Raw genomic sequence first — 115343 nt, forward strand, 5'->3', positions numbered from 1 at the left:
GCAACCACACTTGCGGTATACTTATCAAAACCAAAATGATTATCACCTATCAATCCGTCACCAATAGAATTATAATCTTTATCACAAGAATATGAAAACACGACTAAAACTACTAGAAGAATTTTCTTAAAAAAAGAATTATTGAACATATAATAATAAATATTTAAATTTTACAACGCTTCGTTATTATAAAAATTGCTATACGCTTCTGCGAAAGCATCTTTAGCGACGAAAGGTAAAAAAGGTTTTCCTGAAGATTCTATATATTTTGTTAAACTTGGAGAAAGCCCTTCTGAAGCAATAATTACCCCATCAGAATGGTCTATGGTTGCTTTTATTATACTCTCATAATCTGGATTTTTCAATCCTTCAATAGCGTCTAATGGCACACCGTCAAGTTGTATTTTATTAATCATTTCAGCATCTAAAGTACCTTCAAAAGATTGACTATAAACTGATGTTATGATTTTTGTATCGGAAAATAAAGCTTCATTTTTATAATAATGCTTCATGTAAATAGGCAACATCGCAGCCATCCAACCATGAACATGAATAATATCAGGAACCCAATTCAGTTTCTTAACTGTTTCAACCACTCCTTTAGCAAAAAAGATCGCACGCTCATCATTATCAGCATACATTACCCCTTCTTCATCAGCAAAAGTTGCTTTACGCTTAAAGTATTCATCATTATCGATAAAGTAAACTTGAATGCGCTCTTTTGGGATTGATGCCACTTTAATAATTAAAGGCATATCCAAATCGTTCACTACCAAATTCATACCTGAAAGCCTAATCACTTCATGTAATTGATGTCTTCTCTCATTTATATTTCCATATCTTGGCATGAAAATCCTTATTTGTCCTCCCTGATCATTAACCATCTTGGGTACATCATAAGACATTAAAGAAACTTCATTTTCAGCTAAATAAGGCACCACTTCAGATGATACGTATAATATCCTCTTATCTTTCATATTGTAATTTGCTTAGTTTATTGGTAATAAAAACCACGCAAAATTACAAAAATTTATGCAGTTATTAACTAATATATTATGTTTGCATATAATTTAAATAAAATAACGATGCATATTTTCAATGGAAAGGCCGATTTAATAGCACATTTGACCGCTATTAATACCAGTAATTCTACTATTGGTTTTGTTCCAACTATGGGTGCAATTCACAAAGGACACCTATCTTTACTGCAACAATCACTTTCAGAAAACGATACTACTGTAATCAGCATTTTTGTAAATCCCACGCAATTTAATAACCCCGAAGATTTACTAAAATACCCCAGAACTCTTGAAGAAGATGTACAGAAAATAGCCACTTTAAATAAAACAATTCTAGTATACGCTCCTACAGTGGCAGATATTTATGACAAAAAAATTAGCTCTGAAGAATTTAATTTTGATGGATTAGAGCACCAAATGGAAGGGAAGTTTAGACCTGGACATTGGGACGGCGTAGGAACTGTAGTAAAAAAACTATTTGAAATTGTTAATCCTACAAATGCTTATTTTGGAGAAAAAGACTTTCAGCAATTGCAAATTGTTAAGAAAATGGTCGAAAAAAACAAACTCTCCGTTAACGTAATTGGATGCAGCATCTTTAGAGAGCCTTCAGGCCTAGCAATGAGTTCTCGAAATGAAAGATTAACACCTGAACAAAGAGAGGAAGCTGCTTTTATTTACAAATTACTTCAAGAAACAAAAGAAAAGTTTCAAGAACACACAGCACAAGAAGTAACAAAATGGGTGACCGATAACTTTGCTGATAAACCTTCGTTTGATTTAGAATATTTTCAAATAGCCGAAGAGGATAGCCTTTTACCTTGTGAAACAAAAATAGAAACAAAAAAATACCGTGCTTTCATTGCTGTTTTTATGAATAAAGTCAGATTGATCGATACGATTTCATTAAATTAAATTACTTTTGTAGCATGCAAATTCAAGTATTAAAATCAAAGATCCACAGAGTAAAAGTTACTGGAGCCGATTTAAATTATATCGGTAGTATTACTATAGACGAAAACCTTTTAGAAGCTTCAAATATTATTGAAGGTGAAAAAGTTGCTATTGTCAACATCAATAACGGAGAACGTTTTGAAACTTACGCTATTAAAGGTGAAAGAAATTCTGGCGAAATAACACTTAATGGACCCGCAGCTAGAAAGGTTCAAAAAGATGATATTATTATTATTATCGCTTACGCCACTTTAGAATTTGAAGAAGCAAAAACTTTCAAACCTTGGATAATTTTTCCAAATGAAAAAGACAACTCATTAACATAAAATAGTTCTTAGAGAACATCCAATTATCCCCATTAAAAAACTATTTTTGATGGGGATTTTTCAATAATCGTATTTCCCAACTATAAAGTAATACCTTAAATCCAAATTATAAAGACAACCAATATGTATTTCAAATAAAGTATTATATTGGTAACCATTTACGTATTTTTTATTATCTAAAATTAAACAAATGAAAAACTATTTTCTATTACTATTCTTTTCTTTAACCGTATTTTCTCAAAAAAAAATTGAAGCTTTTAAGTCTGTTAGCCTAAACGATACAAGAGAAATTAGCATCACACTTCCTGCATCTTACGAAAGTAACACAACAAAAGAATACCCATTATTAGTTTTACTAGATGGACAATACCTGCACGATCCTTTTTACGGCGCCATTAATTATGCCTCATATTGGGATGACTTACCTGAAATAATTATTGTTACCATAAATCAAAACAACAGCAAACAAAGGCAAGAAGACTGCGCTTTTGATGAAGCCGATGGCTTACCTACAAAAAAAGCTACTGCCTTTTTCAATTTCATTAGCTATGAATTATTACCTTATATCGAAGGTAAATATAGAACCGCTCCTTTTAAAATTATAGCAGGGCTTGATACTACAGCAGGTTTTATAAATGCTTTTTTATACAAAGACAATCCTATTTTTAATGCTTATATTTCCCTAAGCCCAGAACTAGCTACTGAAATGGAATATTATGTTGCTGATAAATTAAAGGCGGTAAAAAAACCTATTTTTTACTATCAAGCATTAGCATCTGGCGACATCAAGCAAATGAAAGGTCCCATTCAAAAATTAAATGAGAACATAAAAAAAATAGAAAACCCTCAGCTTAATTATAAATATGATGAGTTTAATGCGTCACATTATTCTTTAGCACTTTACGCGATTCCGAATGCTTTGTATCAAATATTTGATGTTTACAAACCCATTTCATCAGCTGAATTCAATGACAAAATTGTAATTCTACAAGAAGGACACACTGATTATTTGATTAACAAATACGATATCATTAACAATAAACTAGGATTAAAAATCCCAGTTAGAATTAATGATTTCAAAGCCATTGAAGCCGCAATCCTAAAAAACAACGCATACTGGGAGTTAGATAAATTAGCTGAAATAGCTGATAAAAACTACCCTAAATCAATGCTTTCATCTTATGAATTAGGTTTAATGTTCGAAAAAAAGGGTGACCAAAAAAGAGCCGCAAGGTATTACCAATTAGCTTCACAAATGGAACCTATTGGCGACCTGACAAAAGACATGATGATCGATAAATATTACGATATAACACACCAAAAAGAAGAACCAGATGGCAAAAGTAAAAACTAGTTTTTTTTGTCAAAGTTGTGGCGCCCAATATGCAAAATGGCAAGGCCAATGTAACTCTTGTAAAGAATGGAACACTATTGCCGAAGAAATAATTCAAAAAGAAGAGAGAGTTGCTTGGAAAACTGAATCTACAACACAAAGTAAAGCGCCAAAACCGCTAAGAATAAATGAAATTGATGCTACTCAGGAAATCCGAATGGATACTACTGATGCAGAATTGAATCGTGTTTTAGGTGGCGGAATTGTTCCTGGATCATTAACGCTTCTAGGAGGTGAGCCTGGCATTGGTAAGAGTACTTTACTATTGCAAGTCTCTTTAAAATTACCCTATAAAACGTTATATGTTTCGGGTGAAGAAAGTCAGAAACAAATAAAAATGCGCGCCGAAAGGATTACGCCTACCAGCGACAATTGTTACATTCTTACCGAAACAAAGACACAAAATATCTTCAAGCAAATTGAAGCGATCCAGCCTGAAATTGTAATTATAGATTCGATCCAAACATTACATACTGATTATATTGAATCGACTGCGGGAAGCATTTCTCAAATTAGAGAAACCACTGCTGAACTAATTAAATTTGCTAAAGAAACAAACATTCCGGTAATTCTAATTGGTCACATTACTAAAGATGGAAATATCGCTGGTCCAAAAATTTTGGAACACATGGTAGATACCGTATTGCAATTTGAAGGTGATAGGAATCATGTTTATCGAATATTACGCTCGTTAAAAAATCGTTTTGGCTCCACAGCCGAAATTGGAATTTACGAAATGCTTGGCAGCGGATTAAGAGAGGTCTCCAACCCTTCCGAAATATTAATATCGCACAAAGACGAAGAACTTTCTGGAACAGCAATAGCCACAACTTTAGAAGGCATGCGCCCATTAATGATTGAAATACAATCCTTAGTAAGCACTGCAGTTTACGGAACACCACAACGAAGTACCACAGGTTACAATGCCAAAAGATTGAATATGATTCTAGCTGTTCTCGAAAAAAGGGCTGGTTTTAGGCTTGGCGCCAAAGATGTCTTTCTAAACGTAACCGGCGGAATATCAGTAGACGATCCTGCGATCGATTTAGCAGTTGTTGCGGCTATTTTATCCTCTAATGAAGATATTCCTGTAAATAAAGATTTTTGCTTTGCCGGAGAGGTAGGTTTATCTGGTGAAATTCGCCCAGTCAATAGAGTGGATCAACGCATTCAAGAAGCAGAAAAACTAGGTTTCTCTACCATTTTTGTTTCTAAATACAATAAAATCGCATTAAAAAACCCAGGTATAAAAATTCAACTAGTTACTAAGATTGAAGACATAGCAAGCATGCTTTTTGGGTAATAACTCTATGGAAAACAAATAAAACAACAGCTGACTATTTAAGATTTAATTCACTGATTTTCAATACTATTTTCGTAATTTTATATCAAAACTATAATATAGTACTAATTTAAAAAAATTACAAGATGAAGAAGCAAACTGGTATATGGATTGACTCTAGAAAAGCAATCATTGTAACTTTAAATAATGGTAAAGAAACTGTAACGGAAATTGAATCTGATTTAGAGAACCGAATCTATCACGATAAAGAAGGTGACAAAGGAAGTTTTATTGGTCATCAACATATTGACTCTCAAAATACATTTGACGAAAGACGAAAACACGAGATTAATAACTATTTTAAAGGAATCATTGCAAAAATAAACGATACCGATGAACTTTATATTTTTGGCCCTGCAGAAACAAAAACTAAGTTAGAACATAAAATTAATATTGAAAAATCAACTTTACCCAGCAAATTAAAATTAGTAGAAACTTCAGACAGTATGACTACTAACCAAATTGTTGCTAAAGTGAAAAAGTTTTACGCACAATAAAAAAGCCTATTAAGAGCTTTTTAATCGCATACTTTAAAAACTACAATATGATCATTGTAGTTTTTTTATGCCTTTAAAATAAACTAAACATTATATTTTTTCACAATAACAAAATATATTCCCCACTATTCAGTTAAATTTGTTTGCGTAATGCAGTAATTAAATCAAGGGAGCATTTAAGTCATTGCTAAACGCAACACGATTAATGAAAAATAAAAAACGTAAAATAAAAATTAGCTTAACAATTCTCGCACTAATGTTACTAGCATTAGTGACTGGTTTTTTTATTTTTAGAGACACACTACTTCAGCAGGCCATACAAAAGGTTTCCAGTAAATTGGATCAAAAATACAACAGTAAATTCACCGTAGAAAAAGCCGAATTCAATGGGCTTACCGGAATAAAACTAACTAAAATCACATTAGTTCCTAAAGATGCTGATACCCTTTTTGACATTCGAAAAATGGAAACAAGCGTAAACTTCTGGCATTTGTTCTCTGGCGACATTCAACTTGGCACCTTAAAAATAAACAATGGCTTAGTTCAACTTATACAAAAAGGAGACCGTAAAAATTTCGCGGCTTTTTTAAAAAAAGATAGTAATGAAGTGGCTACAAATGATAAAAGAGATTATGCTGCCTTTGCTTACCGCATTATCTCCAAAGTACTGAATTTGATTCCCACCGACATGAAAATCGAGAATCTAAAGTTTAAAATAGACGATAACGGCAAGAAAGCATTTATTGATATTCAAGATTTAGTTTTGGCAAACTCAAATATGGAAACAGCTATTAATGTTCAAACAAATACTTTTTCACAACGCTGGAAAATAAAAGGCTTCGCTGATCCTCGAAATAAAAAAGCTGATCTGCGTTTTTTTAACAGGGATACTGGCGCTATTAAAGTGCCTTATTTTGATGAACGTTACAATTTAATAGCAAGTTTCGACTCCATTAGACTGAATATTGAAAACATTGACCGTAGTGGTAACGAATTGCATATTGACGGCTTTACATCAATAGTGAATTTAAAGATTAATCATCCTAAAATTGCTGCGAAAGATGTGGTCATCAAGAACGCACGATTTGATTACCGTTTATTATTAGGCTCTGATTTTGTTGCGGTAGATAGCAGTTCAACAGCTCAGTTTAATTCGATTAAATTCCGTCCATACTTGTCTTATGAAACTGAGTCTGACACGATTTATAAGCTCAAAGTTAACATTCCCAAAATGAAAGCGCAAGATTTCATCAATTCACTTCCTGATGGATTATTTACCCATTTTCAAGGAATGGAAGCTGAGGGTAATTTTGATTACAAGCTTGATTTTAAATTCAATAAAAACAAACCTGATCAATTAGTCTTTGACAGTAACATTAATAAAGAAAATCTAAAAATAACTAAATATGGAGAAGCTAATTTGAACAAACTCAACGGCGAGTTTATCTATAGAGCAATCATAAAAGAGGTATTGCAACGTCCTATTTTAGTTGGTAATGCTAATGCAAATTACACGCCCATGAGCGCAATTTCACCTTATCTTAAAAAGTGTGTTTTAACCACCGAAGACCCTTCTTTCTTTTCGCATCACGGGTTTATAAATGAAGCGTTTAAACAATCTATTGTCAAGAACATTAAGACCAAAAAATTTGCTCGCGGGGCAAGCACCATAAGCATGCAACTAATTAAAAATGTCTTTTTAACTCGAGAAAAAACAGTCTCTAGAAAGTTAGAGGAAATTCTATTAGTTTACATTTTAGAAAATAACAGAATCGTTAGTAAAGAACGCATGCTCGAAGTGTACTTTAACATTATAGAATGGGGACCTAATATTTACGGAATAGGAGAAGCTAGTAAATTTTATTTTCAAAAAACACCCGATCAATTAAACTTTAATGAATGCTTGTACCTTGCACGAATTATTCCAAGCCCAAAAAAATTCATGTACCAGTTTAATGATCAAGGAAAACTAAAAGAGTTTGCTGCGCAGCAAGAACGTTTCCTAACGAACATTATGCTTAAAAGAGGCTTATTAGCTATTGATGATACCATTTATAAATCATTACCGCTGTTTATTTCTGGCCCAGCTAGATCTTATCTTCGCATTAAAGCTCAAGATACTGTTGCTGTAGATTCTGTAAAAGTAAGTGATGAATTTGATTTTTAGACCCAATGAATTACTGATTTTTATTTAAAACTAAATACATACTAGTTTAAAAAATTTGCTATAAAAAAAGTGTTCCATTTTCAAAACATGAAAACGGAACACTTTTATATTTAAAAATTCTTATAATTAAGGTGCTGGATCAGGAATGATTGCCTGTACACCATCAATTGCTTTTAAAACATCTTCAGATAAAGTGACATTGATGGTATCTATATTTTCTTTTAATTGTCCCAAAGTAGTTGCTCCAATAATAGTACTCGTCAAAAACGGTTTTTGTTCGATAAAAGCAAGTGCTAATTCCGTTAACGTTAATCCATTTTTAACTGCAATTTCATGGTATAATTTTGTTGCCTCAGTACATTGAGCGCTATTGTATCTTGTGTATTGTGGGAACAAGTTGATTCTTGCTTTTGGATGACTTTCTCCCGTTAAAAACTTACCTGATAAAACTCCAAATCCCATTGGCGAATAAGCCAACAAACCTACATTTTCTCTAGCGCAAATCTCAGAAGAAGCATTTTCAAAAAGTCGATTTAATAGCGAATAAGGATTCTGTATCGTTTTTACTCGAGGCAAATTATTGTATTTATTCTCCTCTAGAAAACGCATAATTCCCCACGCATTTTCATTAGAAAGGCCTATATGCTTTATTTTTCCTTCTTTCACAAATCCATCAAGAGTAGTTAATACTTCATGAATATTATCTTCCCACTCATCATCCTGTAATGTAAAACCACGTTGACCAAAGGTATTTGTTTTTCTTTCTGGCCAGTGCAATTGATACAAGTCCAAATAATCCGTTTGCAAACGTTTCAAACTATTGTCTAAGGCATATTTAATACTTTCAGGAGAAAAGTCAACCTTGTCACGCATATAAGTAAAATTAGGATTTGGACCTGCAATTTTTGAAGCCAAAACTACCTCTTCTCTCCTACCTGATTTTTTTAACCAAGTTCCAATTACTTTTTCTGTACTTCCGTAAGTTTTTTCACTGGCTGGAATGGAGTACATCTCAGCAGTATCAAAGAAATTCACTCCACGTTCTAATGCATAATCCATTTGAGCATGTCCTTCAGCTTCTGTATTTTGTTGACCAAAAGTCATTGTTCCTAAACAAATCTTGCTAACTTTTATATCGGTATTGGGTAATGTAGTATATTTCATTATATTTTTATTCGATTTTGAAAACACAAAGTTACAAAGGTTTTTATAATAGAAAAGGCTCAAAGAATGTCTTTGAGCCTTTTTTAACTTTTACTTATTAGTAGTTTAGTTGATTTCTTTTAACATATCCGCAATCTCATCTAATCTTGGCGTTAAAATTATTTCAATTCTACGATTCTTCGCTTTTCCTTCAGCAGTAGCATTAGATGCTAGTGGGGCATATTCACTTCTTCCCGCAGCAGTAAGATTTTGTTTGTTCACATTAGCGTTTTCTCCTAAAATAGCAACAATTGCCGTTGCTCTTTTTGTAGATAAATCCCAGTTATTAGCTATTGGACCTGAACTAGAAAAACCATCATTATCAGTATGACCTTCAATCAAAACAGCGATATCTGGATTATCTCCCAATACTTTCCCTACTTCAACTACTGCTTTTTTACCTTCAGAACCTACAGAATAACTTCCTGAATTAAAAAGCAATTTATTCTCCATAGAAACATATACTTTACCATTTTTCTGCTCAACGGTAAGTCCTTTACCTTCAAAACTATTCAAGGCATTAGACAATGTCTCTTTTAGTTTTTTCATTGTAGCTTCTTTCGCCGCAACTAATGATTCTAATTCTTCTAAACGTTGTGCATTTTTACTCAAACGCTCTTGCTCAATCGCTAACGCTTTTGCTTTAGCATCTAATTGTGCTAATAAATCACGGTTTTTACTCATGTTAGCCTGCAACGCATCACTGCTATTTTTTTCTAAAGCACTGTAGGATTGTTGTAGAACGTCCATTTTATTTTGCAAAGCACTTTTATCAGCTAGTAGTTTATCACGTTCTGATTTCACTTTATTCATCTCTGTTTTTAAAGAATCTTGTACCATTTCTAGCTGATTTTTATTTAACAATAGATCTGCATTACCATCAGCAAGGACTCTATTTTCTTTTTTCAAATCAGTATATTTATTCTCTAAATCAGCGTATATTTTTTTAGAAACACATGAGCTTGCAAATGCGATTACTATTAATCCTAAGGAAATTTTTTTTATCATTTTTATATTTTAAAATTGTGATTTAATTTATGCTATTTCTACTAAAACGGGGCAATGGTCTGAATGTTTTGCCTCGGGTAATATTACTGCTCTTTTTATTTTATCTTTAAGTGGGGCGCTCACTAAACAATAATCAATACGCCATCCTTTGTTGTTTGCTCTCGCAGTAGGAACTCGCATAGTCCACCAAGTATAATTATCAGGCTCTTTGTTTAAAAAACGAAAACTATCAACAAATCCATTATCTAAAAAATCAGTTAACCAGCTGCGCTCTGCAGGTAAAAACCCTGAGACATTTTTATTTCTAATAGGATCGTGAATATCAATTGCCTCATGACAAATATTATAATCACCACAAATCACAAGGTTAGGGATGTCCTTTTTTAAGTCAGTAATGTAATTTTGAAAATCATCCATATACATAAATTTGTGACTCAATCTTTCGCTATTTGTTCCTGACGGCAAATACAAACTCATCACTGAAAGTTCATCAAAATCCACACGAATATTCCTACCCTCAAAATCCATGTGTTCAATTCCAGTTCCATAAACCACATTATTTGGCTTCTCTTTGCACAATATAGCTACTCCACTGTACCCTTTTTTTGTAGCTGGAAACCAGTAGTGATAAGGGTAACCAGCAAGCTCAAAATCCAATAACGGAATTTGCTCTGGCGTTGCCTTAATTTCCTGAAGACAAATTACATCGGGATCTGCTTGTTGCAACCAAGTTATGAAACCTTTGGAAATCGCAGCACGAATTCCGTTTACATTATAGGAGATTATTCTCATTTTTTATCCATTTTGATTTTCAAAAGTACTAAAAATAAAAAAGTTTCTCTCATAAAAACCTTAAAATCCAATCCATAAATGATTAGATAATAGAGTTTTTTTCTATCTTTGTTTTTCGCTCGAAAAATACAAAATAAATGGGTTTAGTTACCGCCAAAGAAGTTGCAAAAGCTATAAACGCTGAGAAATATGGGGTTTTCGGAACCTTTTCCGGTTGGTTATTAATGAAAGTACTTAAGATTTCTAAGCTCAATAAATTCTACGATAGAAATAAACATCTTGAAGACACTGATTTTTTAAATGCAATTGTTGACGAATTACAAATAAAATTTGAAATTCCTGAAGAAGATTTAAAGCGTTTGCCCAAAGATGGCGCCTATATCACCATATCTAACCATCCGCTGGGAGGGATTGATGGTGTTTTGTTGTTAAAATTAATGCTTGAAAGAGAACCTAATTTTAAGATCATTGCTAATTTTCTTTTACACCGAATAGCCCCTTTAAAAAAATACATCATGCCAGTGAATCCTTTTGAAAATCATAAGGATATCAAATCAAGCGTGGTAGGAATAAAAGAAACGTTACGTCATTTAAGTGACGGAAAGCCATTAGGCATGTTTCCTGCAGGAGAAGTTTCTAGTTATAGAGATGGACAATTAATGGTAGACAAACCCTGGGAAGAAGGCGCAATTAAAGTAATTAGAAAAGCACAGGTTCCTGTTGTTCCTATTTATTTTCATGCTAAAAACAGCCGCCTTTTCTACTTACTTTCTAAGATTAGCGGCACTTTTAGAACTGCAAAGTTGCCATCAGAAGTTTTTAGTCAAAAAAATCGCGTTATAAAAGTACGTATCGGAAAACCAATATCTGTAGCTGAGCAAAACGAACATAAATCATTAGAAAGCTATTCAGAGTTTTTACGAAAGAAAACCTACATGCTAGCGAATCCTTTTGAGAAAGAAAGTAAATTACTAACTACGCCGCATTTAAAACTTCCAAAAAGTCCTAAAGAAATTGCAACTCCCGCTAAAAGCGAAATGATAATTGCCGAAGTAGACAAACTACGCGAGATGGATTGCAGATTATTACAAAGTAAGAACTACGAAGTGTTTTTTGCGGAAGCGAAAAACATACCAAATGTTCTACACGAAATAGGTCGCTTGCGCGAAATCACCTTTAGAGCAGTAGGCGAAGGAACGAATGAATCCCTTGATTTAGATAAATTTGACCAATACTACCATCATTTATTTCTTTGGGATGACGAAGCTAAAAAAATAGCTGGAGCTTACCGCATGGGATTAGGGTCGGAGATTTTTCCTAAGTATGGAATTGAAGGTTTTTATCTAAATGAACTCTTCCGTTTTGAACATGAGTTACACGATATGATGCACAAATCTATTGAAATGGGTCGTGCATTTATCATCAAAGAATACCAACAAAAGCCAATGCCATTGTTCCTTTTATGGAAAGGAATCATTCATACTACATTGCGTTTCCCAGAACATAAATACCTTTTAGGTGGCGTAAGTATTAGCAATCAGTTTTCTGATTTCTCAAAATCGTTAATGATTGAATTCATGAAATCAAATTATTACGATCCGTATATTGCTCAATATATTCACCCTAAGAAAGCATACAAAGTAAAATTAAAAGACGCTGATAAAGATTTCATATTTAATGAAACAGAAGCCGACTTGAATAAATTTGATAAAATTATTGATGAACTAGAACCAGGCGTATTGCGTTTACCTGTATTGATTAAAAAATACATCAAACAAAATGCAAAAGTAGTTGCCTTCAATGTTGACCCATTATTTAATAACGCAGTAGATGGATTAATGTATATTAGAATTGCAGATATCCCTGAAAGCACCATGAAGCCCGTTATGGAAGAATTTCAAGCTGAATTAGAGCGCAAACTCACTGAGAAGGAAGATTAATTTCTCTATATTATAAAAGCTAAAAAGTCTCGACAATGTCGAGACTTTTTTATGTCTTAAAATCAATTTGTTTTAAATACAGCATCAACTGGCTCCCATAGCTCAATTTTATTGCCTTCCGGATCTAGAATCCATCCGAACTTACCATAATCAAATGATTGCATTTCTCCTACAATAGTTACGCCTTCAGTTTTTAGCGTTGCTAATAATCCCTCAAGATTATGCACTCTAAAATTCTGCATGAACTGTTTTTCACTTGGTGCAAAATAAGTAGTATCAGCTGCAAATGGAGACCATTGAGTAGCACAATCGTTACCTTCATTATCTTTCCACCAAAATATTGATCCGTAATCATCTGTTTTTAAACCAAGATATTTACCGTACCAAGCAACTAATTCTTTGGAGTTTTTAGATTTAAAGAAAAAACCACCTATTCCAATTACCCTTTTTTGCGTAACAACTTCTATTTCTGATTCAAAATATTTTGCTTTTATCTTATCTACAATAACCTGCGCTAGACGCTCGTGACTTTCAAATGTCCAACCGGCAACATGGGGAGTCAAAATCACATTTGGCGCTTCTAATAAATATTGAAAAGCTTCAGGCGTATTGTCTTCTTGAAATAGTGTTTCAAAAGACAGTTTTTCATATTCTAAGACATCAAGCCCTGCTCCTAACACTTTAGCTGATTTCATTGCTGTAACTAAATCAGCTGTAACAATATTTTTACCTCTTGAAGTATTGATTATCCAAAATGGTTTAGTAAAACCATTGATAAAAGCCGTATCGACCATTTTATCAGTCTCTGGAGTCCAAGGAAGGTGCAAACTAAGCACATCGGCTTTTTGTTGAAATTCGGCTAACGAAACTTGTTTAGCATTTACATCGCCAACATTCTCTAGAATATCATAGCACAAAGCTTCAACATCAAAACCACGCAGTTTTTTGGCAAACGATTTTCCCATATTTCCATAACCAATGATTCCAACAGTTTTTCCATCCAATTCATGGCCGCGGTTACCCTCTCGATTCCAGTGACCCGAACGAATTTCCTTATCGGCTGTGTTTAATTTATTGAAAAGGGAAAGAATCATCCCTAAAGCATGCTCTGCAACAGCATTGCGATTTCCTTCAGGAGCAGCGATTAGCGCTACATTTTTGTTTGTTGCATATTCGCAGTCTATACTTTCGAGACCAGCGCCTACACGTGCTATAAACTGAAGATTTGTAGCTTTATCAAGGAATTGTTTATCAATCTTAAACCGACTTCGAATAACGATTCCTTGATAGTCATGAATCTTAGCTTCTACTTCTTCTTTTGTAGAAGTAAAATCGGTATGATTTGTAAATCCTAACGCTTGCAATTGCTCCATCATAATGGGATTATTGCTATCGATATGTAGAATTTTAATGTTTTCGGGATGCAACATGATCATTTATTTTCTGTTGCCCAAAGTTACAAATTTGAATTAGGATTGTTTTATAAACTAGTTTCATAATTTGTCTTTTATTTTCTAACGTATTCTTTTTGGTAACAATCGTAGCATTCATCATTTAAAAGCAATTTATTTCCTTCTAAAACATAAGATTGACTTGGACTGCCAGAAGTATAAACAAGCATTTGTTTGTCTCCACCTAAAATAGATTTTTTAGTTTCAATAGTATAGTTTTCGGTTACTATTAAAGTACCATTTTCATAAATCTTAACTTCAGATTTTGAGATTTGAATTTCCTTATTGGTTGTTGGAGTTGTTGTTCTTCCAGTGATACCACCACTCATTGCAACTAATTTCCAAGTACCTTCAATAGATTGTGTATTAGTAACAGCTTCAGTAGTTGATGAACAACTAAGAAAACCGAATAACAATGCAGCAAATAATACTAACTTTTTCATAAGATATGTTTTTTAGCTAAGATGCTAATATACAACAATGGTTGCGTAATTTTTGCAAGAATATTAATCAGTGTAATTTACATGCCCGCGTGAGGGATAGCAGCAAGCTACCGAAGTAGCGCGTATAGCCCGACGCCATAAAAAAAAGGGTCTCATCAACACATTGCTGATAAGAACCTTTTTTTTATGGGGGCACGTCCAAAACGATAACGAACTTACTTAACCCTTTATTTTTTTTAATGCCGCTTTGATTCCGCGAATTATTGATGAACTAAAACCGTGCGATTCCATTTCGCTTAATCCCGCAATGGTACAACCTTGCGGTGTAGTCACGCGATCAATTAATTGTTCTGGGTGTACTTGTTCTTCCATTAACATTTTGGCTGCTCCTTTTACGGTTTGTGCCGAAATCTCTAATGCTGTTTGCCAGTCAAAACCAATTTCAATTCCTGCTTGCATAGACGCACGTATGTAACGTAATGCAAATGCTGTTCCTGAGGCCGCAAGCACTGTTGCCGCATCCATTAATTTCTCATCAATAACTGGTGCTGTACCAAGATCTGCAAACAGTTTTACCACTTTTTGACCTTGCTCATTGTTATCTTCATGGAAAGAAATACAAGTAGCCGATTCTCCAAACTGCGCTGCAATATTTGGCATAATGCGAATAGCCTGATTATCATTACCAATTTTTTCTTGCAATGCTTCAGTTGAAAGTCCAGTTACTGCGGAGGCAATTATTTTATTCTTTACAACTGATAAAATTTCAGATAAAACTAAATCAACTTGATACGGTTTTACGGTTAAAATAATGACATCAGCTTGTTGAATATTGTATGTATTATCCGTTGCAAGGGTAATTCCTAAAGCTTCTAAATGCTGAATTTTGTTAATATTTCTTCTAGTAACCGTAATGTTATGGTTGCTGGAGAATTTTGCAAGTCCGATAGCAACAGAAGCGCCTAGATTTCCGCCTCCTATGATGTGAATATTCATTTTTTTAGTTGTTAGTTGGTTGGTTATTATAGTTCAATAGTTTTTTTTTAATTTTAAAAGCCCAGAATCATTCTCGCAATAGAGAAATAAATTAAGATTCCACAAATATCATTACTAGTCGTAATAAATGGCCCAGTAGCTAATGCGGGGTCTACGCCAAATTTATCCAATAATAACGGCACGAAAGTACCAATAAGAGAGGCAATAATAATCACCGACATTAAGGCGGAGCAAATTACAAAACCGATTATAGGTGGTTCATCCAACAGAAAATAACTTCCTAGAAATAATATACAAGCTAAAATACCTCCGTTTAATAAACTCAAAGAAATTTCTTTAATCAAACGTCTAAACAGCGAACCGCTTAAGGTATTGTTAGCCAAACCTTGCACTATAATTGCTGATGATTGCACACCTACATTTCCTGCCATTGCGGCAATAAGCGGAGTGAAAAAGAATAAATTTCCGTGTTCAGCCATTGCGCCTTCAAACAAGCCCAATACTCTTACGGTAATAAAACCTCCTAAAAGTGCTAAAACTAACCATGGTAAACGCGCCTTTGACAACTCAAGAATACTATCATCTGCTTCTACATCTTGTGAGATACCCGCTGCTAATTGGTAATCTTTATCAGCTTCATCTCTAATTACATCAATAATATCATCAATAGTAATACGCCCAACTAACCGCCCCATTGCATCAACGACTGGAATAGCTTCTAAATCGTATTTTTGCATGATTCGCGCTACCTCAACATCATCAGCATCTACATTTACGTATGTAACTTTCTTGATGTAAATTTCGGATATTTGCGTTTTTGTAGAAGTTGTTAGTAAATCTTTTAAAGACAACCTCCCTTGTAATCTGTTCTCGTCATCAACCACATAAATGGAGTGTACACGAGACACATTCTCGGCCTGGGCGCGCATTTCTTTTACACAAGTAAGTACGCTCCAGTTTTCATTAACTTTTACTAACTCCTTCCCCATTAATCCCCCAGCGGTATCCTCATCATAACGTAATAAGTCAATAATGTCTTTTGCGTGTTCTAAATCGTCCAACTCAGAGATTACCTCTTGTTTTTTGGATTGAGAAAGTTCAGCGATGATATCTGCGGCATCATCAGTGTTCAGCTCATCTAACTCTTCTGCAATCTCTTTTGGAGAAAGTCTTTTTAAGATATTCTCCCTTAAATCGTCTTCTAATTCTAAAAGTATTTCAGATGTTTTCTCTGAATCTAATACTTTAAAGATATAAGTTGCCTCATCAAAATCTAGTTCGTCCAGAATCTCGGCTATATCGGCATGGTGCATTTCACCAAGTAAACGCTCTAATCCGGCGTCATCCTTGCTAACAATGTATTGCTCTAATTCGAGTATTAAGTCTTTACTGATTTTAAATTCCATCGGCTTCTATTTTTTTAGTAAGTTCAATAAATTCTTCAACGCTAAGTTGTTCTGGTCGTAAGTTAAAAACAATATCTTCTCTTAATTCATCTGATAAATTCAATGTTTTTAAACTATTACGAAGCGTTTTACGTCGCTGTTGAAAAGCAGTTTTCACCACTGTAAAAAATAATTTTTCGCCGCAAGGCAAACTATAATCCGCTTTTCTACGCATGCGCATCACACCTGATTTTACTTTGGGTGGCGGAATAAACACGTTTTCATCAACGGTAAATAAATATTCTACATCGTAGAAGGCTTGCGCCAAAACAGAAAGTATGCCATAAGCTTTACTTCCTTTCTTTTCACAAATACGTTGTGCGACTTCTTTCTGGAACATTCCTGCAAATTCAGGAATTTGGTGTTTCAACTCTAATGTTTTGAAAACGATTTGAGTAGATATGTTGTATGGAAAATTCCCTATGATAGCAAATTGCTTTCCCTCAAAAACTTCATTGATATCGTATCTTAAGAAATCCTTTGAGATGATTCTATCTTTTAATTTTGGGTAATTCTCATCTAAGTATGCAACTGACTCTGTATCGATCTCAATTACATAAGTATTAATAGGCTTATCAAGCAAGTACTTTGTAAGTACTCCCATTCCAGGCCCTATTTCTAAAACATCCTCATACCCTTCTAGATTGATGGTATCTGCAATTGCTTTAGCAATGCTTTCGTCCTTCAAGAAATGTTGGCCGAGGTGTTTTTTTGCTTTTACTTTTTCCATTTTATTTTATTTAGCACGAAGACACAAAGGACAGCGTGTAATTATGATTGTAACTTACTTTTGCAACTATAAAAAAGAGTAAGTTTACGATTATTCTGTGAGCAATTAAAGCCGAATAATCCATTTAGTGTTCCGAAACCACTTGTAATTCTGTTCTAAAAGCCAAGACTTTATCTCCAAACAATTTCTCAATTTCAGCACGAAATAGTGGTCCATCTTCTTGGTAATATTTCTCTAAAGTTTCCTTACTATCTGTTGTGTATTGTGCTGAGTAGGTCACTCCACCCATTTCTTCTTCAATTAAAACACGTACTAATCTAGCCGAAACAAATTTACCTGTTGCAAGAATTTCTGGAATATGTTTGTGTTGCATCCAGATCATCCATTGATCGTGAATACTCTCGTGTACATTACTTGTTACGTTATATATTATCATTTTTTCTATTTAAATATTGAACAGTTTAATCGGTTAAACGATTGCCCAATTAATTATAAATTACTATCTCCTCTTAATTTTCTAAAAGCTTTTCTTGCTTCCACAAAATAAATACTGTCTTCATGATTAAAAATTATTTTCTCATAAAGTGGTTTTGCCTTTTCTGGCATTGCCAATTTCTTATTGTAAATTTCAGCTGAAAAATATAGTGCTTCGTCTACATAGATACCGTCACTGTGATTCGTTATTATTTCTTGGTATTGGCTTAAAGCCAAATCAAAGGCACCTCGTTTTTCATAGACCTTACCCAATCGCAATAAAGTAACCGCTTCTATTTCTTGTCCTTTAAACTTTTGTAAAATAGCCTGAAACTTTGCAATTGCTTCATCATTTCTATTTTGATACAACAGATAATCACCTTTAGCAAATTCCTTTAATGCCGTTTGCGTAGAATCAGCGACGGTATTATCATTAACTAATAAGAAATATTCCAAAGCATCGTTAGCGATCAACTGCGTATTAGCCGACTTTAATTCTTTGAATTGTTTTAACGCCCATTGAAAATCAGTTTTAAAATAACTTGTTTTGGCGGCTTTTAAACTAGCTTCATGAGCAACAACATCATTCTTTAAATCTAATTCTATTTGAGAATAGTATAGTAAAGCTTGATTGAATTTTTCTTCATAAAGTAGAATATCTGCAAGTTCCATCTTTGTCTGTGCTATTTCATAATCATTAAGCTGTAACGCTAATGCTTTATTGATAATAACTCTTCCTTTTTCTGGATTTTTAAGATCGAAAGCCACAAAATGCGCCTGAATAAGTTGCAAAGATAAGGTAAAAGGAGTAATTTCATATTTGGCAAGCAAAGCATCTAACGTTGAGTTAATTGCAACAAAATCTTTCTCTTGCGCTTTTTCGATTTTCATTTTAACCAAATACGTATCTGCTTGAATGAGTAGTTCTAGGTCAGTGGTATTTTCGATTATAAAATTTAAGATTTCGGTGGCAGTTTCTTGATCCTCTTCTTGAATTGCTTGTTGCGCTAAACCTATAATGGTAGATAATGACTCTGGGCTGCGTTTGTAAATTGCCTTTTCTTGAATGAATGCTTTTCCAAATTCTTTTTGTTGTACATAAAACCAACTTAAAAAACGGTTCCAAAATACATCTTGCGTTTTTTGCACTCGTAAAATCAATGCTTTTCTCACATTATCACTAAAAGTAACATCAGCCTCGTCAGCCATATAACGTGCCAACTGACTCTTGATTAAATTAGAACTTTGTGGGGTGGCGTACGCTTCATCTAGCAGCGTACTAATCATCATATCGGTATTCCCTAATTGCCCAAAAAGCAATGCTTTTTGATAATTAAAATTATAATTAGGTTCTGTTGCAGTAGCCGTTTCGTATGCTTTTAACGTGTATTCTAATAAAGTTTTTTTCTCGAAAGCACTAGAAACGCCGTAAACATCACGGACATTTTTTTTAATTCGCTCTATTGCCTGCTCGTAATATGCTTTAGCTTTAGCTTCCTCTTTTTGCAATTGAAAATTAAAACCTAACTCTACCAGAATATTTGCCTGATTGTATTTATTAAATCGAGATTGGAGGAGTTTTTCTGCTTCTTTATATTGTTGTAATTGTTGGTAACAATCTACTGTTCTTAGAAAATACTGCAAGTTTTGCGGTACACTTTCTAGTAATTCTTCATAACTAATTTTAGCTTTTTCAAAATCGCTTTTTTCATAATAATATTCGGCTAACTCTTCGTTTTGAGAAAACGAAAATAGTGAAAATGACAAAGTGATAAAAAGAAAAAAGTACTTCATGTTAAAGGTGTTCAGTATTCAGTGTTCAGTTTGCGAACCGATGTATAATTCAGAAGCAAACTGAACACCGATCACTGAGGACTGAACACAAATTAGTCTATAATATCAAAACCACAGTAAGAACGTAAAACCTCAGGGATTACAATTCCTTCAGGAGTTTGATAGTTTTCTAAAATTCCCGCAAGTACTCTTGGCAAAGCCAATGAACTTCCGTTTAAGGTATGTGCTAGTTGGCTTTTTCCGTCTTTATCTTTAAAACGCAATTTCAAACGATTGGCTTGGAAAGTTTCAAAATTAGATACTGATGAAATTTCTAACCAACGGTCTTGGGCTGTTGAGAAAACTTCAAAGTCATAAGTCAACGCTGATGTGAATCCCATATCACCACCACAAAGACGTAATATTCTATAAGGTAATTTCAATTCATCTAAGATTTCTTTGATATGCTCCACCATTCCGTCAAGTGCTTTATAAGAATTATCAGGATGCTCGACGCGCACGATTTCTACTTTATCAAATTGGTGCAAACGATTCAAACCACGAACGTGTGCTCCATAAGATCCTGCTTCACGACGGAAACATGGCGTATAAGCTGTTGTTAAGATTGGAAAGTCACTTTCGTTCAAAATTACATCTCTAAACATGTTCGTTACCGGAACTTCTGCTGTAGGAATCATGTATAAATCATCTGTAGCGTCATGGTACATTTGCCCTTCTTTATCAGGTAATTGTCCCGTTCCATAAGCCGACGCTTCATTTACAAAAAGAGGCACTTGCACTTCATTGTATCCAGCTGCTGTATTTTTATCTAAAAAATAATTGATTAATGCACGTTGTAATCTTGCACCTTTCCCTTTATAAACTGGAAAACCTGCTCCTGTAATTTTTACTCCTAATTCAAAATCAATGATATCGTATTTTTTAACCAATTCCCAATGCGGCTGTGCTCCTTCATGTAAAACGGGAACAACGCCAGTTTCAAAAACATTTAAGTTTTCTTCTGGTGTTTTTCCTTCAGGAACAATATCTGCTGGAAGATTAGGAAGCGTGTATAATTTCTCAGTTAATTCACTCACCAAGGCATCAGCTTTTTCAGCCAACTCTTTGCTTTGTTCTTTTAACGCTACTGTTTTTTCTTTTAAAATTGTCGCTTTGGCTTTCTCGCCTGCTTTCATTAATTCACCAATGTCTTTGGACAATTTATTAGATTCAGCTAAAACGTTGTCTAAAGCCACTTGTGTAGCACGACGTTTTTCGTCTAGTTGTACAACTTCTTCCACCACGTTTTTGACGTCTAAATTCCTTTTTGCCAACGCTTGGATTACTTTCTCCTGATTCTCTCTAATAAATGCAATTTGTAACATAGCTTGATTTTTAATGCTCTACTTTATAATAATGGAAGCAAATTTAAGGAAATGTTTAATACTAACGACGGAAAGTTTTAGGAATAATCTATTTGCTCCTATTGTGTAAAGAAGCACAGGCAGTTCGTATTGATTTACTCAAAAATTAGCACAACAGATGGTTTGTTATTACAATACTTAAATTAAAGAGTGGAACAATGATATGATACTAAAATTGATCACAAAAATTACAAAACATCATTATGACACACTGCATTATTTATCATAAGGTGTTTAACAAGAACGAGTGACTTAATCTGAGCCTTTCCTACTAATTTTCAGTAATCCAAAATTCGTATTTTATTAACTACATTTTTTTTTATTTCTATTTTAATCCCTTGTTTAATTAAATTATATACATATATTTGGAAAACCAAATTGGTTATCCAGTTTAAACAAAACATATCAAAGGCTAATTCACATCTTTTAATTGGTTTATTTTCAGTATTTATCTTTTAAAACAATAAAGAGATTTTATAATTAGCTATCTCATTTAAAAGAAAACAATAAATATTCTGAACAGTACATTTTTTCAATCACTTTCAATTTTAGATCATTCGTATTATTGAAAACACAGAAAGGAGCCTAGAAACAACAACAAAAATAATTTTGAAATTAATTGATAATGAAAAGAATCGTATCCATTTTAAGTCTGCTAATTTTACTTATTTCGTGTAAAGAAATAGCCGTAGCAAACAACTTGAAACCAAAAAATGACATCAAAGTAAAAAATATAACCGAGCTACGCAATGCTATAAAAAACAGCACTGCTGGTGACAATATCATTCTAGCTAACGGTATTTGGAAAGATGCTGAAATTAAATTTTACGGAAAAGGAACAAAGGAAAACCCTATCGTTTTGAGAGCCGAAACTCCTGGTAAAGTTTTTATTGAAGGCGTTTCTAACTTAAAATTAGCAGGTAGCTACTTAGAAGTAAGGGATTTGTACTTTAAAAATGGATACACGCCTTCTAATGCCGTGATTCAATTTAAAATCAACAATGATTCAATTGCTAACAATTGTAAAGTTACACAATGTGTTATTGAAGAATTTACACAACCTGACAGAGATGTAAGTGACCATTGGGTAGAATTCTGGGGCAGACATAATGAATTAAGCAACAATTATATTACCGGAAAATCTAATTTTGGACCAACAGTAAGGGTTTTTCTTGATGGTAATGAACATGTTAATAATTACCACCAAATCATAAACAACCACTTTGGACCAAGACCTCGTAAAGGAGGACCACATGGAGAAACGATTCAAATAGGCGATAGCGAAACTTCAATGACGCCGTCGTACACAAACGTTTACAACAACTTCTTTGACCGTTGTAATGGTGAAGTAGAAATCATTTCGAGCAAATCCAACTTTAACGAATTCAAGAATAATGTGTTTTTTGAAAGTGAAGGATCGTTAGTTTTAAGACACGGAAATTACGCTAAAATTGACGGAAACGTTTTCATAGGAAATGATAATTCTGATCAAATGGGCGGAATTCGCGTCGTAAATACAGGACATTGGATAACAAATAACTACTTCTACAAAATAAATGGAAATTCATTTAGAAGTGCTATTGCAGTGATGAACGGGATTCCGAAATCATCTTTAAATCGCTACAACCAAGTAACTGATGTTGTTGTCGCTCACAATTCTTTTATTGATTGCAAATCGCCTTGGCAGTTTAGCGTAGGTTCTAATGTAAGTCAGAAAGAAGTGTTACCTAAATCTGAAATTCGTTCCGCGCGTCCTGAGCGCGTAGTCATTGCAAATAACTTAATTTACAATGAAACTGCAGACACTAACCCTATTGTAAACTACGATAAAGTTGATGGCGTTAATTTTAAAAACAACTTCATAAACAACGAAAATAAAAGCGAAGTTAAACCCGCAGGATTAATCACGAACGATTTTTCAGTAACTAAAGCAGCAACCGATTTATTTGTCTTGAAAGAAAATAATCCTAATGTATATGCAGGATTTGACTTTGAAACCATTACTAAAGATTTCTTTGGAAACGATAGAACTGCAGCTAACAATAGCGTTGGTGCCATTGTAAATCCCATAAAAGCAAATCCTATTCTAGTAGATAAAAGCAGATTTGGAACCAACTGGTTTTTGGTTGAAAAACCTAAAGCAGCAGTAAATAAGATCACTGTTTCTAGTTCAGCAGAACTTGTAAACCAACTAAACAAGGCAATATCTGGAACTATTATTGTTTTGAAAAGCGGTACTTTTAAAGTTGACGAAACGTTACTTATTGATGAAGAAATTACTATTGTTTCTAGCGATGCTAAAAAGAGATCTAAACTAGTATTTACTGCTGCTAAAACAGCTTTTGAAATGCTTCCTAAAGGAAATTTAATCTTAAAAGACATTATCCTTATGGGGAATAAGTCGCAAAATGCTTTTACTACTTTAGACAAAAATATGAGTAAAGCGTATGATTTAAGCATCGAAAATACGGAGATCTCTAACTTTAAAAATGTTTTAGAAGTATCAAAAGGGTCGTTTTCTGATACAGTTTTGGTGAACAACTCAGTGATTAAAGACTGCGAAAATGGTTTTCTTTTAAATAAAGAAACGAATGACGGTGGAGATTACAATGCCGAATTTGTAACTTTTACCAACTCTAAATTTGATAATATTCAAGGATTAGTTTTGGATTATTATCGTGGTGGTTATGACGAGTCAACCATTGGTGGAAACCTAAAACTTCAAGGAAATACTTTTACCAATTGTGGAAAAGCACAACCAGAACACATTTTAATTAAAAATAGAGGTATTGTATTTGTGGAAATTTCGAACAATACCTTTACAAATAATCCTGTAAAAACAATTGCGGTTTTATGGGGAGAAAAAGATCAATCCCCGCTAAACAATACGATTACCAATTCAGGTAAATTTGAGATTGTTCAAAACCTAGAAATGAAGTTAATGTACTAATAATTCTAGCTGTGAAATACTTAAAATTTAGTCTCATTGCCTTGAGCTGCTTCCTATCTATGAGTGGTTATGCTCAAGATATTGCAGCCGAAAAAATCATTGCCAACAACAAATTAGTTGATTATTTAAAGTCCGAAGTACAACAAGTCCTTGGAGGTGTAAATACAATAACTGATGCTAAATTAGCACAGTATTTTAGAGACAAATTTTCCGAACGCTATTTTTATAATTGGAAAAATAATGATGCCCGTTTCAAAGCGTACGAAGCCTATTATCCTGACGCGAAAGACGGTCATACAGATCGAGCATTAGATCATATGGCTAAGTATCCTGCAGTTGCCCAATGGAAATTGCCTTATACTTACCAGAACGGCGAGGCCGTAAATGCCTATGCTATGCGCCACTTGGCACGCCAACATAAAATGGTTGATGTTGCTTTGTACTACAATTATCAAAATAAAAACGCGGAGTACTTAAACTATTTTAAAAATCAGCTACGATCGCTGAATACCGCTTTAGAAGCCAATATATATGAAACCATAGCAGATGGAAATGGAACCTATGAAGCCTTTCGATCTGGTTATCGAATACTAAACTGGTTGGAGATTCACAATATGTTTTTGGGAGAAAAAGAGTATTCTGACGAAGATCAATTAACGACCATTGCAACCTTGTTACAACATGCTTCCAATCTTTATGAAAGCAATACGGAGTTTGTTCCTGGAAATCACCAAACGCGAGGTATGTCTGCCTTAGCGATGCTTTCTTTTTTATTTAGAGATTTTAAAGATTCTGACAAATGGAATGCACGTGCGATGACCATTTTAGAACAGCACTTAACTAAAGAAATTAATGCCGACGGATTTCAGTTTGAACGTTCGGTACATTATCACATTAGCGATATTGACACTTATTATTATGTGTACCAATTAGCAAAAAATAGCAATATAAAAGTAAGCGAAGTTTGGGAAAACAAACTAAAATCACTGTTTACTACATTGACTGAAATTAGCTTTCCAGATAAATCAGCTCCTGTTTTTTCTGATGATACAAACGAACCTTGGGCAGAAAAAAATGACATCTCAGGAGCATTAACATTGGGTTATTTACTTTTCTCAGATCCAGAAATGGGATATTTTGCTAATAATCATGTGGAGACGGATATGTTTTGGTTTTTGAATGACGCACAATTAAAAATGCTTAGTAATCTCGAGAAGAAAACACCGCAATTTACTTCAGTTGATTTTCCGCAAACTGGTTATTACATCATGCGTCAAGGTTGGAATAAAGACGATAAAATGATGGCTATTTCTAACGGATTAGATCCTGACAAACCAGATCATCAACATGGCGATATGCTAGGAATACAAGCTATGGCAAATGGTCAAGTTATTTTACCCAATTATCAAGTACGTTATTCCCTTAAAGATTACGAGTTTTTCAAAAATTCAATGGTTAAAAACGTGGCTTTGGTTGATGATGAGCTACAAGGAAAAGAGTACAATGGCAATCAAGGAGGAAGTGGTTTTGGAAAATTCAAATCCTTACCACACCCCAAAACGATTGCTTGGAAAACCAACAAAGATCTAGACCTTTTTATAGGAAGTCATGATGGTTTTGAAAACATTGGAGTCCATTATTCAAGACAAGTTATTTATTTAAAAGATGATTTTTGGATTGTGAAAGACAACTTCACTGCAGATAAACCGCACACTTACAAACAAGTTTGGCAAGGACATTATAGCCAAGAACTAGCACCTAAATTGCTTCGCTCCTCTTTTAGCGATGGTTCTGGAAGCGACATTTACCAATTGACAGCCACTGACTCAGTGGTAACTTCAGGAGCAAGAGGTAAGGAATGGGCTGTGGTTTCTAAGAATAATAATTCTGCTTACAATTTTATAACCGCAATTGTTCCATTCAAGCACTTTGAAGATCGCATAAATGAAGAGATTAGTAATCCTAAATTAAAAGGATGGGAAGTAAACAATTCAAAATGGACAAGTGAAGGAGCTCAAGTAAATTCATTATCTAAAGAAAATCAATCGGTTTTTTTTGGAGTTAAAAAGTTAGTTTTTAATACTATTGAACTTAATTTCACCGAGGAAACCGATGTGTTTTTAAAACTCGAAAAAGAAAAGTTAACCATTCAGTCTTTAAACAACAGTGATGTCCAAATGACGTTAACATATGATAAAACAAATAAAACAGTTGTAATTAAACCTGGAGAAACTATAGAAATTGCCATTAAAAAATAGCGAATATCAATAGCATACATTCGAGATAAAATAAAAAAAACCATAACCATTTATTTGTTTATGGTTTTTTTTGTGCTTGAAGCAAAATCTACTACTCTATATAACTTATATCAAAAAATAGCCTCCCTTATTTTTGTCACTCCCAGCAGAGTCGAGATGCAATAGTGGTCCTCGATAGTAGCCTGTCCTGAGCGACAGTCGAAGGGCTCGAACTGACAATAGGATTGTTTTATGAATAATTTGTTATTATTCATACTTTTTCAAACTAGTCAGCTTCCAATAAAATGGTATACAGAAAATATTTGCTTATATCTTGAACAATTTCTACGATGGTTAATTAATAGTTGTTTATGCTTTTTCGCGGGGCAACTGAAAATGATCTAAAAGTATAAAAAACCATTTTCTTAAAAATTGGTTAACCAAAGATTAAAAAAAACAACCACCACTAGAATAATTACAGCAAATTGTAATCCATTTCTTGTTTTATAGTTATTTTTAGCTTTTTATTCGCATCAAAATTTATGATATTACTTAGAAAAAAATCATACAAAAATCCTATTTCATAAACATTATGTAAAAAAAATAGATAAAAATAAATAAATATGTTTTTTTTGTTGGCTATTAATATTTAATTACAGTTTGCTATTTATTATTGGTTAAAAAAAAGTTAAGTTTGCTTTGTTGATTGGTTAACCAGTTTGGTTATTTAGTTTTGGAACAAAAAATGAGGTTCTATTCCTAAACAAACTCAATCGATATAGTATTGCCAACTGAAAGCCTATTTCAAACTCAAAAAAACTAACAAACAAGGATTCGATTATGAAAAAAACGATTTTAATGTTCCTCCTAGTTTTGTCATCTGTGATGAATGCTCAGAATGATAAAATTAAAATATCTGGAAAAGTACTTGACAACACCGGTCAAGGAATACCTAACGCTACTGTTTCTGCAGATGGAAATAGCGTAGTAACTGATATAGACGGAAAATATGCTATTACTGTAAATAATACAAAATCAATAGTTACATTTTCTTATTTAGGATTTGATTCTAAAACAGCAACTGTAGGAAAGAATACAATAGTTAATGTGACACTGCAAGAGTCTAACAATGTACTTGATGAGATCGTTGTTGTAGGGTATGGAACGCAAAAACGTTCTAGTGTTACAGGATCTGTTGCCAAATTGAAAAGCGATAAAATTGAAAATGCTCCAGTGTCAAGATTAGACCAAGCGATTCAAGGAAAAATTGCAGGTGTTAGAGTGCAAAACATTTCGTCAGAAGCTGGTGCAACTACACAAATCAACATTAGAGGTATTAGTTCTGTTAATGCTGGATCTGGACCACTTATTGTTGTTGATGGACAACCTATGCCTGATGGAATGGGGTCTATTAACAATGCCGATGTAGAATCTGTCGAGGTATTAAAGGATGCTGCATCTGCTGCAATTTACGGATCTAGAGGTGCTGGTGGAGTTATCTTAGTTACCACTAAAAAAGGTAAAGAAGGTAAAACCAAATTCAAATTCAGTAATACAACTGGTGTAAAAAGCGCTTACGAAACTTATGACGTTATGAGCTCAACAGATTATGTTAATCTATTGTACTCAGAGTCCGATTTAAGAATTGCTGATCCTCAATTTTTTACTTATGATAAAAATGGTGTAAGCACAATTAAAACTATTGATAATACAATTGGTTCTTTAGGTAAATTTCAAAGTCAATATGCTATTGAAAAAGAATTATTAGGCGGAGTAGGAACTGACTGGCAAGACAAAGCATTAAGAACTGCTTTTTACCAAGACGTACAATTTAATGTATCAGGAGGTGGTAAGAAAAACACATTTTATATCTCTACAGGGTATCAAAACGACGAAGGATTGATGCTAAAAAGTAACTTTCAAAAATTAAATTTCAGACTTAAATTTGATTCTCAATTAACTGACAAAATTAAAATCAACGTTAATTTAAATCCTTCGAATACGAAAACTGAAAAACCAGCTGCTAACTTTATTGACTTTGCTAGGTTCCCTAGTTTCATGCCTGTATATCATAATCAAACAACTGCTGATTATATAAATGCACAAGATCCTAGTAGAAATATCAAAGTAGGTGATTTTGCTGAAGATGATGATTTTTCTGGAATATCTTATACAAGTATTGATCCACAAGGAAATCCTTACACAGTAACTAACAGCACTAATAACAGACCATTTAACACTTCAAATACCAATCCGATGCGTAATTTAACGCAACAAGATGATAACACCAATGAATTTCGTTTTCAAGGTAGTGCTGGCGTAAACTTTGAGCTTGCTAAAGGTTTGGATTTCAAAACAACTCAAAGTGTGTATGTTAGAAATTCAGCTAGAAAACAAACAGGTGAAACGAATGCGGCTAGATTTGGAAATCCAAATTATGCAACTTATACCAACTCGAGTTATTTTGATTTCTTAACAGAGAATACTTTAAACTATAATAAATCTATTGGTGACCATGACTTTACTGCTTTGGGAGGTTTTACTTATGAGTCAACTAATACTAAATCATTAGTAACTGCTGGTACCACTTTTTCAAGTGAAACAATTAGAAACTTGAATTATGCGACCGTTATTTTACAACCGGTTCAGTCTAATACCACCGTTGGTTTAACTTCGTTTTTAGGAAGGTTGAATTATGCTTATAAGAATAAATATTTATTAAGCGCAAGTTACCGTACTGATGGAAGTTCATTATTTGATGTAGGGAACAAATGGGGAGGTTTCCCAGCCGTATCTTTAGGATGGGTTGTCTCTAAAGAAAACTTCCTTGCTGATGTATCTTCAATTAATAGATTAGCATTTAGAGCGAGTTATGGTGCAACAGGAAACAATGCGATTACTCCCTATTTATACCAAGAAACTTTAAACAGTTCAAATTATGTAAGTGGTACTGGTAATGGTACTGTTAGCACAGGTCTTGCAAATTTAGCTAGTGTTTATAGTAATAAGGACATTACATGGGAAAGAACTTTTCAAACAAATTTAGGATTTGATTTATCTATGTTTAGAAGTAGAATGAACTTAAACATTGATGTTTTTCAATCAAACACTGAAAAATTATTACTTGAAAACTCTGCTTTATTAACAACTGGATCAAGCACAATAATTACAAATGCGGGTAGTTTGAAAAATAGTGGTTTCGAAATTGAACTTTCTACAGTGAATGTAAAAACTAAAGATTTTACTTGGAGTACTGATTTTAACATCTCACATGTAAAAAATAAAATAACCGAATTAGGAGATAAAACATCTCTAATCTCACCTACTATTGATGGTAGAAATGGATTAAATAATTACGCTATCGTAGGACAACCATTGATTAGTTATTTTGGTTATAAAACTGACGGAGTATGGAACAGTACAGCTGATATTAATGCAGCTAAAGCTAATGGTTTATCCTCTACTTTAACAGGCGATCTTGTAGAAGGTGGTTTGAAAATAGTAGATACAAATGGTGATAAGGTTATTGACAGTAATGACCGTGTTATATTAGGAAATCCTTATCCAGACTATACTTGGGGAATAACAAATAATTTCAGTTATAAAAATTTAGATTTAAACTTCACTTTACAAGGTGTTATGGGAGGTGAACTAATAAATGGAGACATTAATTATAATGAAATTAAAGAAAGAGTAACCAATTACATGGGGAATAGATGGGTAAGTCCTAGCAACCCTGGTGATGGAAACACACCTTATTTAACAAACGGAGTAAATCCATTATTTACAGACAACGCAGTTGAAGACGCTACTTATTTCACTTTAAGAGAGGTTTCTTTAGGCTATAATTTTAATGCTAAAAACTTAAAACTATCCACATTAAGGCTTTCTTTAACTGGTCAAAACTTGTTATTCGTAACAAACAATCAATATAGAGGAATTAATATTGAAGCTAGAACATCACAAACTAGTCCGTTAATTGATGGGTATCAAAGAGGTGGATTTCCTATACAAAGAACTATCCTTTTTGGAGTAGAAGTTGGGTTTTAATATAAAATAATTGATATAAAACTGCCTCTTTCAACATACCTTTTGAGGCAGTCTTTAAAACTTTAAAAAAATATAAATATGAAAAATTATATCAAAATAAATAAATTATTTATTTTATTTTCTATGATTTCGTTAGTAAGTTGTTCTGACAACCTAGATATTGAAAATCAAGACAAACCAAATCAGGAAGATTTTTATGTATCTGCAAATGATTTTACGGTTGGACTAAACGGTTGCTATAGTACCTTAAGAGCACCTATTGCTTATGAATGGATGTTAACCGAAGTACGTTCTGACAACACTTATCTTAATAACTATGGAACAACAAACCCTCAAAACTTACAAATTATTAGTAATGATGCGTTTGAAGCACCCTCTTTTGATTTGTTTATAGAACAATATTGGGCAACAACTTATACCAGTATTAGAAGTATAAATGGTTTAACTAAAGCTTTAGGAACTACTTATAATCCTGCATCAGGAACTATTGAATACAGCACGCCTGTTACCCCTTTACCTTTATCAACTTCTGAAAGAAACAGAATTGCTGGTGAAGCGTCATTTATGAGAGCCTACCATTATTTTAATCTAGTTAGAACATACGGTGGTGTATTTTTAATTGATAAAATCGTTACACCAGATGAAGCATTGTCAATTCCTAGATCAAGTGTTGCTGAAATTTACAAATTCATTATAGCCGACTTAAAAAACGCTACTGAAAATTGTACTACAGCCAAATTTACTACTACAAGTGCAACTGGCGGATCAGTAACTAAATGGGCTGCCGAAGCATTATTAGCTAAAGTGTACCTTACGTTAAATCAAAAAGACCTAGCATTACCTTTACTTACAGATGTTATCTCAGCAAGTGGACACGCACTTGTTACCGCTGGGACAACTCCTTACAATGATGTATTCTCTTCTACAAATGAATTAAATTCTGAAATAGTTTTTGCAATTCGTTTTAAATCGGGAGCTTTAGGTTACGGTAGTTCATTGTCTAATTTATTCTCAAGTACTACCGATCAAAAAATATCTGGTTTGGTTTACCCAACAGGAACAAGAGGAGGATACAACAATCCAACTCCTGAATTATACAACTCTTATGCTGCTGCAGATAAAAGAAGGGCTTTTAATATCAAAACCAAAACAGCTACGCCCGCAACTAGTCAATTATTTTGGTCAGGTAAACACAATATTACTGTTTCTGTACAAAATGACTCTGAATTAGATTGGCCAGTTTTAAGATACAGTGACGTATTGTTAATGTATTGCGAGGCTGTAGGAACACCTACTACAACAGCATTAAGCTACTTGAATCAAGTACATACAAGAGCGGGTTTAACTGCAATAAATCCTGCAGCTGGATCAGCATTTGAAAAAGCTGTAGCCGATGAAAGAAGATGGGAATTTGCAATGGAAAATCAAAGGTGGTTTGACTTATTACGTTTCACAACAACAATGCCTTCTGTAAACGCAAAAGACGTAATGAAAAATCATTTCTTACTTATGCAACCTTATTACAGCCAGTTTGATAGTCCATCAACTACATCTGAATTACAAGCAAAAGTTGATAATCCAAAATTCGATTTGTCTCCTATTCCAAATGTTGAAATTGTGACAAATACTAAAAATCCAATAACTCAGAATCCTGGTTATTAAGCTATAAAAAAATAATTTTTAGAATTAGTTTCTAAATCCCCAATAAGCCTCGTTTTCCTCGACAAGGTTTGTTGGGTTTTTTTTATCTAAAAAGTTCCGTACATTATAATTAAAATAAGTACCCTAATTTTCATACTATCAGCTTAATAATAAACGCCAATTAAAGCAAATTCCATCTTAGTTAACTAATTTAACAACAAGCATTATTATCGAAAGACAAAACGCTAATAACTACTTTAAATAATAAAAATCAATATGACGACTGCTTTGAATACTAAAAAAAAGGCATACAGATTTTGAAAACTTCAGTAGATCAGTTGTGGTTATGCCTTAAAAATCTGTGCAATCTTCGCGTTTTTTATAATTAGAGACCTAGTGATGAATAGTCATAAAAATCAACGTAATGATACCAGTACTACTTATAAACAATACAATTGTCAATTCAAGCGAAGTCGAGAACCAATACTGCATCAATAATATACCCAATGTCAAAAAAACGACACTGAACTATACTAACTCTCAACGCATAACTACAGTTAAAATAGCTTGTTTTTTGGCTACAGCCAAATTAACACTAAAAAAAAAGAGCCTTCAATCATTACGAAAGAAGGCTCTAAGCACAAAAAACTCTAATCAATTATTGGAAAATTTACTACAAGTTAAAAATTCCTATACACTACTGCAACTCTATTCAAGAACGAACTTCATCAGAAACTCAATAAACCACTAATTTGCACCATCAGAAGCATTTCGTTCTCGATAGTATGTAATTCCAGCAGTAACTTATTCACGAACTTTATTGTTTCTAAAAACAGCTTATATCAAGCAATCATAAAACAAATAATCAATTCGATTACTATACTAATTTAATTATATACCTAAAGCTTGACCACCACCAATTTGGATTGTTTCAGCAGTCATGAATGAAGCGTCATTACTTGCTAAGAAAGAAACAACCGAAGCAACTTCTTCTGGCTCACCTAATCTTCCTAATAGAATACTATCTTTCCATGAAGCAAAAACTTCAGGTTTAGTCGCTTTAATTTGAGCATGAAAAGGAGTATCAATTGTTCCCGGAGAAACCGCATTCACTCTAATCCCGTATTCAGCTAAATCTTTAGCCAAAGCCCTAGTAATTGCATTAACACCTGCCTTAGATGTACCGTAGATTCCTGCTCCAGGTCCACCTGCGTTCCAAGCAGCATTTGATGTATAGTTAATTATAGTAGCATTTTCTCCTTTTTTAAGATAAGGAATCGCTGCTCTTGAAGCAAAAAATACTGAATCAAGGTTCAAAGCCATAACTGATCTGTAGAATTCAGTTGTCATGTCTTCAAATCGAGATCTTCCACCTAAACCACCTGCATTATTTACTAGAACATCAATTCTACCATATTTATCACCAATTTTTTTGATGTTTGCAGTTACTTCTTCGTCACTCGTAACGTCAAACCCGTAGTATTCCGCTTTGATTCCGTCAGCAGTAAGTTCTGCCACTTTTTCTGCTCCTTTTTCGTCTTCGATACCGTTCAATATTACTGTATATCCATCTTTACCTAATCTTTTAGCTACTGCAAAACCTATTCCTCCAGTTGCACCCGTAATAACGGCAACTTTTCCTGTTACTGTACTCATCTTAATTTATTTAATAATTGTTTTTATTTTTCTACTGATTTTATTTCTCTTGCAAAATAATATATCGCTCCTAATCCTAGAGGCACGGCTACTGCTATAGCAACGAATATTGGAGTATAGGAGAATTTTTCTTGTATTATTGGAACTAAAAAATTCATAAGTATTACTGAAAATACTCCCACCATTCCAGCTAGTCCCGCTAATGATCCTACTGATTTACCACTGAATAAATCACTTGGCAACGTTTGAACATTACCAATTGCAAACTGGAATCCAAACAGTACAAAGAATACGATAGCAACAAAACGTTCTGGTGAATCACCAAATAGTATGGTAGCTACTAAACCCAAAAACATAATGATTCCACCAATAAGTATCGTGATTTTCCTACCCTTGTCAATCGAATTCGTTTTGGATATTATCAAACCTGAAACGTAACCTCCAGCAATACTACCAAGTGCTGCACCTACATAAGGAACCCATGCAAACATCCCAACTTCCTTAACATTAAATCCATAAACATCTGCTAAGTAAAGTGGCATCCAACCCACAAATAACCACCAAATAGGCTCTAAAAAGAAGCGACCTAAGATAATTGCCCATGATTCTCTATGAGCTAAAATTTCTTTTAAACTCAATCCTTTAGTCTCAGCAGTTGCTTCTTGATCAGCTTTACTTTGCCCTTCTAAAATATATTTTTGTTCTTCTTTTGAAATCCAAGGGTGTGTTTTAGGTCCTGATTTATTAATAAGTAACCAAGGAATAATCCATAATATCCCAAAAGAACCAACTACCATAAAAGTAGTTCTCCATCCGTAAGCAACGTATAATGTAGCAATAAATGGTGGTGCAATTACAGATCCTATTGAAGCACCAGCGTTAAACAAACCTTGTGCAAAAGCACGTTCTTTTATAGGAAACCATTCTGCATTACTCTTAACTCCTCCTGGCCAGTTACCCGCCTCAGATAAACCAAGTGTACTTCTAAAAAATGTTAATCCAACTAAACCGCGAACCGTTGAGTGTAAAAAAGAAGACAATCCCCATACACCAATACTAATTACATATCCAATTCTAGTACCTACACGATCAAATAATTTACCAGAAAACAATTGACCTAATGCGTAAAACACCATAAAAATATTTAAGATCAAACCATAATCACTCTTGGTTAATCCTAATGTTCCTGAAATTGAATTAGGTTGGTCGCTACTTCCCCACATAATAGCCAAAGCACTTCTATCAATATAATTGATAACAGTTGCTAAAAAAATCAGCCCAATAATGAACCATCGTAATCCTTTTACTTTCATTTTACTATTTTTATTTTCTGATTAAAAAAATCAATTTTCGAAACAGATTATCATCTTTATAGAATACCTCTTTTACTTACACTTTATAGCAATATTCATATAATGCTTTAAAATGTTCTTTCATTTTTTGTTTGGCTAACGCTGGATTTTGAGCTACTATAGCATCATAAACCTCTGTATGCTCATTAATTATATTTACGCCTTCATTTTCAATTTTGTTGCAAACGTGAAATTTTTCAAAATTGGTTAAAATCTCTGGTGTAATGATTAACATTAAATCGTTGATTGTACTGTTTCCGCTGGCTTTGGCTATAGCCAAATGAAAGATTAAATCTTCTTGAACAGCATCTTCACCGTTATATACTTTTTCTGAAAATGCATCCAAAGCATTTTTTATCTTGATCAAATCATCTACTGTTCTTCTTGTAGCTGCTAAACGCACCGTTTTTAATTCCAGTAAAATTCTTGTTTCAACTAATGACTTGAAATCAGATGTACCTAATCTTAAAATATCATCAATTATACCGTTGATCGCTATTTTTCCTATGTTCGCTACAAATGTTCCACTTTGAGGAATTGATTTTAAAATTCCGTAAAATTCTAATTTCTGGATAGCTTCCCGAACCGTTGTTCTACTAATCTCGAACTTTTCAGACAACATTCGTTCTGACGGAATTTTATCTAGTGGCTCTAAGTTTTTAAAATTGATATAATCCCTAATTTTAGCGATGACAATATTTATGGCTTCTTTATTATCTTTTCTTGATATTACTTCTAAATTCATACGTTTTAAATTAAACTCTGGACTACCAGACTGGTGGGCAAATTGATACAAAAGCAATTGATAATTTAAAAACAGACAAAACCTTAATGTGAAGCTTCAAGAGCATAAATTTTTACCGCTGCGAACGAATTTGGATTTTTTGATTGAAAATAATTTCCAGCTTTAAAATAATTTTCGAAAACACCCCACTTTTTTATACTTGGATTGTCATAAACAAATGTTTCGGAATCATTTAAAGTAACTTCTAACTTACCGTCAGCAACCTTAATTTCTATAGTGAACTTATCAAAATTTACTTTTTCTTTAAAGTTTCTTCCTTTATCATCTATCCAGGCATCTGCTGGCAATAGTTCCTCTAAAGTAGCGTCAGGATTTTTAAGCACTTTTGTCTTTACTCTAATCTTTCCTTTGTCCCAATATATTTTTAAAATAGGAGCTGCATTATTGTCTTTTTGACCAATTAATTTGCGTTGCTCTTCTGATAATCTTCCATGAATTTGAGCAACAATAACGCGACTGTATTTTCCGTCTTCTTCTCTGGATACTTTATCAATAGCATACGTAGCTTTCATTCTTCCGCCTTGAGCAAAAGTCCAATTAGTGTTTTTATCACCAATATTGATTGTCTCCCTCAACTCACATCTTGAAAAATGACTGTTGGCTGTAGAAGTTCCTGAAGGAAAAGCATAAAACACAAGCGATTTATCTTTTACATCCTCATACATGTACTTATTTGTAGTAATATTAGAAGCAAAATTTAAAATTTCTGGATACTCTAAATCTAGCGTTTTACCTGGTTTTGCAGGATTTTCGGCTGGAGTAGTTACTGCCCAATGTGACAAATCAATATTGGCTACGTTTCCACTCCCTTTTATCTCCTGACCATAAGCAATTATAACTGTTGACAAGCAAGCAAAAAACACAGTTTTAGAAAATTTTAAATTCATTTTTTAAAGAATATCAATAATGACTTAGTATTTTTTTAATCTGGTTAACCAGATTGGAGAACCAAATATAGACACTAATTTCTATTAAAAAAAATAAAATATTGTTAATTTTAATTAATACCAAAAAATAGATTTGGGCAACCCTTTTTTTATTTTAAAAATTTGGACAAACAACAAGAAATCCGCTAAATAGTATCTAAAATACTTAGCGGATTAATTAACTTATTTAGTTGGGAACTAATTAATTTTTCATGAAATCTTCACGTATTGGACTAAAAACATCAATCAAAACGCCATCAGCCAAACATAATGCACCATGCATTACGTGAGGCGGAATGTAAAAACAGTCACCCCCTTTTAATACTTTTTTATCATCGCCTATAGTTACTTCAAATTCACCACTTACAACATAAGTAACTTGCGCATGGTAATGCTCATGTAAAGGACCAATACTTCCTTTTTTAAAATCTACATTTACCAGCATGATCGTATCATCATAACCCATGATTTTACGTTTCACACCTTCACCTACTACTTCCCACGCGATCTCATCTCCTATTAAAAATTCTTTACTTGCTCCAAAACTTTGCATATCGTTCTATTTATTTAATTATTGTACTGTACTGTGCTCCAACCCATGAATAGGTTTTACCTTTTATTTCTAATGTATGTTGCTCTTCTATTGCATTATTTGTTATTGCTAAAATAAACAAGCAAACTGTACCGTTCTTATTTTCAATAGTTACGGCTACATAATTGTCATCTTCATAAGCTAATTCAAGGTTTGCTATGGCACTTGTAGCATTCAATGCATTTTCAGTCACTGGACTATAACTACCATGGGTTTCTATAACATTTACAAAAGTTGCTTTTTTAGCTTTGGTTTTACGAATAATAAAACCAGGATCTCTACGAAGGTTAAAATCAGGATCATTAGCACCTAAACGAACCAATAACAAATCATCATCAACCTTTGTTGCTGATGTTAACGTATAAAAACTACCGTTATGCAACCAAGAGAACTTAGTGTTTTCTGCTGTAGCTTTACCTATTCCCTCTTTCCACAAATGTTGGTATCCAAATGATTTTCCTAGAGGCTCCAATACTTTTGGTGTTTCGTATTTAAAATTTGCCGAAATCATTTGTCCTAAATAATAAAAAGGCAAATCATATTGATTTTCGATATCTGACTTTACTTGAAAAATATCTAACAATAATGGTTTTTCATATCCTTCAGTGGTTAACATAACCATTGTACGGTGCATTTTAGTTCCTGGATAGGCATTGTCTTCAATAGCGCTTATCGTTTGTAATTTTGGATTATTCACATCATATAAATATTTTTTAGACGAAAACAAATTACCTTTTTCAAAATCACCCTCAAAATGTGAAACTTCATTTTGGATAATTGTATTGTGTGCAATAGTTTGTTTTGCCCAGGTACCATTTTCTTTTAGATAATTACCACCGCCTTTTTGTTCGATATTTACAAATCTAGACAAACCGTAATCTTGCAACACCTCATCACTGTTATTGTAATAAGAAAAAGACAATTTATCAAAATGCCCATGACTAGAACCTTGAGCAGCATATTTCATTACTAAAGTCAGCTCATCATCGTTAATTTTATCTCGAATAATAGCCACTCCACCTTGTTGACCATCAGAACCGTCAGATAAATCGATTGATTTTTTCACAAATGGTTTAGCCAAATTATTTTTAATTGCCAAAGCCACAGCCATACCTGAATTATCTAATTGTACACGCCCCTGTTTTTCAGCAATAGACAACAACGAAGGGTCTCTACCACCATACAAATACGCAATATCTACTGCCGAAACTAATTCTCTTGAATAGTAAGACATTCCTTTTTGACCATCATTTAAAGGAAAAAACTCTCCATTAGAATTGGTTAAATTCAACAAGGCATAAACTGATTTATTTAGGATTCCGTTTTTATATTCAAAAATCTTCAAGTCGGGCTTAGTGTTTTGTAATGCTTCTGCAAAAATCATAAAAGGATACATCGCATAGCGTTGGTAATACGGCCCTTCATTATAATATCCGTCAGGAGAAAAAGGCTCATCAACATTTGCTAGGAAACCTGTTTTTTGACCTTCTTTTTTAATTAATCCGCCATCATTATCTTTCATTCCTGCTTTTAAACCATCCTCTTTCAAACCATGCAAAGCTCTTTCTAACAATTCAGCATCATTCATTACTAATGCAATCATCCCTACAGCAACATTTCCCCAAGTACTGTGATTGTGTACACGGTTGAAAAATTGAGGGGAACCTACCGAAATAAAATCAGCAAAAGGTTTGAATAAATCTTTTTCTAGAATAGCTCTATCTTTAGCACCTATAAAATCATAAACACAATCATATGCTTGACTAGTATATACCAACCAATTAGAATCATTAAGTGCCTGCCAGAATAATTTACCGCGAGCATAAGAACGTTCCTGAGGATGTAAAGGTAACGTAGGATATAATTTAGCGTAAGCCATCAACATCTCTTTGACATAGACTGCGTATTTTTTATCTCCAAGAATTTGATACAAAACACCCGCTTTTTGCATCATTAAAAAATTCTTTTTATGACGCTCGTGTGTGTAACCCCCAGAGAAATCTTTGGGCACTGGCACTAGAATTCCCAATACTATTTCGGCATCTACTTCTTTTTTAACCTCAGCTACTGATGCGTCAAAAAGAGGCACTTTACCTAAATTTGATTTAATTTCTTGAACTCCTTTTTTAGTTAATACTAAACTAGGATGCCCCTGAGCCATTCCGCTTTGGAATATTATTAAAAGTAATCCTAGAGAAAGTATTTTTAACCAATCTATTTTCTTAGAAATCATCATTATTTTGTTGTAATTATTACATTGTTACACGAAACAACATTATTGGTTTACCAATTTGGTTTCCCAAATATATTATTAATTTTTAGAAATAAAAATAAATACCCAAACTTTAATCTTTTTAATGTAAATAAAACAAGATAAAATAGTTAAAATCATAACATAACTTAAATAGAGTGATTTAGATCAAAATAAAAACAGATTCAATACAACTTAAGCATTTTTTATCCTTAAAAATGATTTTATCCCAATGAAATTAAGTTTAATAAAAAATATTCGCATTATAAATATTAAAATAGGTATTTACACGTTATACCAAACACAAAAGCAAATCAATTCACATTAATCGAGTAAACTACTATGTCAAAAACGTTGAATCGTAGAAAACTTTTTAATCTAGTATTAAAGAGTTTCAAATCAAATTTACCCAAAGGAGACCCTTTATTTGAAAAGTATTCCAGAAAAGTATTTAATGGTAGAAAATACCAAAGCGCAACTAATTTTAACAATAGACTTACCGATAGAGTTGCACCAGTAACTAGTGGCTTGAACGTTTATTCAGGCACTTGGGGAAAACAAGAAGCAATTCACTTACTCAAGAGAACTGGTTACGGATTTAAAAAAGCTGATTTAGACAGTTTACTTACTATGAGTATGACTGATGCTGTGAACGGAATTTTAGCTGTAGATACCACTGCTCCTACTCCTCCCGTAAATGCTTATAACAATTACTCACCTGATGAAAACGGACTAGCTTATGGTGCCGATTGGACTAATGACCCATTAGAAAGAGGAAAATTCAACACTAATTCAAGAAGAATAGACTCACTAGAGCAATGGAACCTTGGACAAGCTTGTAATCAAGACCGTACAATTAAGGAAAAAATGACCTGGTTCTGGTACCATTTTATACCTGTTGATTTTGAAACAGTACGCGCTGCTCCTTTTCCAAATTCAGGAACTAATTCTGCTCGAATATCGCATACCTACATAAAGATGTTTAGAGACAATCCTACTGGAAATTTCAAAACACTTATTCGCACCATGGCAACACATCCTGCCATGATGTATTACTTAAATAATCACGCCAACACAAAAAAATCTCCTGACGAGAATTTTGCAAGAGAAATCATGGAGTTGTTTACATTAGGTAAAGGTCCTTTGAGTAAATACACAGAAGTTGATGTTGTTCAAGCTGCAAAAGTGCTTAGCGGATGGCGTGTAGAAGATTTAGATGGCGCAATACCAGTGACTAATTTTGATGTAACAAATCATGAAGAAAGCGACAAACAATTCTCTGCTTTCTTTAATAACACTATCATCAAGAATTCAGGGGCTACGGAATTAGACGAGTTCATTGATATGATCTTTTCTAAATCACAAGTAGTGTCTGAATATATTTGTCGTCGTCTTTACCGTTATTTTGTTTACTATGACATTGATGACACTATAGAATCAACAATTATTGTTCCATTAGCTAAAACTTTTGCCGCTAGTAATTGGGACATCCTACCTGTTTTAGACCAACTATTTAAAAGTCAACACTTTTACGACATGGCAAATAGAGGTGTTTTTATCAAGTCGCCTTTTGATTTAGTTATTGGAAGTTTACGAACATTCAACCTACCTTATAATGTTGCCGATGCTACGAATCTTGAAGCACAATACAGAGTGTGGCATTATTTTAATAATACAATTTGTACTGGTTTAGAACAAAGTATAGGTAAAGTACCTAATGTTTCTGGCTGGGTCGCTTATTATCAAAACCCTTCTTTCCATGAATACTGGATCAACTCCAGTACGACTCAAAAAAGATTTGATTTCTTAAACCGCCTTTTTAATGGATATAACCTTACTTACAATGGATTAACTACGCGTATGGAAGTAGATTTAATTGCTTTTGTACAACAATTTGATCCTGCTATATGTGCTGATCCTGATTTATTAGTAGCTGAATGTATTACTTACTTACTTCCAATTGACTTGAGTACTGAGCAAAAAGATTTAATTAAAATAGAGTCTTTACTATCTAACCAAGTAACTAATTATTACTGGACAAGTGCTTGGAACTCCTATTTAAGCGACACATCAAATACTACAAACAAAAAAACAGTCCAAACAAGGATAAAATCATTACTAGTTACTATTACCCAGCTAGCTGAATACGAATTAATGTAAATAATAAAGAGATGAAAAGAAGAAGTTTTATAAAGACAAGTGCTATAGCTACCATCCCTTTAGCGTTAAACGGTATTCCAGTAATGGCGTCCTCAATGTTAGAAAGCAACTCGCTTGAAACCCTAGCAACAGCAGCGGTTAACTGTGGGAAAATTTTAGTAATTATACAAATGAATGGTGGAAATGACGGACTAAATACTGTTTTTCCTCTTGATAAATGGGAGAATTTAAAAAATGCCCGATCTAATATTTTAATGAATCAATCTTCGGTTTTACCGTTGTCTAACAATACAACTACTGGTTTGCATCCTGGTATGCCAGAGATGAAAAACTTATACAATGAAGGTAAATTGATGATCGTTCAAGGCGCATCTTACCCAAATCCTAGTTACAGCCATTTTAGAGCTACTGACATTTGGTTTACAGCATCAGATAGTGATAAAAATTTAAATAGCGGTTGGTTAGGAAGGGCCTTAGACAAAGTATACCCTGAATTTCCTGTGGGATATCCTAATAGCGATATGCCAGATCCATTGTCAATTCAAATAGGTTCAACTTTGCCGTTTTCATTGCAAGGTCCCAACATCAATATGGGGTATAATGCTCCTGATCCTACATCGCTTTTAAATGTAATTAACCAAATTACAGACCCTGCTCCTAATTCAGATTATGGTACAGAGTTGACCTTTTTAAGATTAATGAAAGATCAAAGTAATGTTTACCGCGCAGCAATCCAAAAAGCCTACAACACCCCTCAAGCACAAACGGCAACTTATCCAACCTCAAATAAATTAGCAGACCAATTAAATATTGTCGCAAAACTTATCAATGGTGGGTTACAAACACCTATATATATTGTAAATCACCCCAATACTTCTGATTTACACAGTGCGCAAGTAGAAGCTTCAGACAAAACGAAAGGTTCTCACCGAGAAAATTTGAGCATCTTATCACAGGCAGTTGGTGCTTTCCAGAAAGACTTAGAGTTAATGGGTAAGGAAGATTTAGTAACTGGAATGACTTTTAGTGAATTTGGTAGACGAATAAAAAGTAATGCTAGTTTAGGAACTGATCATGGTGCAGCGGCACCGGTGTTTTTCTTTGGAGCAGCACTAAATACGAGTCCGTCAGCAGTAAAAGGAACAGACGAACCAGTAGCTGGAATGATAGGAAAATCACCCGACTTACCTATGAATGCGGCAGTAAACGATCAAGTTGAAATGCAGTTTGACTTTCGTCAAATATATTCCTCGATTATGCAAGATTGGTTATGTATGAGTGAAGCGCAAGCAACAGAAGTGCTAGGAAACAGTTTTGCAAAAATTCCTATTTTTAATACCAACCCATTAGATACTAACCCTATAGAAGGCGGTAACTTCATGACGATTTACCCTAACCCAACTATTGATCACGTAGTTAATATTCGTTTTGGAGAATCGTTAAAAGGGTTTATTAATCTAAAGCTTTACTCCATGCTAGGATCACTGGTTTACAAAAACGAATTTAGCGTTGACGGAACATTCTTAACTGTTACTCTAGACAATGCTTTAGCAACAGGAATTTATATCTTACAAGTTGAGTACAACAATAGTAAACACAATACAAAATTGATTATTTCATAAAACACTAAAAGGTGTAGCTTTATAATTATGCTACACCTTTTTATTTTATTTGAACAATGATTAATTTAAACTACGCTCTTTTTATCTCGTGCCCTACAAACTCTTCTAAAGTGGCAAACATAGCATCTACAGAAAGTACTACAGTATCTGGATGAGATAGTAGAAAGGCCGCATTTAGTTGTACTAAATTTTCTTCAATTTCGAAAAAAGTATCGCTGTTCATCACGTCTCTTACCGGATTTACTCCTTCTAGTTTTCCTTTAAAAAATTTCTCTCTTTTTACAGAGCTCATTAATTTCACCTTCTTGCATTGTTGCTGGAACAACTCCAAATGCTTCTCAGCGCCCAACAATTGTAAACCTTCTTCTATCAATTCATTTAATTCTGTGTTCCATTTTGAATTGTACACAAACTGAGCAAAATTTCCTTCGGTGTATTGTGAGGTATAATAATCCAAATAATAACTCATTAATGCATCTTCATGAATTAAATCGTCGTCGATTTTCTCCTCACGCATTAGGTTGATTACTGATATATTAGAGTTGATAATGTCTTGTGGGTTTTCGCTAGTAGCGGCCGTTTCTGAAATAATTATTTTTCCGAATTCCATTTAAATGTTGTTTAGTGAATTGATGACAAATTTCGCTTATTTACTACAGATTTTATACAGATTAACGCAATTTTTTTAGCACCACTTCATCACGGTCAAGGAAGCAGCTTAAGCATGTTGCGCTACTAAATTAAAGAAACCTATTGCTCACTATTCTTTTGTTGATTCATTTTAGTAACAAGCGCTTTTATGCGTAACGCTTTTTCTTTCTTTTCTTCCTGCAGTTTGGCCTTCTTACGATTAAGCAGTTTAGTATGCAAAGCTTTGTTTTTAGTATTTTTTTCGGGTCCTTTTGCCATAACGTGTTGGTATCAAAATTTGAACTGAATTGTGTAGCAATAATTCTTATTTTTTGGCAAAGATAAAACAACACACTCATTAAAAAATAAAAAGCGACATCAAACCAAATTTAGAAATAGATAGAGTTGTTTTTATGGGAAGATTATTCGAAATATACTTCCGTAGTAAATCAAAACATTAATGATACTATTAACTGTACTAAAAGTATAAGATAGTATGATTTAATAGCTACTTCAAAAATTTTTACAATCAAATCTTGCCCGTATTTATAACTGATAAGAAAAGATTATTTATTTGAAATTAAAAAATATTATCTGATGGTCAAACCTTTACAGAAATACTGAAAATTTATCAGCTATCGCGAGTCATTGCTATTAGTTTTTGTCCCAAATAACACTATATTTACCCCTTGAAAGCAGTTCGTTCTGCCATTACTACGGGCGTAGTTCAAGGGTAGAATAGCGGTCTCCAAAACCGTTGATGGGGGTTCGAATCCCTCCGCCCGTGCAAGCAAGATTTAAACAACAAAGTCTAAGGATTATTCCTTAGACTTTGTTGTTTAAAATAGAGGCTAATGCTACAGTTAATACAACATCTGCTCAAAAAATAAGTAAGCAAACGTCGTATTAAGTTTTATATATTGGATTCAATTGATAAAATACTTTTCTAATTTTTTAGTTTTTGATCAAAATTTAAATCCAATTCAGGTGGGATTCGTTTTTTAAGAAATAGAATTTGACCGAGATGACCTGACTGATGTTCCATAACATGAAACCAACAATATTGATTTGTCACTTCATCTTGCTTGTGCTCTTCAGCAAACCATGCATCGTCTCTTTTTTTTAATTCGGTTATCGTTTTTGCTCTAACTTCATCAAATATATCTAAATAATACTGTATATCATGACCTTTAAACTCATTCTGACCACCTTTATCTAGATCTAAAGCTACCTCCCATTTTTTCTTTTCTTCTTCGTTAAACTCTCTGTTTTCAAAAGTATAAACTTGATAGTATGCTTCTGCAGCAGCTAGATGCATTATCAAGGCTCCAATTCTATTAGCTTTATCATCATGCAGATAATCAATTTCGTATCTATCCATATTTTTAACAGTAAGTTCAACACGATTTTTTAAATCTTCCAGCATTGAAATCATCGCACCAATTTGAGGTGAAGCTCCTTCAATATTTCCAATTTTTCCAGTTTCATTAATTTTTATCCCATTTCCTTCAATTAATAATCCATAATTACCATCGCTCTTAACATCACTAGATGTAATAACAAATTCTTTAACTTTAATTTTTTGGTTATTTGCGGTACCTAAATTCCATTTTGGAATTTCATTTTCATTTACAACCAATTCAAAACTCGGATTAAGAATTGCAACAGCCTCTAAAACCCCTTTATCATTCTCAATAAATAATTCAAATTTATCAAAGTAGAATTTACCATTGTAACTGCAAATACCACCAAAGGTTAATGTTTTAGAATTTTTAGTTATAGTGCCTTCAACAGTATACGATTGCCATTGATTTAACTTAATTTGTCTATCATTCATATTATCAAAAAAACCATTCTCACCATTTTTGGTGTTCTCGCGAGCCCATACACCAGCCCAAGCTTTTGGCTCATCAGAGGCAACTTTTACAGAAGCAACTATTTTAAATTTTTTGTTTTTTTTTGTTTGAATATCTATCGCTTGATTGAAAGAAATCCAATCTCGAGAAATAGTCCTATTAGTCTGAGAATAAACATTAATAAAACTTAAAAAAAAGATTAATAGTGATGCAACTTTCATATATGACATTATTTTAAAATAAAAAAAGTAAATATAGTACATTCAGAGCAAAACAACTTTGATTTAACACCATTTACTTACAAATACAAATCATTTAAATGTAGGGAAATCTTATCTATCATCAATTTTTTTAGTAGGTTTACCAACACTAAAACATGTGTGTAGTTCTAAACTCCACAACAGTTATTTTTTTAAAAGAGTAACATCATCATCCTAATAAGACTTAAAATATTAGAACACCAAAACCTATGACCATACAAAAGCTTAGTAATAAATTTATAAAGAAGGATTGGACCTTCGACTTTGTATACCTCTTTTTGAGTCTGTTTGTAATAACCATTATTTTCTTAATTTCAACGTATCTTCTATTTAATAAGCCAATATTTGATGCAGATGATTTAAAACTTTTAAGAACACCTGAAAAACTACTGATTTTTATAGTAATAATACCGATAATTGAAGAATTTTCAATGAGAGGTGTATTTGTTGTACATAATAAATTAAATATCACACTATGGACATTATGTTTAACTGCTATTCTATTTACTTTTATTTCAAAACCTTGGATATTAATACCGCTATTAGTAGGACTAATCATTTTGAGCCTACTATTATATTTCAATTTAGAATTTAGGCGAACTTTCAATTGTTTTATATCAAAGTATTTTTTATTCTTTTTATGTTTAACTTCTATTGTTTTTGGACTTTTGCATTTAAGTAATTATCCTATTCTAGATACACATACTGTATTAAAAGTTTTACCTCGAGTATTAGGTGGTTTTTACCTAGGCTATATTGCCAATAAGTACGGGATAAAATATTCAATATTGATGCATTGTATAAATAATACCATTCCGTTTATAATGGTAGTTGGTTACCAATATTTCGCACATTACTAATTAGCAACAAAATACCATTGATTGATTACTTGCAATTGAATAATTGAACTAATGACATAAAGATTAAAGATTTTGATTCGTAAATCAATTTACTAAACTTCAGGCACTACCGACCAAATTAATATGGCTAGAAGTAAGCTTACATAGAAGTACTAAGTGTGATTGCTTCGTGCCTCGCAATGACTTGTATATTCGACCTAAATATTTTCTAAATTCCAAATCCCATAGCCCCGATAGCAGTGGAAATCCTTTTACTTTTTTCTTTAAAAAGTAAAAGATTGAAACGAATAGCGGGAAATAGCTCCTAATCCTTCGAATGCGCTCAGGAACACAAAAAATAATTCCTTATTTTTGCACTCAATTAAATAGAATCATGAAATGAGCGCTAGTGAATTACATGGGACAAATAAAAAACAACACTATCAACACATGATACAGAATCCAAAAAGATATACGATTACAGCGGCATTGCCTTACACTAATGGACCTATTCATATTGGTCATTTAGCAGGGGTTTACGTGCCTTCTGATATTTATTCCCGTTACCTGAGATTGCAAGGTAGAGACGTTTTGTTTGTTTGCGGAAGCGACGAACATGGTGTTGCTATTTCGATGAAAGCCAAAAAAGAAGGGATTACTCCGCAAGAAGTAATTGACAAGTATGATGGTATTATTCGTAAATCGTTTGTTGATTTTGGGATTTCATTTGATAATTACTCGAGAACTTCGGCTAAAATTCATCATGATACCGCTCAAGGTTTTTTTAAAAAATTATATGAACAAGGTGATTTTATCGAGCAAGTAACCGAACAATTATATGATGCAAAAGCAGATCAGTTTTTGGCTGACCGTTTTGTAACTGGAACTTGCCCTAAATGTGGCAACGAAGAAGCATATGGTGATCAATGCGAAAAATGTGGATCAACCTTGAATGCTACCGATTTAATTAACCCAAAATCGACAATTACGGGAGAAACGCCAATTATGAAATCAACGAAACACTGGTTTTTACCTTTGGATCGTTACGAAGATTTCTTGAAAGAATGGATTTTAGTAGGACATAAAAGCGACTGGAAACCTAATGTTTACGGACAAGTAAAATCATGGATTGATGGCGGACTAGAGCCTCGTGCAGTAACACGTGACTTGGATTGGGGAATTGATGTTCCAGTTCCTGGTGCCGAAGGAAAAAAATTATATGTATGGTTTGATGCGCCTATTGGGTACATCTCAGCATCTAAAGAATGGGCTTTGCGCGAAGGAAAAGAATGGGAGCCGTACTGGAAAGATCAAGATACTAAGTTGGTTCACTTTATAGGGAAAGACAATATTGTTTTTCACTGTGTGATTTTCCCCGCGATGCTAAAAGCCGAAGGAAGTTATATTTTGCCAGACAATGTTCCTGCAAATGAGTTCCTGAACTTAGAAGGAAACAAATTATCAACGTCTAAAAACTGGGCAGTTTGGTTGCACGAATATTTAGAAGAATTTCCAGGCCAACAAGATGTTTTGCGCTATGCATTGACATCAAACGCACCTGAAACAAAGGATAACGATTTTACTTGGAAAGATTTTCAAGCCAGAAATAATAATGAATTAGTAGCTATTTACGGGAATTTCATTAACCGTGTGGTAGTTTTAACTAACAAATATTACAGCGGAATTGTTCCTGCTCCAATCCCCCTAACCCCCGAAGGAGGAATGACCGAGTTTACAGAAGTAGATTTGCAAACTTTGGCGGAATTAAAAGCGTATCCCGCGGTGATTTCGAGTTCGATTGAGCGTTACCGTTTTAGAGAAGCTTTAGGAGAATTGATGAATGTAGCCCGACTTGGAAACAAATACTTGGCTGATGAAGAGCCTTGGAAAATGATAAAAACGGACGAAGCGCGTGTAAAAACACAAATGTATGTAGCATTACAAATTGCCGCAGCTTTGAGTTCGCTTTGTGAGCCGTTCTTGCCATTCACAGCAACTAAATTAAAACGCATTCTTAATGTCAAATCGAGCGGAGTCGAGATTACTTGGAACACGATTTCAGAAACTTCGGATTTATTACCAGCAGGTCACCAAATAGGAGAAGCGGAGTTATTGTTTGCCAAAATTGAAGATGAAGAAATTCAGAAACAAATTGACAAGTTAGAAGCAACAAAAACAGCTAATATTGCTGAGAATAAGAAAGCTGAACCGCAAAAAGAAGCGATTCAATTTGATGATTTCGCCAAGATGGATATTCGAGTAGGAACAATTCTTGAAGCAGAAAAAATGCCAAAAGCAAACAAGCTTTTGATATTAAAAGTAGACACAGGTATTGACGTTCGCACCATTGTTTCGGGAATTGCAGAGAGTTTTAAGCCGGAAGATATCATTGGAAAAAAAGTAACTGTTTTAGTCAACCTAGCTCCAAGAAATCTTCGCGGTGTAGAAAGTCAAGGAATGATTTTGATGACAACAAATACCGATGGAAAACTAGTTTTTGTTCATCCAGATACTTCGACTTCGCTCAGTACAGGTTTTGATGGTGTTGCTAATGGTGAGACTATCAATTAAGAAAAAATAAAAAAATAGACAGACGCAGATTTCACTAATTATACCAATTTATTTGTGTACTATTAGTGAAATTCGTGTTTTTAATAATGACTAGAAATGACCAATGCAAAACCTAGATTAGCACTCGCCTTCGGAATACTTTGTATTTCTATCTTTCCAATATTGGTTAAACTAAAACTGACTCCAGGATTGATCTCGGCGTTTTACAGGATGGCAATTGCTTTTTCGTTATTACTTCCTTATATGCTAATTACTAAAAAGTTTAAGCTCCCTCAAAAAAAATATATTTTTTTAGCCATTATTTGTGGTGTGCTATTCGCTTCGGATGTTGCGGTTTGGAATATTGCTATTCAAGAATCAAGTGCTACACAAGCATCGTTACTTACTAATTTATCGCCTTTATGGGTGGGAATAATATCTTACGTTTTTTTAAAAATAAAGCCTGCAACTAATTTCTGGATTGGAACTACAGTAGCTTTATTTGGGATGGCAATGCTAGTAGGATTCAAATTTTTCTTAGAACTAGATTTTGACAATGCGTTTATTTTAGCCGTATTATCAGGAATATTTTACTCCATCTATTTATTAGTAAGTAAAAAAGCGCTTACTCACATTGATGTACTTTCTTTTATGACCATTAGCCTGCTGGCTTCCTCAGTCTATTTAGCTATTGCTTGTTTACTAATGAACGAACCCTTTTCAGGTTTTTCAGATATGGGTTGGTTTGTACTATTTCTTCAAGCAGTAGTTTGTCAATTAATGGCATGGCTATCGATAAGTTATGCTACCCAGCACATGCGACCTACAAGAGTTTCGCTTAGTTTACTAGGGCAAGCAGTATTGACCTCAATATTAGCTTGGTTATTTCTAGACGAAAAGATAACTGTGAATATGATTATTGGAGGGATTATATTATTAATAGGAATCCGAATCACTTTTTACACCAAAACACTTTCGATAAAAAACACTTTTACTAATACAAAAGGAAGTACACCTTCTTCTAACTAAATAAACAACATGACTAATTTTAAAGTAATAGCCTTTGATGCTGACGACACACTATTTGTCAACGAAACTTATTTTGCTGAAGCTGAAGAAAAGTTCTGCACCTTAATGAGTGATTATCACTCTAAACAAAGCATATCACAAGAGTTATTTAAAACACAAATTAATAATTTACCAACTTATGGGTATGGAATCAAGGGATATATCTTGTCAATGATAGAAGCCGCAATGGCTATTTCAAACAACACCATTCCTGTAGAATATATTGAAAAGATCATACAATACGGAAAAGAATTAGCCGAAAAGCCAATAGAGTTATTAGAAGGTGTAGAGGAAACTCTCGATGCTTTATATGGCAAGTACAAATTAGTAGTTGCTACAAAAGGAGACCTACTGGATCAACGAAGAAAATTACATAAATCAGGGTTGGGGAAATACTTTCATCATATAGAAGTAATGTCGGACAAACAAGAAATTGATTATTTAGACCTTATTAAAAGACTCGATATAAAACCCGAAGAATTTTTTATGATAGGAAACTCATTAAAATCGGATATATTACCTGTCTTAGAAATTGGTGGCCATGCTGTTCACGTTCCTTTTCATACTACTTGGGCACATGAAAAAATAAATCACAAAATTGAGCATACCAACTTTTCAACCTACCCAAAAATCAATCATGTCCTAGTTAAATTGACCTAAACAGGCATATTTAACATAATTATATTAAAAAAAATCTTGTTATTATTTCATAAACTCAGTTTTTTTTAATAATTTGCAAGGTTAAAATGTTTTTTTTCCTAAAAAAAAACACAAATAACTACTGATTTGACAGTAAACACGGGCTGTTTGTGGAATTATACCTAAATATTACACAATTACAATATAGCAATTTCTGATTAAACATTATGTCGTATTTTTGCTGAAATTTAAAACCAGAAAAAAATGAAAAATTTAATACTTACGTTTGTTTTTGCTTCGGCATTTTCAACGATTAGTGCTCAGACAACTCCTGAGAAAAAAACAGTAAACGAAGAATATAACAAATGGTCTGTTGAAGTAGCAGGTGGTGTTAACAAACCACAAAACGCTTTAACTCCAGGTTATTTTACATCAACTCCAAGTCCTTATGTAGTAGATTTAGGGGTAAGATACATGTTTAACAACAAATTTGGTTTAAAAGCTGATGTTGGTTATAACAGTTTTGAAGGAAAAAGCAACTCAGCTGATTTCGACACTAAATACTACAGAGCTGATTTACAAGCAGTAGCTAACTTAGGTAGAATCATGAACTTTGAAACTTGGACTAATACAATTGGTTTATTAGGACATGCTGGTTTTGGATTAGCGCAATTAGAAGATCAAAATTCTGCATTAAAAGACAGAATGGGTAATTTTATGGCTGGTGTAACTGGACAAATTAAAATCTCTAACAGAATTGCTTTAACTGGTGATTTTACTACTATTATCAACGCTGCTCAAGACGCAACTTTTGACGCTGCAGGAGCTTACAACGCAAGAGGTTTTAAAGGTGTTCTTTTTAACGGTACTGTTGGTGTAACTGTATACTTAGGTAAACAAGCAAAACATGCTGACTGGGTTACTTTAATTGATAAAGACGTTTTAGCTTTAACAAATAGAGTTGACACATTAGAAACTATGTTGATTGATTCTGATCAAGATGGTATTGCTGATTATTTAGATTTAGAGCCAAACACTGTTTCTGGTGTAATGGTAGATTCTAAAGGAAGAGCTATTGATTTAAACAATAACAATGTACCTGACGAATTAGAAAGTTATTTATTAAAAACTTACGGTAGCAAAACAGACAACAACCCAGTTTTAAACAACAACGAATTAATTAGTAAATTAATCAACGGTGGATATGTTGCTACTTATTTTGATTTTAACAAAACGACTCCAACAAATGTTTCTACTGAAGGAATTGACTTCATATTAACTTATTTAAGAAACAACCCTACATCTTCAGTTGAGATCTTTGGTCATGCTGACGAAATTGGAAGAACTGCTTACAACGACAAGCTATCTAACACAAGAGCTGAAACAGTAAAAGGAATTTTACTAAAAGCGAATGTTGATGCATCAAGATTAAAAGTTGTTGCAGCTGGTGAAGATAGTTCTGTAGATAAAGATTCAGAATTAGCTAGAAAATTAGTACGAAGAGTTACTTTCAAAGTAAAATAATTCTTTCTTAGAATACATAAAAGCCCTAAAAGGAAATTCCTTTTAGGGCTTTTTTTATGAAACAAATTCTAAACAAATATTACTTTCCTAGCAAAAGCAGCTCACTTACAACAACTTCTGTCACATAACGTTTCTCCCCATTCTTATCATCATAGCTCCTGTGGGTTAATTTACCTTCAACCGCTATCTCTTTACCTTTTGTAACATATTTCTCGATCAGCTCAGCCGTTTTACCCCAAGCGATCACTCTATGCCACTGGGTCTCCTCTACTTTTTCTCCTTTTTCATTTTTATAACTTTCATTTGTTGCCAAAGTAAAATTGGCTAATTTTTTTCCTCCATCAAAATTCTTGATTTCAGGATCGCTTCCTAAATGTCCAATTAGTTGAACTTTGTTTCTTAATGCATTCATGGCGTATAAATTTAAATGTGTTGATCTGAACTCATTTCAGATTTTTTGTGTTTTTATATTGAAAAAATTATTAATTGATTCCAACACTGCAAAGATTCGTCACATTGAGAAATTTATTCGGTTAGCAATCAATTACTTTCGGTTGTAAATAATTGTAAACGTTTGTAAATGGCTATTTTTTTTCGTAAATTAGCTAAAATTATAAGACATTTATGCCAACAAATATTAAATCAATAGAATTACGTAATCTACAAATTGACGATTACAAAGAATTAAAAAAATCAATGATTCAGTCGTATCCAGAAATGGCCGAATCGTTTTGGAAAGAAGATCAAATAGAACTTTTATTACAAAAGTTCCCTGAAGGACAATTAGTAATTGTTGTAGACGGTATTGTTGTTGGTTCTGCTCTATCCCTATTAGTTACAGAAGAATATGCTTTTAAAACTAGAACTTATAAAGCCGTAACTGGTAACTTTACTTTTTCTACTCACAACCCTCTTGGGGAAGTTCTATACGGAATAGACGTATTCATTAACCCACAGTATCGTGGTCTTCGATTAGGTAGACGTTTATATGATGTTAGAAAAGAGTTGTGTGAACAATTAAATTTAAAATCCATCATTTTTGCAGGTCGAATTCCGAATTATGGAAAATATAAAAATGAAATCACACCTAAAGTATACATTGAAAAAGTAAAGAAAAAAGAGGTTTATGATCCCGTTCTGTCTTTTCAATTAAGCAATGATTTTCACGAACTACGTGTGCTTAAGAATTATTTAGAAGGAGATACTGAATCATTAGAATATGCGGTGCTATTAGAATGGAATAATATTTACTATGATGACAGCCCTAAATTAATCAACACTACTAAAAGTGTCGTTAGACTTGGATTAATCCAATGGCAAATGCGTTCGTTACCTAATTTAGAATCACTTTTTGAACAAGCTGAATTTTTTATTGATGCCGTTTCAGGCTATGGAAGTGATTTTGCCTTGTTCCCTGAATTTTTCACAGCTCCCTTAATGGCTGATTTTAATCACTTATCCGAAGCAGAGGCGATTAGAGAACTAGCTAAACATACTGAGGCTGTAAGGTTAAAATTTCAAGAATTTGCTATTTCCTACAATATCAATATCATCACTGGAAGCATGCCTTTTATTGAAAACGAACATGTTTACAACGTTGGTTTTCTTTGTAAGCGTGATGGTACAAACGAAATGTACCGTAAAATACACATTACCCCAAACGAAGTTTTCCATTGGGGAATTACTGGCGGTGATGTCATTCAAACATTTGATACAGACTGCGGTAAAGTAGGTATCGTAATTTGCTATGATGTTGAGTTCCCAGAGCTTTCTCGATTAATGGCTGACCAAGGAATGAATATTTTATTTGTCCCTTTCTTAACAGATACTCAAAATGGATATACTCGTGTAAAACATTGCGCACAAGCAAGAGCAATTGAAAACGAGTGCTATGTTGCCATTGCAGGCTGTGTAGGTAACTTACCTAAAGTAAATAATATGGATATCCAATATGCACAAGCTGCGGTTTTTACACCATCAGATTTTGCTTTTCCAAGTAACGGTGTTAAAGCAGAAGCAACACCAAATACCGAAATGACATTAATTGTTGATGTAGATATGAACTTACTAAAAGAACTACACGAACATGGAAGTGTAAACACTATGAAAGACCGACGACACGATCTGTATAGTTTGAAAAAATTAAAATGATGAAAAATTGCTTAGAATGCGGTGAAAAAATTGTGGGTCGGGAAGACAAAAAGTTTTGTAGTGATGGCTGTCGCAATGCCTATAACAACAAAATAAACAAAGACAGTAATAATTTCATGCGTAATATTAACAATAAATTACGCAAAAACTACCGCATACTATCTGAAATCAATATCGAAGGAAAATCAAAAACAACCCGAGCTAAATTACTTAGCAAGGGTTTTGATTTTGTTTTTTTTACTAACATCTTAAACACCAAAACAGGAAACACCTACTACTTTCTGTACGATCAAGGCTACATGTTACTAGATAATGACTACATAATGCTTGTGAAAAAAGACATTTAAATACCACAACCCCCCAATCATAACCCATGAAAAAAAGTTTCACCTCGCTAATAAGCATTTTATTTATTCTGTTAATCTTAGGAATAACCTATTTTACAATGATGCCGAAATGGACTACTAACGACATCAGCACGTTATCAGAGTTCTCTACCGATAAGGCTTTTACACAAGTAGAAGCAATTGCAAAAGAACCCCATTATGTAGGTTCACAAAATCATGAAGAAGTTGCACGCTATCTTCAAGCAAGATTAAATGAATTAGGAATAGAAACGAGTATTCAAGAAGGATACACACTTACCGATTGGGGAAATTTAGTAAAATCTAAAAATATTCTTGCCAGAATAAAAGGAACATCTAATAGCAAAGCATTACTGTTATTATCTCATTATGATAGCGCTCCACACTCCTTCTCTAAAGGCGCTAGCGATGCTGGTTCAGGAGTAGCTACAATACTTGAAGGTATTCGTGCTTTTCAACACAACAAAAAACCGCATAAAAATGACATCATTATACTCTTTACTGATGCCGAAGAATTAGGGCTTAATGGTGCGGCTTTATTTGTAACTAAACATCAATGGGCAAAAGAGGTAGGTATCGTTTTAAACTTTGAGGCAAGAGGATCATCAGGTCCTAGTTACATGCTAATGGAAACAAATAACGGCAATGCAGATCTCGTTAAAGAATTCACCGCTGCAGGAATAACTTTCCCGGTAACAAACTCTCTTATGTATAGCATTTACAAAATGCTACCTAACGATACTGATCTAACCGTTTTTAGAGAAAAAGGAAATATCGAAGGCTATAATTTTGCTTTCATAGATGGTCACTATAATTATCATACCGCACAAGATAATATCCAAAATCTTGACAAAAGCAGCCTTGCTCATCAAGGTGCTTATCTAATGCCATTATTAAATTATTTTTCAAATGCTAATTTAGACACCACACCCACCACACAAGACAACATCTACTTTAGCATACCTTACACCTTAATTAATTATCCTTTTAGCTGGGTTACACCAATGGTAATTATTTCACTACTATTATTTGTGTTTTTTGTTTTTTTAGGTGTTGCTAAAAAGCTATTGTGTTTCCCAGAAATTATTAAAGGTTTTTTACCGCTTTTAGGAGCTATAATTACTACGTTTTTTACTGTATTTATTGGCTGGCAATTACTTTTATTATTCTATCCACAATACAACGACTTACTTGACGGTTTTACCTATAATGGTCATGAATACATTGCAGCCTTTGTAGCATTGAGTATAGGAATAAGTTTTGCCTTTTATCAGCGTTTTTCTATTGAGAAACTTACAATGAATCATTACGTCGCGCCATTATTTTTATGGATAATAATTAATGCAACCTTAGCAATTTATTTAAAAGGAGCTGGATTTTTAATCATTCCAGTTTTTTGTGGGTTATTAAGTTTTGCTTATTTTATAATTACTCAAAAATCAGGTTATCTGTTGAATCTATTATTAGCAATTCCAGCCTTACTATTGATTGCACCACTAATACAAATGCTACCCATTGGTTTGGGTTTAAAAATACTTTACGGTAGTGCTGTATTAACGGTTTTAACTTTTGCATTACTTCTTCCTATTTTTGGCGCTTTTAGCAAAAAAGGGATTTGGTCATTGCTTTTCTTATTGGTCAGCTTTGTATTTTTTGCGAAAGCACATTATTACTCTGGATATGAAGCAGGGAAAGCCAAATCAAACAGCTTGGTATACCTTTATAATGCGGATACTAAAAAAGCACATTGGGCAACCTACGATAAGAACTTAGATTTCTGGACAAAAAACTATCTTGGTAAAAACCCAAAAGAAGCAACAACAATCAATAAAAACCTCTTATACAGTAAATACAATTCTGGTTTTTCCTATGTTGCCCATGCCCCTCTTAAAAATATTTCGAAACCATACATCACCTTTCTTAAAGACTCCGCTGTAGGCGGCAACCGTTATTTAAAAATAAAAATTGCTCCTACTCGAAAAGTAAACCGTTATGATATTTTTGCAGATGAAAAAATGAAATTCCAAAATTTCAAAGCTAATGGAGCAATCCAATTAGAGCAAAAAGGAACTGAATTTAACCGAAAAGGACGAAGATTACTAAGCTACTATGTTGTTGACAACGAACCTTTAATAATGGAATTTTCGATTCCTAAAACAACAGTGTTAGACATGGAATTAATGGAGTCCTCATTTGATTTAATGCAAAATCCTTTATTTCAAATGGCAAAAAGAGCCAGCTGGATGATGCCAACACCTTTTGTATTGACTGACGCAGTAGTGCTTTCAGAAAAAATTAAACCAAACAAAATTAATGTACAAAATACTGAAAATGCTGCACCAATAACCAAAAATATTCTCCAAACAGCTGTTTTAAAAGTAATTGATAGCTCAGTACAATAAGCCTATCAATTGATGACCGTATTTTAAAAATGAAATTAACCTCAAATTCACTTTTATAAGGAGTGAATTTGAGGTTTTATTTTAAAAAAAATATTTTCGAATTTTAACATCTACTAATGCTATTTATAAAACAGTACAAGCCTATACTAAAACCACTAATAACATATAGACAGAGCTTAACGTTACAAAAACTAGGCTAGACTATATTGTTCAGTTATTAGTATAAATACTATTGATTTACACTATTTTTGCAACTTATATTGAGTGTACTATGAAACAAATTAGCATTTTAGGTTGTGGATGGTTGGGCTTGCCTTTGGCGAAAGCTTTAATTGAAAAAGAATTTACCGTAAAAGGTTCAACTACTTCTATAGATAAAGTAGCATTATTAGAAAAAGCACGAATTAAACCCTATGTGTTCGCGTTAGAAATCAATGGTACTCCTGATAATCTTCCTGATTTCTTAGCAGGAAGTGACACATTAATTATTGCTATTCCACCTAAATTACGAGGAAAAAATAAAGACTACGCGGATGCGAATGCAAATTCATTTGTAAAAAAAATTGAAAATTCATTGCCTTTTATCGCAACCTCATCTGTTAAAAACTTACTATTTGTGAGTTCTACAGCCATTTATGGTGATGTAAATACTACTGTAAATGAAAACACAAAACCAGAACCTGTTACAGAAAGTGGCAAACAGCTATTAGAAATTGAAGAATTGTTACATAAAAACAACCATTTTAAAACAACCGTTCTGCGATTTGGCGGCTTGATTGGTGAAGATCGTAATCCTGCACGATTTTTAGCAGGAAAAGAAAATGTAGCAAATCCAGATGCCCCAATAAACCTTATTGATCAAAAAGACTGCATTGGGATCATATTGAAAATTATTGCTACGAATACTTGGGGAGAAAATTTTAATGCCGTAGCGCCTTACCACCCAACTCGTAAAGAATATTACACACAAAAAGCGATAGAAAAAAACTTGATTCCGCCAACATTTAATACCGAAGAAGCATCAGCTGGTAAAACAATTGATAGTGATAAATTAGTAAAAATGTTAAATTATACTTTTACCAATACAACACTTTAAAGTGGTAACAAAAATTAAAACTAGAGTCACGAAGAGTATCACAACTATCGGACTACCAATACTCGCGTTGTCTGTGGTTTGTTTCTGTTGGGGAACCACTTGGATCGCGTCCAAAGAAGGCGTTAGACACATGCCTCCGCTACAACTTGCAGCAATACGACAATTTATAGGTGGCGGATTATACATCCTCTATTTCATACTTAAAAAAGCACCTTGGCCAAAAGGCAAACAATGGAAAACAATATTAATCTTGAGTATCTTAAATTTTGCGCTTAGCAACGGTTTAAGTACTTGGGGAGTAAAATACATTAGTAGCGGACTGGGAGCGATCTTAAACGCCATTTTCCCATTATGGATTGTTATCATTACTTTTTTTAGAGGTGAAAAATTAGCCCGATTAGCGATTATAGGTTTAGTGGTTAGTTTTAGCGGTGTTTGTGTTATCTTTTATGATCATTTATCTGATTTTTTACAAGCTGATTTTAGATTCGGGATTATGCTGTCAATTATTGCAACGATAACTTGGGCGTTTGGTAGTTTGTACACTAAGAAAAAGGCCGCTACATTTAACCCTTATTTTAGTTTAGGATTGCAAATGTTTATATCGAGTACGTTACTATTAACAATAACCGAAACCACAGGGATGGCCGTTAGCATGCGTTCTATTCCTGCTACTTCCTGGTATGCGATTGCGTATTTAGTCGTTGTAGGGTCAATAACTTCTTTTATTGCTTATGTCTACATGTTGCAAAAATTACCGCCAGAAATCAGTAGTATTTACGCGTACATCAACCCTATAGTTGCCATATTGTTAGGCGCTTTACTCTTTGGCGAATCCCTAAATGCTGCCATAGCCATAGGAGGCACAATCACCCTATTTGGTTTATTTATTGTTAACCGTTCCATAAGAAGAACACGCAAGTTAGCTCTAGCCAATAAAGTATAACATAACTGTTTATCAACTAACTAAGAATCGAACAAAAACGAGCTATTTGAATAATTTTTAAATATTAAATAAGATGGGATTTGGTTTTAATTTATTTTTAATTTTTATTATTTTACCTATAACATTAATTCTTTTGTTAGTTTGGGCATTTTCAAAAAAGAAAATAGTTGGCAAAATAGTTGGATTTATGTGGCTGGCAATTATTGCTCTTATTATTTTTTCTAAATCAGCTAAAACTATTACTTCCAAAAAAGAATTGCAGAAAAGTGATTATTATGGAGAGTATATTATCGATAAAAGCTTTTTCCCAGGAAAACAATCAAATTGGCAATATGACCATTTTAGATTTGAAATTAAGCAGGATGATAAATTATACTTTTATGAAACTGAAAAAGACAAAGTAGTAAAAACATATATTGGAACAATCTCAACAGTTAGGCCTTGGAATTCCGAAAGGTTAATAATTAATATGGAAAAACCAACAATTCATATAATGAAAAGTAATCCAACAATTTACAGAAATACTTGGGATTTTTATTTGGTGTTTTATTCCGAAAAATTTAATAATATGTATTTTAAAAAAGGAACTTGGAAACCGTTAAACAAATAGAATAAATAATAAAAAAGCCATATATGCAAAAGTGGTTTGACGAGATTGGATTTTAGTGGAATTAGGATTTTTATTCATATCTCTGTTTTCGGCAGAAAATATTTTACTATAAAGCCCCATTCACCAAGCACCAAGACGACAACTAACACACTATATATCAGCTAATTTTACCACATTTAGCGGAGTCGAGATGCAATTGTCTTATTGAATCCTCTCGAACTGAGATCATCTAAATCCCGCTTTCGCGAAAGCTATAAAAAAAGCCCCGAATTTTATTAAAGTTCGGGGCTTTTTAACTTAATTATTTATTTTCCCTCCAAAATACACTAATAATCCTAATCCCAACGTACCATTTGTATTAATATTTCTTTTGCTCTCTATTGTATTCAATGCGTCTCCTAAATTTATATTGTTGTAGTACAAGATCAAATCTACAGAATGATAATATTTTTCAGAAAAATTAAAAGAAATACCAATTCCTATATCAATTGATTGATCCCATGTTTTAGCTGATTTTTTTTCAACTATTGGTTTAGACAATTCGCTTGGGTTTCTTTTTGCAAGTTCGGTACTTCCAAACACTCGGGAATAAGTATATCTAGGTCGAATAAATAAACTACTATCAGAATCCTCAGGGTCAGCAAAATAAATTTTCGGAGAAAAACTATAGTTTATGGCAGAAGTTTTTCTTTCAAAAATACTCTCTACAAGCCCTGTTGGCGTATAATTAGTTAAGGTTTCTAGAGTACCGTACATAACACCTATCTCTATTTCTGGTCTAAAAACACGAACTACTTTAAACTCTACACCAATATTAGCACTTCCGAAAACGGAGTTATTAAAATCAGTATCTCTATATGAGCCAAGTCCTACAAAACCACGAATTTGCTGCGCTTGTAGGTTGATTGAAAATAATATCAAGAGAAATACAACTGTTTTTTTCATATCTTATTTACCAATTACCCATCCTAATGAAAATTTAAGAACAGGAGTAAAACCACTATCTTCAGAATAACTATTTATTGTATATCCAGGACCTATATTAAGACCTAAATTAAAATTACTACTGTAAGTCCGTTGGAATCCCCAAACAGGCGCAATAGTGAATGAAGTTTCATTTGAAGAATAAGAGTTATCATTAGAAAGTGGCTTAAAATTGTAATTAGCATGCAAAGCAATAAAACCACCCGAATTGTGTTTAATTACTTTTCCTTTAATGACTCTTCTCTCTAAATTATAATAATGGCGAAATTGTCCTGTAATGTTTGGGTATAATGACCAAGCTGAACCATGAAAGTCACTATTTCTATACCCAATTCCAAAGCTAAGTTCAGAATACAAGGTGTGTTTTTTATTAAAACCACGCTCGTAAGCAAAACCAGGTAATAACAAATTGATTTTAATTTGATTTTTTTCTACTGATGTAGCGTCTTGCGAATATAATTTTGAAAACATTAACAAAATTAATAGAATGTAAATATAATTTTTCATGCTAGATTTTTAAACTTATTTTACAATTTAGAATTATTGCAACACAAAATATATGAAGTGTTTTTTTTGGGAAATCTTCAAAATTCATAAAAGATTAACTTAGGTTTACTACAATTTTTTGAAATTCATATTGTTTTTTGATAATTTTGCCAAATATACTAATTAATTCTCTTTGAAAGAAAATTTCTACGTATAATAATAAAGACGTTCAAATAACCTATTCTAAAAAAATCACTTCAAGGGTTTGAGAATACTAATTAATGCAAACATTATAAAATACTATTTGGAATTGTATCTAAAGGACATGACTTCAATAGAAAATGAATAAGAAGCTTTATTCGCATTTATTTAAAAGCAATTTGATCTCTCTATGTTTACATATCCTAAGACTTAAAGTCATACAACCGACATGTACAAACTTGTATAATCACTATACCCATCTTTATTTAAAACAGAATATTGATTTTTACTTAAATTTTAAAATATTTGTGTTTTAAGACTCTTTAACTAGACATCATTTGGAAAGGCAGTCCTGTAAAGGTTTTATACACGCCAACACATAAAGACAACTACGTAAGAAACAAAAATGACTCTTTTAAAGTAACAGAAATTGATAGAAAAATTACCTTGTAAGTAAAAAAATCCCGAGTGTAAACTCGGGATTAAATTTATTCTGATCATTATTTTCTACCAGATTTTCACTCTTTTTTCTGGAGCAATGTACATTCCGTCATTTGCTTTGATATCAAATGCTTGATAGAAAGTATCAATGTTTTGCAATGGCACATAAGCACGGTACATTCCAGGAGAATGTGGATCTGTTTTCACTTGGTTTTTTATCGCTTCATCACGCATTTTAGTACGCCAGATTGTTGACCAAGAAATAAAGAAACGTTGTTCCGGAGTATACCCATCAATTAAACCTGGGTTTCCGTTTTCTTTTAAATACAATTGTAATCCGTCATAGGCAGCATTTACTCCACCTAAATCGCCAATGTTCTCTCCTAACGTAAATTTACCGTCAACAAAAGTTCCAGGTAAGGGCTCTAAAGCACTGTATTGTGCCGCTAAAGCACCTGTAAGCGCGGCAAATTGTTTAGAATCTTCGGCAGTCCACCAGTCTACTAAATTACCTTCGGCATTGTATCGCGAACCTGAATCATCAAAACCATGAGAGATTTCGTGACCAATAACAGCTCCTATTCCACCATAATTTACGGCTTCATCAGCTTGGTAATTATAAAATGGTGGTTGTAATATTGCTGCTGGAAAAACAATCTCGTTATAAGATGGATTATAATATGCATTTACTGTTTGTGGAGACATTCCCCATCTGGTTTTATCAACTGGTTGATATAAGTCAACTAAGTCTTTCTCATAAATCCATTTGGCCATATTTTTAGTATTCTCAAAATAAGTCCCACCTTCTTCAGGGCCTTTAATTACTAAAGCCGAATAGTCTTTCCATTTATCAGGATACCCTATTTTTATAACTGATTTATGTAATTTTGCAACGGCACTTACTTTAGTTTCTGGTGACATCCAAGCAAGATTGTTGATTCGGTTTTCAAAAGCTACAAAGATATTCTTGATCATTTTCTCTGCTTTGGCTTTGGCTTCAGCCGGAAACTTTTTCTCTACATACAATTTCCCTAAAGCCTCCCCTATTCTACCATTGATTACTTGCAACGCTCTTTCGTCGCTTGGTCTTTGTTTTACGGCACCGGTTAAGGTTTTACCATAAAAATCAAAATTAGCATTTTCAATATCAGTAGACAATTGACTTGATGCTCTATTTAATAAGGCCCAGCGCATGTATTCTTTCCAGTCGCTTACTTTGTTTTCTTTCAAAATTGTTTCTAAAGCGACCATGTATTTAGGTTGCGAAACAATCAATGAATCCACATTTTTAAAGCCTATTTTGGTGAAGTAATTATTCCAATTAATAGATGGTGTTAATTTTTGCAAATCAGCTACCGTCATTGGGTTGTACGACTTTCGTCTATCTCTTCTTTCTACACGGTCAAATCTTGGTTTTGACATCTCGGTTTCTAAAGCAAGAATTTTTTCTGCGTTCACTTTTGCTTCCGCTGGCTTTTCGCCAAGAAAACCCAACATCTTAGTAACATGAAGCACATATTTCTCTCTTTTTTCTTTTGAGTCGGCATCATCAGAAACATAATAATCTCTATCTGGCAAACCTACTCCACCAGGCCCAACGCTCAATACGTTTCTATCACTGTTTTTAGCGTCAGAACCTACGTTAGCACCAAAAAAACCGATTCCGCCCAACGGTTCCATTTCGATTAATAACGCTTCTAAATCCTTAGTACTTTTAACCGCATCAATTTTTTTTAAGTACGGCTTCAATGGAGCAATTCCTAATTTATTACGCCCTACAGTATCTAAGATTGTTTTGTAAAGATTAATTGCTTTTCCTTGATCAGTATCTGATTTGTATTTAGGATTGTTAACTGCTTCTTTTAAAATAGCCAAAGCATCCTCATCTGTTCTTTGTCTTAACGCATCAAAGCTTCCCCAACGAGTTCTATCCGAAGGAATTTCGGTATTGTCTAACCAAGTTCCGTTTACATATCTAAAAAAATCAGTACTCGGCTTCACCGCCTTATCCATGTAATTAACATTAATCCCTGGCTCTTTTTCAGGAGTTTTAGTTTGTGCTTGACTTGTTGTAATAGCAAAAAGTGCTGGAATTACAAAAAGAAGTGGTTTTTTGAAATTGTTATTCATTTTTGTTTCGTTTAAATTAGTATTCGAGTAGAAAAGCAAACTAACTACTCTTATCGCATTATCAGTGGTGATAAATCCGAAATTAATTAGTCTCCAGTTGCCTCATTATGTTACAAAAAATTAACATATAAAAAAATCCCAAGCTGTTAGACTTGGGATTTAATTTGATAAAAATATTACCAGATTTTAACTCTTTTTTCTGGCTCGATAAACATACCGTCACCTTTTTTAATATCGAATGCTTGGTAAAAAGCATCTACATTTTGTACAGGAACATACGCTCTATACATTCCAGGAGAATGTGGGTCTGTTTTTACTTGATTTTTTATTGCTTCATCACGCATTTTAGTACGCCAAACTGTTGCCCATGAGATAAAGAAACGTTGTTCAGGAGTGAATCCGTCAATAAGTCCTGGGTTTTTATTTTCTTTTAGATACAATTGCAAACCATCATAAGCGGCATTTACACCACCTAAATCTCCAATGTTCTCCCCTAAAGTAAATTTCCCGTCAACGTGTACGCCAGGTAAAGGTTCTAAAGCACTGTATTGATCAGCAAGAGCAGTTCCTAAGGCTGTAAAACGTGTCAAATCTTCTGCTGTCCACCAGTCTACAAGATTACCATCAGCATTGTAACGCGCTCCCGAATCGTCAAAACCATGCGAAATTTCATGACCAATTACCGCCCCTATTCCGCCATAATTTACTGCCGCATCGGCTTGGTAATTGTAAAAAGGCGGTTGTAATATTGCTGCTGGAAAAACAATTTCGTTATAAGATGGGTTGTAATAGGCATTTACCGTTTGTGGTGACATATGCCATTCCGTCTTATCAACTGGTTTATCTAGCTTATCAATATCTTTTTGAAAATTCCATTTTCTTAGATTTTTAACATTCTCTATATAGCTACCTCCCTCGGCAATGCTCTTAATATTTAATTTAGAATAATCTTTCCATTGATCAGGATATCCAATTTTAATGGTAATTTTATTCAACTTTTCAATCGCTTTGGTTTTAGTTTCTGCAGACATCCAAGGCAAATTAGAGATACGAGTTTGGTACGCACTAATAATATTTTTAATCATTTTTTCTGCTTTTGCTTTTGCTTCAGCAGAAAACATTTTCTCCACATACAACTTTCCTAGAGCTTCTCCAATAGTTGCGTTTACGGTTTGGAGCGCTCTATCTTCACGAGGTCTTTGTTTGATTGCCCCCGTCATTGTTTTTCCGTAGAAATCAAAGTTGGCCTCTTCGATCTCAGTAGTCAAAAGGTAATTAGCATTGTTAATCAAATCCCATTTCATGTATTCTTTCCAAGCCGAAACATTATTCTCAGCAAGAATAGTTTGTAACGCTTTCATGTATTTAGGTTCAGAAACAATTACACTATCTAATTTTGTAAAACCAATTCCGTCAAAATAATTTTTCCAGTTTATAGCTGGTGTTATCTTTTGCAAATCAGCAATAGTCATTGGGTTGTATTGCAATCTACCATCTCTACGCTCTACTCTATCAAGACGTGGACTAGACAATTCTTTTTCTAAAGCTAAAACCTTAGTTGCATTTGCTTTAGCTTCAGCAGGAGTTTCTCCTGTAAACTGTAACATTCTTGCAATATGCAATTCGTATTTCTCTCTTTTTTCTTTAGTGTCTTTTTCTTCAGATGTGTAGTAATCTTTGTCAGGCAAACCTAATCCGCTTACGCCAAGATTTAAAGAGTTTTTAGAACTATCTTTATCATCGGCTCCAACACCAACACCAAAAAATCCTATTCCACCAATAGGTTCCATTTCGATTAACAATTTCTGTAAATCTTGAATGTTTTTTACTTTATCAATTTTAGCTAAATACGGTTTCAAAGGTGTAATCCCTTGTTTGTTTCTCGCTACAGTATCTAAAATAGTGCTGTACAAATTGATCGCTTTTCCTTGATCAGTATTTGACTTGTATTGTGGGTTTTTAGACGCTTCTTTTAAAATTGCTAATGCGTCTGCATCAGTCTTTTTAAGCAATTCGTTAAAACTCCCCCATGAAGTTCTATCACTTGGAATTTCAGTTTTATCAAGCCAAGTTCCGTTAACGTATCTAAAGAAATTATCGGCAGGCTTAACTTTAGTATCAAAGAACGTGGTGTTAATCCCAGGTTCCTTAATCGCTTCTTTAGTTTGCGCTTGCATTTCCGAAAACCCAATAATTGCGGGAATCACAAAAAGCAAAGGCTTATTGAAGTAATTTTTCATCTATTATGTTTGTTTGATTAGTATCACAAAGCTATTGATAAAACTTTTAATAAATGTTAATTGAGGTCAGTAGTTACGAACATATAATTTTAGATTGATATATTTTTTCTGACTCGACCATTCTTACTATCAAATTGTTGAATATTGTGTCTTTGCTTTGAGAACGGTTAATTCGATAACAAAATTCATCAAGATACCTGTTTATATTAAAGTCACTTACCGATGAATATGTTGTTCTAATCCATGATTTTACTTGATGAATCATTGTGTGCAATGCCATAAAATTCATCCCTTTGTTGCTTTCTATTTGTGTGATATTATAATCTCCAAATAAAGGACGATAACCTTTCCATTTATCTGTGGTTATTTTTGCATTTTTATTAATGTGCTTTTCAAATATTGTCTCTAATTCTTTGGCTGAATAATTATCAATTTTCAAGGCATACATTCTTTTAATTTTTCCTTCATCTGTTAGTTCCACTGCTGTTACAACCTTTTTTTTCTTGCTATCATAACTCCTGCCTACTTTACCTTTTTCCTTTCCTCCAATAACGAATTCATCAACATGAACAGTTCCGTCCATTGGATGATTCTCACTAGATTTCATCGCTTCTCTAATTTTGTGCATAAATAAACGTGCTGTTTTTTCTGTAACTCCATAGCGAACTCCCATGTAACTGGCAGATAAACTTTTAGTGGTGGTTGACATCTCAAAACATATAAAAAAGGCTTTGCGTAAACCAAACTTAACCTTATGAAATAAAGTGTTTGCCGCCGCGGTTTCTGTATGGCTGCAGATATTACAAGTTCTGGAAAAATCTTTGCGGATTTGACTCTTTGTATGCTTACATTTTAAACAAATAAATCCTCGTTCCCATTTATAATTTGCTAAATATTCTTTGCAGTGTTCATCTGTTTTAAACCGTTCAGCGAACTCTAAAAGGTTTTGCCCTGTAAATAAATCCATGTTTCCCTTGTTTTATTGATCTCTAAGATATGAAATTATCTACTTACCTCAAAATGTTAAATTTACAAACGAAATTCTCCATGTTAAAAGCAAGTAAAAAAAGGTTTGTTTTTTGTATTTTTGCTTAAATTATTTTTTTATGAAATCTATTTTTAAAAAATACCGAATCTTCTTTGGTGTTTTCATAGTCTTCTCAACCATTACTTTGTATTTGTTTTACAACGCATTAAAGCCTAGTAAAAGTTTACCTATATTCAATCCAGCTGATGTGAACCCTGAATTAGTAGACAGCACCCTGCAGTACATTAGCAAGTACCATACCATTGCTGATTTTTCGTTTACCAATCAAAACGGAAAAACCATTACTCAAAAAGATTATGAGGGTAAAATATATGTAGCCGATTTTTTCTTTACCACCTGTGGTTCTATCTGTCCAAAAATGACCGCAAATTTATTTGAAGTTCAAAAAGCTATTATCAATAACCCCAAGGTAATGTTACTTTCTCACACCGTATTTCCTGAGGTGGATAGCGTTCCTGTTTTAAAAGCGTATGCTGAAAAATACGGTGTAGATGATAAAAAGTGGAATCTAGTTACAGGCGATAAAAAGGAAATTTATACCATGGCTAGAAAATCCTACCTAGCCGTAAAACTAGGGAAACCAAGTGAATTATACGATATGGTGCACACCGAAAACTTTGTTCTTGTAGATGCAAAAAGAAGAGTTCGCGGTTTTTATGACGGAACCAAAAAAGAAGATATTAAAAAGTTAATTGAAGATATTGCTTTTTTATCGAAAGAGTAAAACACTTTACAAAATACAATTATTGATTATAGCAAGATATGGTGAAATTCATTGAAGGAACGAAATGAAGATCCTCGTTAACATTACCTTACTATCTACTAGTTCATGTTTAAAAGTCACTATTTCATGAAGTATTTTTACACGCTATTACTTTCGTTATTTAGTTTGCTTACCTATGCGCAAAACCAGGAACACGTATATGATATTTCGGTTAATGGGAATACAGTTGGTGAACTTACTGTTTCAAAATTAATAGAAGGAGACAAAACAACCTACAAACTCAATAGCAAATCTGTAATTTCCCTATTAGGAAAAACGACTATAACAACTTCACTTGTTGGAGTATTTAAGAACAACGTTTTACAATCTAGCACTTACATTTCACAAAAAAACAACAAACCCTACGACAACAGCACCATTACTGAGAATAATGGCGTATACACTATTACCCGAAAAGGAACAAAATCTACTATCCATAAACCTATCAAATATGTGACTTGTTTGTTGTATTTTGAAAAACCAGTTGTAAACGAACCTTATTTTGACGTGCTCGAAGCCGTTTTTAGTCCTATTACAACTATAGATCAAAACAATTACCTCTTTATCGATTCCAGCAATAACGAGAAAACAACTTATGATTATCTCAATGGTGTGTTGCAACAAGGCAGTACGAAGCATGTACTGTATGATTATACATTTACTTTGAGAAAATAAAGTTGACAGCTAGCAATGTATGTATTAGTCCCTTAAATTTATTTTAAATTACTGATATACTTTGTAGGTATGGATTGTAAATTTGCTCGATCAGGGTTAGTTAAGATCGAAAAAAAGGATAATCCGAAAGTAGATGTTTTTGTAAATTAGTCATTTACAAAATACCATAGTTATTAAGATGTTGTAAAGACTAATCGGACTGGGCGCAAAGTCGGAGACATTTGCGCAGCGGTAGCAATGAATACTTCGTAGAGCGGGGGAAAACACAATATTAATTAAATGAATACAAAGTATAAATTTGGAGAAAAAACAGGAGCCTATTTTGTGAGTTTTGCAACCATAAATATTACTGCTTTTTTCAGTAGCTATAGCTGAAAAGTGCTACACTAACTATCCCAAAAATTAATGACTGCGTACCCACATTTTTGTAACGAATCACTAATCTTGCTACTACTATTGCAGCTAAAACCAAGAGCATTGTTAATCTTCAGCCAATTTCCCTGAAACAGCCATAAAAATGATAAATATCATTCGTTTTTCTTTTATAATCCGTATTTTTGCAATCTTAATTCAATCTAAATAAGACTTGCGTACCACGATAAATTCACTAAAAAAAGGAGAGAAAGCCATTATCAAAGATTTTGATATTGATATTATTCCGTTGAAGCTACTTGAAATGGGTTGTTTGCCCGGCAATACTGTGGAGTTGTTACAAATAGCACCCTTTGGTGATCCATTGTATTTGGATATTAATGGCTCTCATTTAGCCATTCGTGTAGAAACGGCAGCCGAAATAGAAGTTGAATTAATCAAAATCCAACTTTAAAATGATTAATCAAAATATAAATGTTGCTTTAATTGGGAATCCTAATGTAGGTAAAACGTCAGTTTTTAATCAATTGACTGGATTAAACCAACAAGTGGGAAACTATCCTGGAATTACTGTGGAGAAAAAAATTGGGTTTTGTAAATTACCTAATAATGTTAAAGCAAACATCCTAGACTTACCCGGAACCTATAGTTTGAATGCGAGTTCTATTGATGAAAACGTAGTAATAGAATTACTTTTAAATAAAAATGATAAATTATATCCTGATGTTGCTCTTGTAGTTACCGATGTTGAAAATCTAAAACGTAATTTATTACTTTTTACCCAAATAAAAGACCTTGAAATCCCTACTATTTTAGTCATTAATATGGCTGACAGAATGGAACACAAAGGAATTACTCTTGATATTCCGTATTTAGAAGAACATTTAAAGACCAAAATTGCTTTAGTTAGTTCTCGAAAAGGCTTTGGAATAGACGAATTAAAAAAATTAATAATTACTTACAAAACCATTTCAAGCGAACCCTGCTTGAATGCATCTATAATTGATCCAGAATATTTTGATAGCTTGCGCAAAGCATTCCCAGGACAACTTTTGTACAAATTATGGCTTGTGATCACTCAAGATGTTAACTTCTTGAACCTAGAGCGAAAAGAAATTAACAGTTCGTTTACCAAGTCACATTCAGACTTGAAACGCTTACAGCAAAAAGAAACCATCAAAAGGTATCAGTTTATTAACGACACCTTAAAAGTAGGATTAAATGTTGATGCTTCTGTTGCAAAAGATTTTAGATCCAAACTAGATCGAGTGCTAACACATAAAATTTGGGGTTACGCAATTTTCTTTGCGATTTTGTTTGTTATTTTTCAATCTATATTTGAATGGTCTAAAGTTCCAATGGAGTTTATTGACTCTACTTTTGCCTCTTTAAGTGCTTTAGCAAGTGTATCGTTGCCTCCTGGGGTGTTGACCAATTTAATATCTCAAGGAATTATTCCTGGTATTGGTGGAATCTTAATTTTCATTCCTCAAATTGCTTTCTTATTTCTTTTTATATCCATATTAGAAGAAAGTGGGTATATGAGTAGAGTTGTTTTCTTGATGGATAAAATCATGCGTAATTTTGGATTATCAGGAAAAAGCGTGGTACCATTAATCTCAGGAACCGCTTGCGCCATTCCCGCTATTATGGCAACTCGAAATATCGAAAACTGGAAAGAACGCTTAATCACTATTCTGGTAACACCATTTACAACCTGTTCAGCTAGATTACCAGTTTATGCCATTATTATTGCACTTGTAATTCCAGACACGCACGTTTTAGGCATTTTTAACTTGCAAGGTCTAACCTTAATGTTGTTATATTTATTAGGTTTTGGTATGGCTATATTATCAGCTTATGCGTTGAATAAAGTGATGAAAATAAAAGGCAAAACATTTTTTGTGGTGGAAATGCCCAATTACAAACTGCCTATGTTTAAAAACGTAGCCATTAATGTAATCGAAAAAACAAAAGCCTTTGTTTACGGTGCTGGTAAGATTATTCTAGCTATCTCTATTGTGCTATGGTTTCTTGCATCTTACGGACCTGGAAAGAAATTTAATAATGCCGAAGAAATTATCCAATCAAAAGTAGAAAACGTTGCTTTGACTCCAGTAGAATTAGAAAACAAAATCGCTTCTTATAAATTAGAAAACTCCTATATAGGAATCATGGGTAAATCCATTGAGCCTGTTATTTCACCCTTAGGATACGATTGGAAAATAGGAATTGCCATTATTAGTTCTTTTGCTGCTAGAGAAGTATTTGTAGGAACACTAGCCACAATCTACAGTGTAGGTGGTAGTGATAACGACGACACTATAAAAAATAAAATGGCTGCTGAAATCAATCCTGTAACTGGAGAGAAAGTATTTAATTTTGCCTCAGGAATATCCTTATTATTATTTTATGCTTTTGCATTACAATGCGCCAGTACACTGGCTATAACAAAAAAAGAAACCAACTCTTGGAAATGGCCTGTAGGGCAACTAATTTTCATGAGCGGCTTTGCTTATATCGTAGCGCTTATTGCCTACCAAATTTTAAAATAAAAAGAGTATGTTACAAGAAATTATAGCCTTTATAATCCTTGGTTTAGCCCTAGGGTTTTTAACAAAAAAGTATTTTTTTAAAAAGAAGAAATCTGATAAAAGCTGCGGTACTGATGATTGTGGTTGCCACTAATTATACCAATGCTTTTTATAAAAGAGTCTAATTGTTCGTTGGAATGGAGTTTAGAATCGCTGTTGCGTCTCGGCTACGACCGAAGTAATAATATTAGATTGGACTTATAGGGAAGTAGTTTAGCTTAGTCTATTCAATAAATTTATAACAAACAAAAAACGCAAAGCAGCTCAATACTACTTTGCGTTTTTTTTTACGATTAAAATAGAAGCTATTAGTTAAGCATCTTTTTAATGTCTTGTAACTTAATTAATTTTTGACGTTGCGTTTCTATCTCGGCAGTTTTACTTGCCATCACTTTAGCGTTTTCTTTGATTTCATCTTCACTGTCTTTAATTAAGTCTTTTGCTTTCTTAATGTTCTTTTCTAGTTTTTCAGAACCCTTAGCTAATTTCACTTTATCATTTTCTAAACCTTCTAAGACTTTGTTTTCTGATTCTAATACTTCGTCCATATGCAATTCAGTTGCTTTTACAGCAATACTTTTGACAATATTAGTTGCATATTGAAACTTTTCAGGACTATAGGCATTATCAAGAAACAAACCTCCTAAATTGAAGAAAGCAGTATAATTATAACCATTACCATCTTTTACTACAACTTGGTGTATATCTATTGTATTTGGGCTAATTTGTTCTATTGTAGCATTGTCTAAATAAAACTCATCCGACTTTCTAATTTTGGTCTCTTTCCCTTTATAAGGCTTCGTAACTTCTTCAATTGCATCATCAACGTTATCCTCAGAAACATTAGCTATATAAACTGTAATTCCGGGTTGCGATCCAGCACTCATCTCTTGAGTCACCGCTTTTGGCATTATTGATTGAGAATAACCTAAACTAATTGATAATAAAGCGAGTAAAGTAATTTTGTATTTCATAATTTTAATATTGTTATTTAACTTAGTATAAGGTACGAAAAGTAGTCCATAAATCCTAATTTAATTTAACAAACAAATTGCTTGCTATTTTGTTGGAAATAGTCAAGTTGCGACCTTCGACTTTTATTTTTAAAGACAAATCAAAACTCTCTTTACCTATAATTTCTATTTTTGAGCCCAACGCAATCTCTTGCTTGTCTAAGTATTTTAAAAACTCTGAAGAAGTATCTTTGACTCCTACGCACATTCCCTTTTGACCAACAGTCAACTCAGAAAGCAACTGTTTTTCAATTTTAAAAATTTCACCTTGTGCATTTGGTATAGGATCTCCATGCGGATCTTCGGTGGGGTTGCCTAAAAAATCATCCAGCTTATTGATCAATTTCTCTGATTTGATGTGTTCTAATTGCTCGGCTACATCGTGTACCTCATCCCAAGAGAAATCTAATTTCTCCACTAAGAAAACCTCCCATAAACGGTGTTTTCTAACGATCATTTTAGCAGCAAGTTTCCCTTGATCTGTTAAGGAAACGCCTTGGTATTTTATATAATTTACCAGATCCTTTTCGGCTAGCTTTTTAAGCATGTCGGTTACTGATGAGGCTTTGGTCTCCATCATTTCGGCAATCGCATTAGTACTCACATCAGTGTTAGAAATTACGGTGAGATGGTATATAGCTTTTAGATAATTTTCTTCGGAAAGTGTCATGGTGTCTTTGTGTTTTTAGCCCTGATTGCAGCGGCATCCTTGCTCTTTTTTCTTAAAAAGAGCAAGATATAGCGGAAAGCAGGAAATAGCTCCTAATTATTATTCTCTTACAATTAATAGCGGAATGGTAATTTTATGTCTCAATTTATCTACAGTAGTTCCAAAAATCAAATCCTTAAAACCAGTATGACCATGTGTTCCCATTACTAAAATGTCAAATTCCCCTTCATTTATAATTGTTGGAATTACTTTATTAGGTTTACCAAAACCAAGCTGAATACTGACATTAAATCCTTTTTCGAATAACATTTCTTTGTACTCCTCAAGTAATTTCTCGTCAACTAAAGTCTCGTGATCATCAATGTGCTCTCCATACATTAAAGCTCCTACAGTTTCTACAATATGTATTAACGTGTATTTTGCCTGTTTCCCTCCTAGTTCAAATGCACTATTTAAAGCAGCCTCATCAGCAGCAGAGAAATCAACTGTAACGGCTATATTCTTCTTATCATAATCTTTAGATTTAGAAAAACGCAGCTTTAAATTATGCGGGGAGTGATTATGAAAGTCGGCTTTTGACTTAGATATAAAAGGCTTGATCACGATATATAGCAGCAAAATCAAGAAAGCAAAAGCTAGCGGAACTACGGTAAGCCATAGAATAATAGGATTTTCGGCTGTTTCAAGCCATCCTGTGATTTCGTCAAGAACTAATTTCCCGTTCAAGATAACGATGATCGAAGCGACAATCCAAGAAGCAATTTGTGTCCATTTACCAATATGAAATCCGCGCATTTTTGACTTATCACTCACAAAGTGAATCAACGGTATAATGGCAAATCCCAATTGCAAACTCAAGATCACCTGACTAAAAATCAATAATTTTCCGGTTACACCTTCTCCAAAAATAGTGATCACCACTACCGCCGGTACAATCGCAATTAAACGCGTTACAATACGACGCACCCAAGGTTGGATTCTTAAATTCAAATAACCTTCCATGATAATTTGTCCAGCAAGAGTTCCTGTTACTGTCGAACTTTGTCCTGCGGCGATCAAGGCAACTGCAAATAAAATAGGTGCCCATTTTGTCCCTAAAAGTGGTTGTAAAAATTTGTGCGCATCTTGAATTTCAGCTACGTTATGCATCCCGACTTTGTAAAATGTGGCTGCAGCCAAAATTAAAATGGCGGCGTTAACAAAAAAGGCAAGATTCAGGGCAATAGTAGAATCGATGAAATTATATTTCAAGGCTTGTTTGATTCCTTCCTTTGATCGATCAAATTTTCGAGTTTGCACCAATGAAGAGTGCAAGTATAAATTGTGCGGCATTACTGTAGCACCAATGATACCAATGGCAATGTACAAAGCGGTTTCGTTAGGCATTGTTGGAATTAATCCCAGCATCACTTTATCTAACTCAGGTTGAGCAAAGAACATTTCGAACACAAAAGAAACCCCAATTACCAAGACTAAAGCAATGATAAAAGCTTCCATTTTTCGAATTCCTTTATTGATTAAAAATAGCAATAGAAAGGTATCTAAAACCGTAATCATCACTCCTTCGATCAACGGAATATCAAATAGTAAATTAATACCAATCGCCATTCCTAAAACCTCAGCAAGATCACAGGCAGCAATGGCAATTTCTGCCAGAAAATACAAGATATAATTGATAAACGGAGAATACGTCTCGCGTGACGCTTGTGCTAAATCGCGTTGGGTAACGATTCCTAAACGGGCACTTAAACTTTGCAATAGCAAGGCCATGATGTTACTCATTAATAAAACCCAAAGTAAAGAATACCCAAACTGGCTTCCTCCTGCTAGATCTGTTGCCCAGTTTCCTGGGTCCATATATCCTACACTTATTAAATATGCAGGACCAAAAAATGCTAATATTTTACGAAAAACTGATTTCTTATTCTGAGTGGAAACGGACTCGTTTACCTCTTCTAATGACTTACCCATTTGATAACTATTTAAGACAAATGTAATTATGTTTTTTTGCTAAATCAAATATAATTTTTAGATTTGTCTAAATTTAATATTTACCATAACCTAAAAAATATATTTTGAAAACCTTAAAAGTCGCCTTATTACTAATCTTGACAAGCTTTTCCTTTGCTCAATCGGGTCTAAAAGGAACAGTTACCGCAGATGGAATGCCATTGCCACAAGCGAATATTTTGATCAATAAAGCATCAAAATCTATAGTTTCAGATGCCAATGGAAATTATTTTATAAAAGATTTGGCCGAAGGTGATTACGAAATCGCCGTTTCCTATACTGGCTTTCGAACAGAAAAGCGACAAATTACTCTTATAGACAGCATCGAAACCGTTCTTGACATCAAATTAAGAGAAGACAATTCCCTAGACGAAGTGGTCATTACAGGAACAATGAAACCGGTTAGCCGTTTAGAAAGTCCGGTTCCTGTTGAAGTGTACAAGCCTACGTTTTTCAAGAAAAATCCAACATCAAATATCTTTGAAGCCTTGCAAAATGTAAACGGTGTGCGTCCGCAATTGAACTGTAATGTTTGCAACACGGGAGACATTCACATTAACGGGCTTGAAGGACCTTACACTTTAGTGCTCATTGACGGTATGCCTATTGTGAGCGGTTTGTCTACGGTTTATGGCTTATCTGGAATTCCGAATTCGCTTTTAGAACGCATTGAAATCGTCAAAGGCCCAGCCTCTTCGCTTTATGGTAGCGAAGCCGTGGGTGGATTGATTAATATTATCACTAAAAATCCAACAAACGCTCCTGTATTTTCAGCAGATTCTTTTATCACAGATTATGGCGAACTCAACGTAGACCTAGGTTTTAAAGGAAATGTGGGTAAAACAGCTTCTGTTTTAACGGGGGTGAACTATTTTAATTATAGTAATCCCGTTGACAACAACAACGATAATTTTACCGATGTTACTTTGCAAGACCGCATCTCCGTTTTTCAAAAATGGAATTTTAATCGAAAGAGCAACAAGCAGCTCTCACTTGCCGGACGTTTTTTCTATGAAGACCGTTGGGGTGGCGAACTGCAATGGAATAAAGGCTTTCGCGGAGGCGATGAAGTCTACGGAGAAAGTATTTATACCAAACGTTGGGAGTTATTGGGTGCCTACGAATTGCCTACGGTAGAAAAGATGCTTTTTTCGTTCTCTTATACAGACCACGATCAAAACTCGGTTTATGGAAACACGCCCTATTTAGCAAAACAGCGCATTGGTTTTGGACAATTGACTTGGGATAAAAAAATAAACAAACACGATTTGCTTTTTGGAACCGCGCTACGTTACCAGTATTATAATGACAACACCACCGCAACAGTAACAGAAGATGTAAACTGGATTCCGAGTTTGTTTGTTCAAGACGAAATCGCATTCAACGACAAACACAAAATTCTTTTAGGCGCTAGATATGATTACAACGACAATCATGGAAGTATATTTACTCCTAGATTTGCTTATAAATGGAAAATCAATGATAATAACATTCTGCGTTTCAATACTGGGACAGGTTTTAGAATCGTCAACCTTTTTACCGAAGAGCATGCCGCACTAACAGGATCAAGAGACGTTATTGTTCTCGAAGATTTAAAACCAGAACGTTCTATTAATGCCAACATAAATTACCTGAAAAAGTTTTATACCAACAATGGTAACTTCATTGGGTTAGAAACAACGGCTTGGTACACGCGATTTAGCAATTCGATTATACCCGATTACGATACCAATCCCAACCAAATCATCTATAAAAATCTTGATGGCCATGCCGTAACAAAAGGAGTCAGCGCCAATCTTGATTTTGTGTTCAACAATGGCTTGAAAATGATTCTTGGGGCAACGTATATGGATGTATCCAAAACTGAAAATGGTATTACCACACAACAGATATTGACTGAGAAATTCTCGGCTACTTGGGCGATCTCGTACCGAATCAATAAATTATTTCTTGATGTTGACTACACAGGAAATGTCTATGGACCGATGCGTTTGCCATTATTGGGAGACTTAGACCCAAGACAAGAATACTCGCCTACATGGAGCATTCAAAACATTCAATTTACATTTAATAAATTAAAGAATGTGGAAATCTATGCGGGTGTAAAAAACTTGCTGAATTGGACCCCAAACAAAGGAAACCCTTTCATTATTGCCAGAGCAAATGATCCATTTGATAAAAATGTACAGTTTGATAGCAGCGGCAATGTGCAAGCAACTCCAGATAACCCTTATGCCCTGACATTTGATCCTTCATATGTGTATGGACCCAATCAAGGTGTGCGCTCTTTCTTTGGAGTACGCTATACTTTGAAGTAATTACAAAACTCGCATGAAAAACACACTACTCTTACTACTCGTTTTATTTTGCGCAATGCCATCTGGTTTTGCGCAATTAAAAACGTACACCTTTCAAGAAGCCGAACAATTATCAAAAGCCAACCCTAAACCCATCGTAGTTTTCATTCATACTTCGTGGTGCAACTACTGCAAAATGATGGAAAACAGTACCTTTAAAAACAAAGAAGTGGTTGCAGAGTTGAACGACAATTTCTATTTCGTGTCCTTTGATGCCGAAACCAAAGAGCAAATAATTTTTAATAATCACACCTTTAATTTCAAACCAACGGGCACCAATACTGGCATTCATGAGTTGGCAACAGCATTAGCAACTATAAACGGTCAAGTGGTCTATCCTACGGTAACCATTTTAGGAACTGATACTTCGATTATTTTTCAGCAGGATTCGGTTATTCGAGCAAAGGCCATGCTTTCGATACTTCAAAAGGCAAACGGTCTTTAGACAAAGTGAAGCTGACTTTTATTTAGATTAAAATCTGAAATACTAGCTGCAAAAATCTGCCAAATCTGCGTGCACTATTTTTTCACGCAGATTTTCACAGATTTCACAGATTTTCAAAAGAGCTAGCAAGAATTAAAAAATAACCACCGATTAATTCAAACGAAATTGCATTTTAAATAAATCATAAAATCTGGTGTAAAATCAAAAACCAATACCATACGTTTTACAAACTCAATACATTAAATAAATACTGTAAAAAATGGCTTATAATAATTTTGGCTACAGCCTAAAAAATAATATCACTATTTTTGGAATAAATTTCGAATACACTTTATGAAAAACTACGATTACATTTTTACAGGCTCGGGTTTAGCAGCATTGATGACGGTGTATAAAATGATCCAATCGGGTGATTTTAAGGACAAATCTATTTTGCTAATTGACCAAGACACTAAAAAAACCAATGATCGTACCTGGTGTTTTTGGCAACAAGGAACGTCGACTTGGGATCAATCCGTGTCTAAAAAGTGGGACTCGGCTTTGTTTGCTAATGCGCATTTTAAGAGAGATTTAGACCTACAACCTTACCATTACAATCAAGTAAAAGGAATCGATTTTTACAATCAAGTGTTTGATTTGATTTCGAAACAAAAAAATATTCACTTTCTAAACGAAACGGTGACTGATATTAACGAACTCGAAACGCACGTATTTGTTGCCACCGCTACTGAAAATTTTACCGCAAGCGCCGTTTTTAATAGTATCTATAGAAAAGCCGAAGTGGAAACGCAAACCCAATATCCGGTGTTGCAACAGCATTTTATCGGTTGGTTTATAAAAAGTAAAGAAGCTGCTTTCAATCCAGAACAAGCTACTTTTATGGATTTCTCGGTAGCTCAAAAAGGCAACACCCGTTTTATGTATGTGTTACCAACAGCAACTACCGAAGCTTTATTGGAGTACACTTTGTTTTCGCATGATTTATTGGCGAAAAGCGAATACGAAAGCGAAATTAAAAACTACATTTCGAAACTCGGTATCACTGACTACGATATAATCGAAAAAGAACAAGGCAGCATCCCAATGACCTGCTACCCTTTCTGGAAAAAAAACAGCCAACGCGTTTTGAATATAGGAACTGCCGGAGGATGGACCAAAGCAAGCACAGGCTACACCTTTAAAAATTCGGATAAAAAATCGACCCAATTAATCGCTTTTTTGAAACAAGAAACTGATTTTAGAAAGTATCATAAACGTAGCAAATTTTGGTTCTATGATTTACTCTTGCTCGACATCTTGGATCGAAAAAATGAAAAAGGAGCAGGAATATTTTCTTCGATGTTCAAAAAAGGAAGTCCAGCGCTGATTTTCAAATTTTTAGACGAAGAAACATCATTATACGAAGATATTAAAGTGATCTTAAAATGTCCTAAAATGCCTTTTATCTGGTCATTAGTTAGATCTGTGCGCTATCTTTTCTAATAAAACTAGGCGGCTATCAAACAATAACAAAACTTTATAGTTGATGTTATAGAGTTCATTGTAAACTTCGTAACTTTGCAAATTCAAAACTAATATTTAAAATATAACGATATGTATCCACAAGACATGGTACTCCCAATGCAAGCTGAATTAACAACTGCAGGGTTTCAAGATTTACATACTGCTGAAGAAGTAGCAAACGCAATAAAAGCAGAAGGAACAACACTAGTAGTTGTGAACTCAGTATGCGGTTGTGCAGCAAGAAACGCACGTCCAGGAGCAAAAATGAGCTTAGACGGTGCTAAAAAACCAGACCACTTAATCACTGTTTTTGCAGGAGTTGATAAAGATGCAGTAGATGCAGCAAGAGAGCAAATGTTCCCTTTCCCTCCATCTTCACCATCAATGGCGTTGTTCAAAAACGGAGAATTGGTTCACATGTTAGAGCGTCACCACATTGAAGGTCGTCCAGCTGAAATGATCGCTGAAAACCTACAAGATGCTTACAACGAGTATTGCTAAGACTTTTGTTTGAAAATAAAGTACTCTAACTTTTACGTAAAGAGCACAAAATTTATTTACCGCAAATTCCCAGATTATTTCTGTGAGTTTGCGGTTTTTTTTTGGAGCTATTTCCAGCTAGTCGCTAAAAGCGCTCTTAAAAAGGATCTTCACTGCTATCTGGGCTAAGGATACTGTTTATAAGAAAATTAAGTATATTTGATTTTATTAACATTTAATATAATAATATGTTTTAACTTTAAACTCTATAGAAAGTTAAACAACTACAAAATTATTTTTTTGATTTTCGGCTTCAATCCAGAAAGATGATAATAATTAAATCATATGCTTTATTTATTAAAGATGGGCTAAATAAACTCTTATTAAAAGATTCATGAAAGAATTTAAAACTTTTGTTGAAAAATCAAGCGACTATTTTAAAGTTGAAAAATCTGAAATGCTAAAGATTTTAACTCCTATATTAGAAACAATTAATACCGAAACTAAAGTTGGAAAGCAGAAGCAAAAAGAATTAATAGATTTGGTAAAGTTTATTGTTATCTCACAATCTAAAATGAAAGTTTTAGATTTTTTAGAGGAGCCCGATTTTTTAATTGAGTGGGACAATATAAAATATGGCTTAGAACACACAGAGGTAATAAATGAATTGGAAAAACGGAAGTATCAAAAAAATGAGTGGTTTATTTCTATTATACAGAAAAAATTTACAGAAAAATACGGCAATAACAAATGCCATGTTAACATTAGTTTAAAACACGAGATTGAAGAAATTAATGAAAAAAAGAAAAAAGAATTATTAAATAAACTTTCACAATTCTATTCCGATTATAATGATGATTTTGATTTTCTTTTTCAACTTGCGCATCCTGGAAAGATGACTCGAAAGGAAATGGAACAAGATGCAGAAAAATTAAGTGACCTTATTTATTTAGCTTTTATAAATAAGGAAAGAATCCAGCAAAATAGATTAATTAATTTCTGTTCGTTTCATAAAAGTAATGAAAATTTATTTCACTTAACAAGTGGCTATGTTGTGGGAACAATTTCGGATTTAATAATTGAAACAATTCAGAAGAAAGAAAAAAAATTAAAGACTTATATTGAAAATACAAACGAACAACAATGCCTTCTTTTGGTAGTACAAGGTTCTTACGGGCATTCTGATTACTCACATTTCGACGGAAAAATTTTAAATCAATATGAAACAAGTTTTGATAAAGTTATACTATTGAATTTTTTTAAAAGCAAATCTTATATATTAAAATAATTTAAGACAAACTCTAACTTTGATTTTGTTCAATTGCCAATCCGATAGCATAATACATGTACAAACGTTAGCGCAGGTATTTACCTGTGCCTACAAAGAAAAATGCTTAACAGAAAGATATCCGATAGCGTTATATAAATACAAACGTTAGCGCAGGTATTTAGCTGTGCCCACCAAGGAAAACGCTTAACAGAAAGAAACCACTATTTCATTATAAAATATCCAATTAAATATGTCAACAAAATATAAAGCCACAACTACTGATGAAGCTTACTTTGTAACCATAACAACGATTGGTTGGATTGACGTCTTTACACGGAGGTCTCAAAAAATTAATATTATTAAATCCTTGCAGTACTGTCAAGTAAATAAAGGTTTAGAAATATATGGATACTGCATTATGTCTAACCATGTTCATATATTATGTAAAGCAACTAATGGATTTATCTTATCAGACGTGATGCGAGATTTTAAAAGATTTACTTCTAAAAAAATTATAGAAATCATTCAAGAGGAGCCTGAAAGCAGAAGAGAATGGATGCTGGATTATTTTAAAAAAGCTAGTGAGCACTTAAAGAAAGACCAAAAATACAAAGTATGGCAAAATGGTTATCACGCAGAACATATTTACAGCAACAAATTTATTCTACAAAAACTAAATTACATTCACAATAACCCTCTAGTTGATAAAATAGTTACTGTACCAGAAGACTATTATTTTAGTTCTGCAAGAAACTATGCTAGTTTAGAAAATGATCTAGATATTGTTTTATTAGATATATTTCAATGACAATGTGTGGTGACGACTGAATAATTAATGCTTTTTTAAACGAAAGCTAATTTTTGCCGTAATGTAAGGCTATATTTTGCAGGCACAGGTAAATACCTGCGCTAACGTTTTGAGTTATAAATATAAAATTGGTAAAGCTATGATGTTGTATTGATGCTTTATTATGGGCACAGGTAAATACCTGCGCTAACGTTTTGAGTTATAAATAGAAAATTTGTAAACTTATGAAGTTGTATTGATGCTTTATTATGGGCACAGGTAAATACCTGCGCTAACTTTTTGAGTTATAAATAGAAAATTTGTAAACTTATGAAGTTGTATTGATGCTCTATTATGGGCACAGGTAAATACCTGCGCTAACGTTTGTGGTTGCAGAACATACAATTAACATCCTTTGATTTTACTATTATTAATAGCATCAATGATTCTATTTGTTTTCATTAAACCACTTGAGAGCCTTATCAAGTTAAACTTTACACAAAAATCAGCATCTGTTTTTAGTTCCCTACAAAAATCAATATTTTTATAAAATGAAAAAATCGATACTTACTCTTTGCGTTTTAGCCGCCGTTACAATTTCTTGTAATTCTAAAAAAGAAAATCAGGACGAAATTGTTAAAAAAGAAACTACTGAAACAGCTAAACCGTTGACTAAGGCAGATTCTATTATCAATACTGCTATAAAAGCTCATGGTGGTGATTTATACGCTAAAGCCGATTATTCATTTACTTTTAGAGATAAAAAATACCGCTTTAAAAATGACGGCAACAATTACGAATATTCATCTGAGGTACAAAAAGGAGATTCACTTATAAAAGATGTAATGATCAATAGTGATTTTACTCGTTACATTAACTCTCAAAAACAAAATCTTACTGCTGAAGATGCCGGTAAATATGGGGAATCATTGAATTCTGTTATTTATTTTGCTACGCTTCCGCACAAACTTCAAGATGCTTCTGTACATAAAAAGTATGTAGAAGAAACAACTATTAAAGGCAAAAAGTACGATGTAATCGAAGTAACTTTTGGTCAAGATGGTGGCGGAAAAGATTTTGATGACCAATACCACTATTGGATCAATAAAGAAACACACTTAATGGATTATTTTGCATACAATTACCAAGTCAATGAAGGTGGCGTGCGTTTTAGAGCAGCTTTCAATACAAGAGTAGTTGATGGTGTTACTTTTCAGGATTACATCAATTATGAAGCGCCGGTAAAAACGCCTTTGAAAAACTTACCCGCTTTATACGAACAAGCAAAATTAAAAGAAGCTTCAAAAATACTAACCGAAAACGTGGTTCATAATTAAAACTAAAAAAATTTCTTGTTAGCAGTAGTCGTCACGAGTAGCCCAGATAGCAGCGGCATCCTCTTGTGTTAGCGATAGCGGACACAAGAGATATAGCGAATAGCTGGAAATAGCTCCTGAAAAAATACCGCAAATTCGCAAATTAAAAATCATTAGCTATTGCTGTAACTTGAAATTAAATTAAGTAGTAGTAGTAGTAGTATTCAGCAAAACGCCTTTGAAAGATTTACCTGCTTTATACGAACAAGCTAAACTAAAAGAAGCTTCAAAAATCCTGACTGAAACCGTGGTCCATAATTAAAACTAAAAAAAATTTCTTGTTAACAGTAATCGTCACAAGTAGCCCAGATAGCAGCGGCATCCTCTTGTGGTAGCGATAGCAGACACAAGAGATATAGCGAATAGCTGGAAATAGCTCCTGAAAAAATACCGCAAATTCGCAAATTAAAAATAATTATGAAATCACTTTACTCTGGAACTCTAAAGATTTAAAAATCTGAAACTTTGAAGCTTTGAAACTCTGAAGCTTTGCAGCTTTGAAACTAAGAGACCAAGAAACTTTGCCACTTAGTCACTTTTCCGTACTTTTGCAAAAATAATTTTTCACACTTAAACCGTTTATAGCATGCAACTGTATAACACTTTAAGCGCAGAAGAAAGAGCCATCATGATTGATGATGCCGGAAAACAGAGACTTACTTTGTCTTTCTATGCTTATGCGCAAATTCAAGATCCAACACAATTTCGTAACGATTTATTCCGTGCTTGGGACCCGCTAGTGGTTCTTGGTCGAATTTATGTAGCCAAAGAGGGAATTAACGCTCAGTTATCACTTCCGGCAGATAACTTCTATGCTTTCAAGGATACAATCGAGCAGTATGATTTCATGCAAGGAATGCGATTGAATATTGCCGTAGAGCATGATGACCACTCGTTCTTAAAATTAACGATTAAGGTTCGTGACAAAATTGTTGCTGATGGTTTGAATGATGAAACTTTTGATGTGACCAACATTGGGGTGCATTTGAAAGCGAAGGAATTCAACACTATTTTAGACGATCCAAATACGATTGTGGTTGATTTCAGGAATCATTACGAAAGTGAAATTGGCTATTTCAAAGGAGCGATTACACCTGATGTAGATACATTTCGCGAATCATTACCTATCATCAACGAACAGTTAAAAGATTTTAAAGAAGATAAAAACTTAGTGATGTATTGCACCGGAGGAATTCGTTGTGAGAAGGCTTCGGCTTATTTTAAACACCAAGGTTTTAAAAATGTATACCAACTGGAAGGTGGAATTATTAACTACGCCAAACAAATCAAGGAGGAGAATTTAGAGAGTAAATTTATTGGTAAGAACTTTGTGTTTGATCACCGCTTAGGCGAAAGAATTACAGACGATATCGTATCTAAATGCCACCAATGCGGAAAGCCTTGTGATGTACACACCAATTGCATCAACGAAGGTTGCCATTTATTGTTTATTCAGTGTGAAGACTGCGCGCAGGCCATGCAAGGATGTTGTTCACAAGACTGTGTAGACGTGATTCACTTACCAGAAGAGGAGCAAAAAGCGATTCGTCGTGGCGTAAAAAACGGTAATAAGATTTTCAAAAAAGGAAAATCAGATGTGTTAACTTTCAAAAACAATGAAGCTAATGTAGATCCTTTAGCCTCAGTTCCTAATTTGGTCGATTTAACAAAGTCAAAAGCATTAGCTAAAAAAGAGCCAAAAATTAAGAAACAGTACATAGGCAGCGGAACGCATTTTTATCCAAAACCAAGTATTGGACAATTTTCTATTGAAGAAAATGAAATCAATGTGGGTGATACTATTTTAATTAAAGGAATGACTACCGGTGAACAACAAATTGTAATTACAGAAATGCAGGTTAACGATGTAAAAGCAGACAAAGCCGTTGCGGGTGATGTTTGTACCTTTAAATTACCTTTTAGGATACGATTATCAGATAAACTGTATAAGATTTTAGACTAAAATGATTGCTGATTTTTCAGTATTTGAGATTACAAAATTATTAGGATTTTAAAAATAAAAAAACAGCTGTAAAAGTGACTCTTACAGCTGTTTTTATTTAATTAAAGTTGCATTTCTTACCACCAACCTACGATCGTATAGTTAATAACTTCGGCTTTTGCATAAGCTAAAGAAATGTCTCTTGCAGCTTGCATTGCAGCTCTTTCTGCAGTGACGTCATCTTGATACACTTTCATTCTAAAATTCCATTCTCTTTTTTCATCGGCAAGAATTTTAGCAGCAATTTGGTTCGAAAAAGCTTGCGCTTCTTTGTAGCAACTAGCATTAGGATCTATCAAAGCTAAATATTCGCTAGCACTTGTTGCGCCATATTGATCTTGATTACTAGCCCAACTACTTTTGGCATTAGCCAAATTAACTTTACATTCTCTATCAATTTGTTGTTTGTAAATTACTTTTGTAATAGGAACTGCTTTTGCATAACACTCCTTACAAGCAGTTGGAATAGTTGCTAACTTGTACAAAGCGGCATCATATTGACCTTGTCCTGCTGCACTTTTAGCCTCTGTAATAATCGCATCACATTTTTTATTATAAAAGTCGATAATTTTTAGCTTCGCTTTATTGATAAAAACCTGATATTCAGGGTCATTAGTTTTAATATTTTTTAATGCGGCAATATAAGCTTTAGTTTCATTTGTCCCTACTCCTTTTACTGTAACAGAATAGGAAGAGAATTTGATTCCTTCCATACCGTCACCAATGTAAAAGTTAACCCCAAGCGTATAAGCCTGCATTGGTGGAGCTGTTGCGGTAATATCTTTAGACAAAACCTCAATATTTGCGGTTATAATAAACCTAGAATAAGCAGAACTAACTCCCATGCCATTAGCAGTGACAATTTGTGACAATTTATTTTCTAAATTATTTCTTGCAATATCAGTTAAACCTTCTACGCCGTCTGAAACATACGTACTTAATTCTATTTGCGAAGCTGCATCAACGGAATTGCTTTGCGCTTTGACTAATGAGACTACAAAGAGTAGTAAAATTGGAATTATCTTTTTCATAGTTATGATTTTTTTTTATTTTTCTCCTACAACAATAGAAGCTTGACCAAGACCTTTAGTCATCAACTTAGCTTCAATTTTATAAGTTTCTTTTAAATATTTTTGAAGTCCTTTAGCCCAAGCTCTTGCATCAATTGCTTTTCCAGTTGCGTCAAAAAGCGGAATTCTGACCTGTTCGAACAACATCATGTTTTCTGTTGCATCTGTAGTGCTAAAACGTCCTTTTACAGTATTTTTTTGAACCCATGATTCAATTTGAGTACCTAGTTCTTCCCCTGCATATTCAGTTTCAAAATCACCAGCGAAAGAGTCAAATTTCTTAACCCTTAAAGTAATCTCTCTACCGTTAGCAAATAAATCATCAAAGTGACTCATTAATTGTACATTAAAATTGTCAATTTGCGACAATACCGCTGTTTCTAACATAACTGGTAAAGTAGAACCGATTAATTCTTGACCAGTTCCAGATGCTCCCGCAACTTGTTTATCAGTATATGAATCTAAACCTTGAAGGTTAAAAGTAATAGAATGTTTAGGTCCTATGGTATTAACATTCCAAGTTACTTGCATGATAATATCAGCTTTAGCCACTTTTTTCAATTTGTCAATAGGACTTTCTACAACTGATGCACCCGTTTTTTTACCTGTTAGCATCGCATCTTCTGCAGATTCACTTTCTAATGATTTTAAAACAGATTCTAAATTTTTTAATGGAAAACCTCTAGAAGCCATTAACTCATTTATTTTACTAATTACTATTAGCAATGCGGCATCCTCTTGCACTGCTCTTTTGTAATCTGGCACTTGAACATAAGTTCCTTGATTATCAAAGTCAAGCATATACCCTCTTTGATTACACCAAACATCACTAGGAACTACCATAATTGTAGGTTTCTTAGCTTGTGCATTTACAGTCAATGCTGCATTAAAAAAAACTATTGCGAATAAAATTATTCTTTTCATTGTTATACTATTATTGTTATTATAAATTATGCTTTGCCTCTCTTTAGAAAAAAACTATTTATTTCAGTGAAGAATTAAAATCCACTAGAAAGTGATTTTATGATATTGGCTTTCTCTAAATCTTTTCTTAAGTCGGTAATATTTACCGCTACAATTACTCCAATTTTGTATTCTTTACCAATTTTCATTCTGTCCTCTGCCGCAACAGATCCATCATTTGAGAGAGAAACATATTTCATATAATCTCCTCCGTCATTAAAGAAAGGTTTGAAAAAATCTTCTTTTTCGTCCTCTAAGTTTAGGCTATTAGCCAAAGGGCTTTGTCCAGGAACACCTGATATTCCAGTAAAACCTTTAAAAATTATTCCGTGAATAGCGTTCTTTTTTGCTTGTTCCATTGCCACTTCGGGCTTTTTAGAATACGACCAAACTTTAATTAAATACGTTCCTTGAACACCTGTTTGAACAGCTTCTATCTCGTATCTCCATGCTTTTGTATCTTTGTCTGCTTTGCGAGACTGAGCTAAACTTATATTGACAAAAGACAACAATAAAAATAGTGCTGCAATAAATTTAATATTTTTCATTTGTATAGATTTAAAATTAAAATAATTTAAAAATCACACGAAACTTATTTAGACTATTCTAAAATAAAGGTTCCGTATGATTCTTAATTATAAGCTATTGATTAAAATTAATTGATTTGTCTAATTAACATTCCTGAGTAAAACTTCCCTCCTCCTTCAAGTAATGTTCCATCAAGAGCTTTTTTACTACCACCTTCATTATCCTCTTCTAAGAAACCTGCATTGAAACGGTTGTCCCAGATATTATCCTTATCTACTTTTATTGTACCTTTCTTTTTGTATTCGATAATTCCTGTTTTAGGATCCATGTTTGCTTCTAAAACTTCAAATTTCTCACCACCTTCTAAACCTTCTTTCATACCAATTTTGGCTTTTAAAGGACTTACAGAGTACAATGGAACTTTTGTTTTAAACACATCATATTTCTTTTGAAGTTTGGCGTACACATTATCGATATTTCTAACAACAGATAAATCTATGATCTCATTTTCTGTTCTTTTTTGAGAAAGAGAAAAAGTAACTAAACTTGTAGCGCTTTCAGAACCAACAAATTCTAATTGAAATAAATCACTTGAATCAAATTTTGCTTTCTTTGCAGCAGCAGTTGGGTCAGCAGCATTGTCTAACCAATAATCTTGATAAAAAGTATTGCTTGTAGCATCATCCCATTTTAATTTGTACAAGAAAGAAGTTGTCCAAACAGAATACCCTTCTTTTCCTTTATCGTACGCTTTGTCTGCAACTGCAATTGCTTTAGTACGCAACATAGCTACACTTAATTTATTGGCTGTTAAGATAGCTGCATCTCTGGCAACTCTGGCTACAGGCTCGTTTTCTATAAATTTCATTTTTGAAACAACTACAAACGTATTATTTAACAACTCTAAACCTGCGGTTACTAATAATGCGTTTCCTTCTGCAGATGCTGCTGCTGTTTTCATGTCTGTAAAAGACGCATTAATAAGTCCTCTTTCAGTAATTAACTGAATATCAAAAGTTCCATTAGCTTTTCTATTAAACCATTTAGCCACCATTTTATTGGCAATTTTATTTGATTTTAAGTATTGATCAATCATTGCAATCGTCTCTTCCTCAGAAGCACCTTCTTTTGCACCATACTTTTTACCATCAAAGGACTTAACACCAATGTTATGATTATCATATTTCTCAGGAAATGGAGCACTGTAATAGGCTTTAATCACTTCTTCCTTTTTAGGAAAATTATCTGATTCTATTAAAATAGTATGTAAAGAGCTTCGGCGATATTTAATATCTTTTAGATCTTTATTCCCTTGTGAAAAGCCGTTAAAACTTGCTACAGCTAAAATTAGTAAAAATGAACTTTTAAGTTTCATAAAATTTATTTGTTTCTTACTCTTGAGGATTTAGAGTTATTCCCCGTTTTTTAATGTGTTTTCTGGACTACACCTTTTTAATGAAATTTCAAAAAAAAAATCCCAATATAATCCTACACAGCAACACTTGTTTAATAAGTGTTTACTTGTTATAAGATTATACTAGGATTTTTGTTTTCAACGGCAAACCTAAGAATTTATTTAATAAAAAAATTCTTTTTTTTTAATTAAAAATACACTAATAGATACCATAGTAGATTTAAAATAGTCAAAGCGTTAAAACAATACGAAATAAACAATTTAAGTAAAACGTTAAATATCTTGATTTTATAAAATAACACAAAAATCTATAAACGGAATAAAACTATTCGAAAATAGAGGTTGAAACATTTAATCAAAAAATACTATCTTTACCCATTAAACGTTTTAAGAACTTAAGTTGTGCTCGTCGCAACACTATATATAAAATTATGGCATGTACAAGTTGTTCAACTTCTGATGGTGGCTCACCTAAGGGTTGTAAAAATAATGGAACTTGCGGCACCGATAGCTGCAATAAATTAACTGTTTTCGATTGGCTTTCTAATATGAGTTTACCTAACGGTGAAGCTCCTTTTGACTGTGTTGAAGTTCGTTTTAAAAATGGACGAAAAGAATTTTACCGCAATACTGAGAAACTAACTTTATCTATGGGTGACATTGTTGCTACAGTTGCTTCCCCAGGTCACGATATTGGAATTGTTACACTAACTGGAGAGTTAGTTAAAATCCAAATGAAGAAAAAAGGAGCAAATTACAATGGTAATGAAATTCCGAAAATATATAGAAAAGCATCTCAAAAAGACATTGACATTTGGTCAGCAGCTCGCGAGCGTGAAGAACCTATGAAAGTAAGAGCGCGTGAATTAGCCATTCAGCACAAACTAGAAATGAAAATATCTGATATTGAATTTCAAGGGGATGCATCCAAAGCTACTTTTTATTATACTGCAAATGATCGAGTAGACTTTAGAATGTTGATTAAAGATTTTGCTAAAGAATTCAGTACTAGAGTCGAAATGAAACAAGTAGGTTTCCGTCAAGAAGCAGCTCGTTTAGGAGGAATTGGATCTTGTGGACGCGAACTATGTTGTTCTACATGGTTAACCGATTTTAGAAGTGTAAATACCTCTGCAGCACGTTACCAACAATTGTCTTTAAACCCACAAAAATTAGCCGGTCAATGCGGTAAATTAAAGTGTTGTTTAAACTACGAATTAGACACTTACATGGATGCTTTAAAAGGTTTTCCTGATTTTGAAACAAAATTAGTGACTGAAAAAGGAGAAGCTATTTGTCAAAAACAAGATATTTTTAAAGGATTAATGTGGTTTGCTTACACGAATAATTTTGCAAACTGGCACATCCTTAAAATTGATAAGGTAAAAGAAATTATAGCCGAAAATAAATTAAAGATCAAAGTATCTGCTCTTGAAGATTATGCAATCGAAATCGTCCAGGAAACTGAAAAAGACTTTAATAATGCGATGGGACAAGAGAGTTTAACTCGTTTTGACCAACCTAAGAAAAGTAAGAGACCAAATAAAAAACCTAAAAAGGTAGGTGAAAATGTGATTGTAGCACAGCCTAAAAAAGCAGGCGATAATAAAATTATTGCTAATAACAAAAAGCCTGTTCATAAAAAACCAGTAACTGCAAACGAGAAAAAACCCGCTGCAACAGAACCTGCTGCAATAAGAAAACCAATAATTATTAAAAAAAATGAGACTAAAAAATAGCCTTTTAGTTCTTTTGATAACTGTAGTTCTTTTTTCATGTGATAAAAAAAGAGTTTTTGACGAATACAAATCTGTTGGAAGTGCTTGGCATAAAGACAATATTGTATCTTTTGATTTACCACAACTTGACTCTACTAAGAGGTACAATATGTTTATCAATATTAGGGACAATGACAATTACAAATACAATAACTTGTTTTTGATTGTTTCACTGGAATTACCAAACGGATATACAAAAATTGACACTCTAGAGTACGAAATGGCTGAACCTGATGGTACACTATTAGGAAATGGATTTACTGACATTAAGGAAAGTAAATTATTCTATAAAGATAACGTGCGTTTTAGAAGTACGTATAAAGTCAATATAAAACAAGCCGTTAGAGAAACAGGAAAAGTCCCTGGAGTTACGGAATTAGATGGAATCACAGAAGTAGGTTTACGAATAGAAAAAATAGAATAATAGTATATGGCTGCTAAAAAAAACAATCAAGGTAAAAATAATACTAACGATTACAAACGTTACACAAGGAATTTTTGGAAAATTTTCCTTTATGGCCTTGGAGCCGTAATTTTGTTTTTCCTATTTGCCTCATGGGGAATCTTTGGCGCAATGCCTTCCTTTGAAGATTTAGAAAATCCAGATTCGAACCTAGCTACAGAGATCATCTCTGCTGATGGTGTTGTTATTGGAAAATACTTCCAACAAAACCGCTCTCAATTAAGATATTCTGACTTACCTAAAAACTTTGTAGATGCACTAGTAGCTACAGAAGATGAGCGTTTCTATGAGCACTCTGGTATCGATGGTAGAGGAACTTTGCGAGCACTTTCTAATTTTGGAACTAATGGAGGTGCGAGTACGCTAACACAGCAATTAGCCAAACAATTGTTTCATGGAGAAGGGTCTAAATTCCTTCCGTTCAGAATTGTTCAAAAAATTAAAGAATGGGTTATCGCCATTAGACTAGAAAGACAATATACTAAAAACGAAATACTCGCCATGTATTGTAATGTTTACGATTTTGGTAATTTCTCTGTTGGAGTAAGCTCTGCAGCGCAAACGTATTTTTCTAAAACTCCTAAACAATTAAGCATCGATGAGTCTGCCATATTAGTTGGAATGTTCAAGAATTCTACTTTGTATAATCCTATTAGAAATATTCAAGGAGTTAAAAACAGAAGAAATGTAGTCTTAGCACAGATGCAAAAAAGTCACATGATTTCTAAAGAGGAAAAAGAAAAATTTCAGGCTTTACCAATCACTTTGCATTTTAAATTAGAAAGTCATCGAGAAGGAACCGCAACTTATTTTAGAGAGTACCTTCGTGAATACATGAAAAAATGGGCACAGGAGAATAAAAAACCAGATGGCTCTGATTATGATATCTACAAAGACGGTTTAAAAATATACACTACTATTGATTCTCGAATGCAATTACATGCGGAGGAAGCAGTAGCAGCGCATATGGCTAACTTACAAGAAGAGTTTTTTATCCAAGCTAAGAAGAACAAGAACGCTCCTTTTGTAAACATATCTGATAAGGAAACGCAACGCATTTTAACACAAGCAATGAAGTCTTCTAACAGATGGTCTGTGCTTAAATCATTAGAAAAAACTGACGAAGAAATTATAAAATCATTCAATGTAAAAACTAAAATGACTGTTTTTACTTGGAAGGGAGAGAAAGATACTATTATGACTCCTATTGATTCTATTCGTTATTACAAGCACTTTTTACAAACTGGTTTAATGGCAATGGAACCACAAACTGGAAGTATCAAAGCTTGGGTTGGAGGTATTAATTACAAATATTTCCAATACGATCACGTAGGTCAAGGAGCTAGACAAGTAGGATCTACCTTCAAACCATTTGTTTATGCTACTGCCATTGAGCAATTAAACATGTCTCCATGCGATTCTATTATTGATGCACCATTTACTATTCCAGTAGGCCGTCATCACGTTACTGCATCTTGGACACCACGTAACTCAAATAATAGGTACCTAGGTATGATTACTCTGAAAAAAGCATTAGCCAACTCTATTAATACTGTTTCGGCAAAATTAATGGATAAAGTAGGACCTGAAGCCGTAGTGGAGCTTACACATAAATTGGGTATAAAATCCAATATTCCATTGCAACCATCTATCGCTCTTGGAGCAGTAGACATCACTGTTGAAGATATGGTCGCTGCCTACAGCACCTTCGCAAATCAAGGAGTCTATAATAAACCCCAATTTTTATCACGCATAGAAGATAAAAGTGGCGTAGTTATCTACGAACCTATTCCAGAATCTCATGATGTATTGAATAAAGATATTGCCTTTGCAATCATAAAATTACTTGAAGGAGTAACTGAGGGTGGTTCAGGAAGTAGATTAAGAACTCAAGGTGGAGGAAATGGGTACAATAGAATTACAGGATATCCATACATGTTTAAAAACCCTATTGCAGGTAAAACAGGTACCACTCAAAACCAATCAGATGGTTGGTTCATGGGAATGGTTCCTAATCTTGTAACTGGTGTTTGGGTAGGTTGCGAAGACCGTTCGGCTCGTTTTAAAAGCATCACCTACGGACAAGGAGCAACTGCTGCATTACCTGTTTGGGGTTACTTCATGAAACTGTGCTATGCAGATAAAGACTTAAAAGTATCTAAAACTGAGTTCGAAAGACCTGCAAACCTTTCCATAAAAGTAGATTGTTATACCGCTCCAAAAGTTAAAGACACAACAGCTATTCAAAACACTGATGAGTTTGAATTCTAAAATTTTTAGAAGCTATTTCCAGCTCTCCGCTATATCTTTCTGGCTGAACCCCAGCCATAAAGGATGTCGCTTTGATCTGGGCTAAACAATAAGCTATTAATTACACTATTATAACCACAATATATGATTAATAAAAAAGTAAACAGTGTACAAGAAGCACTTGAAGGAGTACAAGACGGAATGACCATTATGTTAGGTGGTTTTGGACTGTGCGGTATACCAGAAAATGCCATTGCCGAACTTGTAATCAAAGAAACTAAAGAGCTTACCTGTATTTCTAACAATGCAGGAGTAGATGATTTTGGATTAGGATTGCTTTTGCAAAAGCGCCAAATCAAAAAAATGATCTCTTCTTACGTAGGTGAAAATGCCGAATTTGAACGTCAAATGCTGTCTGGTGAATTAGATGTCGAATTAACACCTCAAGGAACTCTTGCCGAAAAATGTCGTGCTGCACAAGCTGGTATTCCTGCCTTTTTCACACCTGCAGGATACGGAACCGAAGTAGCCGAAGGAAAAGAAGTTCGTGAATTTAACGGAAAAATGCACATCATGGAATTAGCCTATAAAGCTGATTTTGCCATCGTAAAAGCATGGAAAGGAGACGAAGCAGGAAACTTAATCTTTAAAGGAACCGCTCGTAACTTTAACGCTTGCATGGCTGGTGGCGCAAAAATCACAGTAGCCGAAGTAGAAGAACTTTTACCCGCAGGCTCATTAAACCCAAATGAAATTCATATTCCTGGTATCATGGTACAACGCATTTTTCAAGGAGAGAAATTTGAGAAAAGAATAGAGCAAAGAACGGTTAGACAAAAATAATCAACATCAATCCACAAAATTCAGGATTATTGCTCAGTAAAAAATGCAGTTAACCTTAATTCTTAATGGTTTAAATAAAAGTGATATGTTAGGAAAAGAAGAAATCGCAAAACGAATAGCTAAAGAAGTTAAAGACGGATATTACGTAAACTTAGGAATCGGAATCCCTACCTTAGTTGCTAATTATGTACGTAATGATATCGCTGTTGAATTTCAAAGCGAGAACGGTGTTCTGGGCATGGGTCCATTCCCATTTGAAGGAGAGGAAGACGCAGACATCATTAACGCTGGAAAACAAACCATAACCACCTTAGCAGGCGCATCCTTCTTTGATTCTGCTTTGAGTTTTGGAATGATTCGTTCACAAAAAGTAGATTTAACGATTCTTGGCGCTATGGAAGTAGCCGAAAATGGCGACATCGCTAACTGGAAAATTCCAGGGAAAATGGTAAAAGGAATGGGTGGCGCAATGGATCTCGTAGCCTCTGCCGAAAACATTATTGTTGCCATGATGCATGTTAACAAAAAAGGCGAATCAAAAATCCTAAAAAAATGCAGCTTACCATTAACTGGTGTAGGTTGTGTAAAAAAAGTAGTGACTGAACTTGCCGTATTAGAAGTAACTCCAAAAGGTTTTAAATTACTAGAAAGAGCTCCTGGCGTATCAGTAGATCATATTATTGCAGCTACTGAAGCTGATTTAATTATTGAAGGAGATATTCCAGAGATGCAAATAGATTAAAAACAACCTTTTTGTATAAACTTATAAGATGAATATTCCTTTTGATCCCATTGTTTTAGGTTACAAAATAAATATTCATCTTGTTTTTGAATACCTAGCCTTTTTTATTGGCTATCGGTATTATCTTTTTAGAAGAAAAAAAACCACTGATTCAATACAAACAACCAACAGACTCTCCATTATTCTTGGCGCAACTATAGGCGCTTTCTTGGGGTCAAGAATTTTTGGCTTTTTAGAGAACCCCATTTTACCAACCTCATTACCGTCTTTTATTGATTTATTGAACTATAAGACAATTATGGGCGGATTGTTTGGAGGCCTACTTGGAGTGGAACTAGCTAAAAAAATTATTGGAGAGAAAGAGTCTTCAGGAGACTTATTTGTTTTCCCAATAATTTTGGGTATTTTCATTGGTCGAATAGGCTGCTTTTTATCAGGCACAAATGAGTTTACGTACGGAAAAGAAACCACTTTTTTTCTGGGAATGAATTTAGGAGATGGTCTACAAAGGCATCCTTTGGCCTTGTATGAATTGGTATTTCTCGCCGTTCTATTCTACTTTCTAACCGTTCTAAAAAGAAAAAAATTACAAAACGGATTACTCTTTCAATATTTCATGATTTCTTATTTTGGATTCCGTTTTTTCATTGAATTCCTAAAACCTAATACTTTTTTTACATTTGGTTTAAGTTCTATACAAATCTTAAGTATAATTTGCTACATTTATTATTACAAAACAATTTTAAATTTATTCAAAAATGCCAGTTAGAGATTATACTTATTACGATTTCACTTTAAGCTTATGTCCGGAATGCTTAAAACGTATTGATGCAAAAATTGTTTTTCAAGACGACAATGTTTACATGCTTAAAAGATGTCCAGAACACGGAAATTCTAAAGTATTAATTGCAGATGATATTCCTTATTATAAGAACATCCGAAATTATAATAAACCCTCTGAGACGCCATACAAATTTAATACAAAAACGGATTATGGCTGTCCTTACGATTGTGGTTTATGTCCCGATCATGAGCAGCATTCTTGTTTAACTGTTGTTGAAATCACGGATAGATGTAATTTAAGCTGCCCTACTTGTTACGCCGGCTCCTCACCTACTTATGGAAGACACAGAACGTTGGACGAAGTAAAAGCCATGCTTGACACCATCGTTCGAAACGAAAAAGAACCTGATGTTGTACAAATAAGTGGCGGAGAACCCACCATTCATCCACAGTTTTTTGAGATTTTAGATTATGCAAAATCACTTCCAATTAAGCATTTAATGCTAAACACTAATGGGATTAAAATTGCCAAAGACAAAGAATTTGCAAAACAGTTAAGTACTTATGCCCCTGATTTTGAAATTTACTTACAATTTGATTCTTTCGAAAATAGTGTTTTAAAAGAATTAAGAGGAGCTGAATTAAATGACATTCGAAAACAAGCCATTGAAAATCTGAATGAACTTAATCTTTCTACTACCTTAGTTGTTACTTTACAAAAAGGATTAAATGACTCTGAAATTGGAAAAATAATCGAATTCGCTTTAAAGCAAAAATGCATTCGCGGCGTCACTTTTCAGCCTACACAAATTGCAGGACGATTAGAAAATTTCAATCCAGAGACCGACAGAATGACTTTGACGGAAGTAAGACGAAAAATTCTAGAACAAACATCCATTTTTAACCCTGATGATTTGTTGCCTGTACCATGTAATCCTGATGCTTTAGTTATGGGATACGCATTAAAATTAGGAGAAGAAGTTTTTCCATTAACTCGGTACATCAATCCAAATGACTTATTAGATAATAGCAAAAACACTATTATCTATGAACAAGATGATGTGCTACACGGTAAAATGATAGAATTGTTCAGTACAGGTAATTCCGTAACTGTAGCCGAAGAAAACTTAAAATCAATCTTGTGCTGTTTGCCTAATATTGAAGCTCCAAATCTAGGATACGACAATCTGTTTCGCATTATAATTATGCAATTTATAGACGCTTATAATTTTGATGTAAGAGCAATAAAAAAATCATGTGTTCACATTGTTGATAAAGACAACAAAATCATTCCTTTTGAAACCATGAATTTATTTTATAGAGACGATAAAAAAGAACGATTAGAAGAACTTAGAAAGCAACAAATATGATACAGTTAGAGGTAGGGAACTTAAATGGTATAGTAGTCATAATAGCATTAATTATGGTGGGGCCTCCTGTGGTTTTAACATTAATTGGGTTTGGGCTACAAAAAAATAACGCTAAGGCAGCAAAAGTATTTTATATTTTATCTGCTCTGTATTTACTAATAGGATTGGGTATCTGTGGAAGTATGATGGCTTAATTCAATTATAATAGAAAATATTTCTTAAAATACTAATTGACATAAGCAGTGTAAAAGTTACTTCGCTTACTTAAAACAACAAATAGGCTGTTCAAATGAACAGCCTGTTTGTTTATCTAATAATTAAAAAGCTACTATATTTTAAATTGAGTAAAAAATAGACATTTAAAAATGTATGAATATTCACAATTATTTTACTATAAAATCAAAACCTCATTTCTAAAAGAAATAGCATTTCTCTACGAAATCATAAATACTAAAACTTTTTATAAAAAAATTTAATTATCAGTTCGAGTAGTATGTAGAACTACTATTGAACCTCAACTAAGTTAACTATGACTAAAATTAGGTTGAATTATAATTATTTGGAGTATAATTTACATTAGCACCCTTTTTATTATTAACTAACTGAAATACAAATTACTAGCAATTATTACTTACTTAAGAAAAATCTTAATTTCATCAATTAATTAAAAACATCGCTTAACCCTCATTCTTACTAGAAAAAAAACAATTAAAATTATCTTTATGTTAATTTAATCACTTTAAATGTGATTTTTTTGTAAATATTTTGTTAAATTTGATTGCCCAAATTTTAATATTAATATAACCTACAAAAAATGAAAACAAAATTACTAGGAAAAATGGCTCTTGCCATAACGGTTTCCTTTTTGGCTTTTGAAGCACAAGGTCAGGAAACAAACAAAAATGTAAAAGAGAAAATCACCAATGAAAATGGCAAACCTTCTCTAATTGTGTTCACTGAAAAATCAACCTATAAAACCAGTGACTCACAAAAAACATTACAAGAACAGTTAGGGATAACAAATGATTCAAAATTTTCTCGAATCAAAGCAGAAACAGATAAATCTGGCTTCTTGCATGAAAAATACCAATTAAGCCATCAAGGTATAAAAGTTGAATTTGCAACTTATACTTTACATTCAAAAAGTGGTAAAATAACCTCAATGAGTGGTGAGTATTATGATACTCAAAATGCAAATATTATTCCAGCTATATCAAAAGAAACTGCATTTCAAAAAGCATTAAATCAAATAGGAGCTTCAAAATATCTTTGGGAAAATCCTGAAAGTGCTGCAGAAATTGGATACACTAAACCTGAGGGTGAACTAGTCCTTCTTCCAGAAATGGATCAAAAGAAAACGAAAAAAGAGGGACAAAAAATAACACTAGCATATAAATTTGACATTTATGCAACCAGCCCAATTAGTAGAGGTGATCTATACATTGACGCAAATACAGGCGAAGCGTTATTTTACAATGCTAGAATAAAACACATAGAAAAATACAGCCACAATAAAAATGCTTTAAGTACAATTACTGACAAAAAAACAAGTTTTGTTGCTGCAAATGCTGCTACACGTTATAGTGGAACACAAAGCATCCAAACTCAATTAAGCGGGTCTAGCTATATTTTATCTGATGCAACTCGTGGTAAAGGTATACAAACCTTCAATATGAATAAAAGCACCAATTATAATAGTGCAGTAAACTTTACTGATAACGATAATAACTGGACTAGTGCTGAATTTGATAATACAAATAAAGACAATGGTGCTCTAGACGCACACTGGGGCGCAGAAAAAACATATGATTATTGGTCAACTGTACATGGGCGAAACAGTTTTGACAATGCAGGAGCAGCGATAAAGAGCTATGTACATTACGATAATGCTTATGACAATGCTTACTGGAACGGTAGTGTAATGACTTATGGAGATGGTAGTGGTACTTATTTTGATGTATTGACATCAATTGATGTAGCCGCACATGAAATAGGCCATGCAATTTGCGAAAAAACTGCAAATTTAGCCTATCAAAAAGAATCGGGCGCAATGAATGAAGCATTCTCAGATATATGGGGAGCATGTATTGAATATTATGCAGCACCAACTAAAAATACATGGCTAATAGGAGAAGATATTGAAAGAAGATCCGGTCATGCAGCTTTACGTTCTATGAGTAATCCAAAATCAGAAGGGCAACCAGATACTTATGGAGGAACAAACTGGATAAACGTGAATTGTACTCCTGCAAAAGCTAATGATTATTGTGGTGTACATACAAATAGTGGTGTTTTGAATCATTGGTTTTACATCTTAGCTGTTGGAAAATCTGGAACAAACGATATTGGAAACACTTACGCGGTTACTGGTATAAATATAGACAAAGCAGCAAAAATAGCTTATCGAATAGAAAGTGTTTACCTTTCTGCCAATTCAAGTTTTGCAAATGCAAGAACATATGGAATACAATCTGCGGTTGAATTATATGGTGCAGGATCTGCAGAAGTAATCGCTACAACAAATGCATTTTATGCAATTGGAGTTGGTGCTGCGTATGGAGAAACCGCATATTGTGCTTCAAAAGGGAATAGTGTATCAGATGAATACATTAGTAAAGTAGCTTTGGGTACAATTAATAAAACATCAACGGGCGGAACCGGATACAGTGATTACACAGCTACTTCAACAACATTAGCAAAAAGTAGTTCAAATACGATTACAATTACTCCAGCATGGCCTGGGACAAGCTACGATGAAGGATATGCTGTATGGATTGATTACAATCAAAATGGAGATTTTTCAGATTCTGGAGAATTGGTATGGAGTAAAACAGCATCTAAAACGACTCCAGTTACTGGAACATTTACAGTTCCTAACACTGCAAAAAGCGGAGAAACTCGCATGAGGGTTTCAATGAAATACAATGCAATTCCTACTGCATGTGAGGCGTTTTCATATGGAGAAGTTGAAGACTATACCGTAAATATAACTAACGGATCTAGTGATACTACTGCACCAACAGCGCCAACAAGTTTAGCGGCATCAGGAACAACTGCTACAACAACAACATTATCATGGAATGCAGCAACTGACAATGTAGCTGTAACAGGATACGATGTTTATCAAGGATCAACATTAAAAGCAACTGTTACTACAACTACTTATTCAGTAACAGGATTAACAACTGGTACGGCTTACATTTATACTGTAAAAGCTAAAGATCTTGCTGGCAATGTCTCTGCAGCGAGTAACGCAGTTACTGTAACGCCTAAAGCTACATCATTGACCTATTGCACAAGCAAAGGAAATTCAGCTACTGATGAATATATTGATTATGTTAGCATAGGTGGTATTGCAAATACTACTGGAGCAAATGCAGGATACGGAAACTTTACTTCTCAAGTAGGTAACTTACCATATGGATCTAATACTATTATATTTAGTGCTGGATTTAGTGGATCATCCTATACTGAATATTGGAAAGTCTGGATTGATTACAATCAAAATGGAAGTTTTGAAACTTCAGAAGAAGCAGTAACAGGATCCTCTTCTAGCAGCGCAAATTTATCAAGTACATTTACAGTTCCTACTTCTGCTTTAGCTGGAACAACACGTATGAGAGTAGCTATGAAATATAATGCAACCCCAACAGCATGTGAAACTTTTTCTTATGGTGAAGTAGAAGATTATACTGTAAATATTGGCGGAAACGCAATCACTAGTTTCACTAGTTTGAATAATAGCACTGAATTAGGGGATGAACCTTCCATTTCTGACCTTTCGATGTATCCTAACCCTGTCAATAGTTACCTAAATGTACAAATGACAGATCAAAGAAAAGGAGACTATAGAATACTCAATCTTTTAGGACAAATGGTAGGTTCAGGTACACTTTCTAAAAATGAAATTAATGTCAGCCAATTGGATGCTGGTGTATATATCATTGAAGTAAATGACGGACAAAAAACCACAACAAAAAAGATTTACAAAAACTAAAATTTTAAATTTATAATAGAAAAGCCTCACATTATTGTGAGGCTTTTTTTGATTATAATACATTGGTTTTAGATTAATTACTCATCAATACTTCTAGATTTCATTAAGACAATCAAAGCACATGCCTTGTTTAATCCCCTTTTGGTATCGCTTCAATTAACTTCTTAGTGTATTCTTTTTGAGGGTTTGCATACAATTCGTCAGCATCAGCCATTTCCTCAATTTTCCCTTTGTTCATAACAAGTACTTGGTCACTCATGTATTTCACTACAGCCAAATCATGGGAGATAAATACATACGTAAATCCAAAATTCTCTTTTAACTCATTTAAAAGGTTCAAAACTTGCGCCTGGACTGAAATATCTAAAGCAGAAACTGATTCGTCACAAACGATTAATTTAGGCTGTAAAGCTATTGTTCTCGCAATTCCTATTCGTTGTCTTTGCCCACCAGAAAACTCATGTGGATATCTATTAAAATATTCAGCTCCTAAACCTACTCTTTCAAGAATTTCAATAGTCTTTTCTTTCCTCTCTTTATCATTTTTATGCAAACCATGTACTTTCATAGGTTCCATAATGGCTTTACCAATAGGAATTCGTGGGTTTAGTGACGAATATGGGTCTTGAAAAATAATCTGAATTTCTTTTCTCAAAGTTTTAATTGCAGTTCCACTTAGCTTTGTAATATCCTGACCTCGGTATAGAATTTGACCTGCAGTAGCTTTATCTAATTGTAAAATTGCATTTCCTAAAGTCGATTTCCCACAGCCGCTTTCTCCCACTAAACCTAGTGTTTCACCTTCATACAATTTAAAACTAACATCGTCAACCGCTTTAAAACCTATTTTCTTGCCAAAAATACCTACTGTGGATAAATATTCTTTTTCAACATTAATAACTTCTAAAATAGGGGCTTGTTTATATAATTTATCATGAAATTGAGCACGATCTTCAGGAGATACAATCTCCGTATTGATTTGATTATTCAAAAAATCTTGAATTGTAGGCAGTCTTTTTAAACGCACCTCTAGCGATGGTCTTGAAGCAATTAAAGCTTTTGTATAATTATGTTCGGGATTTTTGAATATCTTTTTTACTTCACCTTGTTCTACAATTTGACCTTTGTACATCACTAAAACACGGTGGGCAATTTCAGATACTAAAGACAAATCATGAGAAATGAATATAATACTCATTCCTGTTTCTTGCTGTATGTCTTTTAATAATTGTATGATTTCTTTTTGAACTGTAACATCAAGTGCTGTAGTAGGTTCATCTGCAATAAGCAACATTGGTTTACAGGCAATTGCCATAGCAATCATCACTCTTTGCTTTTGTCCACCTGATATTTCATGAGGATATTTATCAAAAATAAGTTCCGGATTTGGTAACTTTACTTTTTCAAAAAGCGACAGTGTTTCTACCTTAGAAGCTGACTTAGATAATGACGCATGCTGTAAAAGAATTTCTTGAACTTGAAAACCACATTTTAATGATGGATTCAAAGAACTCATTGGTTCTTGAAAAATCATCGCTATATCATTTCCTCTCAATTTTTGTAATTCTTGATCAGATAAATGGGCAACATTTTTACCATCAAAAAGAATTTGACCATTAGTTATTTTCGAAATATTTACTGGCAACAATCCCATGATTGCTAATGAAGAAACTGACTTACCAGATCCTGATTCACCTACAATGCCTAGGATTTCATTTTCTCTTAAATCGTAACTAATTGTATTAATCACAGCAGAGTAAACGCCTTCTTTTTTAAAAGAAATTTCTAAATTTTCTATGGATAGTAGTTGCTTGTTCATGTGGGTAAAAGTAAGGATTTCAAGGGTAAATTAAATAACTCTTACGACTTTAAACGTGAATAATTTCATCCTCTATTAATAAATCCTCTTGACGTAAGCGAAGAAATATTTGTGCTACAGCAATGGTATCTTTTTCACAATAGGTTACAATACGATCAATGTCTTTTTCTACATAAAACACATGTCCAACTTGGCTACCATCAATATCTCCCTTTGGAGAAGGTATGCCAAGCACTTTACACATCAATTTTAAAGAAGTAAAATGCTTATAATCACCAAACTTCCATAATTCTAATGTATCTAAATGCGGAATCTCCCAAGGCTTTTTCCCAAACAGATTGAGTTTATTTGGAATTGCAATTTTGTTTATAATCATGCGCCTTGCTAAAAACGGAATATCAAATTCCTTTGCATTATGGCCACATAAAACATGTTGTGGTTGGTTAAAATGATTGTTTAATAAATTATTAAAATCTTTCAAAACTGTAACCTCATCACCGAAAAAAGACGTTACTCTAAAATTACGAACATCACCTTTATTCGCAAAATAACCAACTGAAATACAAATAATTTTACCAAACTCAGCCCAAATTCCGGCGCGGTCATAAAAATCTTCTGGCGTATATTCGTCTTTGCGCTGGTATTGCGTTTTGTTTTCCCAAAGTGCTTTCATCTCTGAATCTAAACTATTAAAGTCAGCGGTTTCTGGAACGGTTTCTATATCCAAGAATAGAATATTATTGAGATTGATTTTTTCTATCATAAATTTCATTTTGAACACTCACCTCTCCAATTTATAAAAGACAGCGTATATTGCTAAGTTGAGTTTACCAAATATAAGTAAAAAAGAGCAATCTACATTTAATGATGACCATGTTGTGCTTAAAACAAACTTTGTTGTTTTGTAGGGTTTTCATGTTCCAAAAGCCATTTTTTACGCCACAGTCCTCCTGCATAGCCAGTAAGCGACCCATCAGAACCAATGACTCTATGACACGGAACAACAATCCAAAGTGGGTTTTTACCATTTGCAGAAGCTACAGCCCGTATGGCCTTCACATCACCAAGTGTTTTGGCTTGTTCTAGATAAGTTCTCGTTTTTCCGTGGAGAATAGTCAGTAAGTTGTTCCAAACTTTTTTTTGGAAATCAGTACCTTTAGGATTTAATTTAAAAGTAAAATTGGTTCTTTTATTTTCGAAATATTCATTGATTTGCTGAACAGCTTCTTGCAAATCTATTGGAATCACTGTAGAAACGGCCCCTTCATCAGAAACAGTAATAGCTGTAATTCCATTTTTATCACCAGTAAGCATGGCAGTACCAAGCGGAGTTTTTATGTAGGCTGTTTCCATTATATAAAGATAAATAATATTTATTAGTAATACTGTAAAACAAAAAAAGGCCTACAAGGAATATCCTGTAGGCCGATTAAAAGAGCTAGTGTAAATCTTAGTTTTCTAGCCCTTTTACCCAAAGTATGGGGAATAGTAGCAAAGCCTTAAAATCTCTTTATAAATTATTTTAAATTAGAATATATATATGCCTCTAATCCTTGTAATTCTTCTGCAGACATTGCTTTAGTAATTGCAAAATTTGCTTTCATTACCTCATACTGAGTTGGATCAACTAAAGGTTTTGCATCGTCTTTTAAGAAAGCTATGATATTACCTCCCTTGGCTTTATAAACAGACGCAATCTCTTGAACACTAGGCCCAATTAATTTAGAATCTACTTTATGACATGTTGCACAAGTCCCTTTTCCGTTAAAAATAGTTTCTCCTAATTTTTCTGGGGTTTGTACTTCTACCTGCATACCTTCTGAGGAAGCTTCTGTATTTGCCGCTGGCTCTTGTTTACCAAATGATTCTGTTTCTTGTTTTTTACAAGCGAAAGCTAGAAAAACGATTCCAATAAAGATTAATTTTTTCATAATTTGAAGTATTTAAACTCAAAGTTAACACAATTGCTATTTTTATAAAATGATAATTATCAGCTTTATTTGTTTAATAACAGCTCTACTTCCTTAATAAATTAGCATTATAAAGTATTAAGAATAATACTATTTCATTGCCTCAAAAGTGTAGCCATGAAACAGCAATTTAGCTACAATTCTATTAGGTAATGTTTCTGCACCGCCATAAATTTCAAGATCTCCTTTTTCTAAACCTGCAGAACTTATTTTTTCCATACCAGATACAGCTCCTCTTAATCCGAAATATTTGTTATCCCAAGTGATTATTTCATTTTTAACACGTTTATTAGTAGTAGGGTTTTCAGATCCTAATTTTACGTCATACCAGCTACCAACAAGTCTTGATCTATTTTGCTTTCTACTATTATTATCTAATTCGCTGTATAATGAATTCACTTCATAAACTAAGCTTGGCGCAAAGCCTGCAATAAATACAATACTTTTTTTATTAATGGAGCCAATAACAACATTCACCTCTTTACCAGCAACATCTTGAAGTTGAAAAATATCGCTGTTTTTAACGGATACTTTAGCTTTTACCATCACATCATTTTCAGCCTTAAGTTCGTTTTTTGCCTTTAAATTAGCATCTCCCAAAACTTTATCAATATCTGTTGGTGTTCCATTAATAAATTCTAAAACACCTTTTTCATCTATACCTGCGGCGCTAATAAATTTGTATTTTTCATTACAAACACTCGCCACAATAGCATTTTGAAAACTCAGGCCTTGATCTTTACCATAGTCTAAAACTTCATTTGTTTTATTAGTAGACAAATCAGTTAATACACTCCAATAAACCGTTGACCCATCAATTAATGAACTTACCTTTCTCTCAATTGAAAAAATAGGCCTATTATCTAAAGAAACAATTTTATAAACTAACTTCTGTTTATCTAAAATTGCAACCTCAACATCATCAATACTGATTTTGTTCTTTTTAATTTTAATTTTTTGTGCAAATGTTGTCAAACAGGCAAACATCATAGCTACTAGTAATCCTTTTTTCATATAATTTAAATATTATTTTTTAGCGTAAAAATACGCTTTTTTTCAATCATTTATTTGTTTAATAATACCGCTGCTTCCTTAGCAAAATAAGTCGAGATCAAACTAGCCCCTGCTCTTTTAATACACATTAATTGCTCCATCATGATTTTGTCGTGATCTAGCCAGCCTCTTTCGGCAGCAGCTTTAATCATTGCATATTCACCCGAAACATGATACACCGTTACAGGAACATTGACTGCGTTTTTTACTTCACGAACAATATCTAAATAAGCAATTCCTGGTTTCACCATCACCATATCAGCCCCTTCTTCAACATCCCAAAGTGCTTCTTTGATAGCTTCAATGCGGTTTGCATAATCCATTTGGTAAGTTTTTTTATCTTTTGGCACCACAACATCTGATTCTCTCGGCGCACTATCTAGAGCATCACGAAAAGGACCATAAAAAGCCGAAGCGTACTTAGCGGAGTAACTCATGATGCCCACATTATGGAAACCTGCTGCATCAAGACCTTGGCGCAAGCGCAGTACACGGCCATCCATCATGTCTGAAGGTGCAACAAAATCAGCTCCTGCTTGAGCGTGTGAAATTGCCATTTTTACCAACGCATCATTTGTAGGGTCGTTAGCAACATCACCATCAGTTATTATTCCGTCATGACCATAAATAGAATAGGGGTCTAAAGCAACGTCAGGCATTACAACCATCTCTGGACAAGCTACTTTGATTGCACGAATAGCTTCTTGCATTAATCCGTTCTCGTTCCACGCTTCTTTACCTGTATTGTCTTTTAAATCCTCGCTAACTTTTACATAAATATTCACTGCACGAATACCCAAATCAAATAATTCTTTTACCTCTTTTACCGTTAAATCTATTGAACGACGAAAGATTCCTGGCATAGAAGGGATTGCTACTTGTACGTTTTCTCCCTCTGCAATAAACATGGGAAACATAAAATCGGATGGACTTAAAGTAGTCTCTCTAACGAGACTTCTAATGGACTCATTGGTTCTTAATCTTCGACCTCTTTGTAATGGGAACATAATTTATCTATATTTGATACAAAGATAAAAATACTAATTCTTTCTATGCCATTTAAAAATCTTAAATTTATATTCCCTTGGAGAACATACCAACAAAAGTTTATAAATAACATCCACAGTCATATTATCGACAATCATTTGCATGTTGTTGCGCCTCCCGGTTCAGGAAAAACAATATTAGGCTTAGAAATAATGCGTCAATTAGGTAAAAAAACCTTAGTTCTCGCACCTACTTTGACGGTAAGGAATCAATGGGAAGATAGGTTGCAAAATTTCTTTTTAAAAGACGAAACATATCAGGACTATTCTTTTGACTTAAGCAAACCAAAGGCGGTTACTTTTTCTACCTACCAATCACTTCATGCTTTTTATAAAAGATTTGAATTTGAAGCAGATTATTACTCTTTTTTTGAAAAGGAAAAAATTGAAGTCATTATCTTAGATGAAGCTCACCATTTAAAAAATGCATGGTGGAAGTGCTTGTATAGTTTAAAAATCGAACAAAACCTTACCGTAGTTGCGCTAACAGCCACGCCTCCTTATGATAGCGAACCTATTGAAGTATCTAAATATTTTAAACTATGTGGTGAAATTGACGATGAAATTGCCGTCCCCGAATTAATTATAGAAGGAGATCTTTGCCCACATCAAGACTTTGTATATTTTTCGAAACCCAAAGATTTAGAAATTAACTTCATTTTTGATTATCGAATGAAGATTTCTAATTTTATAGATGCTATTAAAACAGATACTGATTTTATTTCATTTATAAACTCACATCGATTTATAACAAAAACACAAAGGCATTTACCTGAAATATATGATAACCCTGAATATTTTTCGGCACTATTGATTTTTCTAAATGCTATAAATCAAAATGTACCACTAGAAAAATTAAACATTCTAGGATTTGAAAAAAACGATGAAATTGATTTTCCCTCGTTTTCAACTGATTGGGCGCAATTATTGTTTCAAAATCTATTAATAACCGATAGAATGGCGTTAATACTAAACGAAAAGTACTTGAATAGCTTAGAGCAAAAATTAAAACGCTTAAATATTTTTGAAAATAAGAAAGTAGATTTAGTTGGAGGTGATTTTTTATACAAGTCGTTAGCCAATAGTCCTAGCAAACTACAAAGTATTGTATCGATAGTAACAAATGAATACTGTAATTTAAAACACGATTTACGGGCTGTAATTTTAACCGATTATATAAAAAAAGAATTTAAAAACACTAAAACAGAAGCAATACAATCTATAAATAGACTGGGTGTTATACCTATTTTTCACTATTTGCGAACAAGTGAATTTCCTAAAAAGAACATCGCAGTTTTAACAGGAAGCTTGGTAATAATTCACGCCACAACAATTGCTGCCTTTGAAAAATTTGAAGATATTGACAATTTCACCATATCACCATTAGAATCAGATCCTGAGTTTATAGAAATCACACCAAAAACTGTTACGAATCATTTAGTAAATACTATTACAAAATTGTTTGAAAACGGCAACATCAAAATCTTGGTGGGTACAAAATCATTGTTGGGCGAAGGTTGGGACGCGCCCTCAATAAACACGCTCGTCTTAGCCTCCTTTATAGGTTCGTTTGTTTCATCTAATCAAATGCGCGGTAGAGCCATTCGATCAGAAAAAAAAAATACACACAAAACAGGAAACATCTGGCACCTTGCATGTCTTGACCCTACTGTTAATAATGGCGGTAAAGATATTGCAACTCTTAAAAGAAGGTTTGATGCTTTTATAGGTGTTTCAAACAATGAAGAAAATGAAATTGAAAGCGGAATTGACCGATTAAATCTACCCACAAACTTTAAGGACGTAGATACAGCGCAACTGAATATTAAAACATTAGAACAAGCTAAAAATAGACATGAATTAAAAACAAAGTGGACACTAGCAACACATAAAGGAACTGGAATTTCTAGAGAAATAAAAGAGTATTATTCTGGAGAAGTCCCTTATGAAATAGCAAAAAAGTCTGCTTTTAAAGATGTTGTTCGGTATAATTTACTAGAATTATCAGTAGCCATTACCTTCTTTTTACCCAAATATTTAATAGAAAATTTTCACGAGATTCTATCCAAAGGGTTTCTTGCGTTTATGTATTCTTTACTTGGCGCATTGGGATTAACATTTGGATATAAATCATACATAGCTATAAAAAACTATATTCAATTTGGTCTTTTACACAAGGATCTTGAAAAAATTAGTCACGCCCTTTTAGACAGCATGCTTGAATTAAACATAATCCATACTGATAAAATAAAAATCAGACTACTAACTTATATTCAACTTAAAGGAGAAGTGGTTTGCTCTATTCAAGGTACAACCGCAATAGAAAGTGCCATATATATAAATGCCCTACAAGAAATTATCGAACCTATAAAAAATCCTCGTTATTTAATTATTAAAAAAAGTTGGTCCAAACAAAAATTCAATATTCAAAACTACTATTCCGTTCCTCAGATTTTTGGCGACAAAAAAGAGCGTTGTCAAATTTTCTTAGCAAATTGGGAGAAGAATGTTTGTAAATCTACACTTGTTTACACTCGGCATTACGTAGGTAGAAAGATTTTAATTCGTGCCAGAATGTATCATTTATCTACTGCTTTTGAGAAAAAAACAAAAAAAGCAGTTATTTGGAACTAGTTTTTAAAATATGTTCTATTTTTGAAAAATGAGGAAAATAGTATTAATTTTATTTTGTGTTTTATTTTCTAGCTGTTTCAAGATTACCGAAAAATTAAACCACAAGAGCAATCAAACTGGTGACTATAGTTTAGTTATTGACTTTTCGGACTCTTGGATAAAGACTCGGGCAGCAATTATGCTGGGTGAAGTCGATGGTGACAAAATTCCTAGTGAAAATGAAATGAAGCAAAAGCTAGCCCAATTTAGAGCCGATGCTTCAAAGATTAAGGGAGCGTCTAAAATTTATACTTCCTATGATTTTAATAATTATGTTTTTAAATTAAACTTCAGTTACAACTCTATAGAAACTTTAAACGCCGTTTTGAATAGTATCAATAAGGAAAACAAGGTTGATCATTTTAAAGAATCTAACGGAAGGTTTGAGCGGATTGCCTCTTATCCTATTCCAAAAAAACTAAAAGAAAAAGAAGATTTAGAAAAGGCCACTATTACCGCCATTTATACCTTTGATAAAGTAATTAAAACGGTACAAAACCCAAATAGTAAACTTTCTAAATCTAAAAAAACGGTTTTTTTAAGATACGATGTATGGCGTGTTTTAAATGACAATAACCTTATGAATAATTCCATCAGCTTTACCCTTTAAAATTTATTATGAAAAAAATTTATGCCTTCTTATTTTTGTTGCCGCTCCTAACATTTAGTCAAGTAAACGACGAAAAATATGATTACTTTGTTCAGCTAAATACTGCTGAATTTTCAAAAAAAGTCAATATCGATAGCCTCTTCAACCATAAGTTATTTAAAAGTTTTAATAAAGAAGACTCTAAAATAAAATTAATAAATTTTGTTGCTTCTTTAGACAAATCTAGAAATGCTACAATTCACGGGAATTATAAAGATAGCCTATCTTATACCCAAATTACATTGCCCATTTTAGATGAAAATAGCATCACTCAAATGGTACAACAAATTATTAAAAAAAGTGATAGTACAAACAGTGAGCATATTATAAAAAACAGCAATTACTCTCTTTTTTCTCCAGCAAAAGAGGATTTTACCATTGCTTGGGATCAAAACGTTTTAATACTATACGTTACTTATAATACAGCTGCTAATAGAAACCTTGCTTATGCGGATTATGATGAAGAAGGTGTAGTTGAAGAAGAGTATGCAGAAGACGTTGCCGATAATGACACCGTAGTTGTTAGTGAAGCCGAAGATGTTGTCTATGAAAACAATGAAATTGAAAGCACTGCGGTAGTGGCAGTTGACACAACCGAAACAGAGGAAGTTTATTACGAAGACGATGAGGAATATGACGATGCTTATTACGAAAAAATAAGAGCCGAAAATGAAATTATACTTGCCGAAGAAAGAAAATTAACTCATGAAAAACATGCAATTGCAATTGCAAAAATATTTGAAAATGGTTTTGAAACACCTTATTCATCTAAAGTGAATACTAAGGCAGATGTGTCAGCATGGATTAATTACGAAACGTTTTCAGAAAAGATAAGTTCGTTTTACTATGCTATTGCAAAATTAGCCACTAACAACGTGCCCACTCCAGCAATGCATAGTATAAAAGGAATGTATCTGGATATGTTTTTTGAAAACGACAAAGCAAGAGTAGAAGAGACCATAGAATACTCAAAACCACTTGCAGACATTATGAAAAAAGTGATTTCAAGAAAACCAAATAAAAATATTTTTCAGTTTTTTCCAAAAACAGAACCCTTGGCTTATTTGTCTTACCACTTGAGTACTGAAGAAATTTTAAAAAACTACCCTTCTCTAATTGAACAATCATTCTCTAATTTACCTATTAAAAAATACGGATTAGACATTGCATTAGATCTTATGACAACAATTGTTGATGAAGAAGCTACTGCAACGCTATTAGACGGTGATTTTACCCTGTTTTTTCACGGAATAGAGAAATATGACTACACATACAAATCAGTTGATTATGACGACGATTATGAAGAAATTGAAGTTGAAAAAACAATTTCTAAAACAAGACCTATTTTTTCTTTTATCGTGACCTCAACTCACCCTAAAATGAGTGCTAAATTATTAGACCTAGGAGTAAAGCAAAAGGTACTGACGCTAGACAATGGAGTATACAAATTAAAGAAAACAGAACAAACTGGTGAAATATCTATTATTAGAGACGGAGATGTATTAGTGTTCTCTAACGGAATGGACTATTTAACAAACGGAGCACGTTCTGACTTTTCAAATAAAGTTTCAAAAGATTTATCTAAAAATAATTTTATTGGAAACATCAATATTGGAAAATTCATCAAAGCCTATATGCAAACGGAAGAATTAGGACAAAACACCGCTAAAGCATTACGTGTATCTAATCAATTTAAAAACATTGAGCTGAAATTATCCAATAAAATAAGTGGAAATAAAATGAAAATGAACATTAACTTACAATCTAATTTTTCTAATCAAAACATTATTCTACAATCTTTGGATTTGATTGATTATGTAAAGTAATCCAAATATAAAACTCGTTTAAACAAAATGAGCCTGATACAGTGTATCAGGCTCATTTTTATTTATAAATAGCTTAAACCGTATCAAAAAACATTTTCAACTGATTCAAAAACCTCTTTTACAGATTTGACTGTTTTGAATCGGTATCCAATAAAAACTTCAATTCTAGACTTGGTATTTAGTAATTCAACCGTATTCCTGTTCTAGAACTCGTAGTCTCTATAGTTGTACTTTATTCCTGAGAACAAATCATATAATTCTATAACCTCTTTTACCGTTAAATCTATCGAACGACGAAAGATTCCTGGCATAGAAGCAATTTCTACTTGTACGTTTTCTCCCTCTGCAATAAACATGGGAAACATAAAATCTGACGGACTTAATGTCGTCTCACGAACTAATGAACGAATAGATTCACTTCTTCTTAATCTTCTACCTCTTTGTAATGGGAACATATATTTTTTAATTAATTTTTATAGTAATATTTCTGGTTTCAACAGACGAATTTAAATCCAAAGATGGGCAATATTCGAACTTCAATATATAAGTACCGGCTTTTACTGCTTTAAATTTCCAAATTTCATATCCACCACCCCCAATGACTTCGGCACCACTTTTTGTCGGGGCATAGCTGTTAGTTATCAACTCTACCGACTTATCGGTTTGGTTGTCTACCCATTTCCAGGAGTAACCAGTTGACGCGTTAAAAATTAATGGAACATCGAAAGTCTCATTTTTATTTACTTCATAATAATTCGATTCGACATAATCATCGATTTTCGATTCGTCATTATTAGTACAAGAGAACAAGCCAACCACCAAGATAAAAAATATTGCTTTTTTCATGATTCTTAATTTTAGATAATATATTAAGTTATGTATTTATATTAAGATGCTAATTACAAAAAAAGGTTGCGTTATCAGATCCATTTTATGAAATTATAAAATTAAAACCACTACGCTGCGTTCACTAAAACTTTGAACAATTTGATGGACTTAAAGTCGTCTCGCGAACTAATGAACAATTAGATTCATTTGTTCTTCATTTTCTGTCTCTTTTTAATGGAAACACAAATTCTACTTATAGTTTCGTCTTTAAATTCTACCAGTCCTAAAAACTAGTCAGAGCTTGTATTATGTAATTGATGCTTTATAAATTTCATTGATACTTTTATCGATCATCAGATTGAAATCATCATCAGATTGATTAAAAGTTACACCCTCAACTAATGCTCTGGAAAAACTTGCGATCAAACCGTTATTAGCAGCTAATTTTCTATTTGCTTCATCTTTCGAATAGCCTCCTGATAATGCCACCACACGAACAACATTTGGATGAGATTGTAAGTCGGCATAAAAGTTATCAGTCTCGGGAAGAGTCAATTTCAGAATTACTTTTACGGACTCATCTAGCGCGTCAAGATGCAGTTTTAATTCGGCTTTTAATATTTCTTCAGACTTTGCTTTATCAGTACTCTTAATATCAATTTCTGGTTCAATAATAGGTACCAAAACCTGTTCAAAAATTTGATGAGCGATTACAAATTGCTGCTTTACAACATTGCGAATTCCTTCACTGTTTGCCTCCTTAATTAAAGAGCGCATCTTGGTACCAAAAATATTTCTTTCCACAGCACGACTTAGTAAAGCGTCTAGATTTGTGATGGGTTTCATTATTTGAACACCATCCTTTAGTTCGGATAG

The 115343-nt window shown here is 33.4% G+C and carries 91 protein-coding genes, 1 tRNA gene and 2 pseudogenes (2 of these 94 only partly in view); 50 read left to right on the forward strand and 44 right to left on the reverse strand.

Going from position 1 to position 115343, the window contains the following annotated elements:
- Positions 1-149: the 5' portion of a DUF4270 domain-containing protein gene (locus tag ACVEGE_RS06220; protein ID WP_173855493.1), read on the reverse strand. 1462 nt of this gene lie to the left of the window's left edge; the window shows 149 of its 1611 coding nt (coding positions 1-149); it begins with the start codon at positions 147-149; the stop codon falls past the left edge of the window.
- 21 nt (positions 150-170) lie between these two features.
- Positions 171-977, reverse strand: coding sequence for a glycogen/starch synthase (locus ACVEGE_RS06225; protein WP_173853835.1), 807 nt, complete (start codon positions 975-977; stop codon positions 171-173).
- Between the two features lie 78 nt (positions 978-1055).
- Here ACVEGE_RS06225 and panC point away from each other — a divergent pair, with 78 nt between their 5' ends.
- The 6 genes from panC (at position 1056) to ACVEGE_RS06255 (ending at position 7698) form a co-directional block, all read left to right on the forward strand.
- Positions 1056-1934: a pantoate--beta-alanine ligase gene (gene panC / locus ACVEGE_RS06230; protein WP_192499768.1), complete on the forward strand. Its 879-nt coding sequence runs from the start codon at positions 1056-1058 to the stop codon at positions 1932-1934.
- Between the two features lie 14 nt (positions 1935-1948).
- Positions 1949-2299, forward strand: coding sequence for an aspartate 1-decarboxylase (gene panD / locus ACVEGE_RS06235; RefSeq protein ID WP_173853837.1), 351 nt, complete (start codon positions 1949-1951; stop codon positions 2297-2299).
- Between the two features lie 190 nt (positions 2300-2489).
- Entirely contained in the window at positions 2490-3653 is a 1164-nt protein-coding gene (locus tag ACVEGE_RS06240) for an alpha/beta hydrolase (protein ID WP_192499769.1), read from the forward strand.
- Positions 3634-4995 carry a DNA repair protein RadA gene (gene radA / locus ACVEGE_RS06245; RefSeq protein ID WP_192499770.1) on the forward strand — a complete coding sequence of 454 codons (1362 nt, stop codon included), beginning with the start codon at positions 3634-3636 and terminating at the stop codon, positions 4993-4995. Before ACVEGE_RS06240 ends, radA begins: the two co-directional genes overlap by 20 nt.
- A 125-nt stretch (positions 4996-5120) precedes the next feature.
- A complete protein-coding gene (locus ACVEGE_RS06250; protein ID WP_173855489.1) occupies positions 5121-5531 on the forward strand; it encodes a hypothetical protein in 411 nt (136 codons plus the stop codon).
- A gap of 205 nt (positions 5532-5736) precedes the next feature.
- Positions 5737-7698: a transglycosylase domain-containing protein gene (locus ACVEGE_RS06255; protein ID WP_192499771.1), complete on the forward strand. Its 1962-nt coding sequence runs from the start codon at positions 5737-5739 to the stop codon at positions 7696-7698.
- A 126-nt stretch (positions 7699-7824) separates the two neighbouring features.
- On the opposite strand, the gene ACVEGE_RS06260 is transcribed toward ACVEGE_RS06255, so the two are convergent.
- From ACVEGE_RS06260 to ACVEGE_RS06270, 3 genes are all read right to left on the reverse strand, one after another.
- A complete protein-coding gene (locus ACVEGE_RS06260) occupies positions 7825-8862 on the reverse strand; it encodes an aldo/keto reductase (RefSeq protein ID WP_173853842.1) in 1038 nt (345 codons plus the stop codon).
- Between the two features lie 105 nt (positions 8863-8967).
- Positions 8968-9909, reverse strand: a complete 942-nt coding sequence (locus ACVEGE_RS06265; protein WP_192499772.1) for an OmpA/MotB family protein — start codon at positions 9907-9909, stop codon at positions 8968-8970.
- Between the two features lie 27 nt (positions 9910-9936).
- Positions 9937-10701, reverse strand: a complete 765-nt coding sequence (locus ACVEGE_RS06270; RefSeq protein WP_192499773.1) for an exodeoxyribonuclease III — start codon at positions 10699-10701, stop codon at positions 9937-9939.
- A gap of 137 nt (positions 10702-10838) precedes the next feature.
- Between ACVEGE_RS06270 and ACVEGE_RS06275 the strand changes: the two genes are divergently transcribed.
- On the forward strand, positions 10839-12641 hold the full coding sequence (locus ACVEGE_RS06275) for a GNAT family N-acyltransferase (RefSeq protein WP_173853845.1): 1803 nt from the start codon (positions 10839-10841) through the stop codon (positions 12639-12641).
- A gap of 479 nt (positions 12642-13120) precedes the next feature.
- On the opposite strand, the pseudogene ACVEGE_RS06280 reads toward ACVEGE_RS06275, so the two are convergent.
- The 8 genes and pseudogenes from ACVEGE_RS06280 to serS all read right to left on the reverse strand — a co-directional run.
- A pseudogene (locus tag ACVEGE_RS06280) lies at positions 13121-14071 on the reverse strand (2-hydroxyacid dehydrogenase); the annotation flags it as partial.
- Between the two features lie 77 nt (positions 14072-14148).
- Positions 14149-14535 carry a hypothetical protein gene (locus tag ACVEGE_RS06285; protein WP_192499774.1) on the reverse strand — a complete coding sequence of 129 codons (387 nt, stop codon included), beginning with the start codon at positions 14533-14535 and terminating at the stop codon, positions 14149-14151.
- Positions 14536-14754: 219 nt separating this feature from the next.
- Positions 14755-15531, reverse strand: a complete 777-nt coding sequence (gene proC / locus ACVEGE_RS06290) for a pyrroline-5-carboxylate reductase (protein WP_192499775.1) — start codon at positions 15529-15531, stop codon at positions 14755-14757.
- A 53-nt stretch (positions 15532-15584) separates the two neighbouring features.
- Positions 15585-16937, reverse strand: a complete 1353-nt coding sequence (mgtE, locus tag ACVEGE_RS06295; RefSeq protein ID WP_173851797.1) for a magnesium transporter — start codon at positions 16935-16937, stop codon at positions 15585-15587.
- Positions 16927-17706, reverse strand: a complete 780-nt coding sequence (gene rsmA, locus ACVEGE_RS06300) for a 16S rRNA (adenine(1518)-N(6)/adenine(1519)-N(6))-dimethyltransferase RsmA (protein WP_173851795.1) — start codon at positions 17704-17706, stop codon at positions 16927-16929. The genes mgtE and rsmA overlap by 11 nt, the downstream gene beginning before the upstream one ends.
- Before the next feature lie 124 nt (positions 17707-17830).
- Positions 17831-18142 (reverse strand): DUF4286 family protein, encoded by a 312-nt coding sequence (locus ACVEGE_RS06305; RefSeq protein ID WP_173851794.1) that lies wholly within the window; start codon positions 18140-18142, stop codon positions 17831-17833.
- A 53-nt stretch (positions 18143-18195) separates the two neighbouring features.
- A complete protein-coding gene (locus ACVEGE_RS06310) occupies positions 18196-19974 on the reverse strand; it encodes a tetratricopeptide repeat protein (RefSeq protein ID WP_192499776.1) in 1779 nt (592 codons plus the stop codon).
- 92 nt (positions 19975-20066) lie between these two features.
- Positions 20067-21338: a serine--tRNA ligase gene (serS, locus tag ACVEGE_RS06315; RefSeq protein ID WP_192499777.1), complete on the reverse strand. Its 1272-nt coding sequence runs from the start codon at positions 21336-21338 to the stop codon at positions 20067-20069.
- Positions 21339-22002: 664 nt separating this feature from the next.
- Here serS and ACVEGE_RS06320 point away from each other — a divergent pair.
- The 4 genes from ACVEGE_RS06320 to ACVEGE_RS06335 all read left to right on the forward strand — a co-directional run bounded on the left by ACVEGE_RS06320 (position 22003) and on the right by ACVEGE_RS06335 (position 32276).
- The gene (locus tag ACVEGE_RS06320) at positions 22003-24327 is read left to right on the forward strand and encodes a chondroitinase-B domain-containing protein (protein WP_458008629.1); all 2325 of its coding nucleotides are present in this window, start codon (positions 22003-22005) and stop codon (positions 24325-24327) included.
- Between the two features lie 11 nt (positions 24328-24338).
- Positions 24339-26585: a heparinase II/III family protein gene (locus ACVEGE_RS06325; RefSeq protein WP_370566929.1), complete on the forward strand. Its 2247-nt coding sequence runs from the start codon at positions 24339-24341 to the stop codon at positions 26583-26585.
- An 819-nt stretch (positions 26586-27404) separates the two neighbouring features.
- The gene (locus ACVEGE_RS06330) at positions 27405-30614 is read left to right on the forward strand and encodes a SusC/RagA family TonB-linked outer membrane protein (protein ID WP_192499778.1); all 3210 of its coding nucleotides are present in this window, start codon (positions 27405-27407) and stop codon (positions 30612-30614) included.
- A 78-nt stretch (positions 30615-30692) separates the two neighbouring features.
- Positions 30693-32276, forward strand: a complete 1584-nt coding sequence (locus tag ACVEGE_RS06335; RefSeq protein WP_173855478.1) for a RagB/SusD family nutrient uptake outer membrane protein — start codon at positions 30693-30695, stop codon at positions 32274-32276.
- A gap of 870 nt (positions 32277-33146) precedes the next feature.
- On the opposite strand, the gene ACVEGE_RS06340 is transcribed toward ACVEGE_RS06335, so the two are convergent.
- From ACVEGE_RS06340 to ACVEGE_RS06365, 6 genes are all read right to left on the reverse strand, one after another.
- Positions 33147-33911, reverse strand: coding sequence for an SDR family NAD(P)-dependent oxidoreductase (locus ACVEGE_RS06340; protein WP_173851779.1), 765 nt, complete (start codon positions 33909-33911; stop codon positions 33147-33149).
- A gap of 23 nt (positions 33912-33934) precedes the next feature.
- Positions 33935-35224 (reverse strand): MFS transporter, encoded by a 1290-nt coding sequence (locus ACVEGE_RS06345; protein WP_173851777.1) that lies wholly within the window; start codon positions 35222-35224, stop codon positions 33935-33937.
- A gap of 76 nt (positions 35225-35300) precedes the next feature.
- Positions 35301-36008, reverse strand: coding sequence for a FadR/GntR family transcriptional regulator (locus ACVEGE_RS06350; RefSeq protein WP_173851775.1), 708 nt, complete (start codon positions 36006-36008; stop codon positions 35301-35303).
- Positions 36009-36091: 83 nt separating this feature from the next.
- Positions 36092-36955: a polysaccharide lyase family 7 protein gene (locus ACVEGE_RS06355; RefSeq protein WP_458008630.1), complete on the reverse strand. Its 864-nt coding sequence runs from the start codon at positions 36953-36955 to the stop codon at positions 36092-36094.
- Positions 36956-37196: 241 nt separating this feature from the next.
- Entirely contained in the window at positions 37197-37547 is a 351-nt protein-coding gene (locus ACVEGE_RS06360; RefSeq protein ID WP_458008631.1) for a cupin domain-containing protein, read from the reverse strand.
- Positions 37548-37557: 10 nt separating this feature from the next.
- Positions 37558-39822 (reverse strand): heparinase II/III domain-containing protein, encoded by a 2265-nt coding sequence (locus ACVEGE_RS06365; protein WP_225738030.1) that lies wholly within the window; start codon positions 39820-39822, stop codon positions 37558-37560.
- Positions 39823-40179: 357 nt separating this feature from the next.
- Between ACVEGE_RS06365 and ACVEGE_RS06370 the strand changes: the two genes are divergently transcribed.
- The gene (locus ACVEGE_RS06370) at positions 40180-41997 is read left to right on the forward strand and encodes a DUF1800 domain-containing protein (RefSeq protein ID WP_192499779.1); all 1818 of its coding nucleotides are present in this window, start codon (positions 40180-40182) and stop codon (positions 41995-41997) included.
- Between the two features lie 11 nt (positions 41998-42008).
- Entirely contained in the window at positions 42009-43619 is a 1611-nt protein-coding gene (locus ACVEGE_RS06375; RefSeq protein WP_173855475.1) for a DUF1501 domain-containing protein, read from the forward strand.
- A gap of 70 nt (positions 43620-43689) precedes the next feature.
- Here ACVEGE_RS06375 and ACVEGE_RS06380 read toward each other — a convergent pair whose 3' ends face one another.
- Together ACVEGE_RS06380 and ACVEGE_RS06385 are read right to left on the reverse strand one after the other, a co-directional pair.
- Entirely contained in the window at positions 43690-44229 is a 540-nt protein-coding gene (locus ACVEGE_RS06380) for a DMP19 family protein (protein WP_173851763.1), read from the reverse strand.
- 140 nt (positions 44230-44369) lie between these two features.
- The gene (locus ACVEGE_RS06385; protein WP_173838925.1) at positions 44370-44528 is read right to left on the reverse strand and encodes a hypothetical protein; all 159 of its coding nucleotides are present in this window, start codon (positions 44526-44528) and stop codon (positions 44370-44372) included.
- Between the two features lie 437 nt (positions 44529-44965).
- Between ACVEGE_RS06385 and ACVEGE_RS06390 the strand changes: the two genes are divergently transcribed.
- Positions 44966-45036 (forward strand) — tRNA-Trp (locus ACVEGE_RS06390).
- A gap of 159 nt (positions 45037-45195) precedes the next feature.
- Here ACVEGE_RS06390 and ACVEGE_RS06395 read toward each other — a convergent pair.
- Positions 45196-46326, reverse strand: coding sequence for a mycothiol transferase (locus ACVEGE_RS06395; protein WP_192499791.1), 1131 nt, complete (start codon positions 46324-46326; stop codon positions 45196-45198).
- A gap of 470 nt (positions 46327-46796) precedes the next feature.
- On the opposite strand from ACVEGE_RS06395, the gene ACVEGE_RS06400 reads away from it, so the two are divergent.
- From ACVEGE_RS06400 to ACVEGE_RS06420, 5 genes are all read left to right on the forward strand, one after another.
- Positions 46797-47225, forward strand: coding sequence for a CPBP family glutamic-type intramembrane protease (locus ACVEGE_RS06400; protein WP_370566930.1), 429 nt, complete (start codon positions 46797-46799; stop codon positions 47223-47225).
- Between the two features lie 429 nt (positions 47226-47654).
- Positions 47655-49775 carry a methionine--tRNA ligase gene (gene metG, locus ACVEGE_RS06405; RefSeq protein ID WP_192499781.1) on the forward strand — a complete coding sequence of 707 codons (2121 nt, stop codon included), beginning with the start codon at positions 47655-47657 and terminating at the stop codon, positions 49773-49775.
- A gap of 96 nt (positions 49776-49871) precedes the next feature.
- Positions 49872-50783, forward strand: coding sequence for a DMT family transporter (locus ACVEGE_RS06410; RefSeq protein ID WP_192499782.1), 912 nt, complete (start codon positions 49872-49874; stop codon positions 50781-50783).
- A 9-nt stretch (positions 50784-50792) separates the two neighbouring features.
- On the forward strand, positions 50793-51482 hold the full coding sequence (locus ACVEGE_RS06415) for an HAD family hydrolase (protein ID WP_192499783.1): 690 nt from the start codon (positions 50793-50795) through the stop codon (positions 51480-51482).
- Positions 51483-51725: 243 nt separating this feature from the next.
- Positions 51726-52985 carry an OmpA family protein gene (locus ACVEGE_RS06420; RefSeq protein ID WP_173855470.1) on the forward strand — a complete coding sequence of 420 codons (1260 nt, stop codon included), beginning with the start codon at positions 51726-51728 and terminating at the stop codon, positions 52983-52985.
- 79 nt (positions 52986-53064) lie between these two features.
- Here the strand turns inward: ACVEGE_RS06420 and ACVEGE_RS06425 are convergent, their stop codons facing one another.
- The gene (locus ACVEGE_RS06425) at positions 53065-53397 is read right to left on the reverse strand and encodes a single-stranded DNA-binding protein (protein WP_173855469.1); all 333 of its coding nucleotides are present in this window, start codon (positions 53395-53397) and stop codon (positions 53065-53067) included.
- Positions 53398-53609: 212 nt separating this feature from the next.
- On the opposite strand from ACVEGE_RS06425, the gene ACVEGE_RS06430 reads away from it, so the two are divergent.
- From ACVEGE_RS06430 to ACVEGE_RS06455, 6 genes are all read left to right on the forward strand, one after another.
- Positions 53610-55136: a carbon-nitrogen hydrolase family protein gene (locus ACVEGE_RS06430; protein WP_173851745.1), complete on the forward strand. Its 1527-nt coding sequence runs from the start codon at positions 53610-53612 to the stop codon at positions 55134-55136.
- Complete coding sequence (locus ACVEGE_RS06435) at positions 55136-55483, forward strand: hypothetical protein (RefSeq protein ID WP_173851743.1); 348 nt, start codon at positions 55136-55138, stop codon at positions 55481-55483. Before ACVEGE_RS06430 ends, ACVEGE_RS06435 begins: the two co-directional genes overlap by 1 nt.
- A gap of 26 nt (positions 55484-55509) precedes the next feature.
- Positions 55510-57903, forward strand: a complete 2394-nt coding sequence (locus ACVEGE_RS06440; protein ID WP_225738032.1) for a M20/M25/M40 family metallo-hydrolase — start codon at positions 55510-55512, stop codon at positions 57901-57903.
- A gap of 271 nt (positions 57904-58174) precedes the next feature.
- Complete coding sequence (locus tag ACVEGE_RS06445; RefSeq protein ID WP_192499784.1) at positions 58175-58999, forward strand: Rossmann-fold NAD(P)-binding domain-containing protein; 825 nt, start codon at positions 58175-58177, stop codon at positions 58997-58999.
- A gap of 1 nt (position 59000) precedes the next feature.
- Positions 59001-59945, forward strand: coding sequence for a DMT family transporter (locus tag ACVEGE_RS06450; protein ID WP_192499785.1), 945 nt, complete (start codon positions 59001-59003; stop codon positions 59943-59945).
- Between the two features lie 73 nt (positions 59946-60018).
- Positions 60019-60555 carry a hypothetical protein gene (locus tag ACVEGE_RS06455; RefSeq protein ID WP_192499786.1) on the forward strand — a complete coding sequence of 179 codons (537 nt, stop codon included), beginning with the start codon at positions 60019-60021 and terminating at the stop codon, positions 60553-60555.
- Between the two features lie 297 nt (positions 60556-60852).
- Here the strand turns inward: ACVEGE_RS06455 and ACVEGE_RS06460 are convergent, their stop codons facing one another.
- From ACVEGE_RS06460 to ACVEGE_RS06480, 5 genes are all read right to left on the reverse strand, one after another.
- Positions 60853-61500: a hypothetical protein gene (locus tag ACVEGE_RS06460; RefSeq protein WP_192499787.1), complete on the reverse strand. Its 648-nt coding sequence runs from the start codon at positions 61498-61500 to the stop codon at positions 60853-60855.
- 3 nt (positions 61501-61503) lie between these two features.
- Entirely contained in the window at positions 61504-62046 is a 543-nt protein-coding gene (locus ACVEGE_RS06465; protein WP_192499788.1) for a DUF3575 domain-containing protein, read from the reverse strand.
- A gap of 687 nt (positions 62047-62733) precedes the next feature.
- Positions 62734-64797 carry a M13 family metallopeptidase gene (locus ACVEGE_RS06470; protein WP_173851733.1) on the reverse strand — a complete coding sequence of 688 codons (2064 nt, stop codon included), beginning with the start codon at positions 64795-64797 and terminating at the stop codon, positions 62734-62736.
- Between the two features lie 176 nt (positions 64798-64973).
- Positions 64974-67037: a M13 family metallopeptidase gene (locus tag ACVEGE_RS06475; RefSeq protein ID WP_192501839.1), complete on the reverse strand. Its 2064-nt coding sequence runs from the start codon at positions 67035-67037 to the stop codon at positions 64974-64976.
- Between the two features lie 73 nt (positions 67038-67110).
- The gene (locus ACVEGE_RS06480) at positions 67111-68004 is read right to left on the reverse strand and encodes an IS1595 family transposase (protein WP_192501064.1); all 894 of its coding nucleotides are present in this window, start codon (positions 68002-68004) and stop codon (positions 67111-67113) included.
- 139 nt (positions 68005-68143) lie between these two features.
- Here ACVEGE_RS06480 and ACVEGE_RS06485 point away from each other — a divergent pair, with 139 nt between their 5' ends.
- The 5 genes from ACVEGE_RS06485 (at position 68144) to ACVEGE_RS06505 (ending at position 72583) form a co-directional block, all read left to right on the forward strand.
- Positions 68144-68809, forward strand: a complete 666-nt coding sequence (locus ACVEGE_RS06485) for an SCO family protein (protein ID WP_192500785.1) — start codon at positions 68144-68146, stop codon at positions 68807-68809.
- Between the two features lie 126 nt (positions 68810-68935).
- Positions 68936-69523: a DUF6134 family protein gene (locus tag ACVEGE_RS06490; RefSeq protein ID WP_192500786.1), complete on the forward strand. Its 588-nt coding sequence runs from the start codon at positions 68936-68938 to the stop codon at positions 69521-69523.
- Positions 69524-70109: 586 nt separating this feature from the next.
- Entirely contained in the window at positions 70110-70349 is a 240-nt protein-coding gene (locus ACVEGE_RS06495) for a FeoA family protein (RefSeq protein WP_173855462.1), read from the forward strand.
- A 1-nt stretch (position 70350) separates the two neighbouring features.
- On the forward strand, positions 70351-72450 hold the full coding sequence (feoB, locus tag ACVEGE_RS06500; RefSeq protein WP_192500787.1) for a ferrous iron transport protein B: 2100 nt from the start codon (positions 70351-70353) through the stop codon (positions 72448-72450).
- A 7-nt stretch (positions 72451-72457) separates the two neighbouring features.
- Positions 72458-72583: a FeoB-associated Cys-rich membrane protein gene (locus ACVEGE_RS06505; RefSeq protein ID WP_173855461.1), complete on the forward strand. Its 126-nt coding sequence runs from the start codon at positions 72458-72460 to the stop codon at positions 72581-72583.
- 214 nt (positions 72584-72797) lie between these two features.
- Here the strand turns inward: ACVEGE_RS06505 and ACVEGE_RS06510 are convergent, their stop codons facing one another.
- The 3 genes from ACVEGE_RS06510 to ACVEGE_RS06520 form a co-directional block, all read right to left on the reverse strand.
- Positions 72798-73463 carry a hypothetical protein gene (locus tag ACVEGE_RS06510; protein WP_192500788.1) on the reverse strand — a complete coding sequence of 222 codons (666 nt, stop codon included), beginning with the start codon at positions 73461-73463 and terminating at the stop codon, positions 72798-72800.
- 55 nt (positions 73464-73518) lie between these two features.
- Entirely contained in the window at positions 73519-74172 is a 654-nt protein-coding gene (locus ACVEGE_RS06515; protein ID WP_173851720.1) for a metal-dependent transcriptional regulator, read from the reverse strand.
- Between the two features lie 99 nt (positions 74173-74271).
- On the reverse strand, positions 74272-76143 hold the full coding sequence (locus tag ACVEGE_RS06520; RefSeq protein ID WP_192500789.1) for an Nramp family divalent metal transporter: 1872 nt from the start codon (positions 76141-76143) through the stop codon (positions 74272-74274).
- Positions 76144-76247: 104 nt separating this feature from the next.
- Between ACVEGE_RS06520 and ACVEGE_RS06525 the strand changes: the two genes are divergently transcribed.
- The 8 genes from ACVEGE_RS06525 to trhO all read left to right on the forward strand — a co-directional run bounded on the left by ACVEGE_RS06525 (position 76248) and on the right by trhO (position 86363).
- Positions 76248-78500: a TonB-dependent receptor gene (locus ACVEGE_RS06525; RefSeq protein WP_192500790.1), complete on the forward strand. Its 2253-nt coding sequence runs from the start codon at positions 76248-76250 to the stop codon at positions 78498-78500.
- A gap of 13 nt (positions 78501-78513) precedes the next feature.
- Positions 78514-78984, forward strand: a complete 471-nt coding sequence (locus ACVEGE_RS06530; RefSeq protein ID WP_192500791.1) for a thioredoxin family protein — start codon at positions 78514-78516, stop codon at positions 78982-78984.
- 333 nt (positions 78985-79317) lie between these two features.
- The gene (locus ACVEGE_RS06535; RefSeq protein ID WP_192500792.1) at positions 79318-80466 is read left to right on the forward strand and encodes a lycopene cyclase family protein; all 1149 of its coding nucleotides are present in this window, start codon (positions 79318-79320) and stop codon (positions 80464-80466) included.
- Positions 80467-80577: 111 nt separating this feature from the next.
- Complete coding sequence (locus tag ACVEGE_RS06540; RefSeq protein WP_173851708.1) at positions 80578-80988, forward strand: BrxA/BrxB family bacilliredoxin; 411 nt, start codon at positions 80578-80580, stop codon at positions 80986-80988.
- A gap of 373 nt (positions 80989-81361) precedes the next feature.
- Positions 81362-82255 (forward strand): hypothetical protein, encoded by an 894-nt coding sequence (locus ACVEGE_RS06545; RefSeq protein ID WP_192500793.1) that lies wholly within the window; start codon positions 81362-81364, stop codon positions 82253-82255.
- Positions 82256-82487: 232 nt separating this feature from the next.
- Complete coding sequence (locus ACVEGE_RS06550; RefSeq protein ID WP_173855456.1) at positions 82488-83045, forward strand: REP-associated tyrosine transposase; 558 nt, start codon at positions 82488-82490, stop codon at positions 83043-83045.
- 530 nt (positions 83046-83575) lie between these two features.
- Entirely contained in the window at positions 83576-84361 is a 786-nt protein-coding gene (locus tag ACVEGE_RS06555) for a DUF6503 family protein (RefSeq protein ID WP_192500794.1), read from the forward strand.
- Positions 84362-84986: 625 nt separating this feature from the next.
- Positions 84987-86363: an oxygen-dependent tRNA uridine(34) hydroxylase TrhO gene (trhO, locus tag ACVEGE_RS06560; protein WP_173855454.1), complete on the forward strand. Its 1377-nt coding sequence runs from the start codon at positions 84987-84989 to the stop codon at positions 86361-86363.
- Positions 86364-86479: 116 nt separating this feature from the next.
- On the opposite strand, the gene ACVEGE_RS06565 is transcribed toward trhO, so the two are convergent.
- The 4 genes from ACVEGE_RS06565 to ACVEGE_RS06580 all read right to left on the reverse strand — a co-directional run bounded on the left by ACVEGE_RS06565 (position 86480) and on the right by ACVEGE_RS06580 (position 90338).
- The gene (locus ACVEGE_RS06565) at positions 86480-87433 is read right to left on the reverse strand and encodes a hypothetical protein (RefSeq protein ID WP_192500795.1); all 954 of its coding nucleotides are present in this window, start codon (positions 87431-87433) and stop codon (positions 86480-86482) included.
- Between the two features lie 15 nt (positions 87434-87448).
- Positions 87449-88396, reverse strand: a complete 948-nt coding sequence (locus tag ACVEGE_RS06570; protein WP_173851694.1) for a DUF6175 family protein — start codon at positions 88394-88396, stop codon at positions 87449-87451.
- 74 nt (positions 88397-88470) lie between these two features.
- A complete protein-coding gene (locus tag ACVEGE_RS06575; protein ID WP_173851692.1) occupies positions 88471-88983 on the reverse strand; it encodes a hypothetical protein in 513 nt (170 codons plus the stop codon).
- A 107-nt stretch (positions 88984-89090) separates the two neighbouring features.
- Positions 89091-90338: a hypothetical protein gene (locus ACVEGE_RS06580; protein WP_173851690.1), complete on the reverse strand. Its 1248-nt coding sequence runs from the start codon at positions 90336-90338 to the stop codon at positions 89091-89093.
- Between the two features lie 470 nt (positions 90339-90808).
- On the opposite strand from ACVEGE_RS06580, the gene ACVEGE_RS06585 reads away from it, so the two are divergent.
- From ACVEGE_RS06585 to ACVEGE_RS06625, 9 genes are all read left to right on the forward strand, one after another.
- Complete coding sequence (locus ACVEGE_RS06585) at positions 90809-92116, forward strand: PSP1 domain-containing protein (protein ID WP_173855451.1); 1308 nt, start codon at positions 90809-90811, stop codon at positions 92114-92116.
- The gene (locus tag ACVEGE_RS06590) at positions 92100-92579 is read left to right on the forward strand and encodes a gliding motility lipoprotein GldH (RefSeq protein ID WP_173855450.1); all 480 of its coding nucleotides are present in this window, start codon (positions 92100-92102) and stop codon (positions 92577-92579) included. Before ACVEGE_RS06585 ends, ACVEGE_RS06590 begins: the two co-directional genes overlap by 17 nt.
- 6 nt (positions 92580-92585) lie before the next feature.
- On the forward strand, positions 92586-94889 hold the full coding sequence (locus ACVEGE_RS06595) for a penicillin-binding protein 1A (RefSeq protein ID WP_192500796.1): 2304 nt from the start codon (positions 92586-92588) through the stop codon (positions 94887-94889).
- A gap of 123 nt (positions 94890-95012) precedes the next feature.
- Entirely contained in the window at positions 95013-95711 is a 699-nt protein-coding gene (locus ACVEGE_RS06600) for a CoA transferase subunit A (protein ID WP_173851682.1), read from the forward strand.
- 85 nt (positions 95712-95796) lie between these two features.
- Positions 95797-96453 (forward strand): 3-oxoacid CoA-transferase subunit B, encoded by a 657-nt coding sequence (locus ACVEGE_RS06605; protein ID WP_173855511.1) that lies wholly within the window; start codon positions 95797-95799, stop codon positions 96451-96453.
- A 28-nt stretch (positions 96454-96481) separates the two neighbouring features.
- On the forward strand, positions 96482-97222 hold the full coding sequence (locus ACVEGE_RS06610) for a prolipoprotein diacylglyceryl transferase (RefSeq protein WP_173851680.1): 741 nt from the start codon (positions 96482-96484) through the stop codon (positions 97220-97222).
- Positions 97212-98606 (forward strand): radical SAM protein, encoded by a 1395-nt coding sequence (locus ACVEGE_RS06615; protein WP_192500797.1) that lies wholly within the window; start codon positions 97212-97214, stop codon positions 98604-98606. Before ACVEGE_RS06610 ends, ACVEGE_RS06615 begins: the two co-directional genes overlap by 11 nt.
- A complete protein-coding gene (locus ACVEGE_RS06620; protein WP_173851676.1) occupies positions 98603-98800 on the forward strand; it encodes a hypothetical protein in 198 nt (65 codons plus the stop codon). Before ACVEGE_RS06615 ends, ACVEGE_RS06620 begins: the two co-directional genes overlap by 4 nt.
- Positions 98801-99420: 620 nt before the next feature.
- The gene (locus tag ACVEGE_RS06625) at positions 99421-102603 is read left to right on the forward strand and encodes a M4 family metallopeptidase (protein ID WP_192500798.1); all 3183 of its coding nucleotides are present in this window, start codon (positions 99421-99423) and stop codon (positions 102601-102603) included.
- 130 nt (positions 102604-102733) lie between these two features.
- Here ACVEGE_RS06625 and ACVEGE_RS06630 read toward each other — a convergent pair whose 3' ends face one another.
- The 6 genes from ACVEGE_RS06630 to hemB all read right to left on the reverse strand — a co-directional run bounded on the left by ACVEGE_RS06630 (position 102734) and on the right by hemB (position 108452).
- Positions 102734-104422: an ABC transporter ATP-binding protein gene (locus ACVEGE_RS06630; protein ID WP_192500799.1), complete on the reverse strand. Its 1689-nt coding sequence runs from the start codon at positions 104420-104422 to the stop codon at positions 102734-102736.
- A 49-nt stretch (positions 104423-104471) separates the two neighbouring features.
- The gene (locus ACVEGE_RS06635; protein WP_173855443.1) at positions 104472-105185 is read right to left on the reverse strand and encodes a 3'-5' exonuclease; all 714 of its coding nucleotides are present in this window, start codon (positions 105183-105185) and stop codon (positions 104472-104474) included.
- A gap of 119 nt (positions 105186-105304) precedes the next feature.
- On the reverse strand, positions 105305-105775 hold the full coding sequence (locus ACVEGE_RS06640; protein ID WP_192500800.1) for a methylated-DNA--[protein]-cysteine S-methyltransferase: 471 nt from the start codon (positions 105773-105775) through the stop codon (positions 105305-105307).
- A 164-nt stretch (positions 105776-105939) separates the two neighbouring features.
- Entirely contained in the window at positions 105940-106353 is a 414-nt protein-coding gene (locus tag ACVEGE_RS06645; RefSeq protein WP_192500801.1) for a c-type cytochrome, read from the reverse strand.
- Between the two features lie 129 nt (positions 106354-106482).
- Complete coding sequence (locus ACVEGE_RS06650) at positions 106483-107406, reverse strand: hypothetical protein (protein ID WP_173855441.1); 924 nt, start codon at positions 107404-107406, stop codon at positions 106483-106485.
- A 50-nt stretch (positions 107407-107456) separates the two neighbouring features.
- Positions 107457-108452 (reverse strand): porphobilinogen synthase, encoded by a 996-nt coding sequence (gene hemB, locus ACVEGE_RS06655; RefSeq protein ID WP_173855440.1) that lies wholly within the window; start codon positions 108450-108452, stop codon positions 107457-107459.
- Between the two features lie 45 nt (positions 108453-108497).
- Between hemB and ACVEGE_RS06660 the strand changes: the two genes are divergently transcribed.
- The 3 genes from ACVEGE_RS06660 to ACVEGE_RS06670 are packed head-to-tail and all read left to right on the forward strand — an operon-like array spanning position 108498 to position 113639.
- Positions 108498-111125, forward strand: coding sequence for a DEAD/DEAH box helicase family protein (locus ACVEGE_RS06660; RefSeq protein ID WP_173855439.1), 2628 nt, complete (start codon positions 108498-108500; stop codon positions 111123-111125).
- Positions 111126-111153: 28 nt separating this feature from the next.
- Positions 111154-111774, forward strand: coding sequence for a hypothetical protein (locus ACVEGE_RS06665; protein ID WP_173855438.1), 621 nt, complete (start codon positions 111154-111156; stop codon positions 111772-111774).
- An 8-nt stretch (positions 111775-111782) separates the two neighbouring features.
- Entirely contained in the window at positions 111783-113639 is a 1857-nt protein-coding gene (locus tag ACVEGE_RS06670) for a hypothetical protein (protein ID WP_192500802.1), read from the forward strand.
- A 245-nt stretch (positions 113640-113884) separates the two neighbouring features.
- Here the strand turns inward: ACVEGE_RS06670 and ACVEGE_RS06675 are convergent.
- The 3 genes and pseudogenes from ACVEGE_RS06675 to ACVEGE_RS06685 all read right to left on the reverse strand — a co-directional run.
- Positions 113885-114094, reverse strand: a pseudogene (locus tag ACVEGE_RS06675) (porphobilinogen synthase); the annotation flags it as partial.
- Between the two features lie 7 nt (positions 114095-114101).
- Positions 114102-114485 (reverse strand): protease inhibitor I42 family protein, encoded by a 384-nt coding sequence (locus tag ACVEGE_RS06680; protein WP_173855436.1) that lies wholly within the window; start codon positions 114483-114485, stop codon positions 114102-114104.
- A gap of 288 nt (positions 114486-114773) precedes the next feature.
- A protein-coding gene (locus ACVEGE_RS06685; protein WP_173855435.1) for a fructose bisphosphate aldolase crosses the window boundary here: on the reverse strand, positions 114774-115343 show its 3' portion. It continues 333 nt past the right edge of the window; only the last 570 of its 903 coding nucleotides appear in the window; its start codon lies off the right edge, out of view — the gene reads right to left on this strand; the stop codon is at positions 114774-114776.

The sequence above is a fragment of the Flavobacterium sp. PL002 genome, assembly GCF_054165825.1.

Bases quoted from the DNA above. Each gene is read 5' to 3' on its own strand.
- ACVEGE_RS06330 (WP_192499778.1), top strand. From the start codon at position 27,405: ATGAAAAAAACGATTTTAATGTTCCTCCTAGTTTTGTCATCTGTGATG.
- ACVEGE_RS06545 (WP_192500793.1), top strand. From the start codon at position 81,362: ATGAAAGAATTTAAAACTTTTGTTGAAAAATCAAGCGACTATTTTAAA.
- ACVEGE_RS06260 (WP_173853842.1), bottom strand. From the start codon at position 8,862: ATGAAATATACTACATTACCCAATACCGATATAAAAGTTAGCAAGATT.
- ACVEGE_RS06660 (WP_173855439.1), top strand. From the start codon at position 108,498: ATGCCATTTAAAAATCTTAAATTTATATTCCCTTGGAGAACATACCAA.
- ACVEGE_RS06345 (WP_173851777.1), bottom strand. From the start codon at position 35,224: ATGAAAGTAAAAGGATTACGATGGTTCATTATTGGGCTGATTTTTTTA.
- ACVEGE_RS06355 (WP_458008630.1), bottom strand. From the start codon at position 36,955: ATGAATTTAAAATTTTCTAAAACTGTGTTTTTTGCTTGCTTGTCAACA.
- ACVEGE_RS06590 (WP_173855450.1), top strand. From the start codon at position 92,100: ATGAGACTAAAAAATAGCCTTTTAGTTCTTTTGATAACTGTAGTTCTT.
- trhO (WP_173855454.1), top strand. From the start codon at position 84,987: ATGCAACTGTATAACACTTTAAGCGCAGAAGAAAGAGCCATCATGATT.
- ACVEGE_RS06335 (WP_173855478.1), top strand. From the start codon at position 30,693: ATGAAAAATTATATCAAAATAAATAAATTATTTATTTTATTTTCTATG.
- ACVEGE_RS06630 (WP_192500799.1), bottom strand. From the start codon at position 104,422: ATGAACAAGCAACTACTATCCATAGAAAATTTAGAAATTTCTTTTAAA.
- panD (WP_173853837.1), top strand. From the start codon at position 1,949: ATGCAAATTCAAGTATTAAAATCAAAGATCCACAGAGTAAAAGTTACT.
- ACVEGE_RS06375 (WP_173855475.1), top strand. From the start codon at position 42,009: ATGAAAAGAAGAAGTTTTATAAAGACAAGTGCTATAGCTACCATCCCT.
- ACVEGE_RS06240 (WP_192499769.1), top strand. From the start codon at position 2,490: ATGAAAAACTATTTTCTATTACTATTCTTTTCTTTAACCGTATTTTCT.
- ACVEGE_RS06480 (WP_192501064.1), bottom strand. From the start codon at position 68,004: ATGGATTTATTTACAGGGCAAAACCTTTTAGAGTTCGCTGAACGGTTT.
- ACVEGE_RS06555 (WP_192500794.1), top strand. From the start codon at position 83,576: ATGAAAAAATCGATACTTACTCTTTGCGTTTTAGCCGCCGTTACAATT.
- ACVEGE_RS06470 (WP_173851733.1), bottom strand. From the start codon at position 64,797: ATGAATAACAATTTCAAAAAACCACTTCTTTTTGTAATTCCAGCACTT.
- ACVEGE_RS06465 (WP_192499788.1), bottom strand. From the start codon at position 62,046: ATGAAAAATTATATTTACATTCTATTAATTTTGTTAATGTTTTCAAAA.
- ACVEGE_RS06595 (WP_192500796.1), top strand. From the start codon at position 92,586: ATGGCTGCTAAAAAAAACAATCAAGGTAAAAATAATACTAACGATTAC.
- ACVEGE_RS06400 (WP_370566930.1), top strand. From the start codon at position 46,797: ATGAGAGGTGTATTTGTTGTACATAATAAATTAAATATCACACTATGG.
- ACVEGE_RS06455 (WP_192499786.1), top strand. From the start codon at position 60,019: ATGGGATTTGGTTTTAATTTATTTTTAATTTTTATTATTTTACCTATA.
- ACVEGE_RS06510 (WP_192500788.1), bottom strand. From the start codon at position 73,463: ATGAAATACAAAATTACTTTACTCGCTTTATTATCAATTAGTTTAGGT.
- radA (WP_192499770.1), top strand. From the start codon at position 3,634: ATGGCAAAAGTAAAAACTAGTTTTTTTTGTCAAAGTTGTGGCGCCCAA.
- ACVEGE_RS06615 (WP_192500797.1), top strand. From the start codon at position 97,212: ATGCCAGTTAGAGATTATACTTATTACGATTTCACTTTAAGCTTATGT.
- ACVEGE_RS06535 (WP_192500792.1), top strand. From the start codon at position 79,318: ATGAAAAACTACGATTACATTTTTACAGGCTCGGGTTTAGCAGCATTG.
- ACVEGE_RS06285 (WP_192499774.1), bottom strand. From the start codon at position 14,535: ATGAAAAAGTTAGTATTATTTGCTGCATTGTTATTCGGTTTTCTTAGT.
- ACVEGE_RS06620 (WP_173851676.1), top strand. From the start codon at position 98,603: ATGATACAGTTAGAGGTAGGGAACTTAAATGGTATAGTAGTCATAATA.
- panC (WP_192499768.1), top strand. From the start codon at position 1,056: ATGTTTGCATATAATTTAAATAAAATAACGATGCATATTTTCAATGGA.
- ACVEGE_RS06415 (WP_192499783.1), top strand. From the start codon at position 50,793: ATGACTAATTTTAAAGTAATAGCCTTTGATGCTGACGACACACTATTT.
- ACVEGE_RS06600 (WP_173851682.1), top strand. From the start codon at position 95,013: ATGATTAATAAAAAAGTAAACAGTGTACAAGAAGCACTTGAAGGAGTA.
- ACVEGE_RS06635 (WP_173855443.1), bottom strand. From the start codon at position 105,185: ATGATAGAAAAAATCAATCTCAATAATATTCTATTCTTGGATATAGAA.
- metG (WP_192499781.1), top strand. From the start codon at position 47,655: ATGATACAGAATCCAAAAAGATATACGATTACAGCGGCATTGCCTTAC.
- ACVEGE_RS06680 (WP_173855436.1), bottom strand. From the start codon at position 114,485: ATGAAAAAAGCAATATTTTTTATCTTGGTGGTTGGCTTGTTCTCTTGT.
- ACVEGE_RS06530 (WP_192500791.1), top strand. From the start codon at position 78,514: ATGAAAAACACACTACTCTTACTACTCGTTTTATTTTGCGCAATGCCA.
- ACVEGE_RS06585 (WP_173855451.1), top strand. From the start codon at position 90,809: ATGGCATGTACAAGTTGTTCAACTTCTGATGGTGGCTCACCTAAGGGT.
- ACVEGE_RS06485 (WP_192500785.1), top strand. From the start codon at position 68,144: ATGAAATCTATTTTTAAAAAATACCGAATCTTCTTTGGTGTTTTCATA.
- ACVEGE_RS06420 (WP_173855470.1), top strand. From the start codon at position 51,726: ATGAAAAATTTAATACTTACGTTTGTTTTTGCTTCGGCATTTTCAACG.
- ACVEGE_RS06265 (WP_192499772.1), bottom strand. From the start codon at position 9,909: ATGATAAAAAAAATTTCCTTAGGATTAATAGTAATCGCATTTGCAAGC.
- serS (WP_192499777.1), bottom strand. From the start codon at position 21,338: ATGTTACAAATTGCATTTATTAGAGAGAATCAGGAGAAAGTAATCCAA.
- ACVEGE_RS06425 (WP_173855469.1), bottom strand. From the start codon at position 53,397: ATGAATGCATTAAGAAACAAAGTTCAACTAATTGGACATTTAGGAAGC.
- ACVEGE_RS06225 (WP_173853835.1), bottom strand. From the start codon at position 977: ATGAAAGATAAGAGGATATTATACGTATCATCTGAAGTGGTGCCTTAT.
- proC (WP_192499775.1), bottom strand. From the start codon at position 15,531: ATGAATATTCACATCATAGGAGGCGGAAATCTAGGCGCTTCTGTTGCT.
- ACVEGE_RS06505 (WP_173855461.1), top strand. From the start codon at position 72,458: ATGTTACAAGAAATTATAGCCTTTATAATCCTTGGTTTAGCCCTAGGG.
- ACVEGE_RS06350 (WP_173851775.1), bottom strand. From the start codon at position 36,008: ATGAATTTAGAAGTAATATCAAGAAAAGATAATAAAGAAGCCATAAAT.
- ACVEGE_RS06305 (WP_173851794.1), bottom strand. From the start codon at position 18,142: ATGATAATATATAACGTAACAAGTAATGTACACGAGAGTATTCACGAT.
- ACVEGE_RS06645 (WP_192500801.1), bottom strand. From the start codon at position 106,353: ATGAAAAAATTAATCTTTATTGGAATCGTTTTTCTAGCTTTCGCTTGT.
- ACVEGE_RS06640 (WP_192500800.1), bottom strand. From the start codon at position 105,775: ATGGAAACAGCCTACATAAAAACTCCGCTTGGTACTGCCATGCTTACT.
- ACVEGE_RS06490 (WP_192500786.1), top strand. From the start codon at position 68,936: ATGAAGTATTTTTACACGCTATTACTTTCGTTATTTAGTTTGCTTACC.
- ACVEGE_RS06570 (WP_173851694.1), bottom strand. From the start codon at position 88,396: ATGAAAAGAATAATTTTATTCGCAATAGTTTTTTTTAATGCAGCATTG.
- ACVEGE_RS06250 (WP_173855489.1), top strand. From the start codon at position 5,121: ATGAAGAAGCAAACTGGTATATGGATTGACTCTAGAAAAGCAATCATT.
- ACVEGE_RS06665 (WP_173855438.1), top strand. From the start codon at position 111,154: ATGAGGAAAATAGTATTAATTTTATTTTGTGTTTTATTTTCTAGCTGT.
- ACVEGE_RS06385 (WP_173838925.1), bottom strand. From the start codon at position 44,528: ATGGCAAAAGGACCCGAAAAAAATACTAAAAACAAAGCTTTGCATACT.
- mgtE (WP_173851797.1), bottom strand. From the start codon at position 16,937: ATGGAATTTAAAATCAGTAAAGACTTAATACTCGAATTAGAGCAATAC.
- ACVEGE_RS06475 (WP_192501839.1), bottom strand. From the start codon at position 67,037: ATGAAAAATTACTTCAATAAGCCTTTGCTTTTTGTGATTCCCGCAATT.
- ACVEGE_RS06270 (WP_192499773.1), bottom strand. From the start codon at position 10,701: ATGAGAATAATCTCCTATAATGTAAACGGAATTCGTGCTGCGATTTCC.
- ACVEGE_RS06410 (WP_192499782.1), top strand. From the start codon at position 49,872: ATGACCAATGCAAAACCTAGATTAGCACTCGCCTTCGGAATACTTTGT.
- ACVEGE_RS06445 (WP_192499784.1), top strand. From the start codon at position 58,175: ATGAAACAAATTAGCATTTTAGGTTGTGGATGGTTGGGCTTGCCTTTG.
- ACVEGE_RS06460 (WP_192499787.1), bottom strand. From the start codon at position 61,500: ATGAAAAAAACAGTTGTATTTCTCTTGATATTATTTTCAATCAACCTA.
- ACVEGE_RS06550 (WP_173855456.1), top strand. From the start codon at position 82,488: ATGTCAACAAAATATAAAGCCACAACTACTGATGAAGCTTACTTTGTA.
- ACVEGE_RS06440 (WP_225738032.1), top strand. From the start codon at position 55,510: ATGAAAAAAAGTTTCACCTCGCTAATAAGCATTTTATTTATTCTGTTA.
- rsmA (WP_173851795.1), bottom strand. From the start codon at position 17,706: ATGGAAAAAGTAAAAGCAAAAAAACACCTCGGCCAACATTTCTTGAAG.
- ACVEGE_RS06520 (WP_192500789.1), bottom strand. From the start codon at position 76,143: ATGGGTAAGTCATTAGAAGAGGTAAACGAGTCCGTTTCCACTCAGAAT.
- ACVEGE_RS06380 (WP_173851763.1), bottom strand. From the start codon at position 44,229: ATGGAATTCGGAAAAATAATTATTTCAGAAACGGCCGCTACTAGCGAA.
- ACVEGE_RS06370 (WP_192499779.1), top strand. From the start codon at position 40,180: ATGTCAAAAACGTTGAATCGTAGAAAACTTTTTAATCTAGTATTAAAG.
- ACVEGE_RS06395 (WP_192499791.1), bottom strand. From the start codon at position 46,326: ATGAAAGTTGCATCACTATTAATCTTTTTTTTAAGTTTTATTAATGTT.
- ACVEGE_RS06565 (WP_192500795.1), bottom strand. From the start codon at position 87,433: ATGAAAAAGATAATTCCAATTTTACTACTCTTTGTAGTCTCATTAGTC.
- ACVEGE_RS06340 (WP_173851779.1), bottom strand. From the start codon at position 33,911: ATGAGTACAGTAACAGGAAAAGTTGCCGTTATTACGGGTGCAACTGGA.
- feoB (WP_192500787.1), top strand. From the start codon at position 70,351: ATGATTAATCAAAATATAAATGTTGCTTTAATTGGGAATCCTAATGTA.
- ACVEGE_RS06365 (WP_225738030.1), bottom strand. From the start codon at position 39,822: ATGATGATTTCTAAGAAAATAGATTGGTTAAAAATACTTTCTCTAGGA.
- ACVEGE_RS06275 (WP_173853845.1), top strand. From the start codon at position 10,839: ATGGGTTTAGTTACCGCCAAAGAAGTTGCAAAAGCTATAAACGCTGAG.
- ACVEGE_RS06320 (WP_458008629.1), top strand. From the start codon at position 22,003: ATGAAAAGAATCGTATCCATTTTAAGTCTGCTAATTTTACTTATTTCG.
- ACVEGE_RS06625 (WP_192500798.1), top strand. From the start codon at position 99,421: ATGAAAACAAAATTACTAGGAAAAATGGCTCTTGCCATAACGGTTTCC.
- ACVEGE_RS06515 (WP_173851720.1), bottom strand. From the start codon at position 74,172: ATGACACTTTCCGAAGAAAATTATCTAAAAGCTATATACCATCTCACC.
- ACVEGE_RS06580 (WP_173851690.1), bottom strand. From the start codon at position 90,338: ATGAAACTTAAAAGTTCATTTTTACTAATTTTAGCTGTAGCAAGTTTT.
- ACVEGE_RS06360 (WP_458008631.1), bottom strand. From the start codon at position 37,547: ATGCAAAGTTTTGGAGCAAGTAAAGAATTTTTAATAGGAGATGAGATC.
- hemB (WP_173855440.1), bottom strand. From the start codon at position 108,452: ATGTTCCCATTACAAAGAGGTCGAAGATTAAGAACCAATGAGTCCATT.
- ACVEGE_RS06435 (WP_173851743.1), top strand. From the start codon at position 55,136: ATGAAAAATTGCTTAGAATGCGGTGAAAAAATTGTGGGTCGGGAAGAC.
- ACVEGE_RS06610 (WP_173851680.1), top strand. From the start codon at position 96,482: ATGAATATTCCTTTTGATCCCATTGTTTTAGGTTACAAAATAAATATT.
- ACVEGE_RS06605 (WP_173855511.1), top strand. From the start codon at position 95,797: ATGTTAGGAAAAGAAGAAATCGCAAAACGAATAGCTAAAGAAGTTAAA.
- ACVEGE_RS06670 (WP_192500802.1), top strand. From the start codon at position 111,783: ATGAAAAAAATTTATGCCTTCTTATTTTTGTTGCCGCTCCTAACATTT.
- ACVEGE_RS06575 (WP_173851692.1), bottom strand. From the start codon at position 88,983: ATGAAAAATATTAAATTTATTGCAGCACTATTTTTATTGTTGTCTTTT.
- ACVEGE_RS06540 (WP_173851708.1), top strand. From the start codon at position 80,578: ATGTATCCACAAGACATGGTACTCCCAATGCAAGCTGAATTAACAACT.
- ACVEGE_RS06650 (WP_173855441.1), bottom strand. From the start codon at position 107,406: ATGAAAAAAGGATTACTAGTAGCTATGATGTTTGCCTGTTTGACAACA.
- ACVEGE_RS06255 (WP_192499771.1), top strand. From the start codon at position 5,737: ATGAAAAATAAAAAACGTAAAATAAAAATTAGCTTAACAATTCTCGCA.
- ACVEGE_RS06310 (WP_192499776.1), bottom strand. From the start codon at position 19,974: ATGAAGTACTTTTTTCTTTTTATCACTTTGTCATTTTCACTATTTTCG.
- ACVEGE_RS06430 (WP_173851745.1), top strand. From the start codon at position 53,610: ATGCCAACAAATATTAAATCAATAGAATTACGTAATCTACAAATTGAC.